Source organism: Corynebacterium sp. UD i78 (assembly GCF_056280545.1).
Map to the genome: position 1 here is coordinate 2857700 of NZ_JBWCED010000001.1, position 115343 is coordinate 2973042.

At 66.7% G+C, this 115343-nt stretch carries 101 protein-coding genes, 3 rRNA genes and 5 pseudogenes (2 of these 109 running past the window's edge); 66 read left to right on the forward strand and 43 right to left on the reverse strand.

What is annotated here, in order from left to right:
* The 6 genes and pseudogenes from ACZ9GM_RS13350 to rrf all read left to right on the forward strand — a co-directional run.
* Positions 1-150: pseudogene (locus ACZ9GM_RS13350) on the forward strand (GntR family transcriptional regulator) (its annotated part extends 251 nt beyond the left edge of the window); the annotation flags it as partial.
* 82 nt (positions 151-232) lie between these two features.
* A pseudogene (locus ACZ9GM_RS13355) lies at positions 233-343 on the forward strand (ATP-binding cassette domain-containing protein); the annotation flags it as partial.
* A gap of 22 nt (positions 344-365) precedes the next feature.
* On the forward strand, positions 366-683 hold the full coding sequence (locus ACZ9GM_RS13360) for a hypothetical protein (protein WP_291473981.1): 318 nt from the start codon (positions 366-368) through the stop codon (positions 681-683).
* Between the two features lie 784 nt (positions 684-1467).
* Positions 1468-2983: ribosomal RNA gene (locus tag ACZ9GM_RS13365) — 16S ribosomal RNA — on the forward strand.
* 362 nt (positions 2984-3345) lie between these two features.
* Positions 3346-6442, forward strand: a 23S ribosomal RNA gene (locus tag ACZ9GM_RS13370).
* A gap of 116 nt (positions 6443-6558) precedes the next feature.
* A 5S ribosomal RNA gene (rrf, locus tag ACZ9GM_RS13375) occupies positions 6559-6675 on the forward strand.
* Together the 16S, 23S and 5S rRNA genes form the textbook arrangement of a ribosomal RNA operon.
* A gap of 337 nt (positions 6676-7012) precedes the next feature.
* Here rrf and ACZ9GM_RS13380 read toward each other — a convergent pair.
* Entirely contained in the window at positions 7013-7996 is a 984-nt protein-coding gene (locus tag ACZ9GM_RS13380; protein ID WP_476038112.1) for a pseudouridine synthase, read from the reverse strand.
* Between the two features lie 70 nt (positions 7997-8066).
* Here ACZ9GM_RS13380 and ACZ9GM_RS13385 point away from each other — a divergent pair, with 70 nt between their 5' ends.
* The 3 genes from ACZ9GM_RS13385 (at position 8067) to ACZ9GM_RS13395 (ending at position 10141) form a co-directional block, all read left to right on the forward strand.
* Positions 8067-8195 (forward strand): hypothetical protein, encoded by a 129-nt coding sequence (locus ACZ9GM_RS13385; protein WP_291475165.1) that lies wholly within the window; start codon positions 8067-8069, stop codon positions 8193-8195.
* A gap of 176 nt (positions 8196-8371) precedes the next feature.
* The gene (locus ACZ9GM_RS13390) at positions 8372-9283 is read left to right on the forward strand and encodes a universal stress protein (RefSeq protein WP_291475163.1); all 912 of its coding nucleotides are present in this window, start codon (positions 8372-8374) and stop codon (positions 9281-9283) included.
* Positions 9284-9436: 153 nt separating this feature from the next.
* A complete protein-coding gene (locus ACZ9GM_RS13395; RefSeq protein WP_291475161.1) occupies positions 9437-10141 on the forward strand; it encodes a TetR/AcrR family transcriptional regulator in 705 nt (234 codons plus the stop codon).
* A gap of 15 nt (positions 10142-10156) precedes the next feature.
* Here ACZ9GM_RS13395 and yidC read toward each other — a convergent pair whose 3' ends face one another.
* Positions 10157-11230, reverse strand: a complete 1074-nt coding sequence (gene yidC, locus ACZ9GM_RS13400) for a membrane protein insertase YidC (RefSeq protein WP_476038113.1) — start codon at positions 11228-11230, stop codon at positions 10157-10159.
* 98 nt (positions 11231-11328) lie between these two features.
* On the opposite strand from yidC, the gene ACZ9GM_RS13405 reads away from it, so the two are divergent.
* Positions 11329-12573 (forward strand): sensor histidine kinase, encoded by a 1245-nt coding sequence (locus ACZ9GM_RS13405; protein WP_476038114.1) that lies wholly within the window; start codon positions 11329-11331, stop codon positions 12571-12573.
* The gene (locus ACZ9GM_RS13410; protein WP_476038115.1) at positions 12570-13211 is read left to right on the forward strand and encodes a response regulator transcription factor; all 642 of its coding nucleotides are present in this window, start codon (positions 12570-12572) and stop codon (positions 13209-13211) included. The genes ACZ9GM_RS13405 and ACZ9GM_RS13410 overlap by 4 nt, the downstream gene beginning before the upstream one ends.
* A gap of 33 nt (positions 13212-13244) precedes the next feature.
* Here the strand turns inward: ACZ9GM_RS13410 and ACZ9GM_RS13415 are convergent, their stop codons facing one another.
* Positions 13245-13607 carry a histone-like nucleoid-structuring protein Lsr2 gene (locus ACZ9GM_RS13415; protein ID WP_291475152.1) on the reverse strand — a complete coding sequence of 121 codons (363 nt, stop codon included), beginning with the start codon at positions 13605-13607 and terminating at the stop codon, positions 13245-13247.
* Positions 13608-13767: 160 nt separating this feature from the next.
* Entirely contained in the window at positions 13768-14373 is a 606-nt protein-coding gene (locus ACZ9GM_RS13420) for a DUF6474 family protein (protein WP_476038116.1), read from the reverse strand.
* An 89-nt stretch (positions 14374-14462) separates the two neighbouring features.
* Here ACZ9GM_RS13420 and ACZ9GM_RS13425 point away from each other — a divergent pair, with 89 nt between their 5' ends.
* A complete protein-coding gene (locus ACZ9GM_RS13425) occupies positions 14463-16220 on the forward strand; it encodes a hypothetical protein (protein ID WP_476038117.1) in 1758 nt (585 codons plus the stop codon).
* A gap of 17 nt (positions 16221-16237) precedes the next feature.
* Positions 16238-16933, forward strand: a complete 696-nt coding sequence (gene msrA, locus ACZ9GM_RS13430; RefSeq protein ID WP_476038118.1) for a peptide-methionine (S)-S-oxide reductase MsrA — start codon at positions 16238-16240, stop codon at positions 16931-16933.
* A gap of 19 nt (positions 16934-16952) precedes the next feature.
* Here the strand turns inward: msrA and ybaK are convergent, their stop codons facing one another.
* Both ybaK and ACZ9GM_RS13440 read right to left on the reverse strand, forming a co-directional pair.
* Positions 16953-17480: a Cys-tRNA(Pro) deacylase gene (ybaK, locus tag ACZ9GM_RS13435; RefSeq protein WP_476038119.1), complete on the reverse strand. Its 528-nt coding sequence runs from the start codon at positions 17478-17480 to the stop codon at positions 16953-16955.
* A 265-nt stretch (positions 17481-17745) separates the two neighbouring features.
* Complete coding sequence (locus ACZ9GM_RS13440; RefSeq protein WP_141328880.1) at positions 17746-18348, reverse strand: superoxide dismutase; 603 nt, start codon at positions 18346-18348, stop codon at positions 17746-17748.
* 203 nt (positions 18349-18551) lie between these two features.
* On the opposite strand from ACZ9GM_RS13440, the gene ACZ9GM_RS13445 reads away from it, so the two are divergent.
* The gene (locus tag ACZ9GM_RS13445) at positions 18552-19538 is read left to right on the forward strand and encodes an L-lactate dehydrogenase (RefSeq protein ID WP_476038120.1); all 987 of its coding nucleotides are present in this window, start codon (positions 18552-18554) and stop codon (positions 19536-19538) included.
* 18 nt (positions 19539-19556) lie between these two features.
* On the opposite strand, the gene ACZ9GM_RS13450 is transcribed toward ACZ9GM_RS13445, so the two are convergent.
* A complete protein-coding gene (locus ACZ9GM_RS13450) occupies positions 19557-20468 on the reverse strand; it encodes a patatin-like phospholipase family protein (protein ID WP_291475141.1) in 912 nt (303 codons plus the stop codon).
* Between the two features lie 51 nt (positions 20469-20519).
* Here ACZ9GM_RS13450 and ACZ9GM_RS13455 point away from each other — a divergent pair, with 51 nt between their 5' ends.
* The 3 genes from ACZ9GM_RS13455 to tpx are packed head-to-tail and all read left to right on the forward strand — an operon-like array spanning position 20520 to position 22812.
* Positions 20520-21311, forward strand: a complete 792-nt coding sequence (locus tag ACZ9GM_RS13455; protein ID WP_476038121.1) for a glycerophosphodiester phosphodiesterase — start codon at positions 20520-20522, stop codon at positions 21309-21311.
* A 22-nt stretch (positions 21312-21333) separates the two neighbouring features.
* The gene (locus tag ACZ9GM_RS13460; protein ID WP_476038122.1) at positions 21334-22275 is read left to right on the forward strand and encodes a DUF5926 family protein; all 942 of its coding nucleotides are present in this window, start codon (positions 21334-21336) and stop codon (positions 22273-22275) included.
* Positions 22276-22317: 42 nt separating this feature from the next.
* Positions 22318-22812: a thiol peroxidase gene (gene tpx / locus ACZ9GM_RS13465; RefSeq protein WP_476038123.1), complete on the forward strand. Its 495-nt coding sequence runs from the start codon at positions 22318-22320 to the stop codon at positions 22810-22812.
* Positions 22813-22863: 51 nt separating this feature from the next.
* On the opposite strand, the gene ACZ9GM_RS13470 is transcribed toward tpx, so the two are convergent.
* On the reverse strand, positions 22864-24252 hold the full coding sequence (locus tag ACZ9GM_RS13470; protein ID WP_476038124.1) for an LCP family protein: 1389 nt from the start codon (positions 24250-24252) through the stop codon (positions 22864-22866).
* Between the two features lie 99 nt (positions 24253-24351).
* Here ACZ9GM_RS13470 and ACZ9GM_RS13475 point away from each other — a divergent pair, with 99 nt between their 5' ends.
* Positions 24352-24750 carry a hypothetical protein gene (locus tag ACZ9GM_RS13475; RefSeq protein WP_476038125.1) on the forward strand — a complete coding sequence of 133 codons (399 nt, stop codon included), beginning with the start codon at positions 24352-24354 and terminating at the stop codon, positions 24748-24750.
* A gap of 472 nt (positions 24751-25222) precedes the next feature.
* On the opposite strand, the gene ACZ9GM_RS13480 is transcribed toward ACZ9GM_RS13475, so the two are convergent.
* Together ACZ9GM_RS13480 and ACZ9GM_RS13485 are read right to left on the reverse strand one after the other, a co-directional pair.
* Positions 25223-26038 (reverse strand): CPBP family intramembrane glutamic endopeptidase, encoded by an 816-nt coding sequence (locus ACZ9GM_RS13480; protein WP_476038126.1) that lies wholly within the window; start codon positions 26036-26038, stop codon positions 25223-25225.
* Complete coding sequence (locus ACZ9GM_RS13485; protein WP_476038127.1) at positions 26028-27443, reverse strand: amidase family protein; 1416 nt, start codon at positions 27441-27443, stop codon at positions 26028-26030. Before ACZ9GM_RS13485 ends, ACZ9GM_RS13480 begins: the two co-directional genes overlap by 11 nt.
* A gap of 40 nt (positions 27444-27483) precedes the next feature.
* On the opposite strand from ACZ9GM_RS13485, the gene pheA reads away from it, so the two are divergent.
* The 3 genes from pheA (at position 27484) to ACZ9GM_RS13500 (ending at position 30824) form a co-directional block, all read left to right on the forward strand.
* The gene (gene pheA / locus ACZ9GM_RS13490; protein ID WP_476038128.1) at positions 27484-28422 is read left to right on the forward strand and encodes a prephenate dehydratase; all 939 of its coding nucleotides are present in this window, start codon (positions 27484-27486) and stop codon (positions 28420-28422) included.
* On the forward strand, positions 28419-29228 hold the full coding sequence (locus ACZ9GM_RS13495) for a histidine phosphatase family protein (protein WP_291475123.1): 810 nt from the start codon (positions 28419-28421) through the stop codon (positions 29226-29228). Before pheA ends, ACZ9GM_RS13495 begins: the two co-directional genes overlap by 4 nt.
* A gap of 69 nt (positions 29229-29297) precedes the next feature.
* Positions 29298-30824 carry an MFS transporter gene (locus ACZ9GM_RS13500; protein ID WP_476038129.1) on the forward strand — a complete coding sequence of 509 codons (1527 nt, stop codon included), beginning with the start codon at positions 29298-29300 and terminating at the stop codon, positions 30822-30824.
* A 527-nt stretch (positions 30825-31351) separates the two neighbouring features.
* Here the strand turns inward: ACZ9GM_RS13500 and ACZ9GM_RS13505 are convergent.
* On the reverse strand, positions 31352-31699 hold the full coding sequence (locus ACZ9GM_RS13505) for a metallopeptidase family protein (RefSeq protein WP_291475120.1): 348 nt from the start codon (positions 31697-31699) through the stop codon (positions 31352-31354).
* Positions 31700-32217: 518 nt separating this feature from the next.
* Positions 32218-33267, reverse strand: a complete 1050-nt coding sequence (locus ACZ9GM_RS13510) for a septum formation family protein (protein WP_476038130.1) — start codon at positions 33265-33267, stop codon at positions 32218-32220.
* Positions 33268-33308: 41 nt separating this feature from the next.
* Between ACZ9GM_RS13510 and serS the strand changes: the two genes are divergently transcribed.
* Genes serS through ACZ9GM_RS13525 form a run of 3 tightly spaced genes read left to right on the forward strand, consistent with a single transcriptional unit; the run spans position 33309 to position 36417 of the window.
* On the forward strand, positions 33309-34583 hold the full coding sequence (gene serS, locus ACZ9GM_RS13515; RefSeq protein WP_291475116.1) for a serine--tRNA ligase: 1275 nt from the start codon (positions 33309-33311) through the stop codon (positions 34581-34583).
* 32 nt (positions 34584-34615) lie between these two features.
* Positions 34616-35542, forward strand: coding sequence for a lysophospholipid acyltransferase family protein (locus ACZ9GM_RS13520; RefSeq protein WP_291475114.1), 927 nt, complete (start codon positions 34616-34618; stop codon positions 35540-35542).
* On the forward strand, positions 35518-36417 hold the full coding sequence (locus ACZ9GM_RS13525; protein ID WP_291475112.1) for an HAD family hydrolase: 900 nt from the start codon (positions 35518-35520) through the stop codon (positions 36415-36417). Before ACZ9GM_RS13520 ends, ACZ9GM_RS13525 begins: the two co-directional genes overlap by 25 nt.
* A 172-nt stretch (positions 36418-36589) precedes the next feature.
* On the opposite strand, the gene ACZ9GM_RS13530 is transcribed toward ACZ9GM_RS13525, so the two are convergent.
* Positions 36590-37759 carry a phosphoenolpyruvate carboxykinase domain-containing protein gene (locus tag ACZ9GM_RS13530; RefSeq protein WP_476038131.1) on the reverse strand — a complete coding sequence of 390 codons (1170 nt, stop codon included), beginning with the start codon at positions 37757-37759 and terminating at the stop codon, positions 36590-36592.
* Between the two features lie 402 nt (positions 37760-38161).
* Positions 38162-38506, reverse strand: a pseudogene (locus tag ACZ9GM_RS13535) (class 1b ribonucleoside-diphosphate reductase subunit alpha); the annotation flags it as partial.
* Between the two features lie 465 nt (positions 38507-38971).
* On the opposite strand from ACZ9GM_RS13535, the gene ACZ9GM_RS13540 reads away from it, so the two are divergent.
* Positions 38972-39475, forward strand: coding sequence for a type III secretion system chaperone family protein (locus tag ACZ9GM_RS13540; protein WP_476038132.1), 504 nt, complete (start codon positions 38972-38974; stop codon positions 39473-39475).
* Here ACZ9GM_RS13540 and ACZ9GM_RS13545 read toward each other — a convergent pair.
* The 4 genes from ACZ9GM_RS13545 to ACZ9GM_RS13560 all read right to left on the reverse strand — a co-directional run bounded on the left by ACZ9GM_RS13545 (position 39417) and on the right by ACZ9GM_RS13560 (position 42487).
* Positions 39417-40325 carry an ATP-binding protein gene (locus tag ACZ9GM_RS13545; RefSeq protein WP_476038133.1) on the reverse strand — a complete coding sequence of 303 codons (909 nt, stop codon included), beginning with the start codon at positions 40323-40325 and terminating at the stop codon, positions 39417-39419. The two genes, ACZ9GM_RS13540 and ACZ9GM_RS13545, sit on opposite strands and share 59 nt — an antisense overlap.
* 500 nt (positions 40326-40825) lie before the next feature.
* Positions 40826-40993, reverse strand: a complete 168-nt coding sequence (locus tag ACZ9GM_RS13550; RefSeq protein WP_476038134.1) for a hypothetical protein — start codon at positions 40991-40993, stop codon at positions 40826-40828.
* Between the two features lie 8 nt (positions 40994-41001).
* On the reverse strand, positions 41002-41148 hold the full coding sequence (locus ACZ9GM_RS13555; RefSeq protein ID WP_476038135.1) for a hypothetical protein: 147 nt from the start codon (positions 41146-41148) through the stop codon (positions 41002-41004).
* A gap of 232 nt (positions 41149-41380) precedes the next feature.
* On the reverse strand, positions 41381-42487 hold the full coding sequence (locus ACZ9GM_RS13560) for a zinc-binding alcohol dehydrogenase family protein (RefSeq protein WP_476038136.1): 1107 nt from the start codon (positions 42485-42487) through the stop codon (positions 41381-41383).
* A gap of 36 nt (positions 42488-42523) precedes the next feature.
* Here ACZ9GM_RS13560 and glf point away from each other — a divergent pair, with 36 nt between their 5' ends.
* The gene (glf, locus tag ACZ9GM_RS13565; protein WP_291475358.1) at positions 42524-43684 is read left to right on the forward strand and encodes a UDP-galactopyranose mutase; all 1161 of its coding nucleotides are present in this window, start codon (positions 42524-42526) and stop codon (positions 43682-43684) included.
* Positions 43685-43699: 15 nt separating this feature from the next.
* Here glf and ACZ9GM_RS13570 read toward each other — a convergent pair whose 3' ends face one another.
* Positions 43700-44098 (reverse strand): elongation factor Tu, encoded by a 399-nt coding sequence (locus ACZ9GM_RS13570; RefSeq protein WP_476038137.1) that lies wholly within the window; start codon positions 44096-44098, stop codon positions 43700-43702.
* Positions 44099-44219: 121 nt separating this feature from the next.
* Complete coding sequence (locus ACZ9GM_RS13575; protein WP_476038138.1) at positions 44220-44654, reverse strand: VOC family protein; 435 nt, start codon at positions 44652-44654, stop codon at positions 44220-44222.
* Between the two features lie 60 nt (positions 44655-44714).
* Here ACZ9GM_RS13575 and ACZ9GM_RS13580 point away from each other — a divergent pair, with 60 nt between their 5' ends.
* Positions 44715-46499, forward strand: coding sequence for a long-chain-fatty-acid--CoA ligase (locus ACZ9GM_RS13580; protein ID WP_476038139.1), 1785 nt, complete (start codon positions 44715-44717; stop codon positions 46497-46499).
* A 24-nt stretch (positions 46500-46523) separates the two neighbouring features.
* Here the strand turns inward: ACZ9GM_RS13580 and ACZ9GM_RS13585 are convergent, their stop codons facing one another.
* Both ACZ9GM_RS13585 and ACZ9GM_RS13590 read right to left on the reverse strand, forming a co-directional pair.
* Entirely contained in the window at positions 46524-48230 is a 1707-nt protein-coding gene (locus ACZ9GM_RS13585) for an ABC transporter ATP-binding protein (protein ID WP_476038140.1), read from the reverse strand.
* Entirely contained in the window at positions 48227-49873 is a 1647-nt protein-coding gene (locus ACZ9GM_RS13590) for an ABC transporter transmembrane domain-containing protein (RefSeq protein ID WP_476038141.1), read from the reverse strand. The genes ACZ9GM_RS13585 and ACZ9GM_RS13590 overlap by 4 nt, the downstream gene beginning before the upstream one ends.
* Positions 49874-50080: 207 nt before the next feature.
* On the opposite strand from ACZ9GM_RS13590, the gene ACZ9GM_RS13595 reads away from it, so the two are divergent.
* From ACZ9GM_RS13595 to ACZ9GM_RS13605, 3 genes are all read left to right on the forward strand, one after another.
* Complete coding sequence (locus ACZ9GM_RS13595) at positions 50081-51178, forward strand: ABC transporter substrate-binding protein (RefSeq protein ID WP_476038142.1); 1098 nt, start codon at positions 50081-50083, stop codon at positions 51176-51178.
* Between the two features lie 187 nt (positions 51179-51365).
* Positions 51366-52349, forward strand: coding sequence for an ABC transporter substrate-binding protein (locus ACZ9GM_RS13600; RefSeq protein WP_476038143.1), 984 nt, complete (start codon positions 51366-51368; stop codon positions 52347-52349).
* 7 nt (positions 52350-52356) lie between these two features.
* Positions 52357-52506, forward strand: a complete 150-nt coding sequence (locus ACZ9GM_RS13605; protein WP_476038144.1) for a hypothetical protein — start codon at positions 52357-52359, stop codon at positions 52504-52506.
* Between the two features lie 54 nt (positions 52507-52560).
* On the opposite strand, the gene ACZ9GM_RS13610 is transcribed toward ACZ9GM_RS13605, so the two are convergent.
* Positions 52561-53352, reverse strand: a complete 792-nt coding sequence (locus ACZ9GM_RS13610) for a TroA family protein (RefSeq protein ID WP_476038145.1) — start codon at positions 53350-53352, stop codon at positions 52561-52563.
* Positions 53353-53575: 223 nt separating this feature from the next.
* On the opposite strand from ACZ9GM_RS13610, the gene ACZ9GM_RS13615 reads away from it, so the two are divergent.
* Both ACZ9GM_RS13615 and ACZ9GM_RS13620 read left to right on the forward strand, forming a co-directional pair.
* Positions 53576-54481, forward strand: coding sequence for a siderophore-interacting protein (locus tag ACZ9GM_RS13615; protein WP_476038146.1), 906 nt, complete (start codon positions 53576-53578; stop codon positions 54479-54481).
* Positions 54478-55347: a helix-turn-helix domain-containing protein gene (locus tag ACZ9GM_RS13620; protein WP_476038147.1), complete on the forward strand. Its 870-nt coding sequence runs from the start codon at positions 54478-54480 to the stop codon at positions 55345-55347. The genes ACZ9GM_RS13615 and ACZ9GM_RS13620 overlap by 4 nt, the downstream gene beginning before the upstream one ends.
* On the opposite strand, the gene ACZ9GM_RS13625 is transcribed toward ACZ9GM_RS13620, so the two are convergent.
* On the reverse strand, positions 55340-55603 hold the full coding sequence (locus ACZ9GM_RS13625; protein ID WP_476038148.1) for a hypothetical protein: 264 nt from the start codon (positions 55601-55603) through the stop codon (positions 55340-55342). The genes ACZ9GM_RS13620 and ACZ9GM_RS13625 overlap by 8 nt on opposite strands.
* A gap of 511 nt (positions 55604-56114) precedes the next feature.
* Between ACZ9GM_RS13625 and ACZ9GM_RS13630 the strand changes: the two genes are divergently transcribed.
* The 20 genes from ACZ9GM_RS13630 to ACZ9GM_RS13725 all read left to right on the forward strand — a co-directional run bounded on the left by ACZ9GM_RS13630 (position 56115) and on the right by ACZ9GM_RS13725 (position 84362).
* Positions 56115-56354 carry a hypothetical protein gene (locus ACZ9GM_RS13630; protein WP_476038149.1) on the forward strand — a complete coding sequence of 80 codons (240 nt, stop codon included), beginning with the start codon at positions 56115-56117 and terminating at the stop codon, positions 56352-56354.
* A complete protein-coding gene (locus tag ACZ9GM_RS13635) occupies positions 56329-57204 on the forward strand; it encodes an ABC transporter substrate-binding protein (RefSeq protein ID WP_476038150.1) in 876 nt (291 codons plus the stop codon). Before ACZ9GM_RS13630 ends, ACZ9GM_RS13635 begins: the two co-directional genes overlap by 26 nt.
* A gap of 290 nt (positions 57205-57494) precedes the next feature.
* Positions 57495-58589 carry a FecCD family ABC transporter permease gene (locus ACZ9GM_RS13640; RefSeq protein WP_476038151.1) on the forward strand — a complete coding sequence of 365 codons (1095 nt, stop codon included), beginning with the start codon at positions 57495-57497 and terminating at the stop codon, positions 58587-58589.
* Entirely contained in the window at positions 58586-59707 is a 1122-nt protein-coding gene (locus ACZ9GM_RS13645) for a FecCD family ABC transporter permease (RefSeq protein ID WP_476038152.1), read from the forward strand. Before ACZ9GM_RS13640 ends, ACZ9GM_RS13645 begins: the two co-directional genes overlap by 4 nt.
* A gap of 23 nt (positions 59708-59730) precedes the next feature.
* The gene (locus ACZ9GM_RS13650; RefSeq protein ID WP_476038153.1) at positions 59731-60564 is read left to right on the forward strand and encodes an ABC transporter ATP-binding protein; all 834 of its coding nucleotides are present in this window, start codon (positions 59731-59733) and stop codon (positions 60562-60564) included.
* Positions 60565-60730: 166 nt separating this feature from the next.
* A complete protein-coding gene (locus ACZ9GM_RS13655) occupies positions 60731-60901 on the forward strand; it encodes a hypothetical protein (protein WP_476038154.1) in 171 nt (56 codons plus the stop codon).
* Between the two features lie 59 nt (positions 60902-60960).
* Entirely contained in the window at positions 60961-61584 is a 624-nt protein-coding gene (locus ACZ9GM_RS13660; protein WP_476038155.1) for a hypothetical protein, read from the forward strand.
* A 342-nt stretch (positions 61585-61926) separates the two neighbouring features.
* Positions 61927-63978 carry a glycosyltransferase gene (locus tag ACZ9GM_RS13665; RefSeq protein ID WP_476038156.1) on the forward strand — a complete coding sequence of 684 codons (2052 nt, stop codon included), beginning with the start codon at positions 61927-61929 and terminating at the stop codon, positions 63976-63978.
* Positions 63971-64558, forward strand: a complete 588-nt coding sequence (locus tag ACZ9GM_RS13670) for a phosphatase PAP2 family protein (protein ID WP_476038157.1) — start codon at positions 63971-63973, stop codon at positions 64556-64558. Before ACZ9GM_RS13665 ends, ACZ9GM_RS13670 begins: the two co-directional genes overlap by 8 nt.
* A complete protein-coding gene (locus ACZ9GM_RS13675) occupies positions 64555-65604 on the forward strand; it encodes a decaprenyl-phosphate phosphoribosyltransferase (RefSeq protein ID WP_291475413.1) in 1050 nt (349 codons plus the stop codon). Before ACZ9GM_RS13670 ends, ACZ9GM_RS13675 begins: the two co-directional genes overlap by 4 nt.
* 166 nt (positions 65605-65770) lie before the next feature.
* Complete coding sequence (locus tag ACZ9GM_RS13680; protein WP_367273322.1) at positions 65771-66832, forward strand: alpha/beta hydrolase; 1062 nt, start codon at positions 65771-65773, stop codon at positions 66830-66832.
* Positions 66833-66926: 94 nt separating this feature from the next.
* The gene (trhA, locus tag ACZ9GM_RS13685; protein WP_291475415.1) at positions 66927-67640 is read left to right on the forward strand and encodes a PAQR family membrane homeostasis protein TrhA; all 714 of its coding nucleotides are present in this window, start codon (positions 66927-66929) and stop codon (positions 67638-67640) included.
* 345 nt (positions 67641-67985) lie between these two features.
* A complete protein-coding gene (locus ACZ9GM_RS13690; protein WP_476038158.1) occupies positions 67986-69965 on the forward strand; it encodes an alpha/beta hydrolase-fold protein in 1980 nt (659 codons plus the stop codon).
* Positions 69965-70513: a DUF732 domain-containing protein gene (locus tag ACZ9GM_RS13695; protein WP_476038159.1), complete on the forward strand. Its 549-nt coding sequence runs from the start codon at positions 69965-69967 to the stop codon at positions 70511-70513. Before ACZ9GM_RS13690 ends, ACZ9GM_RS13695 begins: the two co-directional genes overlap by 1 nt.
* Positions 70514-71008: 495 nt before the next feature.
* A complete protein-coding gene (locus tag ACZ9GM_RS13700; protein ID WP_476038160.1) occupies positions 71009-73825 on the forward strand; it encodes an alpha/beta hydrolase-fold protein in 2817 nt (938 codons plus the stop codon).
* Between the two features lie 233 nt (positions 73826-74058).
* Positions 74059-75009, forward strand: coding sequence for a cutinase family protein (locus tag ACZ9GM_RS13705; protein WP_291475423.1), 951 nt, complete (start codon positions 74059-74061; stop codon positions 75007-75009).
* Between the two features lie 105 nt (positions 75010-75114).
* A complete protein-coding gene (locus tag ACZ9GM_RS13710; RefSeq protein WP_476038161.1) occupies positions 75115-76992 on the forward strand; it encodes a FadD32-like long-chain-fatty-acid--AMP ligase in 1878 nt (625 codons plus the stop codon).
* Positions 76993-77167: 175 nt separating this feature from the next.
* Entirely contained in the window at positions 77168-82108 is a 4941-nt protein-coding gene (gene pks13 / locus ACZ9GM_RS13715) for a polyketide synthase Pks13 (protein ID WP_476038162.1), read from the forward strand.
* 16 nt (positions 82109-82124) lie between these two features.
* The gene (locus ACZ9GM_RS13720; protein WP_291475428.1) at positions 82125-83732 is read left to right on the forward strand and encodes an acyl-CoA carboxylase subunit beta; all 1608 of its coding nucleotides are present in this window, start codon (positions 82125-82127) and stop codon (positions 83730-83732) included.
* A gap of 240 nt (positions 83733-83972) precedes the next feature.
* Positions 83973-84362: a hypothetical protein gene (locus ACZ9GM_RS13725; protein WP_476038163.1), complete on the forward strand. Its 390-nt coding sequence runs from the start codon at positions 83973-83975 to the stop codon at positions 84360-84362.
* 441 nt (positions 84363-84803) lie between these two features.
* Here ACZ9GM_RS13725 and ACZ9GM_RS13730 read toward each other — a convergent pair whose 3' ends face one another.
* From ACZ9GM_RS13730 to ACZ9GM_RS13740, 3 genes are all read right to left on the reverse strand, one after another.
* On the reverse strand, positions 84804-86189 hold the full coding sequence (locus ACZ9GM_RS13730) for a DUF6114 domain-containing protein (RefSeq protein ID WP_476038164.1): 1386 nt from the start codon (positions 86187-86189) through the stop codon (positions 84804-84806).
* A complete protein-coding gene (locus tag ACZ9GM_RS13735; protein ID WP_291475434.1) occupies positions 86189-86758 on the reverse strand; it encodes a DUF6230 family protein in 570 nt (189 codons plus the stop codon). The genes ACZ9GM_RS13730 and ACZ9GM_RS13735 overlap by 1 nt, the downstream gene beginning before the upstream one ends.
* 131 nt (positions 86759-86889) lie before the next feature.
* Positions 86890-88086, reverse strand: a complete 1197-nt coding sequence (locus tag ACZ9GM_RS13740) for an MFS transporter (protein WP_291475436.1) — start codon at positions 88084-88086, stop codon at positions 86890-86892.
* Positions 88087-88142: 56 nt separating this feature from the next.
* Between ACZ9GM_RS13740 and ACZ9GM_RS13745 the strand changes: the two genes are divergently transcribed.
* Positions 88143-89069, forward strand: a complete 927-nt coding sequence (locus ACZ9GM_RS13745; protein ID WP_476038165.1) for a LysR substrate-binding domain-containing protein — start codon at positions 88143-88145, stop codon at positions 89067-89069.
* On the opposite strand, the gene ACZ9GM_RS13750 is transcribed toward ACZ9GM_RS13745, so the two are convergent.
* The 5 genes from ACZ9GM_RS13750 to trmB all read right to left on the reverse strand — a co-directional run bounded on the left by ACZ9GM_RS13750 (position 89053) and on the right by trmB (position 94587).
* Positions 89053-89478: a DUF3054 domain-containing protein gene (locus tag ACZ9GM_RS13750; protein WP_291475440.1), complete on the reverse strand. Its 426-nt coding sequence runs from the start codon at positions 89476-89478 to the stop codon at positions 89053-89055. The genes ACZ9GM_RS13745 and ACZ9GM_RS13750 overlap by 17 nt on opposite strands.
* A gap of 9 nt (positions 89479-89487) precedes the next feature.
* Positions 89488-90582 (reverse strand): lysylphosphatidylglycerol synthase transmembrane domain-containing protein, encoded by a 1095-nt coding sequence (locus ACZ9GM_RS13755; protein WP_476038366.1) that lies wholly within the window; start codon positions 90580-90582, stop codon positions 89488-89490.
* Positions 90583-90676: 94 nt separating this feature from the next.
* A complete protein-coding gene (locus ACZ9GM_RS13760; protein WP_476038166.1) occupies positions 90677-93061 on the reverse strand; it encodes an MMPL family transporter in 2385 nt (794 codons plus the stop codon).
* Between the two features lie 42 nt (positions 93062-93103).
* On the reverse strand, positions 93104-93769 hold the full coding sequence (locus ACZ9GM_RS13765) for an NYN domain-containing protein (protein ID WP_476038167.1): 666 nt from the start codon (positions 93767-93769) through the stop codon (positions 93104-93106).
* Positions 93769-94587 (reverse strand): tRNA (guanosine(46)-N7)-methyltransferase TrmB, encoded by an 819-nt coding sequence (gene trmB, locus ACZ9GM_RS13770; protein ID WP_476038168.1) that lies wholly within the window; start codon positions 94585-94587, stop codon positions 93769-93771. Before trmB ends, ACZ9GM_RS13765 begins: the two co-directional genes overlap by 1 nt.
* Before the next feature lie 104 nt (positions 94588-94691).
* On the opposite strand from trmB, the gene ACZ9GM_RS13775 reads away from it, so the two are divergent.
* The 4 genes from ACZ9GM_RS13775 (at position 94692) to ACZ9GM_RS13790 (ending at position 99142) form a co-directional block, all read left to right on the forward strand.
* A complete protein-coding gene (locus ACZ9GM_RS13775; protein ID WP_476038169.1) occupies positions 94692-95648 on the forward strand; it encodes a hypothetical protein in 957 nt (318 codons plus the stop codon).
* Positions 95645-96037 (forward strand): DUF6802 family protein, encoded by a 393-nt coding sequence (locus tag ACZ9GM_RS13780; protein ID WP_291475449.1) that lies wholly within the window; start codon positions 95645-95647, stop codon positions 96035-96037. The genes ACZ9GM_RS13775 and ACZ9GM_RS13780 overlap by 4 nt, the downstream gene beginning before the upstream one ends.
* A 47-nt stretch (positions 96038-96084) precedes the next feature.
* A complete protein-coding gene (locus tag ACZ9GM_RS13785; protein ID WP_476038170.1) occupies positions 96085-97923 on the forward strand; it encodes a phosphoenolpyruvate carboxykinase (GTP) in 1839 nt (612 codons plus the stop codon).
* 139 nt (positions 97924-98062) lie between these two features.
* Entirely contained in the window at positions 98063-99142 is a 1080-nt protein-coding gene (locus tag ACZ9GM_RS13790; protein ID WP_476038172.1) for a thioredoxin domain-containing protein, read from the forward strand.
* Between the two features lie 90 nt (positions 99143-99232).
* Here the strand turns inward: ACZ9GM_RS13790 and ACZ9GM_RS13795 are convergent.
* Positions 99233-99595, reverse strand: a pseudogene (locus tag ACZ9GM_RS13795) (GTP-binding protein); the annotation flags it as partial.
* Positions 99596-99852: 257 nt separating this feature from the next.
* Complete coding sequence (locus ACZ9GM_RS13800; protein WP_476038173.1) at positions 99853-100071, reverse strand: aldo/keto reductase; 219 nt, start codon at positions 100069-100071, stop codon at positions 99853-99855.
* A gap of 104 nt (positions 100072-100175) precedes the next feature.
* On the opposite strand from ACZ9GM_RS13800, the gene ACZ9GM_RS13805 reads away from it, so the two are divergent.
* Entirely contained in the window at positions 100176-101084 is a 909-nt protein-coding gene (locus ACZ9GM_RS13805) for a helix-turn-helix transcriptional regulator (protein ID WP_476038174.1), read from the forward strand.
* On the opposite strand, the gene ACZ9GM_RS13810 is transcribed toward ACZ9GM_RS13805, so the two are convergent.
* From ACZ9GM_RS13810 to ACZ9GM_RS13820, 3 genes are read right to left on the reverse strand one after another with little or no spacing between them, the layout of a single operon-like run.
* On the reverse strand, positions 101072-101392 hold the full coding sequence (locus ACZ9GM_RS13810) for a carboxymuconolactone decarboxylase family protein (RefSeq protein WP_476038175.1): 321 nt from the start codon (positions 101390-101392) through the stop codon (positions 101072-101074). The two genes, ACZ9GM_RS13805 and ACZ9GM_RS13810, sit on opposite strands and share 13 nt — an antisense overlap.
* 28 nt (positions 101393-101420) lie before the next feature.
* Entirely contained in the window at positions 101421-102278 is an 858-nt protein-coding gene (locus ACZ9GM_RS13815) for an aldo/keto reductase (protein WP_476038176.1), read from the reverse strand.
* Between the two features lie 24 nt (positions 102279-102302).
* Positions 102303-102722 carry a cupin domain-containing protein gene (locus ACZ9GM_RS13820; RefSeq protein ID WP_476038177.1) on the reverse strand — a complete coding sequence of 140 codons (420 nt, stop codon included), beginning with the start codon at positions 102720-102722 and terminating at the stop codon, positions 102303-102305.
* A 254-nt stretch (positions 102723-102976) separates the two neighbouring features.
* Between ACZ9GM_RS13820 and budA the strand changes: the two genes are divergently transcribed.
* Entirely contained in the window at positions 102977-103708 is a 732-nt protein-coding gene (budA, locus tag ACZ9GM_RS13825) for an acetolactate decarboxylase (protein WP_476038178.1), read from the forward strand.
* Positions 103647-104771, forward strand: a complete 1125-nt coding sequence (locus ACZ9GM_RS13830) for a YihY/virulence factor BrkB family protein (protein ID WP_476038179.1) — start codon at positions 103647-103649, stop codon at positions 104769-104771. The genes budA and ACZ9GM_RS13830 overlap by 62 nt, the downstream gene beginning before the upstream one ends.
* 193 nt (positions 104772-104964) lie before the next feature.
* Here the strand turns inward: ACZ9GM_RS13830 and ACZ9GM_RS13835 are convergent, their stop codons facing one another.
* Positions 104965-105159, reverse strand: coding sequence for a hypothetical protein (locus tag ACZ9GM_RS13835; RefSeq protein ID WP_476038379.1), 195 nt, complete (start codon positions 105157-105159; stop codon positions 104965-104967).
* Here ACZ9GM_RS13835 and ACZ9GM_RS13840 point away from each other — a divergent pair.
* From ACZ9GM_RS13840 to ACZ9GM_RS13855, 4 genes and pseudogenes are all read left to right on the forward strand, one after another.
* A pseudogene (locus ACZ9GM_RS13840) lies at positions 105134-105367 on the forward strand (Dyp-type peroxidase); the annotation flags it as partial. The gene ACZ9GM_RS13835 and the pseudogene ACZ9GM_RS13840 sit on opposite strands and share 26 nt — an antisense overlap.
* Before the next feature lie 118 nt (positions 105368-105485).
* Positions 105486-106679, forward strand: a complete 1194-nt coding sequence (locus ACZ9GM_RS13845) for an oxygenase MpaB family protein (protein ID WP_476038180.1) — start codon at positions 105486-105488, stop codon at positions 106677-106679.
* Between the two features lie 91 nt (positions 106680-106770).
* Entirely contained in the window at positions 106771-107454 is a 684-nt protein-coding gene (locus tag ACZ9GM_RS13850; RefSeq protein WP_476038181.1) for a TetR/AcrR family transcriptional regulator, read from the forward strand.
* The gene (locus ACZ9GM_RS13855) at positions 107439-108248 is read left to right on the forward strand and encodes an NAD(P)-binding domain-containing protein (RefSeq protein ID WP_476038182.1); all 810 of its coding nucleotides are present in this window, start codon (positions 107439-107441) and stop codon (positions 108246-108248) included. The genes ACZ9GM_RS13850 and ACZ9GM_RS13855 overlap by 16 nt, the downstream gene beginning before the upstream one ends.
* A gap of 208 nt (positions 108249-108456) precedes the next feature.
* Here ACZ9GM_RS13855 and ACZ9GM_RS13860 read toward each other — a convergent pair whose 3' ends face one another.
* The 3 genes from ACZ9GM_RS13860 to ACZ9GM_RS13870 are packed head-to-tail and all read right to left on the reverse strand — an operon-like array spanning position 108457 to position 111804.
* Positions 108457-110370, reverse strand: a complete 1914-nt coding sequence (locus tag ACZ9GM_RS13860) for a carbohydrate-binding domain-containing protein (RefSeq protein ID WP_476038183.1) — start codon at positions 110368-110370, stop codon at positions 108457-108459.
* 10 nt (positions 110371-110380) lie between these two features.
* Positions 110381-111184 (reverse strand): polyphosphate polymerase domain-containing protein, encoded by an 804-nt coding sequence (locus ACZ9GM_RS13865; protein WP_476038184.1) that lies wholly within the window; start codon positions 111182-111184, stop codon positions 110381-110383.
* Positions 111181-111804 carry a DUF4956 domain-containing protein gene (locus tag ACZ9GM_RS13870; RefSeq protein WP_476038185.1) on the reverse strand — a complete coding sequence of 208 codons (624 nt, stop codon included), beginning with the start codon at positions 111802-111804 and terminating at the stop codon, positions 111181-111183. The genes ACZ9GM_RS13865 and ACZ9GM_RS13870 overlap by 4 nt, the downstream gene beginning before the upstream one ends.
* Before the next feature lie 458 nt (positions 111805-112262).
* Between ACZ9GM_RS13870 and ACZ9GM_RS13875 the strand changes: the two genes are divergently transcribed.
* Together ACZ9GM_RS13875 and ACZ9GM_RS13880 are read left to right on the forward strand one after the other, a co-directional pair.
* Entirely contained in the window at positions 112263-113495 is a 1233-nt protein-coding gene (locus tag ACZ9GM_RS13875; RefSeq protein ID WP_476038186.1) for a sensor histidine kinase, read from the forward strand.
* A gap of 22 nt (positions 113496-113517) precedes the next feature.
* Positions 113518-114222 carry a response regulator transcription factor gene (locus ACZ9GM_RS13880; protein ID WP_291475482.1) on the forward strand — a complete coding sequence of 235 codons (705 nt, stop codon included), beginning with the start codon at positions 113518-113520 and terminating at the stop codon, positions 114220-114222.
* Here the strand turns inward: ACZ9GM_RS13880 and ACZ9GM_RS13885 are convergent.
* Together ACZ9GM_RS13885 and ACZ9GM_RS13890 are read right to left on the reverse strand one after the other, a co-directional pair.
* A complete protein-coding gene (locus ACZ9GM_RS13885; protein WP_476038187.1) occupies positions 114189-114839 on the reverse strand; it encodes a DedA family protein in 651 nt (216 codons plus the stop codon). The genes ACZ9GM_RS13880 and ACZ9GM_RS13885 overlap by 34 nt on opposite strands.
* Before the next feature lie 122 nt (positions 114840-114961).
* A protein-coding gene (locus ACZ9GM_RS13890) for a 3-hydroxyacyl-CoA dehydrogenase NAD-binding domain-containing protein (RefSeq protein WP_291475486.1) crosses the window boundary here: on the reverse strand, positions 114962-115343 show its 3' end. It continues 1910 nt past the right edge of the window; the window shows 382 of its 2292 coding nt (coding positions 1911-2292); the start codon falls outside the window, past its right edge; it ends in the stop codon at positions 114962-114964.

Here is a 115343-nt window from a genome sequence, read left to right on the forward strand (position 1 = left end):
CGACCGCGTCCTCGACCGCGTCCTCGACCGGCGCCGTGAGGCCCTCGCCGCCGACTACCTCACCCCCTCATCGATGAGGCCCGCTCCCTCGGGCTGACGCGCGCCGACCTCCACGAGCTCGTGGAAAGCACCGCAGAAGGCAGAGGACTGGAACCATGGCTCTCATACCGACGCCGCCTTCCACCTCCGCGAGGTCACGAAAAAGTGCGGGCGCACCACCGCGCTGGACGCTGTGACCTGCGAGATCCCGCTCGGACACGTCCGCGGTCTCATCGGCCGCAACGGTGCCGGTAAGGCGACGCTGCTGCGGACCCTCGCCGGGCAGATCCGCGTCAGCGGCACACTGACGCTCGGTGAGGAGGGTGATGCGTCCCCCGGTGTGGGACAACCGTGGCGTCCTCGACCACCTCGTTCCCGCCGGCGCGGACGTTCCCTATCCGCCGAACATGTCGGTGCGGACGCTCATGGACATCGCAGCCGCCCGGTGGACCAGCTGGGACGAGTCCTTCGCCACGGAGCTGGTCGGGCGCTTCGGAGTTGACCCGAAAGCCCGGTTCCCCTCACTCTCGCGCGGACAGGAGACCCTGGCCAGCCTGGTGATCGGGCGGGGAGTCCGCGCGCAGGTCACACTGCTCGACGAGCGCTACCGGGGCTTTGACATCCAGAGACATCCAGAACCGTGATCTCCGCTACAGCGTCCTTCTCGGCGAGATCACTGCGGATCCGGACCGCACCTGGATCATCGCCCCCCCGCCACGTGGAGTACACCGAGCTGGGCGTCCGCGCCCACGACCTCGGACTGTGGCTCAGCGAACCGGATCCGGAGCACGCGGTGCTGGCGCGGGGCGGTGGCATGGGGCTCGTGCCGCTGCTGACCCGGCTGGCGTCGCGCTGTTCCATGCGCGAAGTCCGGGGCATGGCGAACTGGTGCCAACGTAAAATCGTCTCCGACCAGCAGGTTTGTGGCGCTGAGGGGTGCTGTGTAGATTATGTCTGGTCAGCGCGACCGATACCGCCGGTCACCGGCCCGAGAGGGACGAGGACTGAGGCGGAGGACAACGGCGCTGGAACGTGTACGTCACATCGGGTAACGGACTGTTTACCCGGCGGACATCTTCGGTTTGCCCTCGTGCACCGGGTGTTGTACAGTATCGGTCACAGCCGCTTCGGAGCTCGCCTGATCAAGGGTGAGTGATTCGTTGTGTGCGGATGTTGTTTGAGAACTCAATAGCGTGATGAATCAAGTTTTTGTCGCATGGTCGGCAGATGGTGACTTGGGTTGGTGCCGGCACGTGGGTGACTGCGTGTTAAATACTGAATCTCAGGTCTGTTCTGTCGGTTGTTGTGACCGGCGCATGGTTTCCCGGTCCCCCGACCGGGAGCATGCGTGGATATTCATTTTTTTGGATGTCAGCAGTTCAGTATATTTATTTTTGCCAGTGATGGCTCTTTATGGGGTTTATTGCTTTTATGGAGAGTTTGATCCTGGCTCAGGACGAACGCTGGCGGCGTGCTTAACACATGCAAGTCGAACGGAAAGGCCCTGCTTGCAGGGTACTCGAGTGGCGAACGGGTGAGTAACACGTGGGTGATCTGCCCTGCACTTCGGGATAAGCCTGGGAAACTGGGTCTAATACCGGATAGGACCATCGTTTAGTGTCGGTGGTGGAAAGTTTTTCGGTGCAGGATGAGCTCGCGGCCTATCAGCTTGTTGGTGGGGTAATGGCCTACCAAGGCGTCGACGGGTAGCCGGCCTGAGAGGGTGGACGGCCACATTGGGACTGAGACACGGCCCAGACTCCTACGGGAGGCAGCAGTGGGGAATATTGCACAATGGGCGCAAGCCTGATGCAGCGACGCCGCGTGGGGGATGAAGGCCTTCGGGTTGTAAACTCCTTTCAACCATGACGAAGCGGAAGTGACGGTAGTGGTAGAAGAAGCACCGGCTAACTACGTGCCAGCAGCCGCGGTAATACGTAGGGTGCGAGCGTTGTCCGGAATTACTGGGCGTAAAGAGCTCGTAGGTGGTTTGTCGCGTCGTCTGTGAAATTCCGGGGCTTAACTCCGGGCGTGCAGGCGATACGGGCATAACTTGAGTGCTGTAGGGGAGACTGGAATTCCTGGTGTAGCGGTGAAATGCGCAGATATCAGGAGGAACACCGATGGCGAAGGCAGGTCTCTGGGCAGTAACTGACGCTGAGGAGCGAAAGCATGGGTAGCGAACAGGATTAGATACCCTGGTAGTCCATGCCGTAAACGGTGGGCGCTAGGTGTGGGGGTCTTCCACGACTTCTGTGCCGTAGCTAACGCATTAAGCGCCCCGCCTGGGGAGTACGGCCGCAAGGCTAAAACTCAAAGGAATTGACGGGGGCCCGCACAAGCGGCGGAGCATGTGGATTAATTCGATGCAACGCGAAGAACCTTACCTGGGCTTGACATATGCCGGATCGGCGCAGAGATGCGTTTTCCCTTGTGGTCGGTATACAGGTGGTGCATGGTTGTCGTCAGCTCGTGTCGTGAGATGTTGGGTTAAGTCCCGCAACGAGCGCAACCCTTGTCTTGTGTTGCCAGCACGTTATGGTGGGGACTCGCGAGAGACTGCCGGGGTTAACTCGGAGGAAGGTGGGGATGACGTCAAATCATCATGCCCCTTATGTCCAGGGCTTCACACATGCTACAATGGTCGGTACAGTGGGTTGCTACACCGTGAGGTGGTGCTAATCCCTTAAAGCCGGTCTCAGTTCGGATTGGAGTCTGCAACTCGACTCCATGAAGTCGGAGTCGCTAGTAATCGCAGATCAGCAACGCTGCGGTGAATACGTTCCCGGGCCTTGTACACACCGCCCGTCACGTCATGAAAGTTGGTAACACCCGAAGCCAGTGGCCCAAACTCGTTAGGGAGCTGTCGAAGGTGGGATCGGCGATTGGGACGAAGTCGTAACAAGGTAGCCGTACCGGAAGGTGCGGCTGGATCACCTCCTTTCTAAGGAGCTTTATTTTTTGTGCATTCCGCGTCAATACGGGCGTCGGGTGTTTTTGTTTATCCGGGTGGAGATCAGCCCGTTTGTGGGTCGTTTGTCTGTGATTGTGTGACTGCTTGGTTCGTTGCGTTGTTGGGTGTCTGGAACAGCAGCTGTGTGTTGTTTGTTTCTGTTGGGGTTCTTGTGGCTGGTCGTGCATGGTTGTGTGTGGTTGGTTGTGGGTGCTCCGGGTCCTTTGTGACTGTGTTGTTTGAGAACTGTATAGTGGACGCGAGTATCTTCTTTTTTGATGCAATTTTGTAAGTGTCGTGTGAATACTGATTCTGTGGTTTTTCTGCAGGTTTGTGTTCATCTGATGCGTTCTTAGTGTTGTGTGTTAAGGGCGCACGGTGGATGCCTTGGCATGATGAGCCGATGAAGGACGTGGGAGACTGCGATATGCCTCGGGGAGTTGTCAACTGAGCGTTGATCCGAGGATGTCCGAATGGGGAAACCCGGCCGTGGTTATGTGCGGTCACCTGCCGGTGAATGTATAGCTGGTGTGGAGGTTACGCGGGGAAGTGAAACATCTCAGTACCCGTAGGAAGAGAAAACAATAGTGATTCCGTGAGTAGTGGCGAACGAAAGTGGATGAGTGGCTAAACCGGTCATGTGTGATACCTGTCAGGGGTTGCGTGGTCGGGGTTGTGGGGTCTTGTTCGACTGGTCTGACAGTCAGTCGCCCGGTCATGTGTGCTAGCGGAAGTGGTTTGGAATGGCCTGCCGTAGACGGTGAGAGTCCGGTACGTGAAAGCATGTGTGGTTGGGTTACGAGGTGCCCCGAGTAGCAGCGGGCTCGTGGAATCTGCTGTGAATCTGCCGGGACCACCCGGTAAGCCTGAATACTCATTGTGACCGATAGCGGATAGTACCGTGAGGGAATGGTGAAAAGTACCCCGGGAGGGGAGTGAAATAGTACCTGAAACCGTGCGCTTACAATCCGTCAGAGCCGTGCTGCACTGTGTGTGGTGGTGATGGCGTGCCTTTTGAAGAATGAGCCTGCGAGTCAGCGGCACGTCGCGAGGTTAACCCGTGTGGGGTAGTCGTAGCGAAAGCGAATACTAACTAGTGTGTTGAGTGGCGTGTCCTGGACCCGAAGCGGGGTGATCTACCCATGGCCAGTGTGAAGCGACGGTAAGACGTCGTGGAGGCGCGAACCCACTTAGGTTGAAAACTGAGGGGATGAGTTGTGGGTAGGGGTGAAAGGCCAATCAAACTCCGTGATAGCTGGTTCTCCCCGAAATGCATTTAGGTGCAGCGTCGTGTGTTTCTTGCCGGAGGTAGAGCTACTGGTTGGTTTAGCGGGACTATCATCTTAGCGACATCAGCCAAACTCCGAATGCCGGTAAGTGAGAGCGCGGCAGTGAGACTGCGGGGGATAAGCTTCGTAGTCGAGAGGGAAACAGCCCAGATCGCCGGCTAAGGCCCCTAAGGGTGTACTAAGTGGAAAAGGATGTGGGATCGCGAAGACAGCCAGGAGGTTGGCTTAGAAGCAGCCATCCTTGAAAGAGTGCGTAATAGCTCACTGGTCGAGTGGTCCTGCGCCGACAATGTAGTGGGGCTCAAGTACACCGCCGAAGCCGCGGAGCTCGCATTCTGGTTTGGCCAGTGTGTGGGTTGGTAGGGGAGCGTCGTGTGGCCGTTGAAGGTGCGGGGTGACCCAGTGCTGGAGGCTATGCGAGTGAGAATGCAGGCATGAGTAGCGAATGATGAGTGAGAACCTCATCCGCCGGATGACCAAGGGTTCCTGGGTCAAGTTAATCTTCCCAGGGTGAGTCGGGGCCTAAGGCGAGGCCGACAGGCGTAGTCGATGGATAACGGGTTGATATTCCCGTACCCGTGTGTGTGCGATCATGATGAATCGGTGATACTAACCGCCCTGAAGTTTTCTGCCATGGTCTTTGGCTGTGGTGGTTGATGGATGCGTGGGACCTGAGCTGGTAGTAGTCAAGTGATGGGGTGACGCAGGAAGGTAGCCGAGCCACTTAGTGGATTGTGGTGTAAGCGTGTGGCCTGTTGTCCAGGTAAATCCGGGCGACGTGAAAGGTGAGGCGTGATGCGTACCCGTTTGCGGGGATGTCGGTGATCCTATGCTGTCGAGAAAAGCCTCTAGCGAGTGCACATTCGGCCCGTACCCCAAACCGACACAGGTGGTCAGGTAGAGAATACTAAGGCGATCGGGTGAACTGTGGTTAAGGAACTCGGCAAAATGCCCCCGTAACTTCGGGAGAAGGGGGGCCCGTGCTGGTGATAGGGTCTTGCACTCTTGAGCTGGTGTGGGTCGCAGAGAATAGAGGGAAGCGACTGTTTACTAAAAACACAGGTCCGTGCGAAGACGGTAAGTCGATGTATACGGACTGACGCCTGCCCGGTGCTGGAAGGTTAAGAGGACCTGTTAGGACTTTTGTCCGAAGCGGAGAATTTAAGCCCCAGTAAACGGCGGTGGTAACTATAACCATCCTAAGGTAGCGAAATTCCTTGTCGGGTAAGTTCCGACCTGCACGAATGGCGTAACGACTTCCCTGCTGTCTCAACCACAGGCCCGGCGAAATTGCAGTACGAGTAAAGATGCTCGTTACGCGCGGCAGGACGAAAAGACCCCGGGACCTTCACTATAGCTTGGTATTGGTGTTCGGTTCGGTTTGTGTAGGATAGGTGGGAGACTGTGAAGCGGCCACGCCAGTGGTTGTGGAGTCGTTGTTGAAATACCACTCTGATCGTATTGGATATCTGAACCTCGGCCCATGATCTGGGTTAGGGACAGTGCCTGGTGGGTAGTTTAACTGGGGCGGTTGCCTCCCAAAGAGTAACGGAGGCGCCCAAAGGTTCCCTCAGCCTGGTTGGTAATCAGGTGTTGAGTGTAAGTGCACAAGGGAGCTTGACTGTGAGACTGACAGGTCGAGCAGGTACGAAAGTAGGGACTAGTGATCCGGCACCGGCTTGTGGAAGCGGTGTCGCTCAACGGATAAAAGGTACCCCGGGGATAACAGGCTGATCTTCCCCAAGAGTCCATATCGACGGGATGGTTTGGCACCTCGATGTCGGCTCGTCGCATCCTGGGGCTGGAGTTGGTCCCAAGGGTTGGGCTGTTCGCCCATTAAAGCGGCACGCGAGCTGGGTTTAGAACGTCGTGAGACAGTTCGGTCTCTATCCGCCGTGCGCGTTGAAACTTGAGAAAGGCTGACCCTAGTACGAGAGGACCGGGTTGGACATACCTCTGGTGGGCCAGTTGTCACGCCCGTGGCATGGCTGGTTGGCTACGTATGGGAGGGATAACCGCTGAAAGCATCTAAGCGGGAAGCCTGTTTCGAGATGAGGTTTCGTTTGAGGTTCCCTGTAGATTACGGGGTTGATAGGCCGGATCTGGACAGCATGTGAGTGTTGGAGGTGACCGGTACTAATTGGCCGAGCGCTGCATTAAGAGCGTTGTGCTTGATTGTGTTGATTGAAGCGTATGTTGCGTCCACTGTGCAGTGTCTGGAATGGCACGGCATACTGGCCACTGTGGTGGTTGGGTGTGTGTTGTTTCGTGTGTTTTGTCGGTGGTTTTAGCGGTGGGGTCACGCCCGGTCCCTTTCCGAACCCGGAAGCTAAGCCTGCCTGCGCCGATGGTACTGCACCTGGGAGGGTGTGGGAGAGTAGGACGCCGCCGGCATTCATCGTGATATTGAGGAGTGGGAGAACGATCTTCGGATTGTTCTTCCACTCTTCTTTTTTGTGCGTGTGTCGGGGGTCGGGTCTGGTCGGTCATCTTGTGGGGTGGTCGGCCGGGCCCGGCCCCTTTTTTTGTGTACCCGGATGGTGCCTGGGGGGTGTGGGGTTGTGTGGGCGTGGTGCGGAGCGGGGTCGGTGTCCGTCAGAACTCGTCATGGATCGGGAGAACCCGGTAGTTCGTCGGATCTGTACCGGGTTGTGGTGTGGCGGTCGATCGACCGCGCCTCCTGACCGCGGTGGTGTTGGCCGCAGTGGGCCGAACGTGGAGGTGTGGGCGGTCAGCTCGTGTACGAGCTCGCGAAGTGATGCGGTTCGCCGCTCAGGGGATCAGTGAAGGACAGTTCCCGGGCGGTCAGGCCCATGGGGCGGGAGAAGTCCTCATCTTCGACCGCCGGCACGTAGGGCAGGGGAGCGGTCTGGTCGTACAGTGCCCGGTCTGAGATGTCGGAGTATATCGGGTCGTCCAGGATCGGCGTCCCGAACAACCTCATGTTCACCCGCAACTGGTGGGTGCGGCCTGTATGGGGCTGCAGCGTCCACACCAGCTTCGAGTCATCTCTGTCGTGGGAACGGATCCCGATGACAGCGGTATCACTGTTGGCGTTCCCCTCGGCGACGTAGGTCGCGAGATGCCCGCGGTCCTTGAGCAGTCGGTGGCGTAGGACCCACGGTTCAGCAACGCCCGGTGCAGGCAGCGTTGACGCAGGGCTACCGAAGTGCAGCGCACCAGCGGGAACGTCCACCCGCGACAGGTCATTCCATTCCGGAGGACGCCGCGCCACCGCCTCATAGGTCTTCTGTACGAGCCGGCGCTCAAAGAGCTGCTGGTACGCGCCGCGGACCTCGCGACGCACCGTAAACAGCAGGATGCCCCGCGTCAGACGGTCAAGACGGTGCACCGGAGACAGATCGTCGACGCCGAACTGGCGCCGTGCGCGCACGACCGCCGTTTCCGTGATGTGCCGACCACGGGGCAGTGTCGACATGAACGGTGGCTTGTCGGCGACGAGGATGTTCTCGTCCCGGTACAGGAGGTGCATCTCACCGGGCACCGGACGTTCCGGGGCAGGACGGCGGTAGAACCAGATGAAGGTGCCCCCGGCCACCGTGTCCGCCGGCTGAAGTACCGTGCCGTCGTCGAGCCGGACCTCCCCGCGACGGAAGCGCTCGTACAACGCAGTCTCGTCGTCCGTGGGGTCGTGGTGGTGCTGGGTCTCGATGAGATGGCGAACCGCCGCCGCAGCTGCCGTCGCCGACTCCACCCTCACCCGGGAGGGGTTGAGGCCGTCTACTACTGGTAGCGGAGGGTTTCGCAGGATAAGCTCCTCAGTTATGGATTTGAACTTGATTATCGCACTGGTCAACCAGTTCATGGGCACCAGCATCGGCGGCTCCGTGGTCGGCTCGGCCCAGACCGCCTTCGGCTTCTTCTTCCCCGCCAACTCCCCTGCCATTTCCTGACGGGAACACGAGGTCAACCAACCCACCCGCGGATCAGTGCTGGTCACTGCACCCTCCGGGTGGGTCACTTCCGGTTTACCCCATTGCGGGGGTGAGGATGCGTCCCATTTGTGACCGAAAAGGGGGATACTAGGGGGTGCCGGGAAGTAAAACCCACGAAGACAAGGATGGAACCCATGTCGGACACCAAGATCACCGCTGACAATGCGATCGTCGTCGCCGTCGACGGCTCCGAGGCCAGTGCCACCGCCGTGGCCTGGGCTGCGAACGCCGCCACCAAGCGTGGAGCTTCGCTGAAGCTCGTCACCGCCTACACCATGCCCCAGTTCATGTACGCCGACGGCATGGTTCCGCCGCAGGAACTCTACGACGAGCTTGAGGCGGAGGCGCTGGAGAAGATCAACAACGCCCGCGAGCAGGTCGCAGCGTTCAACCCTGATCTCGTGGTCGGCCACATCATCGTCGAGGGCACCCCCATCGACATGCTCCTCGAGCTCTCCGAGAGCGCTGACATCATCGTGATGGGTTCCCGTGGCCTCGGCGGACTGTCCGGCCTGGTCCTCGGCTCGGTGTCTTCGGCCGTCGTCTCGCACGCCGCCTGCCCGGTCGTCGTCATCCGCAAGGACAACAACGTCACCACCGACACCAAGTACGGCCCCGTCTCCGTCGGTGTGGACGGCTCCGAGATCTCCCGAAAGGCCCTCGAGTACGCCTTCCGTGAGGCGGACGCCCGCAAGGCCCCGCTCCGTGCCGTCCACAGCTGGGCGGACCAGGAACTTCAGACCAGCCTGGTCGGCCTCAGTGCCATGCAGAGCCAGATCGACGCGATCGCCGCACAGGAACGCGAGATGCTCTCCAAGGAGCTCGCCCCGTTCCGCGAGGAGTACCCGGACGTCGAGATCGAGGAGGTTCTTTCCCGTGACCGTCCGATCCAGGTGCTGAAGGACGCCGCTGAGGGCTCCCAGCTCCTCGTGCTGGGTTCCCACGGTCGCGGTGGATTCCGCGGCATGCTCCTCGGCTCCACCTCGCGTGCTCTGCTGCAGTACGCTCCGTGCCCGATGATGGTCGTCCGCCCGAACTCCCGCTAGGAGGACCGGGAGGACGCCCTCCTCACCGGCACCCGGAGGCCTCACCTCGCCCGCAAGCCACATATGGACTGTTCTGTCTGTCGTGTAGGCTTGTCCGGGAAAGGTGGGGCCTTTCCGGTCCCCCCACCCCGCTGAGATCCAGGAGAATAACTGATGACGAACTCCGCTCCGACGACCAAGGACGGCGACGGTACCCCGGTCTCCGCCGCAGGTACGTCGGCACGGAAGTCATCCTCCCGCAGTTCCGCGAAGTCCGCGTCCTCCCGTCGGCGCAACCGCCCGGGCCCGCGCCAGCGGCTGTTGGAGAGCGCCACGCAGCTGTTCACCACCGAGGGCATCCGTGTCATCGGCATTGACCGGATCCTGCGGGACGCCGACGTCGCGAAGGCCAGTCTCTATTCCCTTTTCGGGTCGAAGGACAACCTCGTCGTCGCCTATATCGAGGAGCTCGACCAGGACTGGCGTCGTCGCTGGGAGGAGATGTGCGCCGACCGTCCGAAGCCGGAGGACCGCATTCTCGCCTTCTTCGACATGGCCATCGCAGATGAGCCGCAGGAGAACTTCCGCGGCTCCCACTTCCAGAATGCGGCGAGTGAGTACCCGCGTCCGGACACCGACAGCGAGCACCGTATCCGCCAGGCTGCACTGGAGCACCGCCGGTGGTGTCGTGACACGATGGCGGACCTGCTGACCGAGAAGTTCGGTTACGCCTCCCGCACTCTCGCCGACCAGCTCATCGTCTTTCTCGACGGTGGTATCGCCGGGTCGAAGATGAGCCGCACCGTCTCTCCCCTGGAGACTGCCCGTGAACTGGCGAAGCAGCTGCTCTACACGGCACCGATGATGTACAGCATCTGACTTACTGAGCCCCGGTCAGTCGATCCGGTGTCGGCCACCGGGGCCCTCGTCCGGATCCTCCACTGTCTCCACTGCCTCCGTCGTTTCCTCGACGGGGGCTGTCTCCGTTGTCTCCTCCCCGGACGCCGCGTCCTCGACAGGCGCAGCGTCCTCGTCGTCTTCCGCAGGTGCCCCGGCCGGCAGGTCCTTCGACTTCTTCGCGACCCGCAGCTGCTTGCGCCGTGCCCCGACGTCCCTGCGGTGGGCGAGGAACTCCTCCGAGTACGGCGCCTTCCGGTCCATGACCAACTGGAGAGCCACGTTCTGGGCGATCGTCCACAGGTTGTTCATCACCCAGTAGCACATGATCGCCACGGGGGCCGGGCCGGCGAGACCGAAGGCCAGCGGGAAGATGAGCATCACCGGTACCAGGAGGATCATGAACTTGAACAGGCCACGGGCGACGGCACTGTCCTCGTCCAGGGTCATCCAGTTCCGCTTGAGTGAGTACGCCATATTCGAGGTCGTCAGCACCGACGCGATGAGACACAGCGGCAGTGCGATGTGGAAGACCTCGGAGGAGGAGGTCCCGAGGAACTCGAACCGCTCATCGGTCATCACCGAGTACGCGGGCAGCGGCACACCGAAGACCTCGGCCTGCAGGAACTGTCCCACATCTGTACCGTTCAGGGCGCCGATGCTCTGGTGGGTGCCGTTCTCCAGGTCGGTCGGCCGCGAGACGGTCAGCAGAATCCGGTACAGGCCGAGGAAGAAGGGGATCTGGATCAGCGACGGGATACAGCCGTCACGCATCCGGTAGCCGCCGTCCTGCTGCAGCTTCTTGCGCTTCCCCATCTTCTCGCGGATCTTGTCGCGGTCCTTCACCCCCTTGTACTCGACCTCGAGTGCGTGCATCGCCGGGCGCAGGTTGATCAGCATCCGGGACGAGTAGAGCGCCCGGTACGCGAACGGCAGGAGGATCAGGCGCACCGTCACCACCAGAAGAACGATCGTCAGCGGCCATGATGAGATGGCGTCCATGCCCAGCCAGGTGAGGAAGACATGCCACGCCTTCATGACCAGGGATACGGGGTACTCGATGAGCTGCACGCTACGAGGATACCTTTGCCGTCTGTACTTCCCCTGCGTCCCCGCCCCGAAGCCCCTGGAATCCCCCTGCGTACCCAGGACAGGCTACGGTATGTCCCATGCATACAGTGTCGGGCCCGGGGACGGGAGTCTTCCGCGGTTCCCCGGTGATCAGGGGGTCGCTGGGACTCGCTCTCGCACTGCTCCTCGTGGTCACCGTGTGGGCCGCGGCGGGCCGGGAGGACGATTCCCTCACCCTCGTGGTCGTCCTGGTCGTCCCTTTCTCTGTCGTCGCGGCCAGTGGCCTGATGCGGCCGTTCCCGGTCGAGTCGCCGCACCGCTACGGCTGGCTGGCCGTCCTCACGCTGCTCTGGATCGCCCTGGCGTCACAGGAGGCCACCGCGTCCTATCTGGCCCTCGTCCTGTTCGTCCTCTATCTTCTGCTGCTGCCCGCGCCCTGGGGGGCGGTCGCGACCGGCGTGGTCACCGCGTTGGCGGTGATGCTCTCCGCGGCGGTCGCCGGCCCGAGCACCGGTGCGATCCTCGGGCCGGTCCTGTCCGGTGTCGCGGCGATCGCCATCGCGATGGTCGTGCGGAGCATGTCCGCGGTCAGTGAGAGTCGCCGCCAGCTCATCGACGAGTTGGTGCGGACCCGTGGCCTGCTCGCCGAGTCGGAGCGTCAGGCGGGCATCATCACCGAGCGCGAGCGTCTGGCCCACGAGATCCACGACACGGTCGCCCAGGGGCTCTCCAGTATCCAGATGCTGCTCCACGCCGCCGAACGCGACATTCCCGAGGAGTCGGCCGCCCTGGACCGGGTGCACCTTGCCCGCTCCACGGCTGCCCGCAGCCTCCGGGAGACCCGGGCGATCATCGCCGCCCTGCAGCCCGACGATCTCCAGGAGGGATCACTCCCGGAGGCACTGCGTCGGCTGGCGGCGTCCGCGGGCAGTGACGACCTCGACCTCAGTGTCGACATCGAGGACGCCACGAGCGGGCGTGGTGACGGCCCAGACCTGCCGATGCGGGTGGAGGCGGGGCTGCTGCGTATCGCGCAGTCCGCGGTGTCCAATGTCCGCCAGCACTCCGGGGCCGACAGGGCGCGGATCACGCTGACGGTGGAGCCGGGGTCAGTGCGTCTCGACATCGTCGACGACGGCTGTGGGTTCGACCGGGACGCGGTGGACAACAGTGCCGCCGAGCGCGCCGGGGAGGGCCACATCGGCCTGTCGGCGATGGCCCACCGGGCTCGGAGCCTCGGCGGGACGCTGGAGATCGAGTCGACACCGGACGGCGGGACAGCCGTCGTGGTGAGCGTGCCGCGCGGAACCGTGGTGAGTGAAGATACAGGAGAATCAGAATGATCAGGGTACTTCTCGCCGATGACCACGCTATTGTCCGAATGGGGCTGCGTGCCGTTCTCGACAGTGAAGAGGACATCACCATTATCGGTGAGGCGGACACCGCCGATGACGCGGTCCGTGCCGTGGAGAATGCCGGCCCGGACATTGACGTGGTGCTCATGGATCTGCGCTTCGGCCCCGGACAGTCCGGTCGGGAACTGGAGACCGGGGCAACTGCCACCGCCCGTATCCGGGAACTCCCGGATCCACCGAATGTGCTCGTGGTCACGAATTACGATACCGATGTCGACATTCTCGGGGCCATTGAGGCCGGTGCGGTGGGTTATCTCCTCAAGGACGCCCCACCGGCGGAACTCATTTCCGCGGTCCGTGCTGCGGCGACCGGGGCGACGGCAATGTCCGGGTCGGTGGCGACCCGTCTGATGCACCGGGAAGAGGAACCGGCGAATGCGCTGACCAGTCGGGAACTCGAGGTTCTCCAGTTGGTCGCGGACGGGCGGAGTAACCGTGAAATAGGTGCCACCCTGTTCCTTTCCGAGGCGACGGTGAAATCGCATCTCGTGCACATCAACACGAAACTCGGCGTCCGCTCCCGTACCTCCGCAGTGGCGGCGGCCCGGGAAGCGGGAATGCTCTGACCTGCCGGGAAGCGGCGGTCTATCAGTCGTCGATCAGCGGTCGGAGGGGTTGGCCTGCTCATAGGCGGAGATGATCTCGTGGGAGATCTGGCCGCGGGCGGACACGGTGTGCCCGTTGTCGCGGGCCCACTCGCGGATACGCTTGTTGCGGCTCGGGTCGGACTTCGGAGCAGCGGAACCGGTGGCGCGGGAGCGGTTGGAACGGGTCTTCGCGACCTTGGTGGCGACCTTGAGGTACGGCTCCAGATCAACGGCGAACTTGAGTGCGTTGTCCTCGGACAGGTCCAGGGTGTAATCCGAACCGGCGTAGGAGAACTCGACGACGTTCACGGCGTCCGCGCTGAGGGCGGTACCGTCCAGATCGTCGAAGAACTGGGTGACTTCACGACGTGCCATGGTGATAATCCTTTACTCGTTCATGCAGATGGACGCTGATGGATGCTGATGCTTCTGGTGAGCGAGTGTAACCCATATAGAACGGGCCGCGCGAATATCTGCCCTGTCAATTCGCTGAATGTCGACGCGGGAAAACTAACGTCGGCACTGTTGACGTGAATTATGCGGCGTCGAGCCTGGCGTCCAGGAGATCAAGTTCCGTGGACACAGCGGCGAGCTCGGCTTCGGAGGACGCGGATTTCAGCCTCGTCTCCAGCGTCCGCAGCTTTCCGTTGATTTCCTTTTCCACGGAATCCGGGACATTGGTCGCACCGGCACGGTTACGCAGATCCGCGATACGTGCGCGCTGGACAGCGTCATGCCCCGGGGCGGTGGCGCCGGCGCCGAAACCGCCGAGCAGCGAAGAGATGCCCTGACCGGACGGGGTGGACCCCAGCTTCGCGACGGCACGGTAGGCCAGCGGTGCGGCGACCGGGATCACCACGCGGGCGGCACTCACCCAGCCGAGCACCTTACCTGCGGTGACGCGCTTGGACTTCGCCTGCGCGACCAGGGCCTTCGCAGACTCGAGATCCTTCTTGTCCTGTCGCTTCGCGGCCTTGTCGTCGATGGCGCGGATCTTGCCGGCAGTCTTCTGCAGGTACTTTTCCCGGGCCTTGTCCGCTTTTGCGGTGGCCTTCGCCGTCTCTTTCGCCTGGACCTTCGCCGCCTTGTACGCCGCTTTCTTCTCGTGGCGCCTACGGCGGATAGAACTGACAACTCCCATGTGAAAGGTCTCCTGTACCTGCTGTGGAACGTACTGCGGTGCCGACCGGTGACCGCGTGTGTTTCTGGTGGACCACTCTAGCCAATAGGATGGGACCTATTGTGACGAACCACCTTCTGCCGGTCACACCGGTGACTCCAGCAGACCTCACCGGTTGCCGCCGCCGCAGTATTCTGCTGCGCGCCGCGACCGGAGGACGCGTCACCCCTGAACTCTCCCTGACCGCCAGGGCGGACCGTCAGGCCCACCGGCAACGCGCGGCCCTGCGCCGTGCAGCCGTGGCCTCGGCCCTGCCCACCGTCGCCCGTCAAGGTGACCGGGTGACGTTCAGCCGCATCGACGTCGTCGACGACGGCACCGCCGAGGAGCAGACCCTGGAGGCCCTCGCCGCCGGCGTCCGCGTCATCACCGGGGCCCGCCTCGCGGACGATGCCCTGGCCTGTGACGTCGACCTGCTGGTCCGGCTCGACGACGGTGCGGGGATCAGCGGGTCCACTGTGTACATGCCGGTGACCGTCACCGCGCACACCACCGCGCGTCGGGCGAAAGGCGCGGCGGAGAAGAACAGTGTCCGCGTGGTGGACGTCGCAGCTCTCGGTCTGTCCACACCGGTCGTCGCCCCACTGAAGCACCGCAGCAACGCCGTCGACTCCCAGAAGGTCGCCGTCGCCCATGTCCTGCTCGACCGGCTCGGTCTGGCGTCCGGGGACGTCGGGTTCATCGGTGGCGGCGCCGGAGGGACCACCGGGGTCGGCGGTTACGCCCGGTGCGTCGTCATCCCCGCCGACCGCGTACTCGACGGCCTGGAACGTGCCCTCGAGGCACCGGTCCCGGCCCACCCGGTGCGCGTCCGCGAGTGCCTCGGCTGCGAGTTCCACAACCACTGCCGGCGCGAGCTCGTCGACAGCGGCGACCTCAGCCTCATGCTCCCCGGCGACCGGGGCCGGCAGTGGCGCGAACTCGGCGTCCACACCCTGCCGGATCTGGCCGCCCTCGCCGACCGGCCTGCGGAACTGTCGACGCTTCCCGGGGTCAACCGGGAGGACCCCGCCCTGGCGGCCGCCTGGATGGCCGGGGTGGAGTTCCTGCGTCGACCGCTGCGCCGGTGGATCACGGGCCCTGACCTGTGGTGCGGTCACGCCTTCCGCATGCCCGGACACCTCGGCGACGGCGAACTGCCGATGGCCGCGGAGATCGGGGACGCCGTGGAGATCGACGTCGACATGGAGGCCCACCCTTCGCGCGGCACGTTCCTCTGGGGCACCTTCGACGGCTCCGAGTACCGGCCTTTCACCGACTTCAGTCGCGACGGTGACGAGGGGGAGCACGTCGCCCGCTACTGGACCTGGCTCATGGCCCGCCGCCGAGCCGCACATGACTCCTACCGCGTCTTCCGCGCCTACTGCTACTCCCAGCAGGGCGAGAACCACTGGATGCGCAGCTATGCGACCCGGTTCGGCGGACGCGAGTACGCGCCGGGCATCGTGATGCCGACCCTCGCCGACGTCAACGCCTTCCTCAACTCGCCCGAATGGGTCGACGTCTTCGCCCTGGTCAAGACCGCACTGGCGGCGAACGGGTCACTGGGACTGAAGTCCGTGGCGAAGCTCGCGGGTTTCACCTTCAGCCAGGAGGATGTCGACGGCCGGGCAGCGGTCGACCTCTTCGAGATCGCGGTGGGGGACGTCGACGGGGATGACGGGTCGGACGCCGGTGCGCGTGCCGAGGCGTCCTCCCGTGCCCGGCGTACCCTGGAGCGTTACAACGCCGACGACTGCTACGCACCTGCCGCGGTGCGTCGTTGGCTGCGGCTCGGGGCACCCGGTGTTCCGCCGCTGGAGTACTGAGAAAGGACGGGACAACCGTGGATTTCCTGCAACGACTGATGGCCATGAACTCGTCCGGGCCGTTTCACGCGGAACGGCCGGACAGCGAGACCGCGCTCAAGGGCGGACACCAACCCGTACTGACCGATCCGAAGCCCCACACGGTGCTGGGGACGCCGGTCACCGGCCCGTGGAAGCCCGGCCAGCAGCACATCGTGCTGGGCCTGGGGTGTTTCTGGGGTGCGGAGAAGCTGCTGTGGCAGATCGACGGGGTGGAGGCCACGTCGGTGGGCTACGCAGGCGGTTACACACCCAACCCGACCTACCGTGAGGTGTGCACCGGGCGGACCGGGCACTCCGAGGTCGTCGATGTGGTCTGGGATCCGTCGGCGGTCTCGCTCGAGTCGATCCTCAGGGTGGCCCTCGAAAACCACGACCCGACCCAGGGCGACCGGCAGGGCAATGACGTGGGCTCGCAGTACCGCTCGGCGATCTACCCCGTCGGGACGCCGGAGGAGGTCGCCGCGCAGGTCGAGATCGCCCGGTCGGTGGTCTCCTCCTACGGGGAGCGGCTGAAGGACGCCGGCTACGGTGACATCACCACAGAGATCGTGCCGCTGGCCGAGACGCCGGCGGGAGAGTACTACCTGGCCGAGGACGAGCACCAGCAGTATCTCGACAAGAACCCGGACGGCTACTGTCCGGTCCACGCCACCGGCGTCACCTGCGGGTAGTCGTCTTCTGCCGGTGGGGTCACCGGTAGAGGTCCTCCCGGCCGATGGGGGCGACCGTTGCGTCCAGGACGGTCACCAGGTCTGCGGGGGTGAGCTCGACGTCGAAGCCGCGGCGTCCGCCGGAGACGAGGAGGGTCTCCTCGGACGCGGCGCCGTCGTCCAGCACCGTGGCCAGGCGCTTCTTCTGGCCCAGTGGGCTGATGCCGCCGACGACGTAGCCGGTGGAGCGCTCGGCGGCCTTCGGGTCCGCCATGGTCGCCTTCTTCGCCCCGAAGGCCGAGGCGGCGGCCTTGAGGTCGAGCATCATCGTTACCGGGACGATGGTGACCCCCATACGTCCGTCGTGCGGGCCGCCGTCGAGTTCGACGAGGAGAGTCTTGCAGATCTGCTGTGCCGGCATGTCGAGTGCTGCGGCAGCCTCGTCCCCGTAGTCCGCGACCTCGGGATCGTGCTCGAAGGTGCGGACGGTGAAGTCGACACCGGCCTTTTCGAGTGCGAGCACGGCGGGCGTGGCCCCGTGCTGTTTCTTCCTGTCCTTCTTGCTCACCCTCGCCAGCCTAGCGGCGGACGCGTGGTGCGGGTACGACCCGACCGGTTGGTCCGGGCGTACCAGACCAACCGGTCGAGTCGTAGCCGCGTCTGGGGTTGTGGCCGGGTTGTGCCCACCCACACATGCGACACGGGCGCCTCACGGTGGTTCCGGGGATGGAAACCACCCTGAGACGCCCGTGTCAGGACCTCACAGAGGAGTCGGTGACGACTCTCCGTACAACCGCCTGGAGCGGTCCGGCGCTACAGAACTGCGGGAACTGCTACGCCTTGGCGGCGGCGAAGCGCTCGGCGACGTCGTCCCAGTTGAAGACGTTCCAGACAGCCTTGACGTAGTCGGCCTTGACGTTCTTGTACTGGAGGTAGAAGGCGTGCTCCCACATGTCCAGCATGAGCAGCGGGGTGAAGTTCACCGAGGTGTTGCCCTGCTGGTCGGTCAGCTGCTCGACGATGAGGCGGCCGGCGATGTGGTCGTAGCCCAGGACGGCCCAGCCGGAGCCCTGCAGGCCCAGGGCGGCACCGTTGAAGTTCGCCTGGAACTTCTCGAAGGAACCGAAGTCACGGTTGATGGCCTCGGCCAGCTCGCCGGTGGGCTCGCCGCCACCGTTCGGGGAGAGGTTCTTCCAGAAGATGGAGTGGTTGGTGTGGCCACCGAGGTTGAAGGCGAGGTTCTTGGACAGCGCACGGATGGTGTCCGGGTTGCCGCCCTCTTCGCGGGCCTTCTCGAGGGCCTCCAGAGCGGCGTTGGCGCCGGCGACGTAGGTCGCGTGGTGCTTGTCGTGGTGGAGTGTCATGATCTCGGCGGAGATGTGCGGCTCCAGCGCATCGTAGGCGTAAGGGAGCTCGGGAAGTTCGTACACGGCCATGTTTCGTGGTCCTTTCGTCATAACGTCTGTTACGGCGTCCAGTGTGGCCCGAAATTCCGAACTGTGCAATGGTCAGCAATTCGAAAAAGAAAGTTCAAGGTAGGGAACTTTGTGGGCAAAGTGACATTCTCCACCCCGTTCGCCCGGGCATGCCGCGGCTATCCTTGAACATGAAACCACCACCTCAACGGAAGGACCGCGCCATGACCACCACCGGCGCCACCACCCCGGCCGGCATTCCGGCCACGAAGATCGTCCTCGTCGGCGCCGGCGATGTCGGCGTCGCCTACGCCTTCGCCCTGATCAACCAGGGTCTCTGCGACCGCTTCGTCCTCATCGACCTCGACGAGAAGAAGACCTGGGGCCAGGTCCAGGACCTCAACCACGCCGTCCCCTGGTCCAACCACCGCACCGTCATCACCCAGGGTGACTACGCCGACTGCGCGGACGCCGACATCGTCTGCATCTGCGCCGGCGCTGCCCAGAAGCCCGGCGAAACCCGACTGGATCTCGTCGAAAAGAACGTCGGGATTTTCCGGGGCATTGTCGGTTCTGTCCGTGATTCCGGATTCGACGGTATCTACCTTGTCGCGTCCAATCCGGTGGACATCCTCAGCTACGTCACCTGGAAGGTGTCCGGGCTGCCCTCCCGCCGCGTCATCGGTTCCGGCACGGTGCTGGACACCGCCCGACTCCGCTGGGCGCTCGGTAACCACTTCGACATCGCCCCGACGTCGGTCCACGCCTACGTCATCGGCGAGCACGGGGACACCGAGCTGCCCGTCTGGTCGGTGGGTTCGGTCGCCGGCGTCCCGCTGTCGACCCGCCTCGCCGCCGCCGGTGGCACCGAGGCCGCCGACCGGATCTTCGCGCAGACCAGGGACGCCGCCTACGGGATCATCAAGGCCAAGGGGTCGACCAGCTTCGGCATCGGCCAGGGCCTGGCCCGGATCACCGCGGCCGTCCTCGGCAACGAGGATGTCGCCCTACCGGTGTCCACGCTGGTCGACGGTATCTACGGCCGGGAAGGACGCCGTCCCGTCTACATCGGCACTCCCGCCGTCATCGCACGCGACGGCGTCCGCGAAGCCGTTGAACTGCCGTTGGACGCCACGGAGAGCGACCAGTTCGCCCACTCCGCTGACACTCTAGAACAGGTCATGGAGGGCGCCGGCGTCTTCGACCTCTAGCGCGGATCCGGCGCCGAACTAGAGTCCGAGGAACCGCTTGATCAGCGGAATCTCCTCGCGGGCCTGCGCCAGGCCGGCCTCGTAGGTCTCCGCGAGTTCGTTGAGCTTCCGGGTGCCGTTGCCGATCGGCATCCGGTGCGGCGCGAAGATGTAGGCCCGGCCCAGCCGCTCCTGTTCGAAGATCCAGTCGCGGGTGCGGTTGTAGCGCATGTGCCGGTCACGCATAGAATCCACCAGCGCCGGGTACTGCGGGAACCACCGGTTCACCGCCCAGGCGAGCTTCGTCGCCTTCTTCCGGTAGGAGCGCGTCCTCGTCATGATGACCAGGAAACGGTCGAAGCCCTCCATCTCGCGTGCGGAGTCGATGGGGATGCCACCGGTCGGCCCGAAGGCACCGTCGAAGAAGATCTCCCCGCCGATCCGCGTCGGTGGCATGAGCACCGGCAGCGACGCCGAGGCGCGGGCGTGGAGCAGGAAGTCGTCCAACCCGGTCATGTCTGCCTTGCTCCAGTGGACGGTCTCGCCGGTGCGACCGTTGAATCCGGAGATGCGGAAGTTGCCGGGATTGGCCTTCATGGCGGTCCAGTCCGGGGCCATACGCCGGTCCTCGATACGGGCGGTGCCGCTGAAGAGGTACTTCGTGTTGAAGAATCCGTCGCCGCGCAGGAAAGGTCGGATGCCGCCGAACAGCGGGTCGCCGGGGAAGACCGTGTAGTAGTCGCGGGCGAGTTCGGGTTCGTGGGAGAGGTAGGTCGCCACGTGCACCGCGGAGCCCGAGTTTCCGTAGGTCCAGTCGAAGGAGATCCCCGCTTCGACCAGTGCCTGCACCATCGCGCAGGAGAAGGCGGACCGCATCGCCCCGCCCTCGAACACCAGCGCCGTATCGCTGACCGAGGGGAGTGGGGTACCGACTGCCGGGTTTTCTGCCACGGAAGTCAGCCTACCGTGACCGCGGTGCCTGCCGTGACTACCGTGTGAAGCGTGAAGATCATCGCGCACCGCGGCGCCAGCGGATACCACCCGGAAATGACGCAGGACGCCTACGAGACCGCCTTCGCGCTCGGTGCGGACGGAGTGGAGTGCGATATCCAGCTCACCGCCGACGGGGTGGCGGTCTGCCTCCATGACCCGACGGTCGACCGCACCTCCGACGGCACCGGCGCGGTGAACACGAAGACCCTCGCCGAGCTGCGGGAACTGAACTTCGGCACAGTCGAGCGTCCGCAACGGATCCTCACCCTGGCAGAGCTGCTGGGGCTGGTGAAGGACGCACAGCGGCCCGACGGGCGGCACGACTACCGCCCGGAGATCTTCGTGGAGACCAAGCGCCTCGACACCTTCGCCGAGCGCCGCGGCCAGCTGGAACACGCCCTGCAGAGCGACCTCATGGCGGCGGGCCTGACTGAGGAGACGGCCACCGGCCCGGGCGCGGACCTGGTCCACCTCATCTCCTTCGACCCCGGCTCCCTGGCCCGGTTCCGGAAGATCAACCCGGGGATCCACCGCGTGTACCTGCGCAAGGAGTACACCGGCTGGAAGGTGGTCCGTCATCTGGAGCCGGCGTGTGTCGCCCAGTCCCCGGGTTTCGCCGTGACCCGGGCACGCACCGCACCGCAGGGACTGGGGGACGCGCCGTCCAACACCTACCTCTACACGCTGAACACTCCGGGGAACGTCCGGTGGGCGCAGCGTCACGACATCGGGTGGATCGCCACGGACTTCCCGGACCGGGCCCGCGGGTGGTGCGAGGGGGCGACCCGTTCCGGAGCCTGAGCCGCTGACATACACTGGCCGGGTGGCCAAGAAGAAGAAGAACGAAGAAGTCCTGCCCGAGGGCATGAGCCGCCGCCAGGCGAAGCTCGCCCGCCGCGCTGCAGAGCGCGCCGCCTTTGCGCGCGACCCCCGCCCCTACGACGGCTTCGCGGCCGAGGCCGACCTCGTCGCGATGCAGGAGTTCGTCCCTTCGGCGCACTTCCTCGCCGAGACGGTGGTGGACGCCGCGTTCCCCCGCCCGGTGCGCATCGTCACCGTGCTGCCGGGTGCCGTCGCCGCCCTGGTCCGCCCGGAGGAGGAGGGTGGTGAGGCACTCGTCGCCCTGCAGACTGCCCAGCGTGGCAACAACCCGAACCGCGACCTCGCCTTCACCCTGAACTGGGTGAAGGACGCCGCGCCGGGTGCCTCCCTGGAGACCGGTGTCGCCGACGGCTCCGAGCCGGCGCTGGACACCCTGCTCGTCAAGGACCAGACCCCGATCATCGACGTCGCCGAGGACTTCAACTGGTGGCTCACCGAGGACCAGCAGTCCAATCCGACCGTGCAGCAGACCCTGCAGCAGGCCAATGACTCGGTCCTGCCGTCCGAGCGCATCGACGCCCCGGTCACCGGTGCCGCCTGGTGGATCGACCCGGGAGAGAAGGCCCACATCCGCTGGATCCGCCCTGAGACCGAGAATGTGCTGCTGCCGGCCCTGGCCCGCGTGCACGCCGCCGGTGAGCTGAACCTCGGCGAGGACACCCGCTTCGCCGGTGTCTTCCGCACCCACGGCCTGCTCGTCCCGGTCTTCGACCTGGACAACTCGGTCACCGCACCGGAGTTCGCCGCCCCGCTGGAGAAGCTGGACGCCAAGCTCGCCGCCGCCCTCGACGAGCTCGCAGGTTCCGGTGATGCCGCCCAGCTCACCGCCGAGGAGCAGAAGTCGAAGCAGACGATCATCGCCCGCGAGGTCACGATCCGCTGACCGCGGGGTCACGATCCGCGAGAACCGTGTAGAAACGGTGTCATGGCTGATACCGCATTCTCCGGAACCCCCGCCCACACCGTCGGCGATCTCCCCGCCGTCGGTGCCGCGGCGCCCGCTTTCACCACCGTCAACGCTGACCTGCAGGATGTCTCGCTGACAGACTTCGCCGGCAAGCGCGTGATCCTCAACATCTTCCCGTCGGTCGACACCGGCGTGTGCGCGAACTCCGAGCGTGAGTTCAACAAGCGCGCCACCGGCCTGGACAACACAGTCGTCATCTCGGTCTCCAAGGACCTCCCCTTCGCCTTAGGCCGCTTCTGCGCCGCCGAGGGCATCGAGAACGTCACCGCGACCTCGTCGTTCCGCTCCTCCTTCAGTGAGGACTACGGCGTGCGTCTGCTGGATTCCCCGCTGGCTGGTGTGCTGGCCCGGGCCGTCGTCGTCATCGACACCGACGGCACCGTGCTCCACACCGAGCTGGTCCCCGAGATCACCACCGAGCCCGACTACGACGCCGCCCTCGCTGCGCTCTAGTCAGCTCAGCTCCCCCCTCCCGGAACTGCCCGGCGCAGCTGTCAGCACCGCTCAGCGCATCGTCGAGAACAGTTCCTCTGCGGCAGCGTCGTCCCACAGGACGACGCTGCCGGCGTCTGTGTCGGCGAAACCGCCGACCGGGACGGTCTGCTGCTCGGAACCGCGGACCAGACCCAGTCCCAGCGACGCCAGGTGCCACACATGGTCCCCGTTGTCCACGGTCACGGCATCTGTCAGGTTGCTGATCAGGGGGAAGGCCCGGAACGGGTTGATCATCGTCGAGAGGGACCCGACCTTCTTGATCACCGCGGTGAGGAACTCACGCTGGCGCTCGACCCGGTCGAGGTCACCGTTGGCCGAGGTGTAGCGGGTACGCACGTAGCCCAGCGCGGTCGGTCCGTCCATCTCCTGGCAGCCGGCCTCGACGTTCAGGCCGGCCATCGGGTCGTCGATGGGCTCCTTGGGACACAGGGTGACGCCACCGACGGCGTCCACGATCCCGGCGAAGCCGGCGAATCCGAGCTCCATGTAGTGGTCGATACGCATGCCCGTGTTCTGCTCGACGGTCTGCTGCAGCAGCTGTGGACCGCCGTAGGAGAAGGCGGAGTTGATCTTGTCCATGCCGTAGCCGGGCACCTCCACGTAGGAGTCGCGCGGGATGGAGACCATCGTCGGCTTGCCACCGAAGGACGGGACGTGGACGACGATGATCGTGTCGGTGCGCTGGCCGCCTTCGGAGAGGTCGCCGGCGGCGTAGCGTTCACCGTCCTCCTCGGAGAGACCTTCGCGGGAGTCGGAGCCGACGAGCAGCCAGTTCGTGCCCTTGGTGTTGCCGGTGGAGGAGTCGGTGAGTGCGTCGATCCGGTTGAGGCTGGAATCGACCCACCACGCTGTACCGCCCATGATGACGACGATCACCAGCAGGAGGACGCCGAGGATGCGTCCGATGCGCGGGCGACGGCGCTTCTTCTTCTGACGCGGCGCCCGGGATGGGGTCTGGCGGGGCGGCTGGCCCCGCTGTTCCGGGCGCTGCATCGGTGGCATCGGCTGTTGCGCCGGATCGCGTGGCAGGTACTGGTCGCGGTAGGGCGGCTGGCCCTGCTGCTGGTTCCCGGCCCGCCGGTACTGCGGCGGCGCGGGCTGGCCACCGGAGCTCTGCTGTGAGGGGGAATCCCCGTACATCCGGGTGCTGTTGTCCGTGGGTTGTGAGGGGGGTTCTGAGGGGGATTGTGAGGGGGATTGTGCGGGCGGCTGTGCCCCGGAGCGTTCGTGGCGACCCCGCGGCTGGTCCTGTCCTGCCTCCCCGCCGGTCCCGGCGCTACCGGGGCGGGCCTCGGGTCGCCGCGGCACCGGGTTGCCGAACCGGTCGCGCAGGACGCGCCCGAGGTGGTCCCGGGCGTAGTTGTCGCTTCCGTCGTTCGGTCGGGGAGGTTGAGTCATGGAGGACAGCATAACGAAGGGGCCGGGGGAGCTGATCATCCTCGGGGATGAGATGAGTCCGGTTCGGTCCCCGCGGTGAACGCCGATACTCTTGTGTCTATGAGTGATGAGACCCTGGGCCTGCTGGCCGGTGTACTGGCGGTAGTCGCGGCATGGATCGTCTTCGCGATGGTCCGGGCGGCGGCGCAGGGGCATCTGTCGCGGGACAGCGGCTTCGGCCTGGTCACCCCGACCGTGAAGAAGACCGACGCGACCTGGGCTGCCGGTCACGAGGCTGCGCTGCCGGTCGCCAGGAAGACCATCGCCGTGACCGCGGTTGTGTGGTTGGTCGCCCTGGTCATCGGCCTGATCGTGCAGGCGGACTGGGCCGGCTATCTCGGTCTGGTGCCCTACCTCGCGGTGGTCGGTGGCTTCGTGCCGATGGTCAAGGCGGCGAACGCGGCGGCCGTCGAGGCGGCGAAGAAGGGCTCGCGGGGTAAGAAGAAGCGGAAGCGCTGACAGCGGCACAACCACGTCAGACACACGCGGCAGATACAGCGGAGCCGCAGGTGCCGGTCCCTCTCAGTACCGGGCGCCTGCGGCTCCGTCGTTCCCGACACCACCGGAGTCACCGTCCTCGCCACGGTGAACACCGGCATCACGACCGGACCGGATCACGCAGGTCGGCCGGGGTGTCGGGGCCCTCTCAGGACGCCGCCCCCTCAGTGGCTGACGTCCATGCGAAGAACTCTAGGACCCGGTACTGGCGTAGCCATGACACCGACGTCCGGGTTCGCGGATGATTCGCTGTCAGTCCGGTGCGTGCACGCTGGCAGGGGGATGCACCGGTCCGGCCCATGCGCGGCGCCCCGTATCCGGGCCCCTTGTTCACCCCGGATACATCACACGCTGTGCTGCTTTTCCGGCCCGGATGCGGCACGGGCTGTGATGTATCTGAGGTGAACGGGGCAGGGTGCGGGCGGACAGGGTACTACAACCCCGGCACCCCGCCGAGGACCTGGTAGCCCACGAAGGCGACGGTGTCGATCAGTCCGTGCGCGATGACCAGTGGCCACACCCGACCGGTCCGCCAGAAGAAGAACACGAACACCAGCCCCATGACGATGTTTCCCAACCCGGCGGAATAGCCCTGGTAGAGGTGGTAGCTCCCACGCAGGACCGATGAGGCGACGAACACCCACGCCCACGGCACCTGCAGCTGCCGCAGCCGGGACACCAGCCACGCGACCACGATGAACTCCTCAGCGAAGCCGTTCGCCCAGGCGTTGATGACCAGCAGCAGGACATCGCCGACCGAGGAGTCCAGGCCTGAGGCCATGACCTGCTTCGACAGGTTGAGCTGCACCGCCACCACGTAGAACACCAGCCCCGGCAGCCCGATCAGTGCCGCCAGGCCGACTCCCGGTAACACATCGCGCCGGGAAGGATGCAGCGGCGAGATCCCCGTCAACCACACCGGCACATGCCGGAGCAGCAGGAACACCGCCAGTCCGCCCCAGGCGAGCAGCACCCCGGAACTGATGAGCTGGAACAGGGGGTCCAGCCAGGCCAGTGAGGACTTCTGGGCGTTGAGGGTGGTGGTCTGCTTGTTGAGCCGGGTCGGCGTCGTCGCGGACTCGAGCAGCCGTAGTGCCGCCCGCACGCCTGAGGTACCGAAGGTGACGGCCAGGACAAGGGCGATCTCCCAGCGCAGGGCCCGGCGGTCGGCGTCCGCGGTCACCGGCTCCGGCTGTACCGGGGAGGGTGCGGCCAACCACCGGCGGACGCGACCCTGGTCAGTGGTCATGTGTGCGCCCGTCTCCGTGGGAGTGCCCGTGGGAGTGCCCGGCCACGACCGGCCGGTACCGCAGGGCCTCGATGTTGCCCGGCTCGGCCACCACGAACCCGGATACGTCAGCGTCCCCGGAACCGGTCATCCGCGCCACGGCGTCCTGCAGATGGGCGCCGAGCGCGAGCAGCGTCGCGGTGTCCGCCCGGTCGCCGACGGCGCCCAGGTGTACCGAGACCGGCCACTGCCCGGGTGCGGGGGTGACGAGCGGCACCGACAGTGCGGCCCAACCGGTGAGATTCCACAGGGTCGCCCACGGCGTCCACGCGGTCTGCGCGAGGAAATCGAGCCGGTGCGACCCGGCCAATGCCAGAGACGAGAATGCGCCGACCGGTGGCGGCGCGCAGGCCAGCGTCGGGGTGACGACCACGTCCACGTCCGGCCAGGCGCGTTCGATGTCCCCGGGCAGGACGCGCAGGGACGCCGCGGCGTCCTCGATATCGGACGCCGCCAACGACCGGCCCTGTTCCTTGAGCCACCCGGGCATCGGGCCCAGCGGATCGGGCAGGCCCACGCACCGGGCGGCCATGATGCGGGAGAAGACCGTGAACCGCTCCACCGGGTACGGGGTTTCGACCGGAACAATCCCGCTGACCTGCGGGTGGGTCACCAACAACGCGGCGGACGCGGTGGTGGCCGTGGCGATCCGCGGGTCCACCGCCGTCGGCCCGGCCTGCCCCGGATCCCCGTGGAAGGGGACCGTGGACATGCCCAGGCGCAGGCCCGGGCGCACCGGGGCCGTGGAGGCTACATCGTAGGCCCGCGCCGTGAGCGCGAGGTCACGGGCGATGAAGCCCTGCGCCGCCGGGTTCGGCAGTGCTCCGGACCCGAAGACCCGGTGCGCCGGTTTCAGCCCGGGCAGACCGACCGCCGCCGCCGGCACCCGGATCGACCCGCCGCCGTCATTGGCGTGGGCGATGTCGACGATCCCGCGGGCGACCGCCACCGCCGCCCCGGAGGAGGACCCACCGGTCGTCATCCTCGGATCGACCGGGTTCACCGGTCCCGGACCGCCACCGACCAGGCCAGGTTCGGTGTAGACGGTGGCGCCGTACTCGGCGGTGACCGAGGCGCCGACCAGCGAGGCTCCGGTGGCGAGCAGGCTGCGGACGGTGGAGTCGTGCTCGTCGGAGACGTCCTCGTGGGCGGGGCTGCCGAACCCGGTGGTCTCCCCGGCGACCCGCTGCAGGTCCTTGACCAGCACCTCCGTGCCGTGCAGCGTTCCGGTGTTCTCCGCACAGCTGCTGGTGTGCGGGATGTCGTACAACCGGGCGACCCCCAGCTCGGCGGCACTGAGCCCGGTCGACGCGGCGACGGCGGCCAGGCGTGCGGCGGTGGTGGTCGGTGTTCCGGGCGTTCCCATGGTGACCCAGCGTAGCGCTCGCCCAGGTAAATTGATGGGCATGACCACCGTCGCTTTCCTCGGGCCCAGGGGCACCTTCACCGAACAGGCTGTCCTCGACTTCACGACCGCCGGGCATCTGCCGGCGGACGCCGACCACGTCACCGTCACCTCTCCGGCGGTCGCCCTGGACATGGTGCGTTCCGGGGAGGCGGACGTCGCCTGCGTCGCCCTGGAATCCAGTGTCGACGGCCCGGTGACCCAGACCTTCGACGCCTTCACCGTCGGTTCTGAACTGCAGATCGTGCGGGAACATGATGTGCCCGTCGCCTTCCAGTTACTCGTCCGCCCGGGTACGACGCTGGCCGACGTGAGGACGCTGACCTGCCATCCGGTGGCGTACAACCAGACGGCGAACTGGCGTGGGGTCACATTGCCGGACGTCACCTTCGTCGCGGCGTCCTCCAATGGTGCCGGGGCCACCGCCGTCGCCGCCGGGGAGGTGGACGCCGCCCTCGCGCCCGCCCGCGCCGGGGAGCTCAACGGGTTGGAGACCCTCGCCGACGGCATCAACGACCTGCCGGATGCCCGCACCAGGTTCGTGCTGGTCACCAGGCCGCAGACCCCGCCGGCCCGGACCGGCAACGACCGCACCGCGATCGTGCTGCGGGTGCCGAATGAGCCGGCGTCGCTGGTGATGGCACTGATGGAGCTGGCGACGCGCCGGGTGGACATGTCTCGGATCGAGTCGCGGCCCACCCGGGAGAAGGCCGGCACGTACAACTTCCATGTCGAGGTCGCCGGGCACATCGATGATCCGGCCGTGGCTGAGGCACTTGCCGGGCTGTACCGCTATGCCGAGCGGTTCCGGTACCTGGGGTCCTGGCCGCAGGAGGGCTGGGTCGGCGGGGTGAACGGGCCGTCCGGGTCGATGCCGCCGGACTACACGGAGTCGAGGGCGTGGATCGAGGCGCGGACGAAGGGGGAGCCGTACGCATGACCCGGCTGCTGCTGATCCGTCACGGACAGACGACGTCGAATGTCTCCCACTCGCTGGACACGAATCTGCCCGGTGCCGCATTGACAGAACTGGGCAGGTCACAGGCCTACGCCGCCGGTGAACTCATCGCGGGGGAGTACGGAGCGCAGGACGCTTCAGGGGTCGGTCTGACCCTGGCGTCCTCCCAGGCGTTGCGGGCGCAGCAGACCGCGAAGGGGATCGTCGAGGGTGCCGCCGGGGCCGGGCTGGTGCTGCCGACGCCGGACGCGTGGCCGGGGATCTCTGAGATCCCGGCCGGTGACTACGAGATGCGCAGTGATCCCGAGGCCCAGTACAACTACCACCGGTTCTTCGGCGAGTGGCTGGGTGGGTCGCTGGATCTGGCGATGCCCGGGGCGCTGACCGGACGTGAGGTGGTCAGCCGCTACCTCGACACACTGCTGCCGCAGCTGGTCACGGCGCAGTCGACGGGCTCTGATCTGGCGGTGGTGAGCCACGGAGCGGTGATCCGTCTGGTGGCCGGGTTCCTCGGCAGGGTCGAGCCGGAGTGGGCGGTGCGCTCGCTGCTGCCGAACACCTCCCGGGTGGAACTGGAGGTGCCGGAACTGGGACCGGGGGCTTCGTTGCCGTCAACCGCCCTGCCGACGCTTCCCACGACGGACGCCCCGATGCTCCACACGGCGGCGTGGGTGCCGGAGAAGGACGTGGCATCGAGATTTGTCGGAGAAACTCTGACCGACGTCATTTCCGCTGGTTGGAAGGTTACTGAGTGGGGCGGGCACGGAGAACCTCCCCGGTTAACATAGGTCACTTAGTTATATCTTCCGCTGGTTTCCGCTACGGTCGATCGGGTTCGACTATAGGAAGGAACCATTGTGGCTAACAATGCACCCTCCACGACGCCGATCGAGGCGAGCGACATTCACGTCGTGGACCAGTCAAAGATGAAGAAGGCGCTGCGCGCCACACTGCTCGGGAACTTCATGGAGTGGTACGACATCGGAGTCTTCTCCTATGTCATGACCTACATCACCTTCCACTTCTTCCCGCTGCCCTCGCCGTGGGACGGGCTGGCGAGCTTCGCCACCCTCGCGGTGACATTCCTCGTCCGCCCCCTCGGCGGACTGATCCTCGGGCCCATCGGGGACCGGGTGGGACGCAAGGCGATCCTCGCGTTCACGATCATCATGATGTCCGCAGGCACGTTCCTCATCGGCTGCCTCCCGACCTACCAGCAGATCGGGATCGTGGCCCCGGTCCTGCTGATCCTGCTGAAGTTCGTCCAGGGCTTCTCCACCGGCGGTGAGTACGCCGGCGCGGCGACGTTCATCGCCGAATACTCCTCGGACAAGCGCCGCGGTTTCTGGGGGTCCTTCCTGGATCTCGGCTCCTACCTGGGCTTCGCCGCTGCGGCGGCGCTGGTCTCGGTGCTGGAGGTCGTGACGACGGACGCCCAGATGGAGTCCTGGGGCTGGCGCGTCGCCTTCTGGGTCGCGCTGCCGCTGGGCCTGACCGGCCTGTACATGCGCTCCAATATCGAGGAGTCGCAGGCCTTCGAGGCCGTGCAGGAGAGCCGTGAGGAGCGCGTCGGTGACACTGTCGACGCGTCTTCCCAGGATGGCGAGGACGCCGCCACCGCGGCGTCCGGCGGCAATGACACGAGCCTGATGGGGCAGGTCAGCTACCTGATCCGTCACTTCTGGCCGGAGATCCTCATGGGATCCGCGCTCGTCATGTGTGCGCAGGTCGTCGGTTACGCACTGACGACGTTCATGCCGACCTACCTCACCGACACCCTCGGCTACGACACTGTCCACGGCAATGCGCTGCTGGTGCCGGTGTTGATCATCGTCTCCATCGGACTGCCGTTGTTCGGTTCGCTGTCCGACCGGATAGGACGCCGCCCGGTGATGATCACCGGCTGCGTGGTCGGTGTGGTGTTCGCGATCCCGGCCTTCGCGCTGATGATGATGGACCACGTGTGGTCCACGCTGGCGGGCCTGATGATCATCGGTGTGATCATGATGTTCCAGGTCTCGATCCAGGCCTCGGCTCTGCCGTCACTGTTCCCGACAGCCAGCCGGTACACAGCGATGGGCCTGATGTTCAACGTCGCGGTCGCGCTGTTCGGTGGTACCACCGGCTTCGTCATCACCGCGCTGCAGAACCTCATCGGTTCTGACTTCGCCGGCGCGTACTACATCATGTTCGCCTGCATTGTCGGCGGCATCGGCGTGTACTTCATGCGGGAGTCTGCGGGACGCAACCTGCTGGGCTCCATGCCGGTCGTCGACGAGGAGCATGAGGTCACCGAGGTTCTCGAGAGTCTTGAGACCAACGAGAAGTACGACCTCGACACCATGCCGATCGAGGGTGCCGAGGCTGTGGGCGCCCAGGTCTGACCTGCGGGACCTGTCTTGCCGGCAACTGGCGCAGGGCCGGTGCGGGGCCCGGGGGCCCAACGCATACTCAGCGCATGACCTCACTCTCTTCAGGTTCATTTCACCCTCCCGTCGCTGCGGTATCTGTGGCGGCCGCAGTCTCCCTGGGGGGTTGCAGTTCCGCAGGCGGAGAGGAGAAGGCGTCTGCGACATCGTCCGCGTCGCCGGCATCGCGGTGGAGCAGCTCGGAGTGAAATCCGGGATCACGGCGGTCGGGCACTGCGACCGGTTGAGTATCGTCTTCGCTGGTGGGAAGCCGTCCTATCGGTACCATTCATCGATCACGGGCAAGGAGCTGACGATGACTCTGACCAGTGACACCCTGGATGACGCTCACCGGGTGGCGGTGTGCTGACGGTCCGGGCCACAGTGACCGAGGAAGGACTGAAGGCGAGCGATAACCCGTTCCTGGTCCAGGATGACTCCACCGACCTCTACATCTACCGTCCCTGACGGGGTGGAGGGCCCGACATGAAGGGCGCCCGGGTCTAACCCCAGCCGAGTTCGTGGAGCCGGGCGTCGTCGATGCCGAAGTGGTGTCCGATTTCGTGGACGACGGTGATGGCGACCTGCTCCACCAGCTCATCGTGGTCGCGGCACCAGTCGCACAGGGCGCCCCGGTAAATGCTGATCTTGTCCGGCAGGTACGTCGGCCATTCGACGGAGCGCTCGGTGAGTGCGACCCCGTGATACAGGCCGAGGAGGGTGGGGTCTTCCTCGTTGCGGTCCTCGACGACGATGGCGACGTTGTTCAGGCTGTTGAGGAGTTTTCGGGGGATCATGTCGAGTCCCCGGTCGACGAGTTCCTCGAACTCTTCGTCGGTGACCTCGACCATGGGGAGCCTCCGGAGTGCTGGTATTGGGGTGGATGTACCCCGGGTTCAGTTGCCGGGGCCGAGTGTAGTTGCGGCGGATTCCTGCGGTGGGACGCGGTGGGGTGCGACAGCAAGGTTGCGACGCAGCGTGTGGGGAGGCGACAGTGATGAAGAAGCGCTGAGAGTTACGCGGGGTAATTCACGGGGCTAAGTATGGGTGAACGAGTCGGAAGAGTCATCGGTCGCGGCGTCCTGGCCGTCGGGAGTAACTGGGCGGTGCAGTATGCCGTCCCGCTCGCAGTGGCAGCGCTCCTCCTTCTGCTGCTGGTCCAGGACGTCGCGACCCGTGCGAGTCCCGAGGACGCCGACAGCCGGATTCCGACCGCTCCAGGAACCGTGTGGCCCCTGTCGGTCGGCGGGAAACTCATGCAGCTCGCTCCGGCGGTGATTCTCATGCTCGCGACGTTCGGATTCGGCATGTGGGCATCCGGCCAGGACCAGTCCGCCTGGCAGTTCCCAGACCGGGTCCCCCGGGACCCCTACCGCCGCGGGTTCCGCGTCGGCTGCGGCTCCGGCGGGTTGCCGTCAATGGTGAAATCGCCGCGCACGTCACCGGCCAGGTCAGCGAAGCCCGCGTCGTCGCCTTCGCGTCCCTTCGTCAGTGCACAGTTCACCGTGCGCGAGCCGGCGTTCCAGGAGTCCTCCGCGATCGAGGTCCAGAACGGGGCCAGCGTCGACTGGTACAGCGCCTCGTCTCCGGCGTCCCCGCCACCCAGGTAATCGACCGCCGCAGCCTGGCATATTCCGGCCAGCCACTTGTTCTGGTCGTCCACGGTCGGCCACGCGCCGTCGAAGTTGTCGCCCAGGTTCACGACCTTCGTCACCTGCCACGAATGCGGCTGCTCACACGGTACCTCGGTCGCCGTGTTCCCGTTGGCACGGACGCAGGCGTCCACCTCCGAGAAGCGTGACTGGTCTGAACCGGCGGCCACACCGGTGACCTCCTCGGCGGTGCCGTCGGCGTCCGTCTCCATGACGCCGCAGAGCATCGTGCGGTCACCCTCGGCCCAGCCCTCCGCCGGCGGCAGGATCGGCGAGATCGTGTACCGGCCGTTCGGGTCCAGCTTCCCGCCCATGTACTCCGTCACCGGGCCGGTGCACACCTCCGCGGTCAGCTGCGCCTGGCGCTCCAGATCCGGCTGCGGGGCGTCCTCCCCGAACTCACTGGTCGGGTACTGCGACAGGTCCTCCCTGGTCGCGACCTCGAAGCGGTGCGGCTGCGCGCAGTCCACCGTGACGATGTCGCGCGTCACTTCCCCATCCTGCGTCCAGTTCAGGCAGCTGCCCTCGTCCGCGTCGGTGAAGGACGCCGGTTCGGACGCGACATCGTTCTTCTCCGGGACAACCGGGCTGGACCCGTCCGGGCTGACGACCGCGTACATCGCCGCTGCCACGCCACCGCACAGGGCGGCGACGAGCACGGTCTTCAGGACGCGGCGACGGCGCGGGTGCAGTGGACGCTCAGCGGACTCAGTCTGCTCAGTCTGCTCAGGACGCTCAGGGGACGGCGAGGGCGTTTCAGAGGACATGCTGACCATTGTGTCACGTCGGTGCCGCTAAGCTGGTCGTCATGATTGATCTGAAGTTCCTCCGGGAGAACCCTGACGTCGTCCGAGATTCACAGCGCACCCGTGGCGAGGACCCGTCGCTGGTCGACCAGCTCCTGGAGGCCGATCAGCGCCGACGCGACCTCATCGCCGCCGCGGACACCTCCCGTAGCGAGGCCAAGGCCTACTCCAGGTCCATGGGCACGCAGATGAAGGACGCCACCCCTGAGGAGCGTGAGCAGCTCAAGGCCAAGGGCAAGGAGCTCGCCGAGGCCGTCAGGAAGATCGAGGCCGACGAGAAGATCGCCGAGCAGGACGTCCACGACCTCCAGTTCAAGATCTCCAATATCGTCACCGGTGCCCCGGCCGGTGGCGAGGACGATTTCGTCGTCCTTGAACACATCGGCACCCCGCGCGAGTTCGACTTCGAGCCCAAGGACCACCTGGAACTCGGCGAGTCCCTCGGCCTGATCGACATGGAGCGCGGTGCCAAGGTCTCCGGCGCCCGCTTCTACTTCCTCACCGGCGACGGTGCCCTGCTCCAACTCGCCATGCTGCAGCTCGCCGCCCGAAAGGCCGTCGAGCACGGCTTCCAGCTCATGATCCCGCCGGTGCTCGTGCGCCCCGAGATCATGGCCGGCACCGGCTTCCTCGGCGCCCACGCCGACGAGATCTACCACCTCGACGAGGACGATCTCTTCCTCGTCGGCACCTCCGAGGTGGCTCTTGCCGGCTACCACTCCGACGAGATCATCGACCTCTCCGAGGGGCCGGTGAAGTACGCCGGCTGGTCCTCCTGCTTCCGCCGTGAGGCCGGTTCCTACGGCAAGGACACCCGCGGCATCCTCCGCGTCCACCAGTTCGACAAGGTCGAGATGTTCGTCTACGCCAAGCCGGAGGACGCCGAGGAGATCCACCAGCAGCTGCTGGCCATGGAGAAGGACATGCTCGCAGCCGTCGAGGTGCCCTACCGCGTCATCGACGTCGCCGGCGGTGACCTGGGCTCCTCCGCGTCCCGCAAGTTCGACACCGAGGCCTGGGTCCCGACCCAGAACACCTACCGCGAGCTGACCTCCACCTCGAACTGCACCACTTTCCAGGCGCGGCGCCTCAAGACCCGCTACCGTGACGAGAACGGCAAGGCTCAGACCGCCGCCACGCTCAACGGCACCCTGGCCACCACCCGGTGGCTCGTCGCGATCCTCGAGAACAACCAGCAGGCCGACGGCTCCGTCGTCGTCCCCGAGGCACTGCGCCCGTTCATCGGCAAGGACGTCCTGACACCCAAGAGCAAGTAGAACCGAAGACGTAGAAGAGGTAGAGACACTCCATGGCATTCAAGCTGCCCCGCGACCACTTCTGGCTCCCCAAGGGTTTCACTGTCCTCCCCGAGGTGCCGGACACCCCGCCGCACCCGGAGTCGCGGGAACCGTTCTACGGCCGGCTCATCATCCCCTTCGCGAAGCTGTGGATGCGCCGGATGCAGCACCTCAACGTGGAGATCCAGCACCCGGAGCGTATCCCCGCCACCGGTGGTGCGGTCCTGGCGGTCAACCACACCGGCTACTGGGACTTCGTCTTCGGCGGCATCCCCGCCGCCTACCAGGGTGGACGCCTCGTCCGCTTCATGGCGAAGAAGGAGATCTGGGACAACCCCGTCGCCGGCCCCGCGATGAGCGGATGCAAGCACATCCCCGTGGACCGCGCCGATGGTGCGGCGTCCGTCAAGGAGGCGACCGAGCGCGCCGCCGGTGGTGAACTCATCGGCATCTTCCCGGAGGCCACGATCTCCCGCTCCTTCGAGATCAAGGAGGTCAAGGACGGTGCCGCGCGCATCGCACACGAGGCCGGCGTCCCGCTGATCCCCGTGGTGATCTGGGGTTCGCAGCGGATCTGGACGAAGGGACGCAAACCGATCTGGCGGCTGAAGAGTGCCGACCTCATCGTCTCCGTCCGGGAACCCGTCGAGGTCACCGAGGACGCGAAGGCTTCCGCGCAGCGTCTGCACGACGCGATGGCCACCGGCCTCGATGAGGTGCGCGCCCGCTACGACGAGCTCTACGGTCCCTTCCCGGAAGGGGAGAACTGGATGCCGGTGTCCCTCGGCGGTTCCGCTCCGTCGTTGGAGGAGGCCACGGTCAAGGACCGGGAGGACGCCCGGAAGCGCCGCGAGGAGCGGGCCGCCCGTGAGGCCGGGAAGGCGTCGAAGCCGGAACCGGAGAAGAAGCCACTGTGGAAGAAACTGCTGAAGCGTTGACCGCCGCCCCGTCACTGATCATCAGTGACCTCGACGGCACCCTGCTGACCTCCGCGGACCGGGTCTCACCCCGCACCCGGGAGGTCATCGGCAGAGCCGTCGCCTCCGGTGCGCGGTTCATCCTCGCCTCCGGACGGCCGGCGCGGTGGATGCTGCCGGTCGTCGAACAGCTGGCCATCACCCCGGTGTGCGTCTGCGCCAACGGGGCCGTGGTCTATGACGCGGCCACCGACCGCATCACCTACGCCGCCGAGCTGGCACCCGCGGTTCTGCGCCGGGTGACCCGCGGGATCCTCGAGGCCACCGCCGCCCCGCTGGCCCGGATGGGCCTGGGGCCGGTGAGTTTCGCCGTGGAGCGCACCGGGACCAGCGCCTTCGACCGGGCGTCGGAGCTTTTCGCGGTGGAGCCCGCGTATCCGCACGCCTGGGTCACCGACGAACACGCCGTGGAGACCCGTGATGTGCTGCTGTCGAAGCCCGCGGTGAAGCTGCTGGTCCGGCACGAGAGCATGCTTTCCGCCGACATGTTCGAGCTGGTCAACCCGGTCGTCGACCCGACGGACGCACACGTGACCTGGTCTTTCCACGGTGGCCTGCTGGAGGTCAACGTCCCGGGTGTCACCAAGTTGTCGGGGCTGGCCCATGCGCTGGGGGACGCCTCGGGATCGGACGTCGGTGCGGATGCCGTGCCGGACATCGACCCCACGACGGTCGTGGCCTTCGGTGACATGCCCAATGATCTGGCGATGCTGCGTTGGGCGGGGCACGGTTTCGCGATGGGGAACGCGGTGGACGAGGTGGCCGCCGCCACTGACCACCAGACCGCGTCCAATGACGAGGACGGCGTGGCGCGGGTCCTCGAGCGCTGGTTCTGAGACCGGGCCTCCCGCGATCACGTCCCCACTCCCGCGTTCACCTCAGATACATCACACACCATGCTGTTTTCCAGGGCGGAAAGCGACACAGCGTGAGTTGTATTCCGGGTGAACAGCCGGTCTGCCCGGGCACCCCGGTCAGCATGCGGTGGTGGCGATGGCCGCCGCCATGTCACGGTGGGCCCTGCCATACCTCGTCCGGCAGTCCGGAGAAGGCATCGAGGTGTGCGGTCCGGGACCGCATCTCGGCCTCCCACCGTTCCGGGTTGATGCTGAGCAGGGTGGCCAGGTCAGCGTCCGGAATGTCCAGGCCGGTGAGGTCGAGTTCACCGGCGGTGGGGACAACACCCACCGGAGTCTGCGTCCCGCTCACCGAACCCTCGCGGTAGGCGAGCAACCAGAGCAGCACCCGCAGGTTCTCCCGGAAGCCGGGCCACAGGTAGCGGCCGGTCTCGGGTTCGCGCTGGAACCAGTTGACGTGGGCGAAGGTCGGCGGCTCGGTGACGCGGCCGAGCACATCGAGCCAGTGCTGCGCGTACCGTCCCTCCGGATAGGAGAGGAAGGGGCGCATGGACATCGGGTCGTAGCGCAGCCGGCCGTCGACACCTTCGGCGGCGAAGGTCGCCTCCGCGCCGAGGGGCAGACCGTCGTAGACGCCGGCCGCACTACCGTCGACCACGCGGGTCAGTGGCTCACGGTCCCGGGTCCGGCCACCGAAGATGACCAGGTCCACGGGAACGCCGGCGGCATCCCCGGCATCCGGGGCCAGGCTGGTGACATTGGCGAGCGTGGTGGTGAACCGGCTGTTGGGGTGGGCCCACGGGGCGTCCTTCCGGTCGGCGGGACGCTCGGCGATGAGCTCGCCGGTCCAGTCCCGCCACCCGGTGACGTCCGCCGGCGGGGCGGGGGTCCGGCCCTCCCACCAGACCTCCTCGGTGAGCTCGTTGTAGGCCACGTTGGTGAAGATCGTGCCGGTGCCGGGGCGGATCGCCTCGATCGCCAGGTTCGTCTTGCCGGACGCACTGGGGAAACCGCCGACGACGTGCCGGGTCTTCCCGGTGACGGTGTCCTCGATACCGAGCAGCATGAACTGTTCGGTGAGGAACTCCCCGGACCGCCACCCGTCGTAGGACGCCAGGCGCAGGCCGTGGGCGATCTTCCCGAGCACGGCGTTGCCGCCGAAGGCGGAGCCGAAGTGGATGATGGTTCGCTCGTCGGTGAGCTCCACGCCGAGGGCGTGCGGCGACAGGGGGCTGCCGGGCACGGCCATGAGGTAGGGGACGACGTACATCGTCCTGCCTTCGGACGCCCCGGTCAGACGGGGGAGGAGCTCGGCTTTCACCTCGTCGGCGGGACGCCAGTTGTTGTAGACGCCGGCGTGGGCTTCGCCGATGAGCCGGGCATCGTCGGAGGCGTCGATGACCTCGATACGGGCGGGGCGGGTGACGGAGGTCCAGTGTGTGACGAACTCACGGACAGTGTCGGGCAGGGTGTCCGGGACAGTGGGCGCGCCGAGTAGCAGTCTCCACGGTCACCGGGTAGCCGACGGCTTCCCGGCCACCCGGGCCGACAGCACACCAGTCAGAAGAGCCCCGCACTGATCCGAGGATCGGTGCGGGGCCCTTCTGCGCGTCAGCGGGGAGCTCATGATGTCGGCGACACGCAGTGTCAGGTCGTTCCGACTGAGGTCAGAACGACCTCAGGATGCGTGATGCGGACACTGCCGAGCGTCCGCCGGCGGGTACTACAGCATGCAGGACACGCAGCCCTCGACCTCGGTGCCGGTCAGCGCGGTCTGACGCAGACGGATGTAGTACAGCGTCTTGATGCCCTTACGCCAGGCGTAGATCTGCGCCTTGTTGATGTCACGCGTGGTCGCGTCATCCCGGAAAAACAGCGTCAACGACAGACCCTGATCCACGTACTTCGTCGCCACCGCATAGGTGTCGATGATCTTCTCGTAGCCGATCTCGTAGGCGTCCTCGAAGTACTCGAGATTGTCGTTGTCCATGTGCGGCGCCGGGTAGTAGACCCGCCCGATCTTGCCTTCCTTACGGATCTCGATCTTGCTGGCGATCGGGTCTGTGCTTCTGAGGCAGCCCGCCGGCCGGCGGGCTCCCGATCAACGGAGTCCGTGTGTGCGAAGAGCTGCGTGGCATCTTCTCCTGCCCGGCGGCAGCTCCTCCTGTCGCTTGACTCGGCCGAGGCGACAGGAGGAGCTGCCGCCGGGCACGGAGCACTGCCACCAGTCATTGCAGTGAGCGGTGCCCGACGGTCGCGGTACCGCAGCGGAGTTCCCTCTACTCCATTCTCCGGAGTCGTCCGCGTTCACCTCGGATACATCACACGCTGAGTCACTTTTCAGGTCTGGAACCGGCATAGGCTGTGATGTATCCGAGGTGAACGGGGGAGCGCACTCGCACGTTGCACCCAAACGGCGCACCCGAATGCGGTGGTCGAATACGGTGGTCGAACACAGAGCAGCGGTGTCCGGTGCGGTCGGTAGAACAGGAGGTGTTCCGCCACCGCGCACCCACGCGAAGGAGACTCCACCTTGAGCGACACTGACCAGGACTTCAGCGGCGTCAATGACTTCCGCACCGACGACCTCGGTGCAGCCATCCCGGACATGGTGCTGCGCCGTCCGACCCGCCACCGTCTGATGGACGCCCTGGAAGCCTCCGACGTCGTCTACACCGTCGACCGCGACCGCGAGATCAGCTCACGCTGGGACGGGGGACGCATCTGGTTCGAGATCACCGGCAAGGACGGTAACCTGTTGTCTGTCACCGGATGCTGGGACGGCTGGTTACCTGACTACCGCCGAGACGAGCTGCTGGAGGCCTGCAATGCGTGGAACGAGAAGATGTTCTTCCCCAACGCGTACGTGGTCGTCGACGGGGACGGGGACGGGCGTGTATTCGCCAACCACACCGTGGACTACGCCTTCGGCGTCACCGATGAGCAGCTCTACCAGCACATCACCACCGCAGTGGCGGTCACCGACAGCCTCTTCGACCATCTCCGTGGGCAGTTCCCGGAGGCGCTGGAGCACTGAGCGAACGACACCTGGGGTGCACCGTGAGGAACTGCTCCTGAACCAGGCATCGGCGGTATCCGGTGTCGTGCTGGCCCTGGCCGCCGACCATCTCGACGACGCCGGCAGCAATGAGCCGGTTGAGCGAGTATCGGGTGGTGGACACGGACAGGCCGACGCGGTCGGCGATGGCCTGGGCGCCGACCGGCGGGTGAGTGGTTCCGGGACCGGGGGCATCGGCATCCAGAGCTGCCACCACGGCTGGGCCGTGCCTGGTGATCGACCGCAGCACGTCCGGATCGGTTGCACCACCGCGCGCCTTATCGTGCTGTCCGGGCTTTCCGGCCTGTTCCGTTACCGCCGGGGTCTCCGGTGAGGCAGGGGATGCGCCGGCGTCTGATTCGGCGCCTGTGGCAGGTACATTTTCTCCGGTCAGGTGAATCCCCGTGGCAGTTTCCGTGACCGGCCCCTGTCTCACCAGACCGTCGATCTGGATCTGTGCTTCGGTCCGGGAGAGCGGTGAGAACTCTTCGCGCATTCGGGTGATGCTCCAGGGCTCTCCGTCGCTCAGCGAGAGCAGCAGAACCTTCTGGATATGGGACAGCCGGACATCCGGCGCCAGCTCGGAGATCCGTTGCAGATCAGATGACGTGAACACCGGGCCTCGGCGAAACTGGACCGTGAACCGGACTCCATTGTCGGAGAACCGGGGCCGGTGCAGGTCCGCGTCCCTTGTCTCAGCGAGAGCCTCGCGAATTCCGCCGCCTTCGACTTCGACAACGCCAGCTCCTTCGGTGGTGGTGAGGTGCTTCGCCACTTCGTGGAGGCGTTGGTTGACCGCTTTCTGTGTGTGCCCGGTGGACCAGGGCATTGGTAATGAACTCCAGGACCGCTCTGGGCGGGAACGCGGGCCGTCGGACCATGTGACCATCAGGGTGGTAGACGTCCAAGGTGCCGGTGTTCGCCACGATCCATGCCTGAACTTCCTCCAGGAGCGCGGGCAGTGGACCGTCGAAATCCTGTCGGTTCCGGGTTCGGGCTCCGCTGCCGTCGTGGGGCAGCTGGACCGCCGCTGTGACGGCAAGGGACGGCAATTTACCCTGCGGATAGAGGCCCGGTGCGTACAGTCCCGCAGTTGTCAGTTCGCCCGTCGGCGTCGTCACGGAGAGCAGCCGGAGGATGTCCTCTTCTTCCTTGTCCTTCAACCGACGGCGGCTGGCGCGGACAGACGCCAGGTACCGGGGCAGAAGCTCCGGGTCGAGGTCAGCGACGCTGGTCCCGGGGACGGCGCTGAGGTCGTAGTCGGCGCGTTCGGAATCATGCAGTGCCTCGACCTCGATCATCCGACGGTCGTCGGAGTTCATCCGGTAGTCACCGTCCGGCCTGCCGGAGGTAGGCCTCCCCCTTGTGTTCCGCGGGCTTCTGTGACGGTGTGAGGGCTTTGACGTCGACGACGACGACCGTGTGCCCGTCCACGCTCACCGGGTACGGCTCGATGTGTGGTACCGGGGTGACGGAACCTCTCGTCTGGCTGGTCATCACCTGGATCATGTCACTGGGGAGGAGGCACCGGTGACAGTGAAGTTCTGTCGCTGGCCCACGCCCAGGAGTACGGTACCGCCCTGGGGCATGTTGGCGAAGGCGCAGACGGTCTCCGGCAGGTTCTCCGGTAGCCCTCCGGCAGCTTCCTTCACTTCGACGAGGGTGAGAGGTCGTCGCCGAAGGCACGCATGTCCGACAGCGTTGTGCGGATGCGTTCACTGGATCCGGATCATACCGACAGTGTCAACACTGTTGGTGTTTAATGTCCAACATTAGGAATCAGCACCGGAGTGTGGGGTTCCGGAATGAAGTGTTGGCCTGTGCTGCGGAAACGCTGTTGTCTGTCGTGTGCTCAGTGTGTCTCACATAGTGCCATTCACACACTCACACCCGCACCACGATCTTGCCGGTGACGTGACCGTTCTCGAGGTCACGGTGGGCGTCCGCGATCGCCTCGGCGTTCATGCCCGCCAGGGTCTCCCCGGTGGTCGGGACGATGCGTCCGGCGTCCACCAGATCGGCGATACGGTCCAGGATCCGCCCCTGGGACGCCGGGTCCACTGTGGCGTCACCGGCGTCCCCGTCTCCGAAGATCACCTTCGTGAACATCGACTCCCAGTGCACCGAAATGGACTTGCGCTTGAACGCGCCCAGCTCGAAGGATTCCGGATCGTCGATGAGACACAGGTGGGACGCCGGCGCCATCAGCGCGGCGAGGTCACCGGAGCGCCCACCCGACTGTGAGGTGAATACGTAGCGCACCGGCGGCACCCCTGTGCCACCGTCGGCGACCGGCTTCTGCAGCGCCGCGACCTGACCGGCGAGCTCCTTGTTGTGGTCCAGCACATGGTGGGCCCCCATCCGCGTCACCCACTCCCGCGACTCCTCACGACCGGCGGTCGCGATGACCGTCAGTCCGGTCAGTGCGCGCGCCAGCTGGATCATGATGCTCGGCACGCCACCGGCACCACCCACGACCAGCAGGGAGGCCGGGTTCTGTGCACCTGAGGCGACGCCGGAGTCCAACCTGATGCCGAGGCGCTCGAACAGGGCCTCCCAGGCGGTGAGTGCGGTCAGGGGGAGCGAGGCGGCGTCCACCACGGGAACCGAGGACGGGGCGCGGCCGACGATACGTTCATCGACGGCATGGAACCGTGAGTTCGTGCCCGGACGCAGCTGCGATCCGGCGTAGAACACGGTGTCTCCCACGGCGAAGCCGACGACCCCGGAACCGACGGCGACGACGGTCCCCGCGGCGTCATACCCGAGAACCGGCTGCTCACCGGCGGCGACGGCCGCTGCGGCACGGCGCCGCATCTTCGTGTCGATCGGGTTGACGGACACCGCCGCCACCTCGACGAGCAGATCGCGGGGGCCGGGTGTCGGGACATCGGTGACGACATCGGTGAGGCATCGCGGGTCGGTGACGGGGAACGCCTCCGTCACGGCGACGGCGGGCATCGTGGCTGGCAGTGCTGGCAGGTCGCTCATGCCCTCCAGGGTAGGCGACCTGTAACGTGGACGGCCATGAGCGATTATGACCTGATTGTCGTCGGCAGCGGATTCTACGGACTGACTGTCGCCGAGCGTGCGGCCAGCCAGCTGAACAAGAAGGTGCTCGTCGTCGAGCGCCGCAGCCACATCGGCGGCAACGCCTACTCCGAGGCCGAGCCCACCACCGGCATCGAGATCCACAAGTACGGCGCGCACCTCTTCCACACCTCCAACAAGAAGGTCTGGGACTACGTCAACCAGTTCACCGACTTCACGGACTACCAGCACCGCGTCTTCGCGATGCATGACGGCACCGCCTACCAGTTCCCCATGGGCCTGGGCCTGATCAACCAGTTCTTCGGCAGGTACTACACCCCGGACGAGGCCAAGGCACTGATCAAGGAGCAGACCGACGGGCTCAATCCGGAGGACGCCGCCAACCTCGAGGAGAAGGGTATCTCCCTGATCGGCCGCCCGCTGTACGAGGCCTTCGTACGCGACTACACGGCCAAGCAGTGGCAGACCGACCCGAAGGAGCTGCCGGCGGCGAACATCTCCCGCCTGCCCGTCCGCTACACCTTCAACAACCGCTACTTCAACGACACCTACGAGGGTCTGCCCGTCGAGGGCTATACCGCGTGGCTGGAGAACATGGCGAAGAGCGATCTCATCGAGGTCCGCCTGGACACCGACTGGTTCGACGTCCGCGAGGAGCTGCGGGAGCAGAACCCGGACGCCCCGGTCGTCTACACCGGCCCGCTCGACCTCTACTTCGACTACTCCGAGGGCCACCTCGGCTGGCGCACCCTGGATTTCGAGACCGAGGTGCTGGAGACCGGTGACTTCCAGGGCACCCCGGTGATGAACTACAACGACGCGGACGTCCCCTTCACCCGCATCCACGAGTTCCGCCACTTCCACCCGGAGCGCAAGAACTACCCGGACGACAAGACCGTCATCATGAAGGAGTTCAGCCGCTTCGCCGAGGGCGAGGACGAGCCCTACTACCCGATCAACACCCCCGAGGACCGCGAGAAACTGCTGCGCTACCGCGAGCTGGCGGAGGCCGAGACGGCCGAGAACAAGGTCTTCTTCGGTGGGCGTCTCGGTACCTACCAGTACCTCGACATGCACATGGCCATCGGCGCGGCACTGTCGACCTACGACAACAAGATCGCCCCGCTGCTGGGTTAGGCCGGGGAGGGCGGGTCACGCAGTGGCCGGCGGGATGTCGGAGGCCTGCCGGGAACGGATCACAGCGCCCTTCAGCGAGCCGCTGTCCAGGATCATGTGTCCACCGTAGGGCCGGAGCGGAAGGTCGTCGAGTTCAATGCCGGCGAGACCGATCGCACACCCGTCGCCCTCGCTGAGCACGGCAGGTTTCCGGCGCTTCCGGGATTCGAGGTGCCTGACCTGTCCGGGCAGGATGCGGTCCTCGACGATCAGGGTCGCCGGAGCGCCGACCGTGACAGCGCCGGACTCCACCGTTCCGGTGAAGACAATGCCTCTGCCGGTGATCGTGAACACATCGTCGACGCGGAAACTGAAGGGGGCATCCACATCGACGGTCTCCGGTGGAGGTTTCGAACTCTTGCTGAACAGGCCCATGCGCCCAGCATAACGGCGATACGGGTGCAGGTCTCCGGTGACGGATCCCCGCCGCATCCCTGTCCGCAGCGGACTCTGGTCCGGACCACGGGACAGGCGGTGTCGGGGCGCCCGTCACCCTTCACGCTCCCCGGGCGCTGTCGCCGGCGACATTCACCATCCAGCTCACGCCGTAGCGGTCACGGAGCTGTCCGAACCAGTCGCCCCACATCTGCTTCTCGAGCGGCAGGAACACATTCCCGCCCTCGGCGAGGCGGACGAACCAGCCGGCGATCTTGTCGTACTCCTCCGGATCCCCACCGATGCACATGTCGACGGAGGGGGCGGCGAAATCACGGGGGTCGTTCTCCGCGGTATCACAGGCCATGAAGGTCCAGCCGTCAGCGGTCTCCAGGTGGCCGTGCATGATCAGGTCCGCCCGTGCCGGGTCATCGGTGGCACCGGCGGCACCGAAGGTGAGCGTCTGCAGTTCACCGCCGAAGACCTCCTGGTAGAACGCCAGGGCCTCGGCAGCGGTGTCGCGGAACTTGAGATAGGGATTCAGCCAGGTGCTCATGCTTCGACGTTACCGCCGGGACTCACCCTGCACACCACCCCCGGCGTACCCTGACTCAGCATGAGCGAGAACAGTGCGTCCACCCCGGACGACCAGGAAGCCCCGAAGAACCCGTCCACCACCTGGAAGGACCACCCCTGGTGGGACGCCTACCCGGAGTGGGTCAACCCCGAGCTCGACTATCACGCCGGGCACGAGCGCACCCTCGCCGAGATCTTCGACCATGCGGTGAAGACCTGGCCGAAGCGTCCCGCGATGACGTTCTTCGGCACCACCGTCCCCTACGGGGAGTACGGACGCCAGGTCGACAAGACCGCCGCGATGCTGCACAACCGGGGTGTGCGCAAGGGTGACCGGGTCGCGATCGCCCTGCCGAACTGCCCGCAGGCGCTGATCACCTTCTACGCCGTGCTCTCCCTCGGCGCGACCGCCACGCTGCACAACCCGCTGTACACCGCCCGTGAGCTCACCGTCGCCTTCAAGGATCACGGCGCGAAGGTCGGGGTGTTCTGGGACAAGGCCGTCGATGTCGCCCGTGAGCTGCGCACGGTCTCCCCGCTGGAGCAGATCATCCCGGTGACCATCACCCGCTCGATGCCCTGGTACCTCCAGACCGCGCTGAAGATCCCGGTCAAGCCGCTCAAGGCGATGCGCAACAAGCTCGCCGGCTCCACTGAGGGGCTCACCGAATGGTCTGACCTGGTTAAGGATGCCTCGGCGTCCGAGGGTCGCGCTCTGATCGAGACCGCGGTGGTGACCCCGGAGGACACCGCCCTGGTGCTCTACACCTCCGGCACGACCGGCACCCCGAAGGGTGCGGCGCTGTCCCACGCGAACCTCTGCGCCAACATCATCCAGGGCCGCAACTGGGTTCCCGGCCTCGGCCAGGACGAGGAGCCGGAGCGGATGCTCGCCGCCCTGCCGATCTTCCACGCCTACGGCCTGACGATGAACATCACCCTCGGCCCGCTCATCGGTGGCACGGTGCTGCTGCTGCCCGCCCCGGAGAAGACGCTGCTGGCCGGCGCAATGAAGAAGCAGAAGCCGACGTGGATCCCCGGCGTCCCCGCGCTGTACCAGACGATCATGGACCTCGCGGAGAAGGACGGTATCGACATCTCGGGTGTGAGGGCGTCCTTCTCCGGCGCCTCCGGCCTGCCCGTGGAGGTCGTGAAGCGGTGGGAGAACCTCACGGGAGGACGCCTCGTCGAGGGCTACGGCCTCACCGAGACTTCCCCGATCGTCATCGGCAACCCGATGAGCGACGCCCGACGTCCCGGCTATGTCGGCGTCCCTTTCCAGGACACGCAGGTGCGTGTCGTCTCGCAGGATGATCCGACCGTGGTGCTGCCCGACGGCGAGGCCGGCGAGCTGGTCGTCCGTGGCCCGCAGGTCTTCGACGGTTACCTCAACCGGGAGGACGCCAATGAGAAGGCGTTCGTGACCGGCGAGGACGGTCTGGGTGGCTGGTTCCGGACCGGGGACATGGCCGTGATGGAGGCCGACGGGTTCGTGAAGATCGTCTCGCGCATCAAGGAGATGATCGTCACCGGCGGTTTCAACGTGTACCCGCAGGAGGTCGAGGAGGTGCTGTGCGAGCATCCGTCGGTCGCCGCCGCGAGTGTGGTCGGCCTGCCGCGGTCGGACGGTTCCGAGACCGTGGCCGCCGGTGTGGTGCTTGCCGAGGGCGCGCGGTTGGACGAGGAGGTCCTCAAGGACCACTGCCGTGAGGGACTCGCCCGCTACAAGGTCCCGCGCGTGTTCAAGGTCTTCGCCGAGCTGCCGGCGGACCAGCTGGGCAAGGTGCGCCGTGTGGAGGTCCGGGAGCAGATGCTGGAGGAGTAGGGGGTCGGGGGATATCGGCGCTGCTCACCGCGCCCGCGCCCGCCACGCCGCCCACAGTCGCGCGTAGCGTCCGCCCCCGGCGACCAGCACCTCATGCGGACCGGCTTCCACGATCCGCCCCGCGTCCAGCATGACCACCAGGTCCGCCCCGGCCGCCTGACTCAACCGGTGCGCGACAATCAGCGAGGTTCTGCCGCAGGTCACGGCGTCCACCGCGGCGTCCAACCGGTCATCGGTGCCCGCATGCGCCGTCGCCTCGTCGAGGACCACCACCGGCGGGTCCGCCAACAGCACCCTCGCCAGGGCCAACTGTTGCACGGCCGCCTCGTCGAGCACCGCGTCCGAATCCAGGCCGCCGGTACGCACCCACGCCGCCCCGACCGCGTCCGTGGCGGCGAGCAGCTCCTCATCCGACGCCTCCGGGGCTACCAGCCGCAGATTCTCCGCCACTGTCCCGGTGAACCGGTGGATCTCCTGGGTGACCAGCAGTGTCCGCCCACCGACCCGGACCGACCCCCCGTCAGGACGCAACGACCCGGCGACCAGCCGCGCCACCGTCGACTTCCCCGACCCGGACGCCCCGACGAGCACCACCCGCGACCGCGGAGCAACCTCCAGGGACACCCCGTCGAGGACGCGCCGGGTGGTGCCTGGGTAGGAGAAGCAGACCCCTTCAAGAGTCACCGCGCCCTCCGGCACGTCCGTGGCAGGGACCGCGGACCGCACCGGCACCCGCAGTACCCCGACCAGGCGTGACAACCCCACTTCGGCACGCTGCAGGTCGTCGATGCCGGCGAGCAGTACGCTCACCGGGGCGAGGAACCGCTGGAAGAACAGGGCACCGGTCGTCGCCGCGCCGACGGTGAGCAGGCCCGCGTCAACCTGCCGGAACCCGACCGCGAGAACCGCGGCGAGCCCCAGGAACTCGGCGACGTTGATCCCGCCGTTGAACACATTGCGCACCTTCGTCACCGCCCGGCCGATCTCCACGGACGCCAGACTACGGGTCGCGATCAGCCCCAGCCGCCCGGCCTCCCGGGCATGGGCACGCACGGTCGGCGCACCCGTGACGGACTCGATGAGTGCCTGGCCACGGTCGGCGTTCATCCGCTGCTGGCGCACGTACAGAGGTCGTGACCTGCGCAGGAACCGGCGACCGGCGAACAGCTGCACCGGCAGTGCGACGAGTGCCGCCAGGCCCAGCCACGGGTCGAGCACAGCGAAGCCTGCGGCGGTGACGAGCAGTGTCACCACCGCCTGTGTGGTGCGCGGCAGGACCTCGGTGACCGCGCCGGTGACCGATTCGACGTCCCCGGTGACCCGGGAGACCACGTCCCCGCTCCCGGCGGTCTCCACCAGTCCCGGGTCCAGCCGGACCGCGGCGTCCACCACCTGTTCACGCAGGTCAGCAAGGGCACTCTGGAGGGCGCGGACCAGGATCCGGCCACCCCACAGCACCAACAGAGCGGCACACCCGCCGCACAGGAGAATCAGGCCGACGGTCGCCCCGAGTCGTGTGAGCCCGGCCCCGGCGATGACGTCGTCGACGATGCGTCCCTGCAGCGCGGGAACGCCGAGTCCGGCGGCCGCGCCCACGACGAGGAGCACCGCCGACGCGGACAGGCCCGCCCGGTACGGGCGCAGCAGCACCCCGGTGGCGCGGGCGGTCTCTGCGACGGAGGCTTCGGGCAGTCGTGTCTCCGGCAGTCTGCCGGCCGGTCGCGCGCTCATGCCGTCACCGCCGCGTCCACGATCACGCTGCAGGCGTCCAGCAGCAGCCGGTCGGAGGTGACGACCACGACCACCCGGCCGGTGGATGCCACCAGACCAGCCAGGCCGTACGCCACATCACCACAGGTCACGGGGTCAAGGGCAGTCAACGGCTCATCGAGCACCAGCACCGGGCCCGCTGTGTGCAGTGCCCGGGCGAGCGCCACCCGCTGGCGTTGCCCACCGGACAGCCGGCGCCCGCCCTCACCCAACTCGACGTCCGCGGAGCCGAGATGGTCGATGACGTCATCCAGCGCTGTGGATGTGACGACAGCGTCATCGAGCGGCCCGTCCCCGAGGGTCACGTTGTCCCTCAGTGACCCGGTGAAGATGGTCGCCTCATGCGGCGGGGCGGTTACCTGCCGACGCCACGCGTCCGGGCCGAGAGCCAGGGCGTCACACCCTGAGAAGTGCAGCTCGCCGGGGTCGGGCAGGGTGCGGAAACCCAGGCGGTCGGAGACGCGCCGGGCCGATGCGGCATCCGGTACGCGGACGCCCGTGAGCTGCCCGGGTACCGCGTGGACGCGCACTCCGCCGGTCGACCAGGTGAGGTAGCCGGTTTGCGGTGCGTCCGTTGCTGCGTCCTCCCCGGTCGTTCCCGAGGGCAGCCCGAAATCCTCGGCGAGCAGGTCCTTCAACCGTGCCGCCGAGGCCCGCTTGTACGCCCAGTTCGCACCGAAGATGCCGATGTGCGCCAGCGACCCCTTGAGGAACTGCGCCAGGCCGATGACCGTGACCAGTTGGCCGGGGGTGATCAGGCCCCCGACGGTCAGCCAGCCCGCGGCGAAGGTGAGGATGCCCAGGTAGAGCAGGGAAATGATCTCGCTGACGGCGTCGTAGGTGCGCAGGGAGACGGCTGAGTCGACGGCGGTGTCGCGGGACCGCCGGCTGGCTGCCCGGTAGCGGCGGCTGATCTCGTCCTGCGCGCCGAGCCCGTGGATGATCCGTAGGCCGGACAGGGCGTCCGCGGCGACCTCGGAGGCGTCGGCGACGGCACTCTGCTCCGCCCGGCCGCGGGCGAACATGGGGCGCGACAGTCGCTGCATGAGCACGAGGACGCCCACCGCGCCGACGAGGACGCCCACCCCGAGCGGTACGGAGATGAGCAGCAGGGCGACCGCGGCGGCGAGCAGGCCGGCGACCGTCGCACCCTGCTGCACGATCGACCAGGCGACGCCGGCGACCTGGTACGTGTCATTCGTGGCGACGGAGAGGACCTCTCCGGTGGGGCGGTCTTTCCCGGCGGTGCCGCGCGGGTGCAGGACACGACCTGCCGCGAGCTGGCGCAGGTCATGCTCCCCGTGGCCGTAGACGCGGACCATGCCGAGCGCGGCGCGCTGGTAGCTCAGCGACATGACCAGGTAGGACGCCCCGAGAACGCCGAGCCAGGTGACCAGAGCGGACACGTCGCCCGGGATGACGGCGCGGTCGATGACGAGGCCGATGAGCAGTGGGACGGACGCTTCTCCGAGGCTGTGGACGATCAGGCCAAGGGTGCAGGCGCTGAGGCGCCAGGCGCGTCCGTCGGCGGTGAGGGCGGCGCGCAGGATCGCGGCGGTGGTGACTGTGGTCGGGAGTGCGCTGGTCAGAGGGGGAGCGGGCATGGATCCGACGCTACGGCCTGCCGGACGCGCCTGGCGGACGACCGCTGTCGCGGGGCGGACAGGGGTGGGTGCCGGTTGTCGGCGGACCGCGGACAGGACAGAATCTGTCCGCCGGGCGAAGAACGTTGTCCCCCGTGGCCCTGCCGGTCAACCGTAGCGTCTCCGGTGCTGTCTGTCCGGCAGCCATCTGACGACGAAGGAGTCCATGTGTCCGACATCCGAGTAACCCGCAGGAGCTGCGAACACCCCGGCGCAGAAAACCGTCTCGCGTCCCGTTCTCCGGTCCGTGCCCTGGCCGCGGTACTGGCCGTCATCTGTGTGTCCCTGTTCGGCCTCGCCGCCTGCGGCTCCTCCGGTCAGGGGGCGGGCGGGGAGAAGCGCGTCTTCGCGGAGGCCGAGGACGGCGCCTTCCCCGTCACGGTCCAGCACACCTACGGGCAGACCACTATCGAGTCGCAGGCCCAGCGTGTGGTGGTTGTCGGGTGGGCGGGCTCAGACCTCGCGGTGCAGCTCGGCACCGTACCCGTGGCGCAGGGTCCCGCGGGCGGCACGGGCGACAGCGCGGAGTTCTACCCCTGGTTCCGGGACGCTGTCAGTGACCTGGGTGCCCCACTTCCCGCCACCGATCCCTCACTGGAACGCGGCGAGGTGAACACGGAGTTCGTCCTGAAGCAGAACCCCGACCTCATTCTCGCGGTGCAGTCCGGCATCACCGCGGACGAGTACAGGAAGCTCTCCGACATCGCCCCGACGGTCGCCTTCCCTGACGAGCCGTGGGGAACCTCCGCCGAAGACCATCTGGACATGGTGGCCGAGGCTCTCGGACGCCCGTCCCTGGCGGAGAAGGTCACCGGGGAACTTGATGACCGCATCGCCGAGACCGCCGGAAAGCATGAGGACCTCGCCGGGAAGACCTTCCTCTACGGGTTCCTCCCGGAGGACGGGCAGACCGTCATCTTCTCCGACACCGATCCGCGGGTGAAGACCCTCCAGAAGCTGGGGCTGGTGGATTCGCCGGATCTCGCGGCACTCGCTGAGGAGTCGGACGGTGTGTCCAGCTTCAATGTGTCGATCGAGAAATTGATCGCCACCACCGCTGACCTGTACGTGACCGGCGCCGACCGGGAGAAGTGGGACGCGGCGTCGCGTTCGGACCGTGCCTTCGCCGCCTGGGGTCCGGTCAGGGACGGGCACGCCGCGCTGATGACGGACTCCGACGTGAACCTGGCGCTGTCGGTGTCCACTCCGTTGAGCCTGGCCTGGGCGATCGACGATATCGCCGACGTGCTGTCCGCTGCACTGTAGCCTGCCCCGGCGACACCGGCCACGGCGTTTCCTGGAACCCCCATCGGCCTCACCTCCTTCCATGACGAGGTGGGACACGGCCGTGCCCACCCTTTCGTCACCCAGCGGACAGATCTTGACCGCTACACAAAGGTGAGCCTGTCTATACTTTCTCGCGGTACGGAACCCCCGACTGAGAGAGAATGTCATGACCCTTCGCCCACTCACGACCCGCCGCGTCCGTCGGATCGCCGTGGCCCTGACCGCCACTGTCGGCGTCCTTGCAGCGTCCGCCTGCAGTTCCGACGATGACAGCGACAGCAACGACACGCACACCGTGGCCAGTGCCTACGGTGATGTCGAGGTGCCTGAGAACCCGGAGCGCGTGGTTGCGGTCTCCTACGACACCCCGTGGCAGCTGAAGTCGCTCGGCGTCACCCCGGTCGCCGCGCAGGACTACTCCGACTACAGCGACGGTATCTCCGCGGAGCAGAAGGAGTTCCTGGAGCCGGTCGAGACCGTCGGCAAGTTCTTCGAGCTGGACATCGAGGCAGTGGCGAAGGCGGACCCGGATGTCATCGTCGGCGATGTCCTGGAGATCGACCAGGAGCTCTTCGACAAGCTCTCCGCGATCGCGCCGACCGTCATCGTCGAGGGGGAGACCCGCGGCGACTGGAAGCCGATCGTCGGAATGCTGGCGGACGCGGTGGGCGCCGAGGACAAGCTCGAGCAATCGAAGGCCGCCTACGAGGATCGGCTCGGGACGCTGCGGGAGGACTACAAGGACGTTCTCGCCGACAACACCTTCGCCTCCATCGGCGCCATGGAGGACGCCGCGAAGTTCTTCATCAACTACCCCTCGGGGATCATCGGTGCGGTCTATGAGGAGGTCGGGATGATGCCGGCGCCTTCGCTGCCGACAGGTGAGTTCCCCAAGGGATGGGAGGAGTACTCCACCGAGAAGATCGGGGACCTGCTCGGAGATGCGGATGCTGTGATCATTCCGGAGCGTCCCGATGGTGCCATCGACCCCTCGATCCAGGCGATCCTCGGCAATACCCTGTTCAGGAACCTCAAGGCGACGAAGAACGACCACGTCTTCCCGATCTTCGGCGAGGTCACGGACTATGCATCTGCGACGGCGTACCTCGACACGATCGAGGAGAAGATCCTCATGCCGCTGCAGAAGTGACGCGGTCTTGACCGCACCGGTCGTCCCCGAGGGGTACCTGCTCACCGCCCGCGAACCGCGGCTCCGTCGTTGGCAGGACGCCGACCTCTGCGGACGCAGCCACCACGCGCACGTCGACCACACGGTCCTGTTCCCGGCGGGCACAGCGCACGCGTGACCGTCCGGTGAGGAGGAGCAACTCTGTGCGTTGTCCATCGACCCGGATGCCTGGTCACGGACAGCATGCACCGCGCAGATCTCCGGGGTGGTCAGCACGACGGTCCGCACCGTGACGGTCCCGGCGTCCCTGCGGGAACTGCTGTTGCATCTCGCAGTCCGGGAGATGCCGGACAACCGACGGCTCCGTGCCCGGCAGGTCTGCCTCGAACTCCTCGCGGACGCCCGCTTTGACGGTGCGGAGGTGCCGACCGTCCATGATCCGTTTCTCGCGCCTGTTGTCGGCGCGCTGCTCGGCGACGTACTCGGCGAAGTTCGCGCCGACCTTCGGGAATCCGGCTCGGTGGTTGTAGAGCAGCTGCGGGGTCCTCCCCGCGACCACCGCCGGCAGTCTCTTCCACAGCACGTCGTCGGACAGGACATTGTCCGGGTTCTGGACGAATATCACGTCCGCGACCTGCAGGATGTTGAGGTTCTCCCGGCTGTAGAACTGGAAGGAACCGTCGGCCTCGCGGTTGCCGGAATCGGTGAGCAGGGTGAATCCGGGGTCCGTGGGGACCTCGATCGGCTGATCCTCGTCCTCGAGGACGAACTGGTCATCCTGGAGTGAGACGACGGCGACGGTCATCCCCTCGATCCTCACGGTCGGTGAGAGCCGGTCGATCGTGGCGTTGTAGTCGGCGATGCTCTGCTCCGCCTCGGCCTTCCTCCCGATCTGGTCGGCCCGGTCGACCAGAGGCTGGGGCCATTCGGCGTCCTCGGCGGGGTTGTCTCCGGAACTGCAGGCGGTCACGGTGAGCAGAGTCGCTGCGGCCACGCCGGCGGGGAGGGTCCTGGTGAAGGTCATGACGATGAGGCTATCGGCGGGTCGTCGCGTGATCGGGCCATGCTGTGGCGTCCGGCGGACACGTCGTGCGGTGATGCGTCTGCTGCCCGCCACACGACGGCACCTGTCCGCTCCGCGAAGATGAATCCAAGTAGGGTTGCCTCACTGAACCCGGCGTCCGGGTGTGCCGGAAACGGGCCCGTCGACGCACCACACTCACCGGAGAAGACGCAGAGAACAGATCATGACCAGCGCAGAAGAGAAGTACCCCGCCGACTACACGCCCCGCATCCACCGGGCTGAGGTCCTCGCCGTCACACGTGTGGGCACCGCCATGGTGCGTGTCACCCTCGGCGGGCCGGACATGGCCGACTACCCGACCACCGGCGTCGGCGACGAATGGATCCGGGTCTTCTTCCCCGACGCGCCCGCCGACCCCGTCCGCCTCCCGACCCTGGAGGGCCGCGGCTGGGACTACGCCGACGGTATCGAGCCCTCCGAGATGCGCGCCTACACGGTCCGGGCGTGGCGTTCCGGAGAGATCGACGTGGACTTCGTCGTCCACGGCAACGGTGTCGCCACGACCTGGGCCACTACCGTCGACACCGGTGGTGAGGTCGGCGTCACCCCACCGGTGGACGTCTACACCCGCCCCGGCAATGTCACCCGGCAGGTCCTCTTCTGCGACGAACCCGGCCTGCCCGCCGCCCTGCGCATTGCGGAGACCGCGCCGGAGGGGGTGGCGTCCACCCTGGTGTGCGAGGTTCGCGCCGAGGGCTATGAGATCGCCCCGACCAGGGACGATGTCGAGTGCATCTGGCTGCCCGGTTCCGGCAACGGGGTGGCGGAGAGTCGTCTGCCGGAGGTGCTCGCCGGTATGGAGATCACCGGGCAGGACGCCGTCTGGGCGGCGACGGAGACGCGTACCTCCCGGGCGATCCGGAAGATCCTGCGGCAGGACAAGGGCCTGGCCCGCGGTGCGGCCACGACGATGGGGTACTGGATCCACGACTCCGAGCAGTGGCGTGCCGCCTATGACGCCCTCGGCCCGGACTTCGCCGACAAGGTCCGCGACGTCTTCGACAGTGACCGGGACGAGGACGAGATGATCGCGGTCGTCGATGAGCTCTACGAGAGCAACGGCCTGTGACCGCGGCGATGATCACCCCGGGGAACCGGACGGCGGCGGACATCGTCGTCGAGGAGGCGTCGGCACGGGACGACCTGGAAAACGCAGCGGACGCAGCGGACGCAGCGGACGCCCTCATCCCCGGCGACTTCCTGCTCACCCTGCGGGAACTGCGCTACCGCAGCCCCCTGGAACCGGAGATGTGCACGGACCGGCCGCACCGGCACGACAACCACCATGTGGTGTTCTTCGCCGTGCGCGGCACCGCGCAAGTCGATGTCACCGGCAGTCGGCACCACCTCACCCTCGGCCAGGGCGTCTTCGTCCCCGCCGGGGTGGAGCACACCGCGGACACGTCCCCGACGAGCACGCTCACGGCCGTCTACATCCGCCCGTCCGCGTGGGAGGGGGTGGTCGGCACGGTGCGGGACGTCACCGTGAACACCGCCACCCGGGAGATGCTGATCCTGCTGGCGTACCGGGGAATATCCCGTGACCAGCGTTTCCGTGCCCAACGGCTGTGCCTCGACTTCATGGCGGAGCCGGCGACGCCGGGCCTGGAACTGCCGCTGCCCCGCAATCCGCTGATCCAGCCGATCACCCGACAACTGCTGGAGCACCCGGAGGACGCCCGCTCCCTCGAGGACTGGGCCTGGCTGCTCGCCACCTCCGGGCGCACCATCGCGCGGGTATTCCGGACGGACACCGGCATGACCTTCAGCGAGTGGCGGACCATCGCCCGGATGTCCTCGGCGGTGCGGTTGCTGGGGGAGGGGACTCCGGTCGGTACGGTCTCGCGCCGGGTCGGCTACGCCAACCCGAGTGCCTTCGCCACGGCGTTGAAGCGGATCACCGGCCGTGCGCCGCAGGAATTCCGGTCTAGGTGACGGGCACGGTGACGGGTCTCCTGCTCACCACGGTCCGCTTCGACGTTCCCCGGCTGCATTCCTGGACGGACGCCACCACGCTGCCGGACGCGGTGGTGGTCGTGGAACCGCCCACATCGGTGCCGGGTACGGTCGTCGACCTGCGGATGCCGGCGTCCCCGCGGGTGTCGGCGGTCGCACGCCGGATCCTGTCCCGGCCGGACATGGCGGAGACCACGGTGCCGCCACCGACGAGTCTCTGCACGGCCAGGTGCATCCGGGCCAGAATCCTCCACTGGTGAAGGTGTGGCCGGTCTCCGCGGCGAACCGTCGGGACCGTCGGGACAGTGCGCGGGGATGGAGGCAGTGCTCGTGGGCCACGGCAAGGAGGTCATCGCTCCGCGGCAGCGGAATGTCGAATGAGTGGTGCGGCACCGGTTCCGGCATAGCGAGAATGACGGTCTGGAGCTGCAACCTGGCCTCGGACGTCATGTCGGACTCATCGTCGTAGGCGAGGGCCGTCCGCAGCAGTTCGTGGACGTCGTGATGCCTCTCACGCCGGGTGGTGGAGCCCGGCACCGGAAAGCTGTGGGTGGCGAGGAGGGATCCGCGGTTCAGTGATGCGGGATGGTGTCACGGTGTCCTCCTCGGGCAGCGGTGGTGGGCACGGACGATAGCCCAGGGTATGCGCACGTCAGGGCGTGTCCGGTACGCGAAGATCCTTGTCGTCCCGACGCTCACCCGCACTACTAGTCTCATCTGAGGCGAACCTACCCTGAGGAGACTTGATGACAACGACAACGACCCTGCGACGCCCGGCGTCCCTGATGCGACGGGTGGCGGCAACCGTCCTCGCCGCGGCAACCCTGTCAGCGGCGGTGGCCTGCTCATCCGATGACGATGAGGATGCCGCACCCGGCGGCAACGGTGACGGGAGCTTCCCCGTCACCATGGAGCACGTCTACGGCGAGACGGTGATCCCGGAGAAGCCGGGAGAAGGTCGTGACCGTCGGCTGGATGACGCATGACATCGTCGCCGCCCTCGGTGTCGACCCGATCGGGGTGGACAGCACCTGGGGTGGCGACGAGGAGGGCTTCAGCCCGTGGTTCCGCCACCAGGTCGAGGACGTCATCGGCGGTGACATGCCCGAGATCACCAACACGGACGACGGCGCCCTGGACATCGAGAAGATCGCCACACTGGAACCGGACGTCATCCTCGCCCCGCACTCGGGGGTGACCGATGACGAGTATGCGAAGCTCAGCAGAATCGCTCCGACCGTGGCATATCAGAAGTCGCCCTGGAAGTCCGGCAGCTGGCAGGATCTCACCGCTGTCGTCGCGAAGGCCCTGGGTGAGGAGGACAAGGTCGCCGACCTCGTCTCCGGGACCGAGGACGCCATGGCGACCGAGGCGGCGAAGTACCCGAACCTGAAGGGGGCGTCCTTCCTCTACGGTCTGACCTTCGAGGGCAACGGCCCTGAGGTCGGCCTCTACGTCTCCGACGATCCGCGCGTCGCCTTCCTCCGGGAGTTCGGTCTGGTAGACAGTCCGAACCTGGAGAAGGAGCTGGGGCTGGACAAGCCGGACGACTTCAGTGGCGCCGTCAGCCTGGAGAGCATCGGGAAACTCAGTGCCGACCTTTTCGTCGCCTGGTCCAGCGGGGCGGAGTACACGAAGAACACGCTGGAGAATCCGGCGATGGCACGGTGGTCGCCGATCAGGGACGGCCGGTACTACATTCTCGAGAACGAGGCGCTGGCCATGGCCACCAACGCACCCAGCCCGCTGAGCATCCGGTGGGCGCTGGACGAGGGTTTCCTCGCCGACCTGTCGAAGGCCGTCGACGGCGGTGCCGTGGTCCGCGCCAACTCGTGATCCGGGCGCCTCGGGTAGTCGGCATCACGCAGGCTGAGGGCGTTGCGGGTACCTCGCCAGCGACCTCAGACTGCGTGATGCGGACATGGGGCTGCAGGGGAAATGCGGTGGTGGCATGCCAACAACCTGTCACTTCCGGACAACTACGTGTGGGGAGGGCAGGCTACACTACGCGCGCAGTGGTGGGTAACGTGCCCTCACGACGGACAGCACAGAAACGGCAGACGCGGCAGACCGTCGTGCCCCGACCCCGACACAGTGAACCGAGTCAGTGAAGTGGACAGGCCGAGATGACACAGCAGACGACCAGTGCCTCCGGCGGCGTCCCAGGGGACAACCCTGACGGCGTCTCCGACGGTGCCGACCACGCGCCGAAGCAGGCCTCCCTCTACACCCGACGCACCATCGGACTCATCTGCCTCGCCGCAGCCCTGGTCATCGCCTTCCTCCTGAGCCTGGCCAACGGCGCGAACCCGATCCCCTACTCCGACGTGTGGGAGGTGATCTGGCACCGCGGCGAGAACGAGGCGTCCTGGATCGTCTGGGACCAGCGACTGCCCCGCACCGTCATCGGCATCCTCACCGGTGCGGCGTTCGCCCTGGCCGGTGCACTGATCCAGGCGCTGACCCGCAATCCGCTGGCGGACTCCGGCATCCTCGGCGTCAACGCCGGTGCAGGGCTGGCGGTGACGGTCGGCGTCGGCATCTTCGGCATCGCCGGGATCACCCAGTACATCTGGTTCGCCTTCATCGGTGCAGCCGCAACGACCATTCTCGTCTACATCATCGGTGTGGCCGGCGGCGCCCGCGGTGCGAACCCGGCCACCCTGGTGCTCGCCGGTGTGGCCCTCGGTGCGGTGTTCGGCGGCATCACCAGCTTCCTCACCCTCATAGACCCGGACACGTTCGAGTCGATCCGGAACTGGAACCTCGGTTCGGTCGCCCGCACTTCCCTGGATGACGCCCGCTTCGTCATCCCCTTCCTGCTCCTCGGCTTCGTCCTGGCGGTACTGGTCTCCACCGACCTGAACTCCATCGCCCTGGGTGACGACCTCGCCGCGTCCCTCGGCACGAAGGTGGTGCGCACCCGTGTCGTCACGATCCTCGCGGTGACCGTGCTGGCCGGTGGCGCGACCGCCCTGACCGGTGGCATCGGTTTCGTCGGCCTGATGGTCCCGCACGTGGTCCGCTGGATCGTGGGGCCCGACCAACGCTGGATCTTCTTCTACTGTCTGCTCGGCGGCCCGGTCCTGGTGCTGCTGGCGGACACGCTGGGCCGCGTCATCGCGCGTCCCGGTGAGATCGAGGTCGGCATCCTCACCGCCGTCATCGGTGCCCCGGTGCTCATCGCCCTGGTCCGGCGGAAGAATGCGAGTGGCCTGTGAGTATCCGTGAACGCTTCTCCCGCAACACCTCGGACTACACCTCCGTTTCGACGGTCGACTTCGGCTACCGCACCATCGTCGTGCGTACCCCGAAGGTCAGTAACCGGATCCATGTGCGCCTCGCGGTCGTCGCGGTGTCCTTCATCCTCGCGGCCGCCGTCCTGGCGATCATCGCGATCGGCATGGGCGACTACCCGCTGAACCCGTGGCAGATCACCAAGGCGATCTTCGGCGCACCGGAGACCCGCTTCCACCGCATCGTGGTGGTGGAATGGCGCATGCCGGTGGCGATCGCCGCGGTGGTCTTCGGGGCTCTGCTCGGTATCGGCGGCGCGATCTTCCAGTCGATGACGCGCAACCCGCTGGGTAGCCCGGACATCATCGGTTTCGACGCCGGTTCGTACACCGCCGTCACCATCTGCATGCTGGTCATCGGTACGACCGCGTACTGGAACATCGCCGTCGCCGCGATCCTCGGTGGCGTCATCACCGCCTTCACTGTCTTCATGCTCGCGCGCAAGAACAAGAAGGTGGAGAGTTTCCGTCTGATCATCGTGGGCATCGGTGTCTCGGCGACGCTCGGATCGCTGAACTCCTACCTCATCACCCGCGCGGACGTGGAGGACGCCATGATGGTCGGCTTCTGGTCGGCCGGCTCGATCAACCGGGTGACGTGGAACTCCCTGGTCCCGGTGCTGATCCTCGCCGCAGTGGTGGTGGCCCTGGTCGCCCTGCTCGCCCCGGCGCTCAAGCAGATGGAACTCGGGGATGACGCCGCCACGACCCAGGGCGTCAACGTCGAACGCACCCGCCTGATGCTCATGGTCGTCGGCGTGGCGACGACTGCGCTGGTCACCGCGGCGGCTGGGCCGATCAGCTTCATCTCCCTGGTCGCTCCGCAGCTGGCCCGACGCATCGCGGGGACGCCGGGTGTGACGGTGCCTGGTGCTGCCGCGGTCGGTGCGGCGCTGCTGACCTTCGCCCACTTCCTGTCCCTGGTGATCGCCCACTTCTACCGGTCGATCCCGGTCGGCCTGCTCACCGTGAGCGTGGGCGGTATCTACATGATCTGGCTGCTGATCCGCGAGGCACGCAAGCAGTACGGGACGCCGACATGAGCGACGCTGAATTGAAGGGAACAATGACTGACGCACGACTTCAGGTCCGCAACGCCACCATCGGCTACGACCAGCGGATCATCTCCACCGACCTGACCGTGGACATCCCCCACGAGTCCTTCACCGCCATCATCGGCCCGAACGGCTGCGGCAAGTCGACGCTGCTGCGCGCGGTCGCCCGCGTCCTTACCCCGGTGAAGGGTGAGGTGCTGCTCGACGGTCAGCCGATCGCGTCCTACGGCGCGAAGGAGGTGGCCCGCCAGCTGGGCCTGCTGCCGCAGACCTCGCTGGCGCCGGAGGGGATCCGGGTCGCGGATCTCGTGGCCCGTGGGCGTGCCCCGTACCAGTCCCTGTTCCACCAGTGGAGCCCCGAGGACGAGAGGGCGGTGCAGGAGGCGCTCGTCGCGACCCGGACCGACAACCTCTCGGCCCGTCTGGTCTCGGAACTGTCCGGTGGTCAGCGGCAACGGGTGTGGGTGGCGATGCTGCTGGCACAGCAGACGCCGATCATGCTGCTCGACGAGCCGACGACCTTCCTCGACATCGCCCACCAGTATGAGCTGATGGAACTGCTGCGCACCTTCCACGACGAGGGAAAGACCGTGGTCACGGTGCTGCACGACCTGAATCAGGCGTGCCGCTACGCCGGTCACCTCATCGTCATGCGCGACGGTCGGATCGTGACCACCGGTGCGCCGGCGGACGTCATGACACCCGACCTGGTGGAGGAGGTGTTCGGGCTGCGTGCCCTGGTGGTGCCGGATCCGGTGACCGGGACGCCCAGCATCGTGCCGTTGGATCCGCGCTCGGCGGAGGGTGGTCTGGCTCCGGTGACGCCGGTCGTCGACGAGGTCTGATGTTCCACCCCATGCAGAAAAAGGACATCGTCTGCGTTCCCGGCATCCCGAGCCCCCGCGTCCGTGGAACTCTCCTTGAAGGGGTGCTCTGTTTCCTTGCCGTGCTGTGTCTTTCATCCCATGTTGGATCTCAGGAAGACCACCCGTTCCCGTTCCCTCCGCGCTGTTGCTGCCGCCACGGCACTCGTCGCCTTCCTCCGGCCTCGCGGCCTGCGACGGTGACGACAGCGACGATGACGCCACCACCGACGGTGAACCCGCCGTCACAACCGACGAGAGCGGTGTCACCGTGGACTCCGGCAACGTGGTCGACGTCCCGGGCGTCCCCGGTCCCTGAGCCTTTCTCTGACCACGACTCCGGTCCGGCTACTGACAGTACTGGTCACGTGTGGTCGAATGGACACCGTGAAAACCCAGCGCATCTCCCGTTCCCGTCGTGCCGTTCTCGCCGTCACCGCTGCGGCCACGCTCACCCTGGGCGCCTGCACGGTGGGAGATGACGATGACAGAGACAACAGCGACAACGGCGACAACGGCGACGGTGGCAACGGTTCCCCGTCTGCCGACCTGTCCGCAGTCCCTGATGCGCCCTTCGCGCCCGATGCTTCGGACGCGCCGGGGGAGACCGCCGTCTCAGAGAACGTGGACGCCTTTGTCACCACCGCCACCGCTGCGGGGTGGAACTGCATCCCCGGGGCAGACCCCTACACCGGAAAGCCGGGCGCGACCTGCAACCCGGGTGCAGAGGATGTGCTGACCAAGGCGGTCTTCGCCGTCTTTGACCGGGCGGAGGTCGCCGACGGGGCGGAGGCGGCACGCCTGGCCCGCGAGACGCTCTCGGGTGGCGTGCCGGACGCCGGGTCCGGTGAGGATGCAGCAGATGATGGGGATGCGACGGACGATCTCTTCGCCGACCAGTACCTCCCCCTGGATTCCGACACTCTCGCCGGGTACTGCGTCAACACGCTCGGCACCTGTGGCGGCAGCGACTTCGAGGGCCTGGGCCTGACCCTCGGCTGACCTGCACTTTTCTCCGGTCGCACCATTCGCGTCTGTTGTGGCGGTATCCGCCACCGGCTCCGGACCGGACATGGGCTCGGGCTGCTCCGGCTAGGGAAAGTGTTACCGGTTCTGGCGGGTAGCAATTTTCACGACCTGGGGAAATGTCGGATTATGGTACCGACGCCCGGTAACACTTATGCTCGTAGGGGACTTGAGTTGTGACGAGCAGACGGAAGAGGTCGGACCCCCTCTGACAGGTGATTCACAGCACGGTTCCGCGTGCCTGACTACGCGAGCGCGTCCCGATAGGGGATAATCGTCGGCGAACAACTGTCTATCGGAAGCCGGCGTAGTACTTACATGAGCGCAACCAGCGACAACAGCATCACGAACGACACCTTCGACCCGCGGCGTCTCGCCCGGGTGATTCTGCCGAAGCGTGGTGAGCCGCGGGACGTCCGGTCCCTGTACATCGTGGAGAATGAGGCCGCCCCCGGGCGCGTGACGGCTCTGTCGCGTACCTCCGCCAGCATCCCGGCGGGTACCGAGGTCAGCTTCGAGTCCTACTTCAACGGGTTCCCGGCGTCCTACTGGCGTCGGTGGAGCCAGCTCGACGAGGTCCAGTTGCGTGTCGAGCTCACCGGCGACGCCCGCATCGACATCTACCGCTCCAAGATCGACGGTTCCCGCATCGCGGTGACAGGCGGTGTCGTCGAGACGGACGAGGACGGCCACGGTGTCGCCGAGTTCACCGTCTCCCTCGCCCCCTTCGAGGACGGCGGCTGGATCTGGTTCGACCTCACCTGTGAGTCGGAGACCACCGTCCACGCGGCCGGCTGGTACGCCACGGAGGACGCCGCGGAGCAGACTCTCGTCGCCGACGCGGTCGTCACCGACCCCGCCACCGGTGAGAAGGCCACCCGCCACGCCGGGGACACGATCCCCGCTCCGGAGCCCCGCGTCACCATCGGCATCCCGACCTTCAACCGCCCGACGGACGCCGTCGCCGCCCTCGAGGCCCTCTCCTCCGACCCGGTCGTCGATTCCGTGGTGGACGCGCTGATCATGCCCGACCAGGGAACGAAGCACCCGAAGGACGAGGAGGGCTTCGCCGAGGTCGAGGCCTTCTACGGTGACCGGCTGCGCATGCCGGTCCAGGGCAACCTCGGCGGCTCCGGCGGCTACTCCCGCATCATGTACGAGGCCCGCCACCCCGAGCGCGGCACCGACAGCCCGTTCATCCTCTACATGGACGATGACATCGCCATCGAGCCGGACAGCGTCCTGCGCTCCCTGGCCGCCGCCCGCTACGCGGCCAACCCGATGCTCGTCGGTGGCCAGATGCTCAACCTGCAGGAGCGCTCCCACCTGCACACCATGGGCGAGATCATCGACCGTGGCAGCTTCATGTGGACCGCCGCGCCGCACACCCACTACGACCACGACTTCTACAACCACCCGCTGCGTGACCGCGGTGAGTACGGCGAGAACGCCTCCGGTGAACAGATCGACTCCAAGGACCTGCACCGCCGTATCGACGCCGACTACAACGGCTGGTGGATGTGCATGATCCCGCGCGTCGTCGCCGACACGATCGGCCAGCCGCTGCCGCTGTTCATCAAGTGGGATGACGGCGAGTACGGTCTGCGCGCCCGTGACCACGGCTTCCCGACCGCCTCCTGGCCGGGCATCGCCATCTGGCACATGGCCTGGTCCGACAAGGACGACGCCATCGACTGGCAGGCCTACTTCCACCTGCGCAACCGCCTCATCGTCGCCGCCCTGCAGCACGAGGGCAGCCCGAAGGGCATCGTGGCCTCCATGACCAAGGCGACCGCCAAGCACCTCATGTGCCTGGAGTACTCGACCGTGGCGATCCAGAACGAGGCGATGAAGGACTTCCTCGCCGGCCCGGACCAGCTCTTCGACATCCTGGAGACCGCGCTGCCGCGCATCAATGCGCTGCGCAAGAACTACCCGGACGCCGTGGTCGTCCCCTCCGCCCAGGCTCTGCCGAAGGCGGACGGCGGCCCCGCCGGTCTCACCGATATCCCGCTGAACCCGCTGAAGAAGATCACGACGCTGGCCAAGGTGGTACGCAACAACCTGCGTCCCGCTGATCCGCACCACCACGAGGTGCCACAGGTGAACCTGCCCCCGATCGAGGCACGCTGGTTCTCGCTCGGACGCATCGACGGTGCGACCGTGACCACCGCCGACGGCCGTGGCGTGGTCTACCGCAAGCGTGACCGGGACAAGGCGGTGGAGCTGGCGAAGGAGTCCGCTCGCCTGCAGAAGGAGGTCGCGGCCCGCTTCGACGAGATGCGGCAGCGTTACCGTGTCGCCCACACCGAGCTGACCAGCACCGAGGCCTGGGGCCGTATCTTCGAACCGGAGTCGGTCGTTGAGTAGTCGCGGCGGATGGCGGGACGGAGCCTACGAAGCGGACCTGCTCGTCTCCCTGCAGGACGCCGTGGTGAAGAACCCGTCCGGCCACACGGTCCAGGCCGCCGCCCGGGGGCTCAGCCATTTCGGTGAGCACTCCCTGGGCTGGCTGGCGATCGCCGCCGCCGGTGCCGTCGCCCACCGTGGTGACTCCGACGCGCGCACGGGTCGGGACGCCTGGATCGCGATGGGTGCTGCCGCGTTCACCGCACACGCGGCGTCCGTGGTGGTCAAGCGCATCGTGCGCCGTAAGCGTCCCCACGATCCTCGGATCGTCGTGGGTGTGGGGACGCCGAGCTCGCTGAGCTTCCCGTCCTCGCACGCCACCTCGACTGCGGCGGCACTCGTCGCCCTGTCCCGGATCTCCGGGTCGAAGGCACCGCTGGCCGGGATTCCGGTCATGATGGCGTCCCGCCTCGTGCTGGGCGTCCACTACCCGACCGATGTGTGCGCGGGGGTGGCGCTGGGCGTCGCGACCGAGCAGACTGTCCACCGGCTCGCCGCCCGATGTTCCGGCGGCGGCACCAGTAAGGAGAACGGCCGATGAGCCAGAACAACCAGAACCCCGACGGCGGGTTCATTGGTTCCGAACCGCACACCGCGGGTCTTGACGACGAGTCGGTGGCCACGTGGACCGAGGGACACACCGAGACTTCGCAGGACGGTGAAGGCAAGACCCCGAAGCCGCCGAAGAACCTGCTCGACGGCATGATCAAGGCGCTGCGCCCCAAGCAGTGGGTGAAGAACGTCCTCGTGGTCGCGGCCCCCGCCGCCGCCGGTGGGGACATGCTCTTCCACGGCGACGTCATCCGCGACATCGTCATCGCCTTCGTGGTGTTCTGCCTCGGTGCGTCCTCGATCTACCTCATCAACGACGCCCGTGACGTCGACGCCGACCGGGCGCACCCGACGAAGCGGTTCCGCCCGATCGCCGCCGGTGTGCTGCCGGTCAGCCTGGCCTACGTCATGGCCGTGGTGCTCATCGTCGCGTCGATCGGCCTGAGCTTCCTGGCGTCCAACGGTCCGGAGCTGGCGCTCGTCATCGCGATCTACATTGCGCTGCAGCTGGGCTACTGCTTCGGTTGGAAGCACCAGCCGGTGATCGACATCGCCCTGGTCTCCTCCGGATTCATGCTGCGCACGATGGCCGGTGGTGTTGCCGCGGACATCGAGCTGTCCCAGTGGTTCCTGCTCATCGCCGCCTTCGGTTCGCTGTTCATGGCGGCCGGCAAGCGCTATGCGGAGCTGAAGCTGGCTATGCGGTCCGGTGCGAAGATCCGTAAGTCACTGGAGAGCTACACCCCGACCTACCTTCGTTTCGTGTGGACGATGGCGGCCACGGCCGTGGTCGTGTTCTACGCGTTGTGGGGCTTCGACATGAGCCAGCAGCACCCGGGCCATGCCTCGGTCTGGTACCAGGTCTCGATGGTCCCGTTCACCGTCGCGATCCTGCGGTACGCCGCGGACGTCGACCGCGGTGAGGGCGGTGCCCCAGACGAGATCGCCCTGAGGGACCGGACGCTCCAGGCGCTGGCCCTGATCTGGGTCGTCACCATCGCCGTGGCGGTGTACGTGATTCCCGGGGTCAGTTGATCCCGCCCCGGCGACCGCCGTACCGGACACCGGGAAACTTTTGGCTCGGATTGTCACCGTTTGGTAACATCCCTGGCCGATGACGCGATAGGCTCCGTGACAGACGAGAGTTCCGTCCAGACCTGGGTTACACCCGCTGGTCCGGAGCCGACACCAGGAAGAGAGAATGATGACGACACGTACCGGTAAGCACAGGTCCGCCACCGGCTCGTTGGGGCGCAAGGTCGTGGCCCTGATCACCGCTGTGGCCGCTGCGCTGGGAATCGCCGCCGTCGCCACCCCGGCGGCCTCCGCCGACGACCGGGCGATCCTGGGACCGCGTTGCAGCTGGAGCAACTACAACTACTGGATCCAGAACTGCTGGTTCTATTCGAACGCCATGGGTCAGGATATTCAGGTCCAGATCAAGCGCTCCAACAGCGACGCCGCGGTCTACATGCTCGACGGTCTGCGCGCCCGTGACGACTGGAACGGCTGGACCTGGCAGGGCAGGATCGGCGACGTCTTCGAGAACGACGACGTGAACGTGGTCATGCCGGTCGGTGGTGCCTCGCAGTTCTACGCGGACTGGGTCGGCAACTTCGGTGGAAACACCACCCCGAAGAACCCGAAGTGGGAGACCTTCCTCACCCGCGAGCTGCCCGACCAGCTGCAGAGCGGCTTCGGTATCTCGAAGAACCGCAATGCGGTCGTCGGCCTGTCGATGGGGGCCACAGCGGCTCTGAACCTCGCCGGCCGTCACCGTGACCAGTTCAAGCAGGTCACTTCGCTCTCCGGTTACCTCAACACCACCTGGCCGGGCATGTACCTGGCCCTGCAGTTCGCGATGAACCAGGGTTCCCAGGGCGCGAACATCTGGGACATGTGGGGCAGCCCGGTTGACCCGGTCCGTTTCCAGAACGACCCGATGCTCAACGTCGCCTCGCTGCGCGGTATGCCGGTCTACCTGGCCTCCGGTGCCGGTATCCCGAACGGTGGGCAGGACATGACCAACTTCTTCAACGACCCGATCGGTGGAGTCTCCGGCATCCTGCTCGAACAGATGGCCGCAAGCCAGACTGTCCGCTACGAGCTCGCCGCGCGGGTCGCCGGTGCGAATGTCACCGCGAGTTACCCGCTGATCGGAGTCCACAACTGGACGCTGTGGAAGCCGGAGCTGCAGAAGGCGCGCAACTCCATCCTCGATGCGTTGAACGTCTGCTACCGCGGTGGCAAGCTCATCTGCTGACCTGGGGTCCGGGCGAGCTGTCCGGGCACCTGCACCCCGGGGCGGTTTCCTCTGTCAGGAAACCACCCCGGGGTGTTCCCGTTAGAATGTGCACATGACCTCACCCGTGGTGCCCGATTCCCGGCCCTCCCACAGAACGCGGCGCCCTCCCGTCGACCGGGGGCTACGTCCGCTACTGCGAGGCCGGCTCCACGAGAACTCGGCCTGGTACTTCGCCGGTACCGGCACCGCACTGGTGGTCACCGCGTTCAGCCTCCACGGCGCCGGCACATTGTCCTGGGTGACGCTGCTCTACGTCGCCTGCCTGGTGGGTCTGTTCACCGTCTCTGCGCTCTACCATCGCGCGCCGTGGCGCAGTGAGGCCACGGTGCAGGCGTGGCGACGCGCCGACCATTCGATGATCGCCGTGTTCATCGCCGGCACATACGGGCCGGTGGTGGTCTACAGTTTCGGCTCCTGGTCGGACGGTCTGTGGGTACTGCCGGTGTGCTGGGTCGCGGCGATCGCCGCCGTGGCGCTCAATATCTTCTGGATCGGCCATCCCCGCTGGGTCGATGTGGTGGTCTACCTGGTCCTCGGCTGGGTCGCGGTGCTGCGTCTTCCCGGCTTCGTGGACGTTCTGCCTGCGGTCGCCGGCATTCTCATCGTCGTCGGTGGTCTGGTCTACTCGGCCGGGGCGGTGGTCTACGGGCGCAAGAGTCCGAATCCCTCGGACCGGTGGTTCGGTTTCCACGAGGTCTTCCATGCGGCGACGGTCGTGGCGGCGGCGCTGCACCATGTGGCGATCTGGCTGCTCATCCTCGACTGAGTGCCGCGGAGCGCGCGCCGGGTCGGACGCGGGGGAGCGGGTGGTAATACCCGGGGCACAGTATCCGTTGGTGTTCTGTGTGCGGGTTCTGGCGCCACGTCGGGTCTGTTACTCTGGACCCTAACCTTCAACTAAAACTTTAGACTTCTGGCGTGTCAGCACTGAGACGCCGGGGCAGGCGTCCATAATGGCTCCTGTCACACCCCCGGTTCACTCCGGCCTCCGCCGGTGAGTTCGGGCCCGTGCCGTCGACACTCCGAGTGGGAGGGGAACCCGCTCGGAGCGGACGCGGCAGGTGGCCCGCCGGCCCCTGATGTACGAGACCTGAAGAGGAAAGAACGGAACATGAAGCCATTCGCCGCGAAGAAGTCCCCCTGGGCCCGTGATACCCGTGGTATCCGTGGCGCGCGACGGGTGACCACTGCCGTGCTCGCCCTGCCGCTGTCCGTGGCCGTCGCCCTGCCGCTGGCCACCCCGGCCGCCGCCCAGGAGAACGCCCCGCAGCCCAACCCGTCGATCTTCGGCGACATCGTCGACCCCGATTCGGTCCCGGAGCGCATCCCGCAGTCCATCCAGGAGCAGGATCTTCCGGGGCTGCCCGACGGCGTCTCCGTGGAGAAGGTCGAGTGGCTCACCGACCGGTGGGCGAATGTCTACATCAACTCCGCCGCCATGCCCGGCGAGCCGGTGAAGGTCCAGATCCTGCTGGCCCGCGACTGGTACAACCAGCCGGACAAGACCTTCCCGTCCGTCTGGGCCCTCGACGGCATGCGCGCCCGCAACGACGAGTCCGGCTGGACGCTGTCCACCAACATCGCGCAGTACTACGCCGACAAGAACGTCAACGTCGTCATGCCTGTCGGCGGTGCCGGTTCCTTCTACACCGACTGGGACAAGGAGCAGAACGGCGTCAACTACAAGTGGGAGTCCTTCCTCATCAACGAGCTCCCTGCGGTGCTCCGCGAGGGCTGGCGCACCAACGAGCAGCGGGCACTGACCGGCCTGTCCATGTCCGGTACCGCCGCGGTCAACCTCGCCGCCCACAACCCGGGCATGTTCCAGTTCGTCGGCTCGTTCTCCGGCTACCTGGACACCACCTCCTTCGGCATGCCGATGGCCATCGACTACGCCGTCAACGACACGAGCGGCCTGTCCGCCACCAACATGTGGGGCCCCTACGGTTCCGCCCGCTGGAACGAGAACGACCCGAAGCAGCTGGTCGACAAGCTCAAGGACTCCACCGTCTACGTCTCCTCCGGCAACGGCAACGCCGGTGCCTATGACGTTGAGGGCCCGATTCCCGGATTCCCGGAGAACCCGGCTGCCTGGGGTCTTGAGGCGATGGCGAACCTGACCTCGCGCACCTTCGTCTCCGCCGCGAAGAAAGCCGGCGTCGAGGTCATCGAGAAGTTCCGCCCTTCCGGCACCCACGACTGGCCCTACTGGCAGTACGAGATGACCCAGGCCTGGCCGTACATGGCCAAGACCTTCGGTCTCTCCGACGAGGACACCGGCGCCACCTGTGCCCCGGTCGGTGACATCGCCAAGACCGCCGACAAGTACAGCAGCCAGCTCGGTACCTGCATCACCAACGAGTACGACGCCAAGGACGGCGGCAAGGTGCAGGACTTCCGCAACGGTCGTGTCTGGTGGAAGCCGTCCACCGGCGCCCACGCCACCTGGGGCCGGATCAGCGCCCGCTACTCCGAGATGGGCGGCGCGGATTCCTGGCTCGGCTACCCGACCTCCGAGGAGATCACGATCGCCAACGGTCGCGGCCGTTTCGTGAACTTCGAGAACGGGGCGATCTACTGGACCCCGGAGACCGGCGCTGTCCCCGTGAAGAAGGACATCATCGACTCCTGGGGCCAGACCAACTGGGAGAACGGCCCGCTCGGCTTCCCGACCGAGGCGGCAGTCGACATCGACGGCGGTCAGTGGCAGAAGTTCGAGAACGGCGTCATCCTCCGCAACAAGGACGGCAAGGTGAACTACGTCCAGGGCGTCATAGCGGCGAAGTACATCGCCGACGGCGGCCCGTCGCAGTCCGGTCTCGGCTTCCCGACCTCGGGTGAGAACAAGATCAACGGTGGTGCCTTCAGTGAGTTCGACAGCGGCAACATCTACTGGTCTGCCTCCACGGGTGCGCACAGCCTCTCCCGGGGCGACATCTTCAATGCCTGGGGCGAGGAAGGCTACGAGCAGGGCAAGTTCGGCTACCCGACCTCCGACGAGACCGAGGAGAACGGCGTGCGGAAGGTCACCTTCCAGCACGGTGAGATCCGGATGGTCGACGGCAAGATCGAGAAGGACTACAAGGGCTGATGCTCATGCGTTTCCGTGCCACCCGTACCACCCGTACCACCCGTGCACTGAGTGCCGGCGTCCTCGCGCTGGCCACCGCCGGGGCCCTCGCGGCCTGCGGTGACGACTCCTCCACCGCGGAGAGCGACGACTCGGCGTCCTCCGGCCCGTCGCAGGTCGTGCCGGCCAACCCGACCACCTCGGGTGAGGTCGTGACCACGACTCCGAACCCGCACTCGGACGGCGGTGACTCCGGTTCGGGCGACGCCCAGGACGGCGGCATCTCCGAGATCACCGAGCTGCCCGAGGCGTCCGCCGTGCGTGGCGAGGAGGACGACGCCTTCCTCGATGAGCTCAAGGGCAAGAACATCGACATCGGAGACCAGGTCCTGCAGGACCAGATGATCGCCGCCGCCCACGAGCAGTGCCTGGCGAACGAGGAGGGACGCGACAGCTTCGCTGTCCCGGCCATCGCCGGCCAGCTGCAGGCACTCGGCGAGACCGACGAGGACCCGGAGGTTGTGGCTGAGGCCATCAAGGCCGCCGCAGAGGCCAACTACTGCGGATGATCGGGATCTGATCAGCTGCCGACCAGGCGCTGGTCAGTCCATGTTCAAGCGGGGTGGACGCCAGTTGTGACCGTCGGGGTCACCTGAAGCGTCCGTGAGGGTGGGGTGAACACGCTACGATCATCAGGAGAACCTGACACTTCCTGACCTAAGACGCCGCGGTGCCGTTGCCGCGGTCCCGGTTCTCTGCTCCCTGTCCCTGTGGGGACTCAACGGCATCTACGGCAGCGGGTACTCCAGCGCCTGGCTACAGAAGAACCGTGGCGACATCCGGTCGACGTACGGCGACAAGAACATCATGCTGGTCCTGCCGGTCGGCGGCCAGGCGTCCTTCTACCCGGTCTTCCGGTGGGATGATCCGGCGGCAATGCAGCGCCTGTGCAGCACATCGGGCCAGTGACGGGCTTTTGACGCCGTGCTACTTTTACTTCCGTCACATCTGTCACAGCGTCGGCCTCCGTGCCGTTGCTGCTGTCGTTTCAGGAAGAGTTCCCCATGCGCCCCACCTCGCAGCAGTCCCGTCACCGCAAGTCTCGCCGTATCCCGAGATCCGTTCTCGCCCTGCCACTTGCTCTGGCACTCGCCGTGCCGGTGGCGGTTCCGTCTGCCGGCGCAGACGAGGAGCCGGCGGCAGTCGGCGATACTCGCGCTCAGACCCTGCAGGACGCTCCAGAGGCGCTCATGGACTCGCCTGATCAGGTTCAGGACGAGGGTCGTGGTGTCCGCGCACCGGAGAACTCTCCGCTGGCCTTCATGGACCCGGGTGATGCCCCGGACCGTGGCATCATGCGAACCACGGTGCCGGACAACTCCGGCCTTCCCGACGGCACCTCCGTCGAGAAGGTCGAGTGGATCACCGAGCGGTGGGTGAAGCTCTACATCCATTCGTCGAACATGCCGGGCAGGACGATGCAGGTCCAGATCCACCTGGCCCGCGACTGGTACAAGGACCCGGAGCGGACCTTCCCGTCCCTCTGGCAGCTCGGCCCGCTGTACAGCCGTGAGGACGAATCCGCCTGGTCCTACTCGACTGATGCCGTGAGCTTCTACTCGGACAAGAACGTCAACGTCGTCATGCCGATCGGCGGCGGCGGAACCTTCTACTCCGACTGGGTCAACGACGTCGACGGTAAGCCCATCAAGTGGGAGAGCTTCCTCATGGACGAGCTCATCCCGATTCTGAAGACCCAGTGGCGCACCAATGACAAGCGCGGCATCAACGGCCTGTCCATGGGCGGCACCAGTGCCGCCGTCCTCGCTGCCCGACACCCGGACAAGTTCAACTTCATGGCGTCCTTCTCCGGATACCTGGACACCACGTCCGTGGGCATGCCGCAGCTCTTCGGCATGATCGACAAGGAGGCCGGCTACGACGTCACCGACATGTGGGGGCCGTACTACAGCCGTCAGTGGCGTGAGCATGATCCGAAACTGCTGGTCCGCGGTATGAAGGGCATGGGTATCTACGTCGCCGCCGGTAACGGGTTCACCGGCGCCCACGACAATCCGGGCGTGTTGCCGTCGGTTCCCGCTGACCTGCGGTCGGCGACCATGGAGTCGATGGCACGTGTCACCTCGCAGAGCTTCGTCAACGCTGCCAAGGTCGCCGGCGTCGACGTGACGACCCGGTGGCGCCCGACCGGTACCCACATCTGGCCGTACTGGACCCACGAGATGAAGGAGTCCTGGCCGATGGCGGCCCGGTATCTCGGTCTCGGGGAAGAGGATGAGGCTGTGGAGTGCGAGTCCACCGGCAAGTTCGCTGAGGCGGTTGAGCGCTACCAGACCAACCAGAACAACTACGACCTCGGCGACTGCATCAGCGAGGTCTATGAAATCAAGGACGACGACGGCGAGGTCATCGGTGCCGCTCAGGACTACCGCAACGGTGTCCTGTACCTCAAGGGTGGCGAGGTCGATGACACGACCGCAGGTGCCGACGAGGCTGTCGCCACCTGGGGCCGGACCAGTGCGAAGTACCGTACCGAGGGTGGCCCGGCCGGCTGGCTGGGCTGGCCGGTCGAGCCCGACTCCCGGGGCAAGGGAGGCGGCGCCTGGGCGCAGTTCGAGGAGGGCTTCATCTACTGGTCCAATGTCCAGCAGGGCGCCGGCCCCGTCACCATGAAGATGGATGTCTACGACGAGTGGGCGAAGACGAACCACGAGTACGGTCCCTACGGCTACCCGGTGTCCGGGGAACGGGACATCACCGTCGACGGGAAGACCGGACAGATCCAGGACTTCGAGGACGGTGCTGCGGTCCGGTTGCCGGGAGACGACGAAACCTCCGGAGCCGTGCGTCTGCTGGCCGGCGGCATCGCCGAGCGCTTCGAGGACCTTCCCGCCGCCGACCGCGCCCGGCTCGGCTGGCCGACCAACTCGACCGGCACGATGTACGACAACGTCGGAAAGTTCAACGACTTCGACCACGGTGTCGTCTACTCCACGAGCTACGGCGACTACGTCCTGTATCACGGCCCGATCTTCAACCACTACAAGGGCCAGGGCTTCGAGGGCGGTGACCTGGGGAAGCTCGTCTCCGACGAGACGATCAACGCCGACGGTTCCCGCGTGGCGGAGTTCGAGGGCGGAACCGTGCGGGCGGACGCAGAGGGCAACATCACCACGGATGAGTCCAATTCTGCCGTCGAGAACAAGTACGACTCGCTGACCCGGGAGCAGAAGGAGGCTCTCGGTACCGCGGTCAACAACAATCCCTGGGATTCGGGGACGACCCCGGCCTCCCCACAGGGCACCTCCGGGCGCTACCAGAACTACGAGAACGGCGTCATCTACACCTCGCACCTTGGTACCTACGTCATCGTGCACGGTACCGTGTGGGACGCCTACTCCGCACAGGGCAATGAGTCCGGTCCGCTGGGCTTCATCACCGGTGACTACTTCGGGACCGGCACTGCGACCTTCGAGGGCGGCACGTTGACCGAGGAGGATGGCAAGGCCATCGAGACCGGCACCACTGCCGCCATCGACGCGAAGTTCGAGGGCCTCTCCGAGGAAGTCAGGGAGGCTCTCGGTGAAGCGGGGTCTTCGGGCACGACGCCCAAGTCTCCGCAGGGCACCTCCGGTCGGTACCGCAACTACGAGAACGGCGTGATCTACACCTCTGACCTCGGCACCTACGTGATCATGCACGGCAAGATCTGGGACTACTACGCCGCACGGGGCCACGAGTCCAGTGATCTCGGCTTCATCAAGGGCGACTACACCGGAATCGACGACGCCCCCGGGTCCGTGGAGTTCGAGGGCGGCACGCTGACTGTCAATGCAGCCGGGAACGTCACCCGCTCCTAGTTGCCCCGTTGCCGACACAGGAGGGGTGTCGGCATCGTGGGACGGCAGGATGGGACATCGGCCGGAGACCATCCTGCGGCCCCACGACGCGGACATGGGGTGGGGAGCCCGGCAAAGGGGCGGGTGAGGGCGCGTCCTGGCGTCATACCTAGAACCCACCAGCCCCACGACTACCACCCCGATCACGGGTACCTGCCAGCGACCTGCCAGCCCGCACGGGTAGCGTCGTATCAATGAAGAAGACTCTCACCGTTCTCGGTGTCATCGTGCTGGTCGTCATCCTCATTGTCGGCGTCGGTCAGTGGATGTCCCGCACTGATGATGGCCAGCCCGGTCCGACCACTACCGGTGCCTCGCCCACGCCCGGCACCGATGTCGACCAGCCGGACAGCTGCCCGGCCTACGAGGTCATCTCCGCGCCCGGTACCTGGGAGTCCAATGCCGACGATGACCCGGTCCACCCCACGGCCAACCCGAACTCGCTGCTCCTCGGTGTCACCAACCCGCTGCAGGAGGCCTACGGCGGAGACGCCACCGCCGACGGCGCGAACGGGGGAGTGAAGGTATGGACCCTCCCGTACGCGGCACAGTTCCGCAACATCAACGCCCTCGGCGAGATGAGCTACGACGATTCCCGCAACCAGGGCTACGACCGGATCGTGGAGGAAATGTCCGCCACCTACGCCGAGTGTCCCGGAACGCAGTTCATCCTCACCGGATTCAGCCAGGGCGCGGTGCTCACCGGTGATCTCGCCACCGAGATCGGCAACGGGAACGGGCCGGTCCCCGCCGCGAACGTCGCCGGCGTCTCCCTTATCGCCGACGGCCGCCGCGAAGACGGCAAGGGCACTCTCGTCGGCAGCCCGGATGTCCAGGGCATCGGTGCGGAGATCGCGCTGAGCTCCGTGAACCTCCTGGTCCAGCCGATCGTCCCCGGTGCGACCATGCGTGGCCCCAGGCCGACGGGCTTCGGCGAACTCCAGGACCGCGTCAACCAGTTCTGCGACCCCGCCGACCTGGTGTGCAGTGCCCCGCGCGATATCGGCAACGCCGTCGCCCGCGCCAATGACCTCATCGCAGCCAACGGCGTCCACGCCCAGTACTCCACCAACGGCAATGTCGTCCCCGACGCGACCGTGCCCGAGTGGATCGTGAACTGGGCGAAGGACATTATCGACAGTTAGATCCGTTTTGTAGCGGTGTCCATAACAATTCAGCGCCGCGAACCGTTAAGGTTTCTGGGAGAAACTCGATCACTCCCCGCCCAGACAAGAACCACAGGAGACCACATGGACGTCAGCGCAGCGATGCAGCAGTTCTACGACGACAAGGGAAACATCAGAATCCCCGACCAGCTGACGCTCTCGGGCATGAACGAGATGCTCTTCGCACTGGCCGGCATGCAGGGCACCGCCGATGACGTGCTCTTCCGTTACCACGATTTCTCCTCCTCCCGTGAGGGTGAGGTCATTGAGTGGACCCGCGCCCAGGTCAACACGAAGATCAAGGCCGTCAGCGTCCGCCTGAAGCAGGTCACCACCCCCGGCGACCGCGTCGCCATTCTGGCCAACAACAGCCCCGAGTACCTCATCGGCTTCGTCGGCGCCCTCTACGCCGGTACCGTCCCCGTGCCGCTGTACGACCCCACCGAGCCGGGTCACGGCGCCCACCTCACCGCCGTTCTCTCATCCTCCACCCCGACCGTGGTGCTGACGAACAGGAACTCCGCGGCGGACGTGCGCAAGCACTTCTCCGACCTGCCCGCCGGTGAGCGTCCCCGCATCCTCACCGTCGACGCCCTCCCGGACTCGCTCGCCGAGGACTGGGAGAACCCGATGACGCTCTTCGCCGAGCACCCGGAGCTCGCCCCGAAGGCCGGGGACCCCGCCTTCCTGCAGTACACCTCCGGCTCCACCCGCGCCCCGGCCGGCGTGGTCCTCACCCACCGTAACGTCGTCACCAATGTGCTCCAGGTCTTCCAGGCCGGGCAGCTCCAGATGCCGATGCGCCTGGTCAACTGGCTGCCCTTCCACCACGACATGGGCATCATCCTGGCGTCCTTCTGTCTGATTCTCGGCATCCCGCAGGACATCATGAGCCCCCGCGACTTCATCCAGGACCCGGGTCGCTGGATCCGACAGCTCTCCGAGAAGGGCACTGTCGGCGAGGACGCCGTCAACGTCTACGCCGCCGTGCCGAACTTCGCCCTGGAGCTCGCCGCCCGCTACGCGAACCCTGCCGAGCGTGAGGATCTCGCCGATGTCGACCTCAGCCACGTCGAGGGCGTCATCAACGGTGCCGAGGCCGTCAGCCTCCAGTCCATCGACCGCTTCCAGGATGTCTTCGGCCCCTACGGTTTCGTCCGCTCCGCCATGCGTCCCTCCTACGGCTTGGCCGAGGCGACCGTGTTCGTCTCCACCCCGCAGACCGAGAACCGCCCCCTGCTGCGCGTCTTCGACCGCGAGGAGCTCTCCGCCGGACGCATCGTCGAGCTGCCGGAGTCCGAGAGCGACTCCGACAAGGCCATGGCCATCGTCTCCGTCGGCGCCCCCGGCCCGAACGAGGCCGTCGTGGTCGTCGACCCGGAGACCGGTAAGGAACTACCGCTGGGCTCCGTCGGCGAGCTGTGGATCCACGGCAACAACGTCGCCGCCGGCTACCTCGACCGCGACGAGGAGACCGTCGAGACCTTCCGCAATGAGCTGCCGGAGGCCAACCGCCTCGACGACAGTGCCGCCGCCGGCCTCCCGGAGGACAACTGGCTGCGCACCGGCGACCTCGCCACCATCATCGACGGCGAGATCTACGTCACCGGCCGTATCAAGGACCTCGTCGTGATCGCCGGCCGCAACCACTACCCGCAGGACATCGAGGCCACCGCCCAGGAGGCCACCGACCAGATCCTCCGGGACGTCATCGCCGCCTTCGCGCTGGACACCGGCGCGGATGTCGAGGAACTCATCATCATCGCCGAGCGTGACCCGGAGGCCGACCCCGCCGGGGACGCCGACGCCGTCGCTGCGGTGCGCTCCGCCGTCACCTCGGTCCACGGCGTCCAGCCCACCGAGGTCCGCATCGTCGAGCAGGGCAGCATCCCGCGGTCCTCGGCCAACAAGATCGCCCGTCGCGTCGCCTCCAAGCTCTGGACTGAAGGCGTTTTCGCATAGCGTTCACAGCCCGCCACAGTTTCTGACCGGTATGCTGTACATCCGGCTGAATGTAGCGATCCAGCGGTCACCGTCGATATAACCTCGACGGTGGCCGCTTCCGATCGTTGCGTACCCCTACCGCCCCAGTCCGATCCGTTCGAATCACCGCCCAGAAAGGCGACGCTCCCGCTTTATGTCGACCACGCCTGCAAGTGCCCCCACCACCGTCCCGGAGATGCGTGCCTGGTTGCACGACTGGGTTGCCACGACCACCGGTCTGGACGCCGCGGAGATCACCGACGACCGCCTCATGGAGGAGTTCGGCCTCTCCAGCCGCGATGTCGTCGTGCTGTCCGGTGACCTCGAACGGCTCACCGGCATCAGCCTCGACGCCACCGTCGCCTACGAGCACAACACGATCGCCGATCTGGCGTCCTACGTGATCAACCAGGCAGGCGCCAGCATCACAGGTGCCGGGGAGTTCACCGGGGCGGCGGGCGCCGGGGCACTGGACCCGGAGGACCGGCAGGTCGCCGTGGTCGGCATGGCCGCCCGCTACCCGGGCGCGGAGTCCGTGCGTGACATGTGGACGCTGTTCGAGCAGGGGCGCAGCGGGGTCGGTGACCTGCCTGAGGGCCGGTGGAGCGAGTTCGACGGCGACCCGGAGATGGTCCGCCGCATGAACGAGGCCCAGCTCACCGGCGGCTACCTGCAGGACATCGCCTCCTTCGACAACGAGTTCTTCGGACTCTCCCCGGTCGAGGCCGCGAACATGGACCCCCAGCAGCGCATCCTGCTGCAGCTGACCTGGGAGGCCCTCGAGGACGCGCACATCCCGGCGAACACCCTGCGTGGCACCAGGACCGGCGTGTTCATGGGTACGTCGAACAACGACTACGGGATGCTCATAGCCGCCGACCCGACTGCGGCCCACCCCTACGCGCTGACCGGCAACTCGACCGCCGTCATCGCCAACCGTATCTCCTACGCCTTCGACTTCCGCGGCCCCTCGATCGCGGTCGACACTGCCTGCTCCTCCTCTCTCGTCGCGGTCCACGACGCCGTCGCCGCTCTGCGTGCCGGGGAGGCGTCCGTCGCCGTCGCCGGTGGCGTGAACATCCTCGCCAACCCCTTCGGAACCGTCGCCTTCTCCGAGCTGGGCGTGCTCAGCCCGACCGGCGGCATCCGCGCTTTCTCCGAGGACGCCGACGGCATCGTCCGCTCCGACGGGGCCGGCGTCCTCATCCTCAAGCGTCTGTCGGACGCCCGCCGTGACGGCGACGACATCCTCGGCGTCATCGCCGGCTCCGCCGTCAACCAGGACGGACGCTCCAACGGACTGACCGCCCCCAACCCCGAGGCGCAGGTCGACGTGCTCCGTCAGGCCTACTCGGACGCCCGCATCGATCCGGCCACCGTCGACTACGTCGAGGCCCACGGCACCGGCACGATCCTCGGTGACCCGATTGAGGCCGGTGCCCTGGGCCGCGTCCTCGGCGCCGGGCGCGACAACGCCGACCCGCTGCTGCTCGGCTCGGCGAAGACGAACTTCGGCCACACCGAAGCCGCCGCCGGTGTCGCCGGCATCATCAAGGTCGTCGAGTCCATGCGCCACGGCATGCTGCCGCAGTCGCTGAACTTCACCGGCCCGAACCCCTACATCGACTTCGACCGTGACCACCTGGAGGTCGTCGAGGACCCGCGCGAATGGCCCGAGTACTCCGGCCATGCCGTCGCCGGTGTCTCCGGCTTCGGCTTCGGCGGAACCAACGCCCACGTCGTGGTCGTCGATCCGGCCGGCGCCGCCGAGGCAGGGGAGAAGGACGCAGAGAAGGACGCCGCCTCCCTCCCGCTGTTCGACACGACGGCCGAGGGCATCCCGCAGCTGCTGCCGGTCTCCGGGCTGCTGCCCTCCCGCCGCCGCACCGCCGCCGGTGACGTCGCCGCCTGGCTGACCGGGAAAGGTGCGAAGGCGGACCTCGCCGCCACCGCCCGCACCCTGGGCCGCCGCAACCACGGCCGGTCCCGCGGCATCGTCCTCGCCCATGACACCGAGACCGCCGCCGCAGGTCTCGAACGTCTCGCCAACGGGAAGAAGGGCGCAGGCATCTGCGTGGCCGACAGCCCCGACCGGGAGGGCACGGTGTGGGTCTACTCCGGCTACGGCTCCCAGCACCGCAAGATGGGCAAGGAACTCTGCGCCCTCTCGCCGCGCTTCGCCGCCCGCGTCGCCGAGATCGCCGAGGTCATCCGCGCGGAGTCCGGCTGGGACCTCCTGGCGCTCATCGACGATGACGCCCAGAACTTCGACCTCGAGTCCGCCCAGGTCGGCATCACGGCCATCCAGATCGCCCTCACCGACTTCATGAAGTCGCTGGGTGCGAAGCCCGCCGCCGTCGTCGGCCAGTCCATGGGCGAGATCGCCGCAGCCTATGCCGTCGGTGGCCTGTCCATGGCGGACGCCGTGCGCATCGCCTGCCACCGCGCCCGTCTCATGGGCGAGGGTGAGCGGCTGCTACCCGAGGACAAGCTCGGTGCGATGGCCGTCATCGACCTCGGCGTCGAGGAACTCACGCAGTTCGAGGCCGACCACCCCGAGTTCGCCGCCGTCGAGCCGGCGGTCTACGCCGCGCCGGGCATGACCACCGTCGGTGGCCCCGCCGCCCAGGTGGACGCCCTGGTCGCCCACTTCGAGGAGGAGGGACGCTTCGCCCGCAAGATGCAGGTCAAGGGTGCCGGGCACACCAGCATGCTCGATCCGATCCTCGGTGAGCTGCATGCCGAGATCTGCACCGTCGAGGCACACCCGATCCATACGCCGCTGTACTCGACCGTCGACAAGGGTGTCGTCTACCGCCCCGGGGACGCCCCGCACGACGCAGACTACTTCGTGCGCTGCACCCGTCAGCCGGTGTGGTTCGAGGCCGCGACCGCAGCCCAGTTCGAGGCGGGTTTCCGCACCTTCGTGGAGTTCTCCCCGAACCCGGTGGCGCTGATGCCGATGATGAACACGGCCTTCGCGAACAATGCCGGTGATTCCTCGCTGATGTTCCTGCTCAAGCGCAAGGAGCCCAGCGCCGACACCCTGCTGGCCACCGTCTCCGAGCTCTACGTCCGTGGCGCCGACATCGACTTCGCCGAACTGTCCGACGTGCCCGGACTCTCCGGCGCGAAGCGCTACGCCGAGGTGCCGGGCGTGCACTGGAACCTGCACCGTCACTGGACCGAGGCCCGACCCGGGGGCGGCGCGGTCCGCGGCATGCCGGGTGCGAAGGTCTCCCTGCCGGACGGCCGGACCGCCTTCTCCGTGCCGGTCTCCGAGGTCACCTCGATCGCCGCACTGGCCGAGGCTGCGGTGTCTTCGGTGGTTGCCGGGGCGCAGGTCAGTGCCACCGAGACCTACGGTGCACTCACCGGCGGTGCCGGTGACGAGATCACCACGATCATCCAGCGCACCCTCGGCGGTCTGAACGTCCAGATCTACGCCGTCACCAACGACACCACAGGCGGGGCGTCCACCCTCGTCGGTGAGGCCTTCGCTCCGACCACCGGTGGGTCGTCTGCCGCAGCCGGCGCCGCTGCGGCCCTCACCGCATCCGCAGTGGAGACCACCTCCCCGGCCGCTGCCGCTGCCCGGCAAGCGAACACCGGCGCCGCCGCCCACGCTCTGCCGACCGTGGACACGGACGCCGTGCGCTGGAACCCGGAGTCCGGTCAGTCCGTCGCCGACCGGCTGAAGGAGATCGTCTCCGAGTCCATGGGCTACGACGTCGACGACCTGCCCGGTGAGCTGCCGCTCATCGACCTCGGTCTCGACTCGCTGATGGGCATGCGCATCAAGAACCGGGTCGAGTACGACTTCGACCTGCCGCCGCTGAACGTCCAGGAACTGCGCGACGGGTCCGTGGACTCCGTCATCGCCATGGTCGAGGCGCAGGTCGCCGCGAAGGCCACCGGCGAGACTGCTGAGGCTGCCGAGGCTCCTGCTGAGACGGCCGAAGCACCCGCCGAAGCGTCCTCGGAGGAGAAGGACGCCGGGCCCCAGGGTGTCGGCGTCGCCCCGCGTGATGCCGCCGAGCGCATGGTCTTCGGTACCTGGGCCTCACTCACCGGCGTCGCCCCGGCCGGAGTCACCAGCCCGCTGAACAGCATCGACGAGGCGACCGCCCGGAAGATCGCCGACCGGATCAACGAACGTTCCGGTTCGGAGATCACCGTCGCGCAGGTGCTGGAGGCGGACTCCGTCGAGCCGCTGTCCGACATCGCCCGTGAGTCACTGGAGACAGAGGTCGAGGGGAATATCCGCGTCCTTCGTGAGCGTCCTGAAGGATCCCGACGCCCCGCCGTGTTCATGTTCCACCCCGCCGGCGGCTCCTCGGTGGTATACGAACCGCTGACCCGTCGCCTGCCCGCCGACGTGCCGGTCTACGGCGTCGAGCGTCTCGAAGGCACCCTCGACGAGCGGGCCGAGGCCTACGTCGCCGACATCACCCGGCTGGCCGACGGGCTGCCCGTCGTCCTCGGCGGCTGGAGCTTCGGTGGTGCCCTGGCCTACGAGGTCGCGCACCGACTGGAGAAGACCGACGTCACCGTCGGTCACCTGGAGCTGCTCGACCTGGTCCAGCCGCTGCACCCCGCCCCGGACACGAAGGAGGAGATGCACGCCCGCTGGGACCGCTACTCCGCCTTCGCCGCCAAGACCTACGGTATCGAGCTGCCCGTTCCGCACGACCTGCTCGAGGAGCAGGGCGAGGAGGCGCTCATCGGGATGATGACGATGTTCCTGCAGAACACCGACGCCTCCGAGCACGGCCTGGCCGCCGGTGTGCTGGAGCACCAGCGCGCCAGCTTCGTCGACACCCGCATCCTCAACACCCTCGACTTCCACCGTTGGGCGGATGTCACCGCACCGGTGACGCTCTACAAGTCCGAGGGCATGCACGAGGGCGCGATCGAGCTGGAGCCGAGCTTCGCCGAGATCGCTCCCGACGGCGGCTGGGGCGGCATCGTCGACGACCTGGAGATCGTCCAGCTCGCCGGCGACCACCTCGGCGTCCCCGATGAGCCGGCGATCGGCATCGTCGGTGCCGGTATCGTCGAGCACCTCGACGAGATCACCGCCGCACTGGGCTAGCGTGGGAGACGTGAGTATGACTGAGAATTCAGCAGACAACACGGCAGAGACGCCGGCCGACCGCTACGCGCCCGGGTCCGGGCGCTCCACCGCGGAGAAGCTGGCGGACCTGCAGCGCCGCACCGAGGAGTCCCTCGACCCGGGCAGTGAACGCGCCCGGGCCAAGCGCGATGCAGCAGGTCACACCACCCCGCGTCAGCGTATCGACGAACTGCTGGACCCCGGCTCCTTCACTGAGATCGGGGCTCTGGCGCGGACCCCCGGTGACGACGAGGCGCCCTACGGCGACGGCGTCGTCACCGGCTACGGCCGGGTCAACGGGCGTCCCGTGGCGGTCTACTCCCACGACAAGACCGTCTTCGGCGGTTCAGTGGGCGAGACCTTCGGCAACAAGGTGTGCGAGGTCATGGACTTCGCGACCCGTATCGGGTGCCCGGTCGTCGGCATCAACGATTCCGGCGGAGCCCGCATCCAGGACGCCGTGATGAGTCTGGCGATGTACTCCGAGATCTCCCGGCGTCAGCTGCCGCTGTCCGGCCAGTCGCCGCAGATCTCCGTGCTGCTCGGCAATTGCGCCGGTGGTGCGGTGTACGCCCCGGCGACGACCGACTTCCTCGTCGGCGTCGAGGAGCAGACCACCATGTTCGTCACCGGCCCGGCGATCATCGAGTCCGTCACCGGTGAGAAGATCAACATGCAGGACCTCGGTGGTGCCCGGGTGCAGGCCGAGCGAGGCAATCTCAGCTACGTCGCGCCAGACGAGGCGGATGCCTTCGCCTACGTCCGTGACCTGCTCGACCATCTTCCGTCCTCGGCTTTCGAGCCGACGCCGAAGTTCTGGGCGGTGGGCGACGAGCCGAACGATGTCGATGCGGAGCTGCTCGACGTCGTCCCGGACGACCCGAACGCCGGTTACGACATGACCGACGTTCTCACCCGCATCTTCGATGACGAGCACTTCCTCGAGGTGCTGCCGGACTTCGGCCAGAACATCATCACCGGCTTCGCCCGTGTGGACGGCCGGTCGGTCGGTGTGGTCGCCAACCAGCCGATGCAGCTGGCGGGCTGCCTGGACGCGGACGCCGCGGACAAGGCCACCCGTTTCATCCGCATCTGCGACGCCTACAACGTGCCCCTGGTGTTCGTCGTGGACACACCCGGTTACCTCCCGGGTCTGGAGCAGGAGAAGGTCGGCCTGATCCACCGTGGCGCCAAGCTCGGCTTCGCGATGGTGGAGTCGACCGTGCCGAAGGTGACCGTGGTGATCCGCAAGGCTTTCGGCGGTGGCTACGCGGTGATGGGGTCGAAGAACCTCGGCGCCGACATGAACTTCGCCTGGCCGACCGCACAGATCGCCGTGATGGGTGCCGAAGGTGCCGCGGTGATGATCCAGGGACGCCAGCTCGCCGCCCTGCCGGAGGAGCAGCGTCCGGCGGCGAAGAAGATGTTCATGGACTTCTACAACGCCAACATGACCAGCCCCTACGTGGCGGCGGAGCGTGGCTACGTGGACGCCATCATCGACCCGGCCGAGACCCGGCTCAGGATCCGTCAGTCGCTGCGGATGCTGGCGAACAAGCAGGTGCCCGAGGTGCCCAAGAAGCACACCATCATGCCGTTGTAGTCATTGCGGCAATGAGGGCCACCTGTCGATTCGGGGGAGGCCACCCGGTCTGATTCAGGGGTGGTCAGGTGGCTCTTTACGCTGGTGGCTCCGAAGCATTCCACTCAGTGGGAACAGCGGGCAGCGCGAGGTAGGGGATGGCGGTTACTGTGAGCGGCGGATGTGACTATCCGCCGTGTACACCTCTCACGATCCGCACACCTCAACTTTCTCCCCTACCTCGTAAGGACGGTTCACCACATGTCTCGTTCCACCCTTTCCTCCCGTTTCACCCGTCGTGCCGGTGCCGCCGCGCTGTCGGTGGCCACCGCTGCCGCACTCGCTGTCCCGGCCGCCACCGCTGATGAGGCGGACGCCTCCGGCTCCGCGCTGCCCTCCTCCGAGTCCACCGACACCGACTCCGAGGGCTCCGCCGACCCGTCCTCCGGCTCCTCCGAGGAGACCCCGGGCGACGACACCGACGCCCCGGAGACTCCCGAGACTCCCGAGGCTGAGGGCTCCGACGGCGCCGACGTCATCAGCTCGCTCGCCGAGACCGACTGGGTGACTCTCTTCAAGGTCCTCGCGGCCTTCTCCAGCGGCACCGTTCTCCAGCTCTACCCTGGCGGACGCCGCACAGCTCTCCGCTGACTCCGGCATCGAGCTGGACGACGTCATCGGTTCTGTCTCCGACGCCGTTGCCGGCAGCTCCGATGAGGGCGACGACACCGGTTCCCCGGAGGCTCCCGAGACCCCGGAGACCCCCGCCGAGTAAGAACGGCCCCAACCGTCTTCTGCTTGGACGAAGCCCGGCACCCCTCCTGGGAGGGGGTGCCGGGCTTCGTTCCGTTCACAGGCGTACAGGCTCGCGTCCTCTGGAACCCCACATGTACGGAAGTAGCGCCGAGGAGTCGGCACTGCGCCGTCCGAGCGACTTCCCGGCACTACTTCCGGACAGCTGGGGCTGGGGCGGAACCGGGACAACTGAGACAGAGGCAGCGTCATGTGACTGATACCGAGCTCGCACACGGAGAAGCCCGGCACCCTCATGACTGAGGATGCCGGGCTCACCGGCGCCGGGGAAGGGAAGAATCAGTCCCGGATCGCGTGGTAGGGACCGGAGTCCTTCCACTCATGGATTTCTGTGGTCGGGGCTTCAAGCTTGTCAGCCATGACCAGGTAGGTGTCCATGCGTCCGTTGAGGATGCGGGTCTTCTCGGACAGCAGATCCGGCAGACCCAGACCGATCTTCGAGAGCTCCGCCATGATCTGTTCCGGTGCCCAGTCCGCGTCAATGGTGATCGGGATCTGGGTGTTCTGCCCCATCAACTCCAGGGTCATCGTCACCTTCTTGACGAAGATGTGGAAGTTGCCGGACAGGGTGGTCGTGCCGCCCCGGGTGTCCTGCATCAGATCGGTACCACCCGCTGCATTCGGGAACTGCACCTTCAGGTTGCCCAGGACCGTCTCGTCAGAGTCGATCCGCATCGCCTGCTTCGGCCCCTGCAGGGTGTCGATGGTCACGAAGGACATCTTCATGTTCGGGGTCATCGCGGTGGTGTCCGCCTGGATGACGAACGGGGAGCCGGTCGGAGTCCCCATCCCGGGGACGGGCTCCGGGGGAGCGACATTCAGGCCGGGGATCTCGACGCCGAGGGCATCCAGACCACCGTCGATCTGGTCCTGGAGGTCATTGCCGTCCAGAGACGGGAGCTGCGGGGTCGGGATCTCCGGCAGCGACGGCAGGCGGGGGGTGTTGTTGCTCTGTTCCTCGCCGTCGCCCTCGTCGCCGGTGCCGTTGTCACCACCGGGCAGGCCCGGGATCGTCGGCAGCTGGAGATCCGGCAGTGCCGGCAGCTGGGCGTTGGCGTCGGGAGTGCTGGAACCCAGACCGACGGTCAGGGCAGCGACGACAGCGGCGACAGCGGCACCGGCACCACCGGCGGCCTTGGCCTGTTTCTTCGCCTTCTTCTTGTCCTTCTTGGACTGCTTCTCGGCCTTCGCGTCCTCCTTGGACTGGGGGACCCACGCCAGAGCGAGAGCGCCACCGATCACGGCGAGGAGGGTACCGATGAAGAAACCGCCGAGGTTGGACTGCGGCAGGGCGACGATACCGAGGATCATCGCGGCCACGCCGGTGAGGATGCGCCCTTCGCCACGGAACCAGGTCATCAGCCCGCAGACGATGAGCAGGATGCCGATGACCAGTGTCGAGACGCCACCGATGGTGGAGACCTGGATCTGGATGTTCGAGACGCTGAGGGCGAGGTACGCCGGGGTGAGGATCCACGCTCCGGAGATGATCATGAGGAGACCGGCGGCGAAAGCGCGCTGCCTACGCCAGCGGGTGAACCGGCGGTTCCCCTTCTCGAGTTTCTCTGACCGGGACTCTCCGGTGGAGTCCTTCGCCGGGTCCTCAGCACCGTTCACGGGCGCGGTGGCGTCCGTCGGGGTGTCGGGGGTGGAGGCGTCGGACATCAGCAGTCGGCCTTGTCCGCGTCGACGACGGACACCTGGGAACCGGCGGCGGTGAGCTCGTCGGCAGCGATCGAGGTGGCCTTGATCTTCTGGTCGAAGGCGTGGATCGTGTCGGCGGCGATACCCCATTGGCCGGCGCCGGCACTGTCGTCGAGCTGGGAGGCGTCCACACCGATCTGCGGGTTGGTGAGGGTCATGCCACCGTTGAGGCCGGGGGCACCGATGACGAGATTGTCGGCGCTGAAGTTCTGGCCCGGGACCTTCATCTGGAACTTCTTCTCACCGAGGCCCGGGAGCTTGATCGGGGCGGCCATGCACAGGTCGGTGACCTTGGCCTTGTTGAATTTCAGCTTCGCGACGGCGACGTCGCCGCCCTCGAGCTTGTCGTTGCCGACGAAGATGGCGACACCTTCACCGTCGAGGCCGGTGACAGTCTGTGAGAAGATGGTGTTGGACAGTGCCAGGTTGGCGGAGATACCGCCTTGGGCGACGGCGACGCCCATGCCGCCGGTGGCCAGGAGTCCGACGGCGAGAATGCCGGCGAAGCGCTTGCCCTTGATATGTCCCATTGTGTTTCCTCCGTAGACGCCCCGTCGGCGTCCGTCAGTATGGTGTCGGCGGTCAGTCCGCCTCGTCCTGTCCGGATCATCCTAGCGCTCCGCAACGTTTTTCTTGCGCAATGTGGATATTTTCCCCGTAACTATCGGCGGACGGTGCGCTGACCTGCCCGGATCGTGAGCATCAGTGCGAGGATCTGTATCCCCGTCAACGCCAGAACCAGGGGAATCCATCCCAGGTCGAAGACATGGCCGAGACTCCAGCCCAGGATCGACGACCCAAGGTAGTAGCTCATCACGTAGGTGGAGGACGCTTCGGCCCGGTCACCCTCTGCCCGTGCCCCGACCAGCGAGGACGCTGTGGAGTGGGCGGCAAAGAAGCTCGCGGTGAAGATCAGGACGCCGACGACGGTGACCCACAGGTTCGGGACCAGGGCGATGAGCAGTCCGACCACCGAGAGGAAGGATGCCCCGGTGAGTACCTGTCCAGACCCGTATTTCGTCGCCAGCGCCCCGGCCCGTGCCGACGACCAGGTGCCGGAGAGGTACAGCAGGAACACCATCCCGGCCCACAGTTCCGAGAGCCCGAACCGGTCGGTGAGGCGGAACCCGAGGTAGTTGTACAGCGAGACGAAGACTCCCATGAGAAGGAACGGCAGGATGAACAGCGGTACCAGTCGGGGGTTGCTCCAGTGCCGGCGGAAAGCGTTGATCTCGTGACGCAGGGTGATCTTCTTCGGGGTGAAGTTGCGCTGTGCGGGTAGGGCCCAGGCGCACACGACGGCGAGCAGGAAGGCAACGGCCGCGCCGGCAAGTGTCGCGCCACGCCAGTCGGTGATCTCCAGGAACCAGGAGGGGATGAGGCGTCCGAGCAGGCCGCCGAGGGTGGTGCCGGCAATGTAGAGGCCCATCACGCGGCCCAGGTGGTTGGGGTGGATCTCCTCGGCGAGGAAGGTCATCGTCACGGCCGGTACCCCGGCCACGGCGATGCCCTGCAGGGCACGCAGAGCGATCAGGGATCCGATACCGGGAGCCAGGCAGAGCACCAGGCTGAGCACGGTGGCGGCGAGGACGGAGACCTGGAGGACGCGGCGGCGTCCCACCCGTTCGGAGATGATGCTCACCGGCACGACGGCGACGGCGAGCAGTCCGGTCGTCGCCGAGACGGTCAGCGCGGCGGTGGTGGGGGAGACGTGCAGATTCTCGCTGATCGAGGGCAGCAGTGCCTGGGTGAGGTACATGGCGTTGAAGGACGCCAGGCCGGCCGTCGCTGCGGCGACCATGACGCGCCGGTAGCCGGGGTCGCCGGGGGAGAGTCCTGTCTCAGTCATGGATCCCATGGTGCACCGCGGGTTTTCCTCCACAAAATGCAACAGACACAGGATACTGTCCCGTTATGCGCATTGATGATCTGGGATGGTTCCTCGACCTCGTGGAGACCGAGAGTATGGCGGACACCGCCGCGGCCACCGGCCTGAGCCAGTCCTCCCTGTCCCGTCGGCTCGCCGGACTGGAAGCCGAGGTCGGTACCGGCCTCTTCGACCGGCGGGGACGCATCCTCGTGCTCAACCACCGGGGCGAGATCCTTGCGGCGGCCGCGCGGCGCACCCGCGACACCTGGTGGGACGGTGTCGAGGAGGTCCGCCGGGTCGTCGACCCGGAACGAGGCACCGTCCGTCTGGCATTCATGCACTCGCTGGGCACCTGGATGGTCCCCGACCTGCTGCGGTCCTGGCGTGCGGAGCATCCCACGGTCCGCTTCGAGCTGGTCCAGGGCGCGGCCCGCGAGCTCATCGACCGCGTGGTGGAAGGTGCGTCCGACCTCGCACTCGTCGGTCCGGAGCCGGTCGGTCAGATCCGCGCCGGTCAGGTGCGGTGGCAGGAACTGGCCCAGCAGGGCCTCGGACTGGCGGTCCCGGAGGGCCATCCGTTGTCGGTGGACACGGCGGGGCGACCCCGTACCACCATCGCCCTGGGCGAGGCGCGGGACGAGCGCTTCATCGCGATGCTGGAGGGCTTCGGCACCCGGATGATCCTCGACCAGCTCAGTGAGGACGCCGGCTTCCGCCCTACCCTGGTCTTCGAGTCGATGGAGCTGACTACGGTGGCGGGACTCGTCTCGGCAGGGCTGGGTGTGGCCCTGCTGCCGCTGGACGACCCCAACCTGCAGTTGCCCGGGATGCAGGTTATTCCGCTGGACACCGGCCGACGTCGCGAACTCGGTGTCGTGTGGTCAGCGCACGGTACACCGGCCCCACCGGTTGCGGCGTTCCTGGATTTCGTGGTGGGTGGTGTGACCGGTGGGGTCAGTGCCGGGCGGTGACCCGGGATATCACGACGCGCCACCCGATGAGCAGCACGATGAGCATCACCGCGGCGACGATCATGAAGGACCAGTGCGGGATCTCCGAATGGCGCAGCGCCCAGAAGAGCATGCCGACAACCCAGGTGACCCCGACGATGACCCAGCCGGAACCGGGGGCCGGATGGATGCGTCCCGCAACGAGAAGGCCCCAGACCAGGGCGACGCCGATGAGGAAGGGCCAGGTCGTGTCGAGCCAGCCGGTGAAGGACAGCGGCAGGTCATCGGAGTTGTGCGCGATCCGGGCCAGGAGAGCGAAGACCAGGACGGCGATCACGTCGGCGATGATGGCGTTGCGGGTGCTGAGCCCTGCCGTGGCGGAGGTCGGACCGACGGGCTCGGTGGTGCTTCCGGCGTCTCTGTTGGACATGCCGACAGTCTAGTTCGACGGAGGCCGGGCCGTGTCCTTACCGTCTGCACCGGGGGAGTCGCTCTCACCCCGCGCCGCCGTCCCGCTGGCGATCTGGCGCAGCGTGGGGGAGTGCTGGGTATCCACCGAGTCACGGACGAAGTTCCAGAGGAACACCAGCCAACCGATGATCGCCAGGCCGAGGAAGCTGATCATGCGGAAGACGATCACCGCTGCCAGAGCCTTCGCCGAGCCCATCTGTGCCGCACCGACGAGCATGCCCACCAGGGCGGCGTCCACCGGTCCCAGACCACCGGGGGTGATCTGGGCCTGGCCGACGAGCTTCGCGGTGATGAACGCGAGCACCACGCCGGCGATGGACGGGGTCGCACCGACCGCGTGGACGCAGAACAGCAGGCACAGGATCTCGGTGACCCAGTTGAGCAGCGACAGGATGACCGACCACAGCAGTTTCGTGGGGGGAAGCTCCACGGCGCTGAGCTGGTCGGAGAAGCCACGGATCTTGTCGTGCCAGCGGCCCTCCGGCGCCTTGCGCTTCCGGTTGAACCAGGTCAGGACGCGCAACAGGCCGGACTCGACCTTCTGCGGATGCTTCGCGACCCAGTTCATGCCCCAGGCGAGCAGGCACAGGATGACCAGGGTGAAGGCCATGGAGTACGGGTGGACGTCGGCGCTGAGGAAGAACATCGCGCCGAAGCCGAGGATCGCCATGCCTGCGCCGGCCAGCGCGCCGGACAGCACCATGTACCAGCTGGCGATGACCGGGGTGGCACCCCATTTGAGCTGTTCACGGAAGATCATCGCCGCCGAGATCGCCGGGCCACCGGGGAAGGTCGCCGACCAGGCGTTCGCCGAGAGCCCGAGGGCGTTGGCGGTCGTGCGCTTCACCTTCACGCCGGCAGACCGGAGCAGGACGACCATCACCTCGGCCTGGGCGATCATGGCCAGGGCCATCGCCACGCAGGCGGTGACGACGTACCAGTTGTTCGCCTTCTTGATGGCCTCCCAGCCGTCGTAGAAGAGGTGGTAGTGGCCGCGGGCGGCGAAGGCGATGATGACGAGAAGTGCGAGTGTCAACAGTGCGCGGACACGGAAGTCCTTCATGAACAGCCTGAGGCGCTTCCAGCTGGAGGTCTCCCGGACGATGATGCCGTGTGAGTCCTCCAGGTGATCCGGCGTCTCTTCAGCGGCCACAGGGTCAGCCCTTCCTGTCGTTGCGTCGGTCGCGTTCCAGCCGGGCCATGAGCTCGGCGAAGGGGACGGGGCCGTCCTCGTGGGCGCCGGACTCGTGGACCTCTGACGCGGAGGATGCCGGGTCTGCGTCACCGTTTCCGGCATCCTTCGCCACGGAGACGGCAGAAGTGCGACGCAAACTCCGCTCGGAGCTCTCGCCAGCGGACTGCCGGTTGTCCGCTGCGTCGAACTCCGGGGTGGTCGAGGCGTCCACCCCCTCGAGCCGCTCATTGTGCCCGATCTTCTCCGAGATCCGGGTGACCCACGCCGGTGCCCACCAGCAGTCCTCGCGCAGCAGCGCCATCAGGGCGGGTACCAGCAGCATACGGATGATCGTGGCGTCGATGACCAGGGCGGCGATCATGCCGAAGGCGATGTACTTCATCATCACGATCGACGAGAACCCGAACGCGCCGCAGACCACGATCATGATCGCGGCCGCGGCGGTGATGATCCCGCCGGTCGTCGCCGTGCCGAAGCGGATCGCCTCCTTCGTCGTCGCCCCGTGGGCTCTGGCCTCCACCATTCTCGAGACCAGGAAGACCTCGTAGTCCGTGGACAGTCCGTAGATGATCGCCACGATGAGGACCAGCACCGGACTCATCAGCGGACCCGGCGAGAACTTGAACAGGTCCGCACCGAAGCCGTCGACGAACATCCAGGTGAGGATGCCGAGGGTGGCACCGGTGCCGAGCAGATTCATGATCACGGCCTTCGCCGGCAGGATCACCGAACCGAACACCAGAGACAGCAGGATGAAGGTCGCGACGATGATGTACAGCAGCATCCACGGCAGCTTGCCGAACAGTGCGTCGATGGACTCGACCTCCATCGCCGGAGTGCCGGCGACCAGCACCTCCGCCCCGTCGACGGAGATGTCGCGCAGCTCGTTGACGATGCGGTCATTGTCGTCCCGGTCGGCGATACCGGCGGAGAGCACCGTCACCCCGTCCTTCGTGGGCTGGGTGACCTGGAACTGGCCGGTGAGCCCCTCGACCGCGTTGGCCTGCTGATACACCTGGCCGACCGCGGAGGCACCGTCGTCCTGCCGGATGACGAGCTTGACCGGGTCGGTGCGCAGCTCGGGGAAGTTCCCGTCGAAGTGGTTCTGGGCGACGCGGGTGGTGTCGTCCGGCGGCAGGAAGGTCTCGTTGATGCCGCCGAACTTCACCCCGCCCAGTGGGATGGTCAGCAGCAGCAGGACGCCCACCAGGCCCACGGTGAGGACCTTGGCGTGCCGCATCGCGAACGCGGGGACGCGTCCCCACCAGGAGTTGACCGTGTCCTCCTTCGTCCGACCACGGCGGAACAGTGTCCACTTGTCGATGTTCCGGCCGAGCAGTGCGAAGACACTCGGCAGCACGATCACGCTGAGCAGGGCGGCCAGTCCGACCGCGGAGATCGCGCCGTAGGCCACGGACTTCAGGAAGGCCTGCGGGAACAGCAGCAGACTCGACAGGGCCACGGCCACCATCAGGGCGGAGAAGACCACCGTCTTTCCGGCGGACGCGGTGGTGTTGCGCACCGCCGTGCGGACATCGCGTCCTTCGGCGAGTTCCTCCCGGTAGCGGGAGACCATGAACAGGCCGTAGTCGATCGCCAGGCCCAGACCCAGCAGCGTCACCACCGACTGGGCGAAGGTGTTGACCATGGTGATGTCGGCGAGCAGGGAGAGCACACCCATCGACCCGAGGATCGACAGCACACCGACGAGCAGCGGCATACAGGCCGCGACGACCGAACCGAAGACGAGGATGAGCAGCAGGGCGACCGCCGGCAGGCCGATGACCTCGGCGCGGGCGATGTCGTCGCTCATACCGGTGTCCAGGGCACCGGAGACAGCCGTGGCACCGGCGACCTCCACGGTCGCCCCGGGCACCTCGATGGAGTGCAGGGCGTCCTCGATCTCCCGGTAGTTCTTCAGGACCTCGTCCTCGACGCCCTGCAGGGACACCGAGGCGAAGGCGGCGGAGCCGTCGTCGGTGATCAGCTGGGCCTGCTGGCTGTCGAAGTAGCTGAGGGTCTGGCGGACCTGGTCCGGGTGGGACGAGGAGATCGCGTTGAGCTGGCGGGTGAAGTCGGTGCGCACCTCCTCCGAGCTGAGGTCGACGTCCGGGTTGTCCCGGGTGACCAGCAGGATGACGTCGCCGGAGGCGTCGCGTCCGAAGACGTCCTGCTCGATCTGGGCGGCGCGGGTGGACTCACTGTGCGGGTCGTCCCAGCCCTCGGAACTCATCCGGTCACCGAGCTTCGTCCCGAGCAGCAGGTACAGCAGCGCGATCACCGCGACGACGATGACCGGAACCACCCGCCGCCAGCGGTAGGCGGCGTCTCCCCATCTGGTGAACATCGTGGAATCCTTTCGCGAAAGTCCGTAAGTGGCCGGAGAAGATCAGCCGAGCAGGGTGCTGAGGGAACGGAAGGGCTGGAGCCAGGCACCGCCGTCAGGCAGGGTGTCGAGACTGATCCGCGGCAGCGGCTCACGGAAGACACCCTCGATATCCTCCAGGTCCACGAACTCGAGGACGGGGTTGTCGACCGCCCAGTGGGCGTGCTCCCGGAAACCGAGGACGGTCACCGGGATCTCGTCGGCGAGCTCTTCGAGCAGGTCGCGGAAGTTGCGGCCGTCGGCGCTGGCTACGACGAGCCCGTCGAGGACGCCCTCGGCATGGCGACGCCGGATGTGGTCCAGCATGTCCGGGTCGACATCGGAATCGTCACTGGTCTTCGGTTTGGCGAAGACGGCGAAACCGACATTGCGCAGGGCGTCGACCCAGCCGCGGACCTGGTCGGCGGAGCCGGGGGCGATGTTGGTGAACACCGTCGCCTCGGGTTCGGGGGCGAGAGCCTCGTCATCATCGCCACGGAACTCCTCGGCGATGTCGGTGGTCAGGCCGATGAGCCAACGGCCCACCGCGTCGAACCGGGGCCGGTGGGCGGCGGTCGGCCGGGATCCCAGGAGCGAACCGAGGCCCATGTCGATGTTCGGGGCGTCCCACACGAGCAGGACGACCGGACGGCGCTCCGGTGCCTCCGAGTAGGAGAAGGTGGCACCCATCAGCGTCGCCGCCAGAGGTACTCGCGGATGACATGTTCCTTGTCGAGGCCCTTGCCCTCGAACTTGGTGATGATCTGCCGGTCGGTGAGCACCGGGACCGTCTCGTCGCGATCATCCGGCCAGCCCAGGTACTCGAGGTCGTCCTCGGCGTTGACCAGTTCGTCGATCCATGCGGCGTAGTCGGCGTGGTCGGTGGCGACGTGCAGGATCCCGCCGGGCTTCAGTCGCGAGGCGATGAGGTGCAGCGTGCCGGTCTGGATGATCCGGCGCTTGTGATGGCGGGCCTTGGGCCACGGGTCCGGGAAGAACACGCGCACCCCGGCGAGGCTGCCGGGGGCGAACATGCGCTGCAGGACCTCCACGCCGTCACCCTTGACCATGCGGACGTTGGTGATGCCGCCGCGGACGACCGAACCGAGCAGCTTCGCCAGCCCGGGGCGGTAGATCTCCACGGCGACGATGTTGTGGTCTGTCTCCAGCGGGGCCATTGCCGCGGTGGAGGTGCCGGTGCCGGAACCGATCTCGACGATCGTGTCGTGGCCGGTGCGGCCGAACCAGTCATCGAGGTCGATGACCTGGTCGTCGGCGGTGACGGGATTCTCGTCGAGGACGCGGCCGAGGTGGGGCCAGTTCTCGTCCCAGGTGTTCTCCTGGTTGTCGGTGAGGGTGCCGCGACGGAAGCTGAAACTACCCAGTCGCGGATAATCGCGACCGTCGTTAAACTCGGTCTGGAGCGGCCGACCGCGGTGGGCGGCTCGGGAGGAATCCGGTTCCTGCGGGGACTCCGGGGAATTTTCAGTAATAGACATCCCTGTCATTGTGGCAGAACCGCAGCGCAGGGGAAACAACGCCGGCTCTCTGGTCCGGCAGAATCAGACGATCCGGCGGGGACGCCGGTAAGGGGGAGGCACCAGTGAACTCTGTGAGTGCACCAGCGGTACCGACAGTCGTGTCCGTCATCGGGCCGGAGCGTGACGAGGTGGTGGCCGTGGCCGCGGCCCTTCAGGAGAGGGTTCCCGGCCGACGGTTCGTCGTCGGTGCGGGACCGGACACCGCCGGTGGCGTCATCGCCGTGACAGCGGGTCGGAAAGACAACGACGGTGAGGACGGTAAGGACGCAGCGATCGTCCGTGCGGTCCGCGACGCCATGGGTGGCTGTGTCGTCTACAACGGGGGAGAGTCGGCGTCACTGACTCCACTGTCGACCGAACCCGGCGTCACTGTCGTGCCCTGGGACGGTGACGCGGCCGACCGGAGGAACATCGACCGGCTCGCCGAGGGGGTCATGGACCGTTGGATCGACGTACCCCGGTGGGTCTCCGACGCCCGACGGGCAGACGCCGACCGCATCGACCGGGTACGGGTGGCCGTCCGTCTCACCGCTGAACGTCATGCGTCCGACCTGCTGGAGACCGACATGCCTGCGTCCGGGGACACCGCGACGTCGGACGGTCGGGGACGGCTTGACGCGCTGTTCCGGGCCCGGCTGCGCTGCACCGTGCTGGAACACGGTGTGGAGTGGCCGCACCTGCCGGAGTCTCCGACCCCGCCCGGGGTATCACCGGTGTCCGGTGGTGACCGGCAACGGGAACTGCTGGTCCTCGTGGCGTCCTGCGGTGCGGGCCTTGCCGCCGCCGTGGCGGTGGGTCGACTGGCGGGGCCGCTGGTCGGCGTCCTCGTGGGTGTGGTCGTCGCCGCGGCACTCGCCCTGGTGCGTCGGCGGATGCTCGCCGGGGCACGCCGGGAACGTGACCGGGCGGCGGGGGCGGCGCAGCTGCGTCGGCAGTGGGGTGCGGTGGCCACCGAGGTGGTCTCCCGGCTGCGGGTGCCGGCGGTGGCGGACGCCGTGGTGGCTGAAACGACAGGGGCGAAGCGATGAGCGGCGACTGGTTCGATCTGGGCGGGCTCGACGGACTCGACGGGCTGGACGGTCTGGAGCCGGTGGATCCGGCGACGGACGGGCACCTGATCCTCGACATCGGTGACGTGAGTTACGGGCTGCCGGCGTCTCACGATCTGGGAGAGGACGCGGCGGAGGACGCCGTGACCCTCACTGACGACCGGGGCATGGCGGTCTGTTCCGACACCGACGGAGACGGACACGTCGACCGACTGTCTGTCGTGGGCTTTGACGGCTCCTGGTCGCACTGGGAGCGCGGCGGACAAGCCGGTGACACGGACGCTGAACCCCCCGTCACCCCCACCGGGCCCACGGATAACTGGACAACCGGTGGGTGGGAATGTGTGGAACGGGGGGAATGGGGTTAGGCTGGGGTGGTTAAGACGCGAACTCACCACTCTTGTCAGGAGAATTCATGACCATCCCCGGGCTCGTCGGCCAGGCACCCACCACGAATCAGGAACTGCTGCAGTGGATCATCGACGCGGTAGCTCTTTTCGAGCCGGCGCAGGTCGTGTTCGTTGACGGCTCTGTGGAGGAACGCGACCGACTGTCCCAGGAGCTCGTCGACGCCGGCACTCTGATCAAGCTCAACGAAGAGAAGCGGCCGAACAGCTACCTCGCCCGCTCCAACCCGGCCGATGTCGCCCGCGTGGAGTCCCGCACCTTCATCTGCTCCGAGAAGCAGGAGGGCGCCGGCCCGACCAACAACTGGGCGCCGCCGGCTGCGATGAAGGAGGAGATGACCGAGCACTACAAGGGTGCGATGAAGGGCCGCACGATGTACGTCGTGCCGTTCTGCATGGGTCCCATCGACGACCCGCAGCCCAAGCTCGGCGTCCAGCTCACCGACTCCGCCTACGTGGTGCTGTCCATGGGTGTCATGACCCGCATGGGCCAGGCAGCCCTCGACAAGATCGACGCCACCGGTGAGTTCGTCCGCTGCCTCCACTCCGTCGGCGCCCCGCTGGAGCCTGGTGAGGAGGACGTCGCCTGGCCGTGCAACGACACCAAGTACATCACCCAGTTCCCGGACACCAAGGAGATCTGGTCCTTCGGCTCCGGCTACGGCGGAAACGCCATCCTGGCCAAGAAGTGCTTCGCGCTGCGCATCGCGTCCGTCATGGCGAAGGAAGAGGGCTGGCTCGCCGAGCACATGCTCATCCTCAAGCTGACCAGCCCGGAGGGCAAGGCCTACCACATCCTCGGCGCCTTCCCGTCCGCCTGCGGCAAGACCAACCTCGCCATGATCACCCCGACCATCCCGGGCTGGAAGGCCGAGGTCGTCGGTGACGACATCGCGTGGATGAAGTTCGGCGAGGACGGCCACCTCTACGCCGTGAACCCGGAGAACGGCTTCTTCGGTGTCGCGCCGGGCACCAGCTACGGCTCCAACCCGATCGCCATGGAGACCATGGATGCCGGCAATACCCTGTTCACCAACGTCGCACTGACCGACGACGGTGACGTCTGGTGGGAGGGCATGGGCGACGCCCCGGCCCACCTCATCGACTGGAAGGGCAACGACTGGACCCCGGAATCCAACGAGAAGGCCGCCCACCCGAACTCGCGCTACTGCGTGCCGATCGCCCAGTGCCCGTCCGCCGCCCCCGAGTTCAACGACTGGAAGGGCGTCAAGGTCGACGCGATCCTCTTCGGTGGTCGCCGTGCGGATACCGTCCCGCTGGTCACCCAGACCCATGACTGGAACCACGCCACCATGGTCGGTGCACTGCTGGCCTCCGGTCAGACCGCCGCCCAGGAGGGTGTCGTCGGTACTCTGCGCCACGACCCGATGGCGATGCTGCCCTTCATCGGCTACAACGCCGGCGAGTACCTCGCCCACTGGATCGAGATGGGCAGGAAGGGCGGCGACAAGATGCCGGACGTTTTCCTGGTCAACTGGTTCCGTCGTGGCGATGACGGCCGCTTCCTGTGGCCGGGTTTCGGCGAGAACTCCCGCGTCCTCAAGTGGATCGTCGACCGTATCGAGGGTCGCGTCGGTGCCGATGAGACCATCGTCGGGGACACCGCCCGCTACGAGGACCTGGACCTCGAGGGCGTCACCGAGCCGGAGGCCGACATCCGCGAGGCGCTCACCGCGCCGGCGTCCCAGTGGGCCAACGACATCGAGGACAACGCCGAGTACCTCAATTTCCTCGGCCCGAAGGTCCCGCAGGAGATCCTCGACCAGTTCGACGCACTGAAGCGGCGCGTCGAGGAGGCCGTCGCCGCCGAGAAGGCAGGCGTCTAAGGGTTCTCTCTTCCCCCTTTCAGAAATCCTCCCCTCCTGAGGTAGGCTCCCGGGCTTCCGTGCGTACCTCAGCCGGTGAGGATTCTTCTGCGTCCGAGGCGGGGTCAGGAGGCGGGGCCGCGACGTAGGGTGGAACGCGATGGTCCACTCCCATGATTCCTGCGCCCCTGACCTCGCCCGCGACCTCGCAGTCACTGGCGCGGTCGATTTCCGTGCTGCCTCCGCCGCTGACATCGCCACGACTGCTCCGGACGCGGAGACCCTGACAGCTCCGCAGCGGGTGTCGCCGGTCGTCGCGATCACACCGCTGAGTCTGCCCACCGAGGTCATCGCCCGGTCGGCACAGGTCCCGGTGGTTGTCATCCTCGGCTCTCCGGTAGACCCGGAAATGTCGGCACTGCGCCGGGAACTCACCGGGGCGGCATCCTCCGCGGGACTGCGGTGGATCCTGGCGGTGGCGGATACTGACCGGTTCCCCCGGCTCGTGGCGGCGTTCCGGCCGGTGTCGATGCCGACCGTCGAGGTCGTCGCCGACGGCACCGGTATTGCAGCCTGGACTCCGGAGGACGGTCTGGGGGAGAACGGCGTGGACTGCGCTGACTGGGTGTCGACGGTGGTGGGGCGCGTCGCACACCGGCTGGCAGGACTGCCGCCGGACACTCTGGTCGATGATGCCGAGGCGGCTGATGTGCGAGGGAAACCGGGCAACGGCCCGGACGCCGCGGATTCTGTGGCGCTCACCTCCGATCCCCGGCTGCGCCAGGCGGCGGATCTGGTCGGCAGTGGTGACCCGGAGGGTGCGGTCGCGCTCTACGAGACGCTGCTGGCGGAGTACCCAGACCGGGCGTCGCAACAGGTGCTGCAGCAGGCGCGGGTGGCAGTGGGTGTGCTGGTACGGACGAAGGAACTGGACCAGCGGGCGGTCTACACCACGCTCGCCGGAGCACAGCGGCTTCTCGACGCAGGAGACGCCGTCACAGGGACTGCCTCGACGACACTCGATGATCTGCTGCGTACCGCTGATGTCCTTGTCCTCGATGACAGGCCGGTTGATGCGGTCGACCTGCTGTCAGGAGCCTTGTCCAACTCAGCGGCAGGACGACCGGCGGCGGAGTGCGAGCAACTCCGTGTCCGTGTCCTTGACGTCATCCGGCTCCTGGAACCGGGCGCGTCGGCGGCGGAACGGGCCCGCCGGAGGTTGGCGTCCGCCCTGTTCTGAGAGGTGGCTGACGGGACGTCTGGTCAGGTGATGTCTGTCGGTGCCGCTACATGTCACGGGGCGATTCAGCTCGGGCCGCCCTCGAGCTGTTCATCGGACGAGGTCGCGGGCTTCGTCGTCGGTGATCATGGCGCCGTCCAGCCTTTCCAGCAGGGCGGGAGCATCGAAACCCACTCCGATGAGCACGACCTCGTTGCCGGGTGTGAGACCGGCTTCCTGCCAGCCCGCCGCGGGCCGGATCGACAGATCCGGACCGGCCTGGTGCCAGATCTGGGCGTGGGACAGCTGGTCGGCGAGCCAGCAGTATCCTTTCGACCGGACCAGTCCGGTGGTGGCACGCAATGCTCCAAGCAGGCGTCCACGGTCGAGGGGACGGTCACTGCGGAAGACGACTGAACTGATGCCGTACTCCTCGGTCTCCGGGGCGTGGGGGTTCGCCAGTTCCTCGGCCCACTCTCACCAGGCGTAGGACTGTGGGGCAGTGCCCGGGCCGGGCCAGATCCGGTCGAGTTCTGCCGGCGTCGGGGCGTCCGGCGGGCACACCCCATCGCCGGTGGCGACCACGGGATCAGCCCGATCCGGAAGTGCTCCAGGGCGGGGATGAGCTCCTGCTCGATCACCCGGGCGCGACCGGTCAGGTGGGAGTCGGTCACGTCCCACCCGGCGAAGCTCGAGGATCCGACGTAGCTGATCTTGCCGGACGCGACGATCTACTCCGAGGTTCCGTAACACTGGGCCATGTCCGGACTCTGCGGGCCACCGTAGACATCGGCGGACCCGATGAAGCTCACCCCGAGGTCGACGGCGTGGTCGAGAATCCTGTGGGCGTCCGCTTCCGGGCTGGCGTCCCCGGAGTTCATGGTGCCCGGTCCGATCCTGCTGACCAGCAGGCCGGAGCGTCCGAGGTGTGCGTAGTCCATGGTGTTCATTCCCCTACCTGCGACGTTATCCGCGGTATCCGGCCTCAACCAGGTACTGACAGGGCATTGTCCGGGTCTGCCGGAGGCCTGTGCCACGCCCTACGCTGGACGTCATGGACAGCAGGAAGAACGCGCGGGCGGCGCAGGCCGAGGTACGGGAGTTCCTCACCACCCGCCGGGCCCGCATCACCCCGGACGCCGCGGGTCTGCCGGCCACCGGTAACCGTAGGGTGCCTGGTCTTCGCCGCAGTGAGGTCGCGCACCTCTCCGGGATCAGTGTGGACTACTACGCGAAACTGGAACGGGGACAGATCGCCGGGGCATCCGCCGGAGTTCTGGAGGCCCTCGCCCGTGCCCTGCAGCTCAGCGAGGCAGAACACCGGCACCTCTACGACCTCGCCAGTGCCGCCGACGGTGTCCCGACCTCGGCGCGTGGACGGTCACGCTCCACCCGTCCGCACCAGGTCAGGGCATCCCTGGAGCGGGTGGTGGACGCCATCACCGGGGCTGTAGCCTTCGTCCGCGACGAGATGCAGGATATTGTCGCGGTCAACGATCTGGGCCGGGAGTTCTACCGTCCCGTGCTCGGGGAGAAGGACGCATCCGGGGCGCAGTCCGGTCGCGCGAACCTCGCCCGCTTCCAGTTCCTCGACCCGGCGTCCCGCGAGTTCTACCCGGACTGGGACACCATGGCCCGGATGTGCGTCGGTGTGATGCACGCCGAGGTCGGACGTAATCCCGGGCACCGTGGGTTACAGGATCTCGTCGGAGAACTGTCCACGCTGAGCGCCGACTTCGCTGAACTGTGGGCCGCGCATGACGTGAGGATCCACGGGGCCGGGACGAAACGGTTCCACCACCCGGAGGTCGGTGAGCTCACTCTCGCCTTCGAGGAACTGCAGGTCACTGCAGATGACGGACTGGCACTCTACGTCTACTCCGCGGAACCGGGGTCAGCGTCCGAGGAGAAACTGCGACTGCTCGCCTCACTGGCGGCCACTACCGACATTCACCCCTCGTAGGCCTCCTTCGCCGCCCGGAACGCGGCCCATGCCTTCGGCCACCCGACGTAGAAGGCGGCATGGGTGAGGACCTCGGTCATTTCCTCTGCGGTGACGCCGTTCTTCTTCGCCGTCTCGATGTGGAATCCGAGCGAGCTGTCGATGATGCCGGACGCCATCAGCGCGGTGACGGTGACGATGCTGCGGTCGCGGGCCGGAAGCTTGTCCTCGCGGCTCCACACCTCACCGAAGAGGACGTCGTCGTTGAGTTCGGCGAACTTCGGGGCGAATTCACCGAGGGAGTCCCGGCCGGCTGTCACTTTCTCCATCATTCCTCCTTCCTGACGGTGGGGTTGTTCACTTCCCGCTGTACACCGGGAAGGCCGAGGAATCGCCGTAGTCCCGGGCGTCCAGGGTGCGCAGGGCGTCCATGTCGGCGTCCTCGATCATGAAGTCCACCTCGGCGTTGGAGCGCATATGGCCCGGGTTCGCGGTCTTGGGCAGGGAGACGGTGCCGAGCTGCAGCGTGTAGCGGATGCACAGTTGTGGCACGCTGACACCGTACTTCGCCGCGAGATTCTTGACCTTCGGGTTGTCGAGGATCTCGCCGTGGGCGATCGGGGAGTAGGCCTCCACCACGATGCGCTTGTCCCGGCAGTAGTCGATGAGGCCGGCCGGTGTGTTGCCGGCGTGGACGAGGATCTGGTTGACGTGCGGGGTGATCTCGGCATTGTCGATGATGTTGTCGAGATCGCGCTCCAGGAAGTTGGAGACGCCGATGGCCTTCACCTTCCCGGCGTGGAACGCCTCCTCGAGTGCCCGCCAGGCGGCGAGATTTCCCTCGTCGTAGGTGCCGCCGCGGAAGTCATCCCAGGGCTGCGGGGCATGGATGAGCATGAGATCCACATAGTCCAGACCCATGGTCGACAGGGAACCGTCGATGGCGGCGACGGCGCCCTCATAGTCCTTCACCTCGGCGGCGAGCTTCGTGGAGACGAACAGTTCCTCGCGGGGGACGCCGCTCTCACGCACGCCCTGCCCGACACCGGCTTCATTGCCGTAGGCCTGGGCGGTGTCGATGTTGCGGTAGCCGACGGTGACGGCCTCTTTCACGGCCCGGGCGGCCTGGTCATCGTCGATGAACCAGGTGCCGAGGCCGAGGACGGGGATGTCGTCGCCGGTGGTGAGGGTGAGGGTGTCAGTGAGTGCTGTCATGGTTGTTCTCCTGAGCAGGTGGGTTTACGCGGGCAGTGCCGCGTAGTACTTGTCTGTGACCGGTTCCAGCCACTCGTTGGAGGTGTTTTCGCCGGGGACCTCGATGGCGAGGTGGGTGAACCAGGAGTCTGCCTTTGCCCCGTGCCAGTGCTTCACATTGGCGGGGATCTGGACGACGCTGCCCGGGGTCATGCTCACGGGATCCTCGCCCTCGGCCTGGTACCACCCCGAGCCGTCGGTACACAGCAGGATCTGCCCGCCGCCGCCGGTGGCGTGGTGGATGTGCCAGTTGTTGCGGCATCCGGGTTCGAAGGTCACGTTTCCGACGGGTACTCCCTTGTCGGTAAGCAGGGCCAGGTAGCTCTGGCCGGTGAAGTTCGCGGCGTAGGCGTCGTTCTTCCCGCCGAGCGGGAAGAGGGGTTCGAAATCGATGCTGTCGGTCATGGCATCCAGGCTACGTCCGGTCAGGAGACCGCACCGGTGCTGAAGGGTGCCCTGTGGGTACGTGTCTGTTCTTCGGCCGGTTCCGGCTGTTCACCACTTGACCGAGGCTACGCAGAGGTTGTTTTCCGGAATCATCGGTGGACTCTCCGAAGCCTCGACCAGTGGTGGACGTTCTGACGTGGACGGTGGGTCAGTCGCGCACATCACGCGCCCGGACCCGCGGGAACACTGCTGTCACCGGCTACGCTGGACCCATGAACGACAGTCCCGTGACCCGGCACACGATCTTTCAGAACTCTCTCATGTCCGCTCTCCTCGACGGTATCTACGACGGCGAAATGTCCGTCGGCGAACTGCTCGGCAAGGGCAATTTCGGCCTCGGCACCTTCGACGCCCTCGACGGGGAGATGGTCATCATCGACGGCGTCTGCTACCAGCTGCGCCACGACGGCACCGCCACCCGCGCTGACCTTGGGCAGCATTCCCCCTACTCGGTGTGCACGAACTTCGTGCCGCGCATCCGCCGCCGGGCCCCGGAGAACATCCGGCGGGCCGACCTCTCAGACTTCATCGACGAGATGACGCCCTCGGCGAACTACATGTACGCCGTCCGCATCACCGGCACCTTCTCCGACGTCACGACCCGCACGGTGGTGCGTCAGGAGAAGCCCTACCCGCCGATGACCGAGGCTGTCGGGGACGATGCCGAGCAGCACTTCACCGACGTCTCCGGTGTCATCGCCGGTTTCCGCACCCCGATCTACGAGAAGAACATCTCGGTCCCGGGCTGCCACGTCCACTTCATCGACGATGCCCGGACACAGGGCGGCCACGTCCTCGACTTCACCCTCACCGAGGGCAAGATCGAACTGTGCCCCGGCACGGATCTTGACCTGCGGTTGCCGCTGACCTCGGCCTTCTCGAATGCGAACCTCGACCCCGAGGACCTCGACGAGCAGCTGCACGCCACCGAGGTCAAGGACTGACACCCTGAACACTCCCTCGCTCCGTAGCCCGGGCTCCGACCTGCCGCCGTCATGGTGGTACGTCCCTGCCCGGGCGGTCCGTCGATTCGTCGACCAGGACTTCGTGGACTTCGTCGGCAGTCTCGCCTTCCGCGCCCTGCTCGCCCTGTTCCCAGGGCTCATCGCCCTGGTCTCGATCCTGGCTCTGTTCGGTCAGAGCGAGGAATCGGTCGTCCGGCTGCTCAACCAGTTCGAGGGGGTGACCCCGGAGGACACCTGGGAGACGGTGCGTCCGGTCCTCGAGTCGATCCTGCGCGCGCCACAGGCCGGACTGGGTCTGGTCATCGGTCTGGTGACCACACTGTGGACGGCGTCCGGCTTCATCAAGACCTTCAGCCGCACGATGAATGCGGTGTACGGGATCTCGGAGGGACGCGGCATGTTCAAGTGGAACCTGCAGATGTACCTGCTCACCGCCATGTTCCTGCTGCTGGCCGCTGTCGGGCTCATCGGGTCGGTGATCGCCGGACCGGTCGCGGAGGCGGTCGGTGAACTGATCCACCTGGAGACCGCAGTGATCACGGTGTGGCGCTACGTCCGCTGGGTGCTGGTCATCGGGGTCGTCGTGCTGGGTGTGGGGATGCTCTACCGCATCACCCCCAATGTCCGGATGCGTCGTACCTGGGGAGGACGCCACTTCCCGTGGTACCTGTTCTGGATGCGTTGGTTCACGGTCGGTGCGACGATCGCCATTGTCGCGACGGTCCTGGCGACGGCGCTCTTCTTCCTCTATGTCTCGAAGGCGGGGTCCTTCAACGCGACGTACGGTGCACTGGCCGGCGTGGTCGTGCTCATGCTGTGGCTCTTCCTCGTCAATGCGTCACTGGTCTTCGGTGCGCTCATCGACAGTGAGGTCGTCCGGATGCGGCAACTGCGGGCCGGCCTTCCGGCCGAGGAGACCCTGCAACTGCGTGTCCGGGATTCCTCGGCAAGTGAGAAGCGCGAGTCGAAGATGGCCCGGGACGTGGAGCGGGCGCGCGAGATGCGTGAGAGTGCGGAGGCCGGCACGGAGGACGCCGACTAACCGTGGGCGTCGAGGAAGAACGCCAGCAGCTGCGGCTGCGGGACAATGCAGCGGTCACACCCGCTGACGATGTCGAGCGCGACGTTCCCGAAGCCCTCACGCCGGTACCAGTTCGTACCCTCCCGTGCCGCGGTGAGGGCGTCGAAATTGTCCTCGTTGGTGGTGCCGTCGTCGGGTTCGCCGACCGCCCAGGTCAGCGGTAGATGCTGCCGCTTCGTGGCGTCCGGGAGTGGTTATCGAGTGCCTCGGGCGCCCCGCCACCGCCGAGCATGAGTGCCCCGCCGGTGATGAGCAGTCGGGAGGTGGGGATGGTGCCGTAACCGATCATCTCGGCACCGCCGGAGTATCCGTACCACCGGATGTCGGTGGGGGACGCCGAGTTCGGCACCTACTTCATCGGCTACGCCAAGGATCCGGCGGTGACGGAGCAGATGCTGCGCAACATGTCCATCGGTGTCCCGGAGGGCAACCACGACCGCATCCTCGACTTCTTCACGGCGGTCACCGGATCGCTGTATTTCGTGCCCTCAGCGGCCTTCCTCAACGGTCTGGGGGCTGACCGGGTGGGACGTCCCCGAATCTTTCAACCGGGGTGACCTGCGAAGAGTGATGCGAATCACGATTTATCGGAGAATCTTCTTTCGTTGGCAACGGATATGACCTATCCTTTTCTGTAACGATCACTACATATCCACACCGACTCTGGAGGACATCATGTCATGCCCCTTCAGTGGCGCCGACGACGCCACCACCATCCCCGACGCTGCAGGGTCCACCCCGAAGAAGTCCTTCCGCCGCGGAAGCAAGGATGACACGCTGGTCCGCGAGGACGAGGGCTTCTTCGGCCCGGACTCCGTCACCTGGAAGGTCTGGCGCTTCCCCGGCTTCGCTCTCCAGGCCTTCGCCCGCGCTGTGACCCTCGAGCACCTCGACCCCGACCTCGTCGCCGCCGTCGACGCATCCGGCCAAGTCTACAAGCGCACCCCGGTCCGCTACGACCGGACGATGGAGTACTTCGCCGCCGTCCTCACCGCGGATGCCCAGACGATGACCCGGATGTCCGACATTCTCATGAAGGTCCACGACCGCTCCTACGGCGTGAACCCGGTGACCGGCAACAACTTCGAGGCGAACAACCCCGACTCGCAGATGTGGATCCACGTCACCGCCTGGCACTCGATGCTCTACATCTATGAGAAGTTCGGCCCGGGAAAGCTCTCCCGCGACGAGGAGAACGAGTACTGGGAGCAGATGGCGATCTCCGCGGCGTTCCAGCCGATCCGCCAGGAGGATCTGCCGAAGACCCGTGGTCAGGTGCAGAAGTTCTTCGATGACTGGCGCGAGAAGCTGTCCGCCTCCGAGGCGGCGATCCGCAACACAGACCACATCCTCGACGGCTTCGAGACCATCGAGCCGGACCTGCCGAAGTGGCTCATCAGGCTGGGGCGTCCCGTGCTGCGCAGGAGCATCATCGCCACTTACCCTCGCTGGATGCGTCCGATGCTCGGCGTGAAGCAGTCGCGGCTCATGGACTCCCTGTCCATCGCCGTATGGAAGCCGATCTACAAGGTGCTGGACGCCAACCCGAAGCTCTTCCTCTGGCTGCTCAAGCGCATCTGCCCTCGTGCGGTGCGCTACATGGAGCCACTGCTGCTCAAGACCCCGGCAAAGACACCCCGCGTCTACACCCCTGAGGTGGCCCGCCGGATGTTCGGCAACCCGCTGACCCCGCTGGAGCAGCGCGAAGAGCTGCTGAAGAAGCGTCAGGGTGGGGTCGGTCAGAGGTCCTACGGGCACAACCACACCGACCAGATTCTGGAGTTCGCCAACGCAGATGACGCCGAGGCCACCGAGGCGACGCTCGAGGCGGTGAAGGAGTCCGAGGAGGATCTCCGCCAGGTCGGTTAGTCCGGTCTTTTCCGCCGCTCCGTCGGCTCTACACCCGGGTGGTGCACATCACCCGGGTCTTTTCATACCCGAACCAGATAGGATGGGGCCTATGACAGGAGCAGCAGAAGACACCGTCGCTCGCAACCCCCTTAAGGTCACCACCACGAAAAAGAAGGCCCGGGGACGCCGGGCCGACGGTGAACGGTCCAGGCAGAAGATCCTCGACGCAGCCGCAGAGATCGGGGCAGAACGCGGCTACGACGGTACCTCCATCGCTGAGATCTCCCGGCGGTGCGGCCTGCCCGCCAGCTCCATCTACTGGCACTTCAAGGACAAGGACGACCTGATGGCCACGGTCATCGAGGACAGCTTCGACGCCTGGAACCAGTCCTGGGACATCGACGCCGACGGCAATATCCTCCTGGAGCTGTTCGCCATCGCCGAGCAGCTCATCGGTGCGCTGCAGGAGCACCCCCAGTTCCTCCACATCGGCCTGCCGCTGGCGCTCCAGAAGCGCTCCGATGATCCGCGTCCGCGCCGGATGTACCTGCAGATGCGGGAGAACCTCACCGCCCGGTTCGAGAAGATCGGTGAGACCCACTTCTCCCACGTCCCGCCGCAACGCCGCACCGCGATCATCACCTACCTCATTGCCGGTGCCGAGGGGCTGATCATCTCCAACGAACTCGACCGGTCGGACGACGCGCCGGACATCGGGGAACTGCTGCAGATCCACGCGTCGAGTGTCATTCATATGATCATGCAGGAGGCGGACAAATGGCCGAAGGCGTGACAGGCGTGACAGGCGTGATCGGCGTCATCGGTGTCGGTGAGATCGCCGAGGCCATGGTCACCGGCCTGCTCAGCGAGGACGCCGGCGCCCCCGGTCACGTCATCCTCTCGCCGCGCAGCGCTACCCGGGCCACGGCCCTGGCCACCAGGTTCGACGCGGTGACGGTCGCGGCGTCCAATGCCGGAGTCGCGGTCTCCGCGGACGTCGTCATCGTCTCCGTGCGCCCCGACCAGCTCACCGATGCCCTGGACGGGGTGGTTTTCCGCCCGGACCAGCTGGTCATCAGTACCCTGGCCGGCGTCGATCTCGCCACCCTGCGGGACGCCGTCGGCGGCTCGGATGAGGGGGGTCCTGCGATCGTCCGCTCCGTGCCGCTGCCTCCGGTGGCGCGCCGGGCGGGGGTGACGCCGGTGATCCCGGCCGAGGCCCGTGCGGTGCAGCTCTTCGATCTCCTCGGCGGCTATCTCGCCGTCGCCGACGAGGAACAGATGGCCGCGGTGACCGTGCTGACCGGAGCGCAGACCGGCCTGCTGCAGTATATCGCGGAACTGTGCCAGTGGGCCGCGGACAACGGTCTGGAACCGGGTGCCACCGAGATGTTCATCCGGAGCACCGTCGCCGGGCTGGAACCCGGTCTGCGCGACGCCACCACCCCGATCGCCGGACTCATCGACAACTTCGAGACCGAGGGTGGCCTGAACTGGCAGCTGCGGACCCGGTTCTTCGATGCCGCCACGTCCACCTCCCTCATCCGTGAACTCGACTCGCTGCACGAGCGCGTCCGGGGAGAGTGATGTCTGCCGGGTGGGGACCGGGTGGGGATGTCTTCAGCGTCAAACATCCTGACGCCGGGTCTTGACGCTCTGCGACGGTGCGACGCCCGGTCGGGTGGATAGCCTGGACCGATGGACTGGTTGAGCGCATGACGGGGAGTCGTCCTGACCGGGGCCACTACGACCTGCCGCAGGCGTCCCCGCTGGAACGCCTGCTGGGAGTGAGTGCCTACTCGGTGGTGGTGGCGCTGTTGTCCTCGTCAGTGGTGCTGCCCATGCCGCCACCCATGCCGCCGCCCATGGTGGACTCGGTGGCCTCACCCGCGGTGACCTCGGTCTCCGTGTCTCCGACGGTGACGGTGTAGGTCTCGCCGATGGTGATGCCATCGGAGGCGAAGACCACGTTGGCGAAGTCCTTCTCGCTGGTGAAGGAGGCGATCTCCGCACCGGTGGAGTCCTTGACGGTGATCGTGTCACCGGCGGACCCGTCGATGTTCGCGGAGAGCCAGCCCTGACCGTCGGTGTTGTCGGGAGTCTCAGCCATTCCGGAGGAACCGATCGCGGTGATCTCGCCACCGGTGACGGTGAACTCGCCGGCCACGTCGAGGGCGCCGTTGCCGTCGTCGGTCGGACCGTAGACGATGACGGCGCCGCCGGTGACGGTGGCGTCGCCGTTGGAGTCCAGGCCGTCGCCCTCGGCGTTGATGATGAGGGTGCCGCCGGTGATGTTGAGCTGCTCACCGGTGGACTCCTCGCCACCCATTCCGCCGCCCATCTCGCCGCCGTCGGGCATGGTGGGCATCTCACCGTCGGCCAGGCCCTCGGGCATGGTGGGCATCTCGCCCTGGTCGGGGATCTCCATGCTGCCGTCGGTGCTGCCTTCCGCGGCGGCGTGGGTGCTGTCGTCGGTTTCCTCCGAGTCAGACCCAGCGATGGCTGCGATACCGTCCTCGGTGGTGGTCGAGCCGGAGGCGTTGACTCCGTCGTCGCTGGAGGTGACGTCGACCAGACCGTCAGAGAGGGTGATGAGACCACCTTCGATGCCTTCCTCGGACTCGGTGACCGTGATATCGGCACCGTCGAGGATCACAGCGACCTCGGCGTGGACGCCGTCATCGCCGGTGGCCAGGGCGATGTCACCGGAGCTCATCCGGATGCCGCCCTTGGCGTGGACGGCATCGTCACCGGAGTCGACGTTGATCGTGCCCCCGTCGACGATGACGTACACGCCGCCCTTGATGCCCTTGGTCGAGTTCTCGTCATCCTTGCCGGCAGCAGCACCGCCGCCGGCGGAGATGTCCAGGTCGCCACCGGTGATGATGACGTCGGTGGCGGCGTCGATGCCGTCGCCGGCGGTGGTGGTGAGCTTCACGGTGCCGCCGGAGATGTTGACGTAGCCCTTGGTGGGGTCCTCATCCTGGTCGGATTTCAGGGCGTCGCCGGCGGAATCCACGGTCACGGTGCCGTCCTCGATGACCAGGGCGTCCTTGCCACGCAGGCCGTCGTCTGCGGCGGTGACGTTCAGCGTGCCGGACTTCACGACGAGGTCGTCGGTGGAGGTGATGCCGTCGGCCCTGTTGCCCTCGACGTTCAGTGTGCCGTCGCCGGTGATTGTGAGGTCGGCGTCGGCGTAGATCGCGGCGTTGGCGTCCGCGTCCTCGGCGTAGGTGTCGGTGTCGGAGACGGTGGATTCCCCGGTCAGCGAGATGACCACGTCATCGGCGCTGGCCACGTTGATCGCCGGGCCGTCGGAGGAGGAGATCGTGGCGTTGTCGAGGATGAGCATGACCTGGGCGTCGTCGGCGGCCTCGACGGTGACGGTCTCGGTGACGTCACCGCTGATCCGGTACACGCCGGCCTCGGTGATGGTGCCGCCGTCGTAGTCGACGGCGTCGTCCGTCGAAGCGGCAGCCCAGTCGGAGTCGTCCACGGAGGACGCCTCGTTGTTCGCGTCGAGCACCTCATCGGCGGTCGGTACGTTGACCAGGTCGGCGTCCCCGTAGACGTCGGTGGTGGCGTCGTCCGTGGTGGTGGTCTCCGCAGAGGCGGAGGAGTCGTCGGAGGAGGAGGAGGAGCAGGCGGCGAGCGCGAGGACGCCGGCCATGGAGGCGGCGGCCACGCCGCCGAGAAGGTGGTTACGCATGATGTGATCCTTAAGTTGCGGTGATGCGGGTGGTGGAGTGGATGGGTGCGAGGTCGAAGTAGTCGCGCAGGACGCGGTTCCAGCGGTTGTGGGGGAGCTCCGGGTGGAGGGCCGCCATGCCGGTGCCGAACTTCGAGATCTTCGACGGACGGTGACCGCTGTGCCAGAGCATCCGGTCGATGTCCGAGGGGCGGGAGCCGGACTTCGTCTCGACGATGACCATGTCGGGGCGTTCCAGGGTATCGGTGCCGACACCCCGCCAGGTGAGGTTCGTGTCGACGGTGGCGCGTCCGACCCCGCCGCCGGGGAGCAGGAAGGTGGTGCGGTCGTAGGTGCCCCACATCACCGGTGCGAGGTCGGTGGCGTGGATGTCGACTCCCGCTTCACGGGCCTGACCGAGCAGGTCCTCGGCCCAGGCGACGGCACCGGGGGAGAGCCGGTCATCGGCGGCCGGGGCGGCGTCCTCGCCGGTGAGCTCGTAGCGGGACTTCACGGTGACGCCGCGGGCTCCCTCGACCTTGAACTCCAGGAAGGATGCTCCGGTGTCGAGGTAGGTCCGGGTCCGCAGCTTGAACTTCCGGCGGCGGGGCCGGGCCGCCATCATGAAGCTGGCGAGGTCCGGGGTGTCGAAGTAGACGGACTGGTAGCTGTGGGCGGTGCGGCCGTCGATGGTGAGGACGCGGGTCTCCGGGGCCTCCTGCTCCAGCCGGGTGAGGACGTCGGTGAGTGCGGCGGACCTTAGGACGTACTTGCGGTCGACCCTGGTGAGCATGGCTGCTTCGGCGTTGAGTTCTTCGAGGCTGACGGATTTCATCGCTGAGCGCTCCTGACGGTGGACGGGACGGTGGTGGATGCGGTGATCATCTCGGACTTCGGCGCATCGAGCGTCGAGCGGGAGGGAAACAACCGGTTGCGTCCGTTGGTACGGACCGTGGCGGTGGCCAGGGTGGTGTCGTTGACGAAGTCGATGGACCGGATAGTGGCGTCGATGACCTCGGCACCGGTGCGGGCGTTGATCTCCCGGGGCAGCTGGGTCGGATCGGTGACCGCGGCATCGAGGCGGATCTCCATGGTGCGCACGCCGTTGGACAGCAGGCGGGAGTCGGCGACGGCGAGGACGGCGAGCAGGACGGCCATCAGGCTGATGTTGAGCGGGGTGACCTCGGTGGACATGCCGGAGATGAGGCCCAGGGCCAGCGCGGCGAAGTAGTAGGCGACCTCGCGCTGGGAGATCTCGGAGGACCTCAGGCGGATGATCGACAGGACGCCGAACAGCCCGAGCCCGAGACCGGCGCCGACGGTGGTGGAGCCGAGGACCTGGCTGACGGCGAGAACGCCGACGTTGACGCCGAGGAAGGCGACCACAAGATCGGAGCGGTGGTGGCGCGGGTAGTAGATGCCGAAGACGAGGATCGAGATGGCGAGCAGATCCACGAGGATCATGATGGTGGGAGGAAGACATGACCGGTTCCTTTTCTGTGATGTTCCGGGGGCGGACCCGGGCCGGTGAGTACCGATGACGGAAATAAGAATGTGTCCCCCACTTGGGCGAATCCTGTGAGCCGGAATATGAGTCTGCGGTAGCTGTGCGCACATCCTGCGGGCAGTGCCGGGTTTTCCTGCCGGCTCCCTGTGGCCGTCGTTGTACACAGGACATGACATGGCTTTATGTCGGAATTCTGTGGGTTGACCGGGAGTCTGAATCCGTACCGCGAACGCAGTATCGGACGGATACACCTGCTGCGGTACGGGGTGTACGCGGACGGGGGATGCATCGGGCACTCATCCGATGAAGGATCAGTATTTATATTTCACGGTATTTGTTAAGGAGAAGAACGATGACCGACGGGATGCGCCGTCCCTGGTCCGGCGGCGTCCGCAATAATGGCGTCATGACCCCTCAGCGCCGGATCCCCGCCCCGGTGATCGACCTCGCCGTCGTGGCACTGATCCTGGTGTCCACCGCACTGCTCGGCCCCAGGCCCTCAGGCGACCCCGGACCACAGGGCGGGCCGCCGGCCCCGGACATGCCGGGCGACCGGGGCGGCTTCAGCGGCTTGACCGGTATCGAGGACCCCGACCGCTTCTGGTTCATCGTCCCGGTCGCCGCAGTCCTCGCCGCCGCGGTCATACTGCTGCGACGCCGGTGGCCCGTGCCGGTGTTCGCCACGACCCTCGTGATCTACACCTCCACCGTTGTCCTTGAGCTTCCCGTGATCGGTGCCGGGATCGCCGTGATCGTGGCCGCCTGGTCGGTGGCCACCCGTCACACCCGGACGATCACGCTGATGGTCGGCATCATCGGCACCGGGGTGGTCGCGCTGCTCAGCCTCATCTACTCCGGGGAACTCACGCTGGACCCGCAGGTCTTCCAGGTTGCCGCCGGGATCGCCATCGCCGCGGCCCTGGGGGACAGCACCCGGTCGCGGCGGGAGTACACCGCGGCAATGACCGAACGTGCTGAACGGGCCGAACAGACCCGTGAGGCCGAGGCACGCCGGCAGGTCGCCGAGGAGCGGTTGCGTATCGCCCAGGATCTCCACGACACGGTCGCCCACCGTATCTCGGTGATCAGCCTGAACGCCGGGGTGGCGTCCGCCGCGGTGGAGATCAACCCGGACAAGGCCCGTGAGTCACTGGGGACGATCCGCACCGCGTCCCGCGAGGTGCTCAGTGAGATCGGCGTCCTGCTGCGCTACCTGCGGGCCGAGGACGGCGAGACCGCCGCCTCGATGCCGCAGCCGGGCACCGGTGAGATCGGTGCCCTGGTCCGTACCGTCCGGGACTCCGGCATGTCCGTCACCTACGACCCCGCGACCGACCTGGGCCGGGTCGACGAGCTCACCGGCCGGGTGCTCTACCGTGTGGTGCAGGAGGGCCTGACCAACGCCGGCAAGCACGGGTCCGGTCACACCGTGACGTTGAAGATCGACGTCCTCCCCGGGGCGGTGACCGTGGCCGTCTCGAACCCGGTCTCGGACACGGACCGGAACCAGCCGGACGCGCCCCACGGCGGGCTGGGCTTGACCGGCCTGCGTGAGCGGGTCGCCGCCGCCGGCGGTACAGTCCGCACCGGCACCGACGACAGCGTCTTCCGGTTGGACGCCGAACTGCCCCTCAGATGACCCCCAGCCGAAAGGACACCCCGTGATCTCCGTACTCGTGGTCGACGACCAGGCGCTGATCCGCCAGGCCGTCGCCGACATCATCTCCACCCACCCCGACATCGAGGTCGTCGCCACCGCCGGTGACGGGGAGGACGCGGTGGACCTGGTCGCGTCCCTGCACCCGGACGTGGTGCTCATGGACATCCGGATGCCGGTCCTCGACGGCCTCGGGGCGACCGAGCAGATCTGTGCCGACCCGGCGAATGCGTCGACCCGCGTCCTCATCCTCACCACCTTCGAGGAGGACGAGTACGTGGTCTCCGCCCTGCGCGCCGGGGCCGGCGGGTTCATCGGCAAGGGCGCAGAGCCCGAGGACATCGTCCGTGCGGTGCAGGCGGTCCATGCCGGGGACTCGCTCTTCTCCCCGGCGGCGACCCGCAGCCTGATCGCCCGGTACATCGACGTGCCGGACGCCACAGGTCAGGGCGGGGCGTCCTCCGGTGGTGCCGGTGCCGTCTCCGAGGAGGCGGCGCAGGAACTGGAGCGGCTGACCGAGCGCGAGCAGGAGGTCCTGCTGCTGGTCGGTCAGGGACTGTCGAACCAGGAGATCGCCGAGAAGTTCTTCATCTCCCCGCATACGGCGAAAACGCACGTCAACCGGATCATGTCGAAGATCGGCGCCCATGACCGGGCGCAGCTGGTGATCCTCGCCTACGAGAGCGGGTTGCTGGTCCCGGGCGCCTGATCAGCCTTGCGTCGACGGTCACGGCGCACCAGGTACACCACGCAGATCACCGCGGCGATCGCGCACAGGACGTAGATGACCGTGGAGAAACTGTCGATGGTGTCCGCCACGCGGTGGTAGTTCGCCCCGAGCAGGACGCCGGCCCAGATGAGCACCGCATTCCACACCGATGAGCCGATCAGCGTCAGCAGCGAGAACTTCACGAGGTTCATCCGGTCGATGCCGGCGGGGATGGAGATGAGACTGCGGACGCCGGGGACCACCCGGCCGATGAGGATCGTGGCGTCCCCGAAGCGGTCGAACCAGCGCAGTGCCTTGTCCACGTCGCGGCTGTCGACCAGCCAGATCCGGTCGGCGATCGCCCGGAGGCGGTCGGCCCCGATCGCCGCCCCCAACCAGTACAAGATCCAGGCACCGATCAGGGATCCTGCGGTAGCCCAGATGAATGCTGCCAGTGCGCTCATGTGCCCCTCGGTCGAGGCGAATCCGGACAGTGGCAGGACCACCTCGCTGGGGATCGGGGGGAAGACCGTCTCGATGAGGATCGCCAGGCCTACACCGGGAGCGCCGATGGTCTCCATGAGTGAGACGAGCCAGTCGAGGACGGAGGAGATCACGTGGGGCCTTTCGGGGGAGATCTGGTCAGGAACGACCGAACACCCCATGGTAAAACACGTTTACCTGGGGTGCTCTGTGGATTGACTGTGAATCCGGAGGGGCGGGTGTACCGGGCGGGTCACTAACCCTTCAGCGACGCGACCGGGGTGAATCGCTCGCCGTACGTGGCGGCGAGCTCCTCGGCGCGGGCGACGAATCCGGCCACACCGGTGGTCGGGTAGTCGGCCGGGGCGTCCTCCGGCAGCGTCGCTGCGGCCGGGCGGGCGTAGTTGGTGATGAACTGGCGGGTACCACCGGTCCATGCCGGGTAACCGATACCGAGGATGGAACCGATGTTGGCATCCGCATCCGAGGTCAGCACGCCCTCGTCGACACACTTCTGGGTCTCGATGGCCTCGATGAAGAGCATGCGCTCGACGAGGTCGTTGAGGCTCGGGCCGGCCTCACCGGCGGAGACGGTGGAGTCCAGGCCGTGGCCGTCGGTCGCGGCCTCGCCGTCGGGG

Coding starts and splice junctions, on each gene's coding strand:
- ACZ9GM_RS13360 (WP_291473981.1), top strand. CDS start 366: ATGCGTCCCCCGGTGTGGGACAACCGTGGCGTCCTCGACCACCTCGTT.
- ACZ9GM_RS13385 (WP_291475165.1), top strand. CDS start 8,067: ATGGATTTGAACTTGATTATCGCACTGGTCAACCAGTTCATGGGCACC.
- ACZ9GM_RS13390 (WP_291475163.1), top strand. CDS start 8,372: ATGTCGGACACCAAGATCACCGCTGACAATGCGATCGTCGTCGCCGTC.
- ACZ9GM_RS13395 (WP_291475161.1), top strand. CDS start 9,437: ATGACGAACTCCGCTCCGACGACCAAGGACGGCGACGGTACCCCGGTC.
- ACZ9GM_RS13405 (WP_476038114.1), top strand. CDS start 11,329: ATGCATACAGTGTCGGGCCCGGGGACGGGAGTCTTCCGCGGTTCCCCG.
- ACZ9GM_RS13410 (WP_476038115.1), top strand. CDS start 12,570: ATGATCAGGGTACTTCTCGCCGATGACCACGCTATTGTCCGAATGGGG.
- ACZ9GM_RS13415 (WP_291475152.1), bottom strand. CDS start 13,607: ATGGCACGTCGTGAAGTCACCCAGTTCTTCGACGATCTGGACGGTACC.
- ACZ9GM_RS13420 (WP_476038116.1), bottom strand. CDS start 14,373: ATGGGAGTTGTCAGTTCTATCCGCCGTAGGCGCCACGAGAAGAAAGCG.
- ACZ9GM_RS13425 (WP_476038117.1), top strand. CDS start 14,463: ATGGGACCTATTGTGACGAACCACCTTCTGCCGGTCACACCGGTGACT.
- ACZ9GM_RS13440 (WP_141328880.1), bottom strand. CDS start 18,348: ATGGCCGTGTACGAACTTCCCGAGCTCCCTTACGCCTACGATGCGCTG.
- ACZ9GM_RS13445 (WP_476038120.1), top strand. CDS start 18,552: ATGACCACCACCGGCGCCACCACCCCGGCCGGCATTCCGGCCACGAAG.
- tpx (WP_476038123.1), top strand. CDS start 22,318: ATGGCTGATACCGCATTCTCCGGAACCCCCGCCCACACCGTCGGCGAT.
- ACZ9GM_RS13470 (WP_476038124.1), bottom strand. CDS start 24,252: ATGACTCAACCTCCCCGACCGAACGACGGAAGCGACAACTACGCCCGG.
- ACZ9GM_RS13475 (WP_476038125.1), top strand. CDS start 24,352: ATGAGTGATGAGACCCTGGGCCTGCTGGCCGGTGTACTGGCGGTAGTC.
- ACZ9GM_RS13480 (WP_476038126.1), bottom strand. CDS start 26,038: ATGACCACTGACCAGGGTCGCGTCCGCCGGTGGTTGGCCGCACCCTCC.
- ACZ9GM_RS13485 (WP_476038127.1), bottom strand. CDS start 27,443: ATGGGAACGCCCGGAACACCGACCACCACCGCCGCACGCCTGGCCGCC.
- pheA (WP_476038128.1), top strand. CDS start 27,484: ATGACCACCGTCGCTTTCCTCGGGCCCAGGGGCACCTTCACCGAACAG.
- ACZ9GM_RS13495 (WP_291475123.1), top strand. CDS start 28,419: ATGACCCGGCTGCTGCTGATCCGTCACGGACAGACGACGTCGAATGTC.
- ACZ9GM_RS13505 (WP_291475120.1), bottom strand. CDS start 31,699: ATGGTCGAGGTCACCGACGAAGAGTTCGAGGAACTCGTCGACCGGGGA.
- ACZ9GM_RS13510 (WP_476038130.1), bottom strand. CDS start 33,267: ATGTCCTCTGAAACGCCCTCGCCGTCCCCTGAGCGTCCTGAGCAGACT.
- serS (WP_291475116.1), top strand. CDS start 33,309: ATGATTGATCTGAAGTTCCTCCGGGAGAACCCTGACGTCGTCCGAGAT.
- ACZ9GM_RS13520 (WP_291475114.1), top strand. CDS start 34,616: ATGGCATTCAAGCTGCCCCGCGACCACTTCTGGCTCCCCAAGGGTTTC.
- ACZ9GM_RS13545 (WP_476038133.1), bottom strand. CDS start 40,325: ATGCCCTGGTCCACCGGGCACACACAGAAAGCGGTCAACCAACGCCTC.
- ACZ9GM_RS13550 (WP_476038134.1), bottom strand. CDS start 40,993: ATGACCAGCCAGACGAGAGGTTCCGTCACCCCGGTACCACACATCGAG.
- ACZ9GM_RS13560 (WP_476038136.1), bottom strand. CDS start 42,487: ATGAGCGACCTGCCAGCACTGCCAGCCACGATGCCCGCCGTCGCCGTG.
- glf (WP_291475358.1), top strand. CDS start 42,524: ATGAGCGATTATGACCTGATTGTCGTCGGCAGCGGATTCTACGGACTG.
- ACZ9GM_RS13570 (WP_476038137.1), bottom strand. CDS start 44,098: ATGGGCCTGTTCAGCAAGAGTTCGAAACCTCCACCGGAGACCGTCGAT.
- ACZ9GM_RS13575 (WP_476038138.1), bottom strand. CDS start 44,654: ATGAGCACCTGGCTGAATCCCTATCTCAAGTTCCGCGACACCGCTGCC.
- ACZ9GM_RS13580 (WP_476038139.1), top strand. CDS start 44,715: ATGAGCGAGAACAGTGCGTCCACCCCGGACGACCAGGAAGCCCCGAAG.
- ACZ9GM_RS13585 (WP_476038140.1), bottom strand. CDS start 48,230: ATGAGCGCGCGACCGGCCGGCAGACTGCCGGAGACACGACTGCCCGAA.
- ACZ9GM_RS13590 (WP_476038141.1), bottom strand. CDS start 49,873: ATGCCCGCTCCCCCTCTGACCAGCGCACTCCCGACCACAGTCACCACC.
- ACZ9GM_RS13600 (WP_476038143.1), top strand. CDS start 51,366: ATGACCCTTCGCCCACTCACGACCCGCCGCGTCCGTCGGATCGCCGTG.
- ACZ9GM_RS13610 (WP_476038145.1), bottom strand. CDS start 53,352: ATGACCTTCACCAGGACCCTCCCCGCCGGCGTGGCCGCAGCGACTCTG.
- ACZ9GM_RS13615 (WP_476038146.1), top strand. CDS start 53,576: ATGACCAGCGCAGAAGAGAAGTACCCCGCCGACTACACGCCCCGCATC.
- ACZ9GM_RS13625 (WP_476038148.1), bottom strand. CDS start 55,603: ATGCACCTGGCCGTGCAGAGACTCGTCGGTGGCGGCACCGTGGTCTCC.
- ACZ9GM_RS13630 (WP_476038149.1), top strand. CDS start 56,115: ATGACAACGACAACGACCCTGCGACGCCCGGCGTCCCTGATGCGACGG.
- ACZ9GM_RS13640 (WP_476038151.1), top strand. CDS start 57,495: ATGACACAGCAGACGACCAGTGCCTCCGGCGGCGTCCCAGGGGACAAC.
- ACZ9GM_RS13650 (WP_476038153.1), top strand. CDS start 59,731: ATGACTGACGCACGACTTCAGGTCCGCAACGCCACCATCGGCTACGAC.
- ACZ9GM_RS13660 (WP_476038155.1), top strand. CDS start 60,961: ATGGACACCGTGAAAACCCAGCGCATCTCCCGTTCCCGTCGTGCCGTT.
- ACZ9GM_RS13665 (WP_476038156.1), top strand. CDS start 61,927: ATGAGCGCAACCAGCGACAACAGCATCACGAACGACACCTTCGACCCG.
- ACZ9GM_RS13675 (WP_291475413.1), top strand. CDS start 64,555: ATGAGCCAGAACAACCAGAACCCCGACGGCGGGTTCATTGGTTCCGAA.
- ACZ9GM_RS13680 (WP_367273322.1), top strand. CDS start 65,771: ATGATGACGACACGTACCGGTAAGCACAGGTCCGCCACCGGCTCGTTG.
- trhA (WP_291475415.1), top strand. CDS start 66,927: ATGACCTCACCCGTGGTGCCCGATTCCCGGCCCTCCCACAGAACGCGG.
- ACZ9GM_RS13690 (WP_476038158.1), top strand. CDS start 67,986: ATGAAGCCATTCGCCGCGAAGAAGTCCCCCTGGGCCCGTGATACCCGT.
- ACZ9GM_RS13695 (WP_476038159.1), top strand. CDS start 69,965: ATGCTCATGCGTTTCCGTGCCACCCGTACCACCCGTACCACCCGTGCA.
- ACZ9GM_RS13700 (WP_476038160.1), top strand. CDS start 71,009: ATGCGCCCCACCTCGCAGCAGTCCCGTCACCGCAAGTCTCGCCGTATC.
- ACZ9GM_RS13705 (WP_291475423.1), top strand. CDS start 74,059: ATGAAGAAGACTCTCACCGTTCTCGGTGTCATCGTGCTGGTCGTCATC.
- ACZ9GM_RS13710 (WP_476038161.1), top strand. CDS start 75,115: ATGGACGTCAGCGCAGCGATGCAGCAGTTCTACGACGACAAGGGAAAC.
- pks13 (WP_476038162.1), top strand. CDS start 77,168: ATGTCGACCACGCCTGCAAGTGCCCCCACCACCGTCCCGGAGATGCGT.
- ACZ9GM_RS13720 (WP_291475428.1), top strand. CDS start 82,125: ATGACTGAGAATTCAGCAGACAACACGGCAGAGACGCCGGCCGACCGC.
- ACZ9GM_RS13725 (WP_476038163.1), top strand. CDS start 83,973: ATGTCTCGTTCCACCCTTTCCTCCCGTTTCACCCGTCGTGCCGGTGCC.
- ACZ9GM_RS13730 (WP_476038164.1), bottom strand. CDS start 86,189: ATGTCCGACGCCTCCACCCCCGACACCCCGACGGACGCCACCGCGCCC.
- ACZ9GM_RS13735 (WP_291475434.1), bottom strand. CDS start 86,758: ATGGGACATATCAAGGGCAAGCGCTTCGCCGGCATTCTCGCCGTCGGA.
- ACZ9GM_RS13740 (WP_291475436.1), bottom strand. CDS start 88,086: ATGGGATCCATGACTGAGACAGGACTCTCCCCCGGCGACCCCGGCTAC.
- ACZ9GM_RS13745 (WP_476038165.1), top strand. CDS start 88,143: ATGCGCATTGATGATCTGGGATGGTTCCTCGACCTCGTGGAGACCGAG.
- ACZ9GM_RS13750 (WP_291475440.1), bottom strand. CDS start 89,478: ATGTCCAACAGAGACGCCGGAAGCACCACCGAGCCCGTCGGTCCGACC.
- ACZ9GM_RS13755 (WP_476038366.1), bottom strand. CDS start 90,582: ATGAAGGACTTCCGTGTCCGCGCACTGTTGACACTCGCACTTCTCGTC.
- ACZ9GM_RS13760 (WP_476038166.1), bottom strand. CDS start 93,061: ATGTTCACCAGATGGGGAGACGCCGCCTACCGCTGGCGGCGGGTGGTT.
- ACZ9GM_RS13765 (WP_476038167.1), bottom strand. CDS start 93,769: ATGGGTGCCACCTTCTCCTACTCGGAGGCACCGGAGCGCCGTCCGGTC.
- trmB (WP_476038168.1), bottom strand. CDS start 94,587: ATGACAGGGATGTCTATTACTGAAAATTCCCCGGAGTCCCCGCAGGAA.
- ACZ9GM_RS13780 (WP_291475449.1), top strand. CDS start 95,645: ATGAGCGGCGACTGGTTCGATCTGGGCGGGCTCGACGGACTCGACGGG.
- ACZ9GM_RS13785 (WP_476038170.1), top strand. CDS start 96,085: ATGACCATCCCCGGGCTCGTCGGCCAGGCACCCACCACGAATCAGGAA.
- ACZ9GM_RS13790 (WP_476038172.1), top strand. CDS start 98,063: ATGGTCCACTCCCATGATTCCTGCGCCCCTGACCTCGCCCGCGACCTC.
- ACZ9GM_RS13800 (WP_476038173.1), bottom strand. CDS start 100,071: ATGAACACCATGGACTACGCACACCTCGGACGCTCCGGCCTGCTGGTC.
- ACZ9GM_RS13805 (WP_476038174.1), top strand. CDS start 100,176: ATGGACAGCAGGAAGAACGCGCGGGCGGCGCAGGCCGAGGTACGGGAG.
- ACZ9GM_RS13810 (WP_476038175.1), bottom strand. CDS start 101,392: ATGGAGAAAGTGACAGCCGGCCGGGACTCCCTCGGTGAATTCGCCCCG.
- ACZ9GM_RS13815 (WP_476038176.1), bottom strand. CDS start 102,278: ATGACAGCACTCACTGACACCCTCACCCTCACCACCGGCGACGACATC.
- ACZ9GM_RS13820 (WP_476038177.1), bottom strand. CDS start 102,722: ATGACCGACAGCATCGATTTCGAACCCCTCTTCCCGCTCGGCGGGAAG.
- budA (WP_476038178.1), top strand. CDS start 102,977: ATGAACGACAGTCCCGTGACCCGGCACACGATCTTTCAGAACTCTCTC.
- ACZ9GM_RS13830 (WP_476038179.1), top strand. CDS start 103,647: ATGCGAACCTCGACCCCGAGGACCTCGACGAGCAGCTGCACGCCACCG.
- ACZ9GM_RS13845 (WP_476038180.1), top strand. CDS start 105,486: ATGTCATGCCCCTTCAGTGGCGCCGACGACGCCACCACCATCCCCGAC.
- ACZ9GM_RS13850 (WP_476038181.1), top strand. CDS start 106,771: ATGACAGGAGCAGCAGAAGACACCGTCGCTCGCAACCCCCTTAAGGTC.
- ACZ9GM_RS13855 (WP_476038182.1), top strand. CDS start 107,439: ATGGCCGAAGGCGTGACAGGCGTGACAGGCGTGATCGGCGTCATCGGT.
- ACZ9GM_RS13860 (WP_476038183.1), bottom strand. CDS start 110,370: ATGCGTAACCACCTTCTCGGCGGCGTGGCCGCCGCCTCCATGGCCGGC.
- ACZ9GM_RS13865 (WP_476038184.1), bottom strand. CDS start 111,184: ATGAAATCCGTCAGCCTCGAAGAACTCAACGCCGAAGCAGCCATGCTC.
- ACZ9GM_RS13875 (WP_476038186.1), top strand. CDS start 112,263: ATGACCCCTCAGCGCCGGATCCCCGCCCCGGTGATCGACCTCGCCGTC.